122 protein-coding genes and 1 tRNA gene (2 of these 123 cut by a window edge) are annotated in these 115,343 nt (G+C 28.1%); 12 read left to right on the top strand and 111 right to left on the bottom strand.

Features of this window, described 5'->3' with window-relative positions; all coding sequences use genetic code 4:
• Positions 1-1,443: the 3' portion of a lipoprotein gene (locus tag MTABA_RS00825; protein ID WP_100679846.1), read on the top strand. It extends 1,050 nt beyond the left edge of the window; 1,443 of the gene's 2,493 nt are visible here — the last part of the coding sequence; its start codon lies beyond the left edge, outside the window; the stop codon is at positions 1,441-1,443.
• Between the two features lie 28 nt (positions 1,444-1,471).
• Here MTABA_RS00825 and MTABA_RS00820 read toward each other — a convergent pair whose 3' ends face one another.
• From MTABA_RS00820 to MTABA_RS00635, 38 genes are all read right to left on the bottom strand, one after another.
• Positions 1,472-4,018, bottom strand: coding sequence for a hypothetical protein (locus tag MTABA_RS00820; RefSeq protein WP_100679318.1), 2,547 nt, complete (start codon positions 4,016-4,018; stop codon positions 1,472-1,474).
• Between the two features lie 21 nt (positions 4,019-4,039).
• Positions 4,040-8,341: an ABC transporter permease gene (locus MTABA_RS00815; protein WP_100679317.1), complete on the bottom strand. Its 4,302-nt coding sequence runs from the start codon at positions 8,339-8,341 to the stop codon at positions 4,040-4,042.
• A 226-nt stretch (positions 8,342-8,567) separates the two neighbouring features.
• Positions 8,568-9,323 carry a tRNA pseudouridine(38-40) synthase TruA gene (truA, locus tag MTABA_RS00810; protein WP_100679316.1) on the bottom strand — a complete coding sequence of 252 codons (756 nt, stop codon included), beginning with the start codon at positions 9,321-9,323 and terminating at the stop codon, positions 8,568-8,570.
• Between the two features lie 3 nt (positions 9,324-9,326).
• Positions 9,327-10,328: an energy-coupling factor transporter transmembrane component T family protein gene (locus MTABA_RS00805; RefSeq protein WP_100679315.1), complete on the bottom strand. Its 1,002-nt coding sequence runs from the start codon at positions 10,326-10,328 to the stop codon at positions 9,327-9,329.
• Between the two features lies 1 nt (position 10,329).
• A complete protein-coding gene (locus MTABA_RS00800) occupies positions 10,330-11,277 on the bottom strand; it encodes an energy-coupling factor transporter ATPase (protein WP_100679314.1) in 948 nt (315 codons plus the stop codon).
• A complete protein-coding gene (locus MTABA_RS00795) occupies positions 11,268-12,125 on the bottom strand; it encodes an energy-coupling factor transporter ATPase (RefSeq protein ID WP_425270564.1) in 858 nt (285 codons plus the stop codon). The genes MTABA_RS00800 and MTABA_RS00795 overlap by 10 nt, the downstream gene beginning before the upstream one ends.
• A 466-nt stretch (positions 12,126-12,591) precedes the next feature.
• Entirely contained in the window at positions 12,592-12,951 is a 360-nt protein-coding gene (gene rplQ / locus MTABA_RS00790) for a 50S ribosomal protein L17 (RefSeq protein ID WP_011183048.1), read from the bottom strand.
• Positions 12,952-12,971: 20 nt separating this feature from the next.
• Entirely contained in the window at positions 12,972-13,925 is a 954-nt protein-coding gene (locus MTABA_RS00785) for a DNA-directed RNA polymerase subunit alpha (protein WP_100679312.1), read from the bottom strand.
• Between the two features lie 25 nt (positions 13,926-13,950).
• Positions 13,951-14,343 (bottom strand): 30S ribosomal protein S11, encoded by a 393-nt coding sequence (rpsK, locus tag MTABA_RS00780; RefSeq protein ID WP_011183046.1) that lies wholly within the window; start codon positions 14,341-14,343, stop codon positions 13,951-13,953.
• Positions 14,344-14,365: 22 nt separating this feature from the next.
• Complete coding sequence (rpsM, locus tag MTABA_RS00775; protein ID WP_011183045.1) at positions 14,366-14,731, bottom strand: 30S ribosomal protein S13; 366 nt, start codon at positions 14,729-14,731, stop codon at positions 14,366-14,368.
• 56 nt (positions 14,732-14,787) lie between these two features.
• Positions 14,788-14,901 (bottom strand): 50S ribosomal protein L36, encoded by a 114-nt coding sequence (gene rpmJ, locus MTABA_RS00770; RefSeq protein ID WP_011183044.1) that lies wholly within the window; start codon positions 14,899-14,901, stop codon positions 14,788-14,790.
• A gap of 68 nt (positions 14,902-14,969) precedes the next feature.
• Positions 14,970-15,206, bottom strand: a complete 237-nt coding sequence (gene infA / locus MTABA_RS00765) for a translation initiation factor IF-1 (protein ID WP_011183043.1) — start codon at positions 15,204-15,206, stop codon at positions 14,970-14,972.
• A 12-nt stretch (positions 15,207-15,218) separates the two neighbouring features.
• Complete coding sequence (map, locus tag MTABA_RS00760; RefSeq protein WP_100679311.1) at positions 15,219-15,977, bottom strand: type I methionyl aminopeptidase; 759 nt, start codon at positions 15,975-15,977, stop codon at positions 15,219-15,221.
• Positions 15,978-16,616 (bottom strand): adenylate kinase family protein, encoded by a 639-nt coding sequence (locus MTABA_RS00755; RefSeq protein WP_100679310.1) that lies wholly within the window; start codon positions 16,614-16,616, stop codon positions 15,978-15,980. It lies immediately after the preceding gene.
• Positions 16,617-16,635: 19 nt separating this feature from the next.
• Complete coding sequence (gene cdd / locus MTABA_RS00750) at positions 16,636-17,043, bottom strand: cytidine deaminase (protein WP_100679845.1); 408 nt, start codon at positions 17,041-17,043, stop codon at positions 16,636-16,638.
• An 82-nt stretch (positions 17,044-17,125) separates the two neighbouring features.
• Complete coding sequence (gene secY / locus MTABA_RS00745) at positions 17,126-18,586, bottom strand: preprotein translocase subunit SecY (protein ID WP_100679309.1); 1,461 nt, start codon at positions 18,584-18,586, stop codon at positions 17,126-17,128.
• Position 18,587: 1 nt separating this feature from the next.
• Positions 18,588-19,025 (bottom strand): 50S ribosomal protein L15, encoded by a 438-nt coding sequence (rplO, locus tag MTABA_RS00740; RefSeq protein WP_099650990.1) that lies wholly within the window; start codon positions 19,023-19,025, stop codon positions 18,588-18,590.
• A gap of 18 nt (positions 19,026-19,043) precedes the next feature.
• On the bottom strand, positions 19,044-19,664 hold the full coding sequence (rpsE, locus tag MTABA_RS00735; protein ID WP_023025470.1) for a 30S ribosomal protein S5: 621 nt from the start codon (positions 19,662-19,664) through the stop codon (positions 19,044-19,046).
• A 20-nt stretch (positions 19,665-19,684) separates the two neighbouring features.
• Complete coding sequence (gene rplR / locus MTABA_RS00730; protein WP_100679308.1) at positions 19,685-20,032, bottom strand: 50S ribosomal protein L18; 348 nt, start codon at positions 20,030-20,032, stop codon at positions 19,685-19,687.
• A 25-nt stretch (positions 20,033-20,057) separates the two neighbouring features.
• Positions 20,058-20,600 (bottom strand): 50S ribosomal protein L6, encoded by a 543-nt coding sequence (rplF, locus tag MTABA_RS00725; RefSeq protein WP_100679307.1) that lies wholly within the window; start codon positions 20,598-20,600, stop codon positions 20,058-20,060.
• A 19-nt stretch (positions 20,601-20,619) separates the two neighbouring features.
• Positions 20,620-21,009: a 30S ribosomal protein S8 gene (gene rpsH, locus MTABA_RS00720; RefSeq protein ID WP_100679306.1), complete on the bottom strand. Its 390-nt coding sequence runs from the start codon at positions 21,007-21,009 to the stop codon at positions 20,620-20,622.
• Positions 21,010-21,040: 31 nt separating this feature from the next.
• Positions 21,041-21,226, bottom strand: a complete 186-nt coding sequence (locus MTABA_RS00715; RefSeq protein ID WP_100679305.1) for a type Z 30S ribosomal protein S14 — start codon at positions 21,224-21,226, stop codon at positions 21,041-21,043.
• 19 nt (positions 21,227-21,245) lie between these two features.
• Complete coding sequence (rplE, locus tag MTABA_RS00710; RefSeq protein ID WP_100679304.1) at positions 21,246-21,788, bottom strand: 50S ribosomal protein L5; 543 nt, start codon at positions 21,786-21,788, stop codon at positions 21,246-21,248.
• A 17-nt stretch (positions 21,789-21,805) separates the two neighbouring features.
• Complete coding sequence (rplX, locus tag MTABA_RS00705; RefSeq protein WP_100679303.1) at positions 21,806-22,135, bottom strand: 50S ribosomal protein L24; 330 nt, start codon at positions 22,133-22,135, stop codon at positions 21,806-21,808.
• A 13-nt stretch (positions 22,136-22,148) separates the two neighbouring features.
• Positions 22,149-22,517, bottom strand: a complete 369-nt coding sequence (gene rplN / locus MTABA_RS00700) for a 50S ribosomal protein L14 (RefSeq protein ID WP_100679302.1) — start codon at positions 22,515-22,517, stop codon at positions 22,149-22,151.
• A 13-nt stretch (positions 22,518-22,530) separates the two neighbouring features.
• Positions 22,531-22,791 (bottom strand): 30S ribosomal protein S17, encoded by a 261-nt coding sequence (rpsQ, locus tag MTABA_RS00695; RefSeq protein WP_029511917.1) that lies wholly within the window; start codon positions 22,789-22,791, stop codon positions 22,531-22,533.
• Entirely contained in the window at positions 22,788-23,207 is a 420-nt protein-coding gene (rpmC, locus tag MTABA_RS04015) for a 50S ribosomal protein L29 (RefSeq protein WP_100679301.1), read from the bottom strand. The genes rpsQ and rpmC overlap by 4 nt, the downstream gene beginning before the upstream one ends.
• Entirely contained in the window at positions 23,207-23,620 is a 414-nt protein-coding gene (gene rplP, locus MTABA_RS00685) for a 50S ribosomal protein L16 (protein ID WP_011183027.1), read from the bottom strand. Before rplP ends, rpmC begins: the two co-directional genes overlap by 1 nt.
• Positions 23,620-24,345: a 30S ribosomal protein S3 gene (rpsC, locus tag MTABA_RS00680; protein WP_100679300.1), complete on the bottom strand. Its 726-nt coding sequence runs from the start codon at positions 24,343-24,345 to the stop codon at positions 23,620-23,622. Before rpsC ends, rplP begins: the two co-directional genes overlap by 1 nt.
• An 18-nt stretch (positions 24,346-24,363) precedes the next feature.
• Positions 24,364-24,702: a 50S ribosomal protein L22 gene (rplV, locus tag MTABA_RS00675; protein WP_100679299.1), complete on the bottom strand. Its 339-nt coding sequence runs from the start codon at positions 24,700-24,702 to the stop codon at positions 24,364-24,366.
• An 18-nt stretch (positions 24,703-24,720) separates the two neighbouring features.
• Positions 24,721-24,984 (bottom strand): 30S ribosomal protein S19, encoded by a 264-nt coding sequence (gene rpsS / locus MTABA_RS00670; protein ID WP_011183024.1) that lies wholly within the window; start codon positions 24,982-24,984, stop codon positions 24,721-24,723.
• An 18-nt stretch (positions 24,985-25,002) separates the two neighbouring features.
• Positions 25,003-25,848: a 50S ribosomal protein L2 gene (gene rplB / locus MTABA_RS00665; protein WP_011183023.1), complete on the bottom strand. Its 846-nt coding sequence runs from the start codon at positions 25,846-25,848 to the stop codon at positions 25,003-25,005.
• Positions 25,849-25,914: 66 nt separating this feature from the next.
• The gene (rplW, locus tag MTABA_RS00660; RefSeq protein WP_011183022.1) at positions 25,915-26,199 is read right to left on the bottom strand and encodes a 50S ribosomal protein L23; all 285 of its coding nucleotides are present in this window, start codon (positions 26,197-26,199) and stop codon (positions 25,915-25,917) included.
• Positions 26,199-26,825 (bottom strand): 50S ribosomal protein L4, encoded by a 627-nt coding sequence (gene rplD / locus MTABA_RS00655; RefSeq protein WP_011183021.1) that lies wholly within the window; start codon positions 26,823-26,825, stop codon positions 26,199-26,201. The genes rplW and rplD overlap by 1 nt, the downstream gene beginning before the upstream one ends.
• Positions 26,826-26,837: 12 nt before the next feature.
• Positions 26,838-27,542 carry a 50S ribosomal protein L3 gene (rplC, locus tag MTABA_RS00650; RefSeq protein WP_100679298.1) on the bottom strand — a complete coding sequence of 235 codons (705 nt, stop codon included), beginning with the start codon at positions 27,540-27,542 and terminating at the stop codon, positions 26,838-26,840.
• Positions 27,543-27,605: 63 nt separating this feature from the next.
• The gene (gene rpsJ, locus MTABA_RS00645) at positions 27,606-27,914 is read right to left on the bottom strand and encodes a 30S ribosomal protein S10 (RefSeq protein WP_011183019.1); all 309 of its coding nucleotides are present in this window, start codon (positions 27,912-27,914) and stop codon (positions 27,606-27,608) included.
• A 220-nt stretch (positions 27,915-28,134) separates the two neighbouring features.
• Positions 28,135-28,797: a deoxyribose-phosphate aldolase gene (deoC, locus tag MTABA_RS00640; protein WP_100679297.1), complete on the bottom strand. Its 663-nt coding sequence runs from the start codon at positions 28,795-28,797 to the stop codon at positions 28,135-28,137.
• A gap of 9 nt (positions 28,798-28,806) precedes the next feature.
• A complete protein-coding gene (locus MTABA_RS00635) occupies positions 28,807-30,492 on the bottom strand; it encodes a phospho-sugar mutase (protein WP_100679296.1) in 1,686 nt (561 codons plus the stop codon).
• A 94-nt stretch (positions 30,493-30,586) separates the two neighbouring features.
• Between MTABA_RS00635 and MTABA_RS00630 the strand changes: the two genes are divergently transcribed.
• Positions 30,587-31,891, top strand: coding sequence for a thymidine phosphorylase (locus MTABA_RS00630; RefSeq protein WP_100679295.1), 1,305 nt, complete (start codon positions 30,587-30,589; stop codon positions 31,889-31,891).
• A 58-nt stretch (positions 31,892-31,949) separates the two neighbouring features.
• Here MTABA_RS00630 and MTABA_RS00625 read toward each other — a convergent pair whose 3' ends face one another.
• The 15 genes from MTABA_RS00625 to rpiB form a co-directional block, all read right to left on the bottom strand.
• A complete protein-coding gene (locus tag MTABA_RS00625; RefSeq protein WP_167373312.1) occupies positions 31,950-33,137 on the bottom strand; it encodes an ATP-binding cassette domain-containing protein in 1,188 nt (395 codons plus the stop codon).
• A gap of 138 nt (positions 33,138-33,275) precedes the next feature.
• Positions 33,276-33,539, bottom strand: coding sequence for an ABC transporter transmembrane domain-containing protein (locus tag MTABA_RS03860; RefSeq protein WP_167373311.1), 264 nt, complete (start codon positions 33,537-33,539; stop codon positions 33,276-33,278).
• 200 nt (positions 33,540-33,739) lie between these two features.
• Complete coding sequence (locus tag MTABA_RS00620; RefSeq protein WP_100679294.1) at positions 33,740-34,144, bottom strand: organic hydroperoxide resistance protein; 405 nt, start codon at positions 34,142-34,144, stop codon at positions 33,740-33,742.
• Positions 34,145-34,224: 80 nt separating this feature from the next.
• Positions 34,225-34,524: a hypothetical protein gene (locus MTABA_RS00615; protein ID WP_100679293.1), complete on the bottom strand. Its 300-nt coding sequence runs from the start codon at positions 34,522-34,524 to the stop codon at positions 34,225-34,227.
• 10 nt (positions 34,525-34,534) lie between these two features.
• Positions 34,535-35,974, bottom strand: a complete 1,440-nt coding sequence (gene atpD / locus MTABA_RS00610) for a F0F1 ATP synthase subunit beta (RefSeq protein WP_100679292.1) — start codon at positions 35,972-35,974, stop codon at positions 34,535-34,537.
• 9 nt (positions 35,975-35,983) lie between these two features.
• Positions 35,984-36,829 carry an ATP synthase F1 subunit gamma gene (gene atpG, locus MTABA_RS00605; RefSeq protein ID WP_100679291.1) on the bottom strand — a complete coding sequence of 282 codons (846 nt, stop codon included), beginning with the start codon at positions 36,827-36,829 and terminating at the stop codon, positions 35,984-35,986.
• Entirely contained in the window at positions 36,829-38,406 is a 1,578-nt protein-coding gene (gene atpA, locus MTABA_RS00600; RefSeq protein ID WP_100679290.1) for a F0F1 ATP synthase subunit alpha, read from the bottom strand. The genes atpG and atpA overlap by 1 nt, the downstream gene beginning before the upstream one ends.
• A gap of 12 nt (positions 38,407-38,418) precedes the next feature.
• Positions 38,419-38,970 carry a F0F1 ATP synthase subunit delta gene (locus MTABA_RS00595; protein ID WP_100679289.1) on the bottom strand — a complete coding sequence of 184 codons (552 nt, stop codon included), beginning with the start codon at positions 38,968-38,970 and terminating at the stop codon, positions 38,419-38,421.
• A gap of 3 nt (positions 38,971-38,973) precedes the next feature.
• Positions 38,974-39,507, bottom strand: coding sequence for a F0F1 ATP synthase subunit B (gene atpF / locus MTABA_RS00590; RefSeq protein ID WP_100679288.1), 534 nt, complete (start codon positions 39,505-39,507; stop codon positions 38,974-38,976).
• 28 nt (positions 39,508-39,535) lie between these two features.
• Positions 39,536-39,850 carry an ATP synthase subunit c family protein gene (locus tag MTABA_RS00585; RefSeq protein ID WP_100679287.1) on the bottom strand — a complete coding sequence of 105 codons (315 nt, stop codon included), beginning with the start codon at positions 39,848-39,850 and terminating at the stop codon, positions 39,536-39,538.
• Between the two features lie 17 nt (positions 39,851-39,867).
• A complete protein-coding gene (locus MTABA_RS00580; protein ID WP_100679286.1) occupies positions 39,868-40,722 on the bottom strand; it encodes a F0F1 ATP synthase subunit A in 855 nt (284 codons plus the stop codon).
• A gap of 29 nt (positions 40,723-40,751) precedes the next feature.
• The gene (locus MTABA_RS00575) at positions 40,752-41,147 is read right to left on the bottom strand and encodes an MG406 family protein (protein ID WP_100679285.1); all 396 of its coding nucleotides are present in this window, start codon (positions 41,145-41,147) and stop codon (positions 40,752-40,754) included.
• 123 nt (positions 41,148-41,270) lie between these two features.
• A complete protein-coding gene (gene upp, locus MTABA_RS00570) occupies positions 41,271-41,894 on the bottom strand; it encodes a uracil phosphoribosyltransferase (protein WP_100679284.1) in 624 nt (207 codons plus the stop codon).
• Positions 41,895-41,939: 45 nt separating this feature from the next.
• Positions 41,940-43,178 carry a serine hydroxymethyltransferase gene (locus MTABA_RS00565; protein WP_100679283.1) on the bottom strand — a complete coding sequence of 413 codons (1,239 nt, stop codon included), beginning with the start codon at positions 43,176-43,178 and terminating at the stop codon, positions 41,940-41,942.
• The gene (rpiB, locus tag MTABA_RS00560; protein WP_100679282.1) at positions 43,162-43,602 is read right to left on the bottom strand and encodes a ribose 5-phosphate isomerase B; all 441 of its coding nucleotides are present in this window, start codon (positions 43,600-43,602) and stop codon (positions 43,162-43,164) included. The genes MTABA_RS00565 and rpiB overlap by 17 nt, the downstream gene beginning before the upstream one ends.
• Positions 43,603-43,675: 73 nt before the next feature.
• On the opposite strand from rpiB, the gene MTABA_RS00555 reads away from it, so the two are divergent.
• Entirely contained in the window at positions 43,676-43,975 is a 300-nt protein-coding gene (locus tag MTABA_RS00555) for a rhodanese-like domain-containing protein (RefSeq protein WP_100679281.1), read from the top strand.
• A gap of 38 nt (positions 43,976-44,013) precedes the next feature.
• Here the strand turns inward: MTABA_RS00555 and MTABA_RS00550 are convergent.
• The 11 genes from MTABA_RS00550 to oppB all read right to left on the bottom strand — a co-directional run bounded on the left by MTABA_RS00550 (position 44,014) and on the right by oppB (position 60,147).
• Positions 44,014-44,089, bottom strand: a tRNA-His gene (locus tag MTABA_RS00550).
• A gap of 56 nt (positions 44,090-44,145) precedes the next feature.
• Positions 44,146-45,018 (bottom strand): 16S rRNA (cytidine(1402)-2'-O)-methyltransferase, encoded by an 873-nt coding sequence (gene rsmI / locus MTABA_RS00545; protein WP_100679280.1) that lies wholly within the window; start codon positions 45,016-45,018, stop codon positions 44,146-44,148.
• 38 nt (positions 45,019-45,056) lie between these two features.
• Positions 45,057-45,527 carry a transcription elongation factor GreA gene (gene greA, locus MTABA_RS00540; protein WP_100679279.1) on the bottom strand — a complete coding sequence of 157 codons (471 nt, stop codon included), beginning with the start codon at positions 45,525-45,527 and terminating at the stop codon, positions 45,057-45,059.
• Positions 45,528-45,585: 58 nt separating this feature from the next.
• A complete protein-coding gene (uvrC, locus tag MTABA_RS00535; RefSeq protein WP_100679278.1) occupies positions 45,586-47,352 on the bottom strand; it encodes an excinuclease ABC subunit UvrC in 1,767 nt (588 codons plus the stop codon).
• Positions 47,353-47,404: 52 nt separating this feature from the next.
• The gene (locus tag MTABA_RS00530; RefSeq protein WP_100679277.1) at positions 47,405-50,287 is read right to left on the bottom strand and encodes a DNA translocase FtsK; all 2,883 of its coding nucleotides are present in this window, start codon (positions 50,285-50,287) and stop codon (positions 47,405-47,407) included.
• Positions 50,288-50,387: 100 nt separating this feature from the next.
• Complete coding sequence (locus tag MTABA_RS00525) at positions 50,388-51,320, bottom strand: alpha/beta fold hydrolase (RefSeq protein ID WP_100679276.1); 933 nt, start codon at positions 51,318-51,320, stop codon at positions 50,388-50,390.
• A 71-nt stretch (positions 51,321-51,391) separates the two neighbouring features.
• The gene (gene oppA, locus MTABA_RS00520; RefSeq protein ID WP_100679275.1) at positions 51,392-54,388 is read right to left on the bottom strand and encodes an oligopeptide ABC transporter substrate-binding protein OppA; all 2,997 of its coding nucleotides are present in this window, start codon (positions 54,386-54,388) and stop codon (positions 51,392-51,394) included.
• A 2-nt stretch (positions 54,389-54,390) separates the two neighbouring features.
• Positions 54,391-56,244, bottom strand: coding sequence for an ATP-binding cassette domain-containing protein (locus MTABA_RS03985; RefSeq protein WP_100679274.1), 1,854 nt, complete (start codon positions 56,242-56,244; stop codon positions 54,391-54,393).
• Between the two features lies 1 nt (position 56,245).
• Positions 56,246-57,814: an oligopeptide/dipeptide ABC transporter ATP-binding protein gene (locus tag MTABA_RS03980; RefSeq protein ID WP_100679273.1), complete on the bottom strand. Its 1,569-nt coding sequence runs from the start codon at positions 57,812-57,814 to the stop codon at positions 56,246-56,248.
• 11 nt (positions 57,815-57,825) lie between these two features.
• Positions 57,826-58,797 carry an oligopeptide ABC transporter permease OppC gene (gene oppC / locus MTABA_RS00505; protein WP_100679272.1) on the bottom strand — a complete coding sequence of 324 codons (972 nt, stop codon included), beginning with the start codon at positions 58,795-58,797 and terminating at the stop codon, positions 57,826-57,828.
• A gap of 15 nt (positions 58,798-58,812) precedes the next feature.
• Positions 58,813-60,147 (bottom strand): oligopeptide ABC transporter permease OppB, encoded by a 1,335-nt coding sequence (oppB, locus tag MTABA_RS00500; RefSeq protein ID WP_100679271.1) that lies wholly within the window; start codon positions 60,145-60,147, stop codon positions 58,813-58,815.
• Between the two features lie 79 nt (positions 60,148-60,226).
• Between oppB and MTABA_RS00495 the strand changes: the two genes are divergently transcribed.
• On the top strand, positions 60,227-60,733 hold the full coding sequence (locus MTABA_RS00495; protein WP_100679270.1) for a hypothetical protein: 507 nt from the start codon (positions 60,227-60,229) through the stop codon (positions 60,731-60,733).
• A gap of 63 nt (positions 60,734-60,796) precedes the next feature.
• Here the strand turns inward: MTABA_RS00495 and MTABA_RS00490 are convergent, their stop codons facing one another.
• From MTABA_RS00490 to rpsF, 17 genes are all read right to left on the bottom strand, one after another.
• Positions 60,797-61,048 carry an IS3 family transposase gene (locus MTABA_RS00490; RefSeq protein ID WP_100679269.1) on the bottom strand — a complete coding sequence of 84 codons (252 nt, stop codon included), beginning with the start codon at positions 61,046-61,048 and terminating at the stop codon, positions 60,797-60,799.
• A gap of 27 nt (positions 61,049-61,075) precedes the next feature.
• Positions 61,076-61,294, bottom strand: a complete 219-nt coding sequence (locus tag MTABA_RS00485; protein WP_100679268.1) for a DDE-type integrase/transposase/recombinase — start codon at positions 61,292-61,294, stop codon at positions 61,076-61,078.
• Positions 61,243-61,581, bottom strand: coding sequence for an IS3 family transposase (locus tag MTABA_RS00480; RefSeq protein ID WP_100679267.1), 339 nt, complete (start codon positions 61,579-61,581; stop codon positions 61,243-61,245). The genes MTABA_RS00485 and MTABA_RS00480 overlap by 52 nt, the downstream gene beginning before the upstream one ends.
• 113 nt (positions 61,582-61,694) lie before the next feature.
• Positions 61,695-62,057 carry a helix-turn-helix domain-containing protein gene (locus MTABA_RS00475; protein ID WP_100679266.1) on the bottom strand — a complete coding sequence of 121 codons (363 nt, stop codon included), beginning with the start codon at positions 62,055-62,057 and terminating at the stop codon, positions 61,695-61,697.
• Between the two features lie 83 nt (positions 62,058-62,140).
• Positions 62,141-63,901, bottom strand: a complete 1,761-nt coding sequence (locus tag MTABA_RS00470) for a ribonuclease J (protein WP_100679265.1) — start codon at positions 63,899-63,901, stop codon at positions 62,141-62,143.
• 130 nt (positions 63,902-64,031) lie between these two features.
• Entirely contained in the window at positions 64,032-64,658 is a 627-nt protein-coding gene (gene nusG, locus MTABA_RS00465) for a transcription termination/antitermination protein NusG (protein ID WP_100679264.1), read from the bottom strand.
• A gap of 12 nt (positions 64,659-64,670) precedes the next feature.
• A complete protein-coding gene (gene secE, locus MTABA_RS00460; RefSeq protein ID WP_100679263.1) occupies positions 64,671-65,006 on the bottom strand; it encodes a preprotein translocase subunit SecE in 336 nt (111 codons plus the stop codon).
• Complete coding sequence (gene rpmG / locus MTABA_RS00455; protein WP_011182986.1) at positions 65,006-65,170, bottom strand: 50S ribosomal protein L33; 165 nt, start codon at positions 65,168-65,170, stop codon at positions 65,006-65,008. The genes secE and rpmG overlap by 1 nt, the downstream gene beginning before the upstream one ends.
• 77 nt (positions 65,171-65,247) lie before the next feature.
• Positions 65,248-65,976 carry a 23S rRNA (guanosine(2251)-2'-O)-methyltransferase RlmB gene (gene rlmB, locus MTABA_RS00450; RefSeq protein ID WP_100679262.1) on the bottom strand — a complete coding sequence of 243 codons (729 nt, stop codon included), beginning with the start codon at positions 65,974-65,976 and terminating at the stop codon, positions 65,248-65,250.
• Between the two features lies 1 nt (position 65,977).
• The gene (cysS, locus tag MTABA_RS00445; RefSeq protein WP_100679261.1) at positions 65,978-67,303 is read right to left on the bottom strand and encodes a cysteine--tRNA ligase; all 1,326 of its coding nucleotides are present in this window, start codon (positions 67,301-67,303) and stop codon (positions 65,978-65,980) included.
• Positions 67,304-67,318: 15 nt separating this feature from the next.
• Complete coding sequence (locus MTABA_RS00440; RefSeq protein ID WP_244166541.1) at positions 67,319-68,233, bottom strand: ECF transporter S component; 915 nt, start codon at positions 68,231-68,233, stop codon at positions 67,319-67,321.
• A gap of 107 nt (positions 68,234-68,340) precedes the next feature.
• Complete coding sequence (locus tag MTABA_RS00435; protein ID WP_100679259.1) at positions 68,341-69,762, bottom strand: lipoprotein; 1,422 nt, start codon at positions 69,760-69,762, stop codon at positions 68,341-68,343.
• Positions 69,763-69,828: 66 nt separating this feature from the next.
• Complete coding sequence (dnaB, locus tag MTABA_RS00430) at positions 69,829-71,175, bottom strand: replicative DNA helicase (protein WP_100679258.1); 1,347 nt, start codon at positions 71,173-71,175, stop codon at positions 69,829-69,831.
• A 1-nt stretch (position 71,176) separates the two neighbouring features.
• Positions 71,177-71,620 (bottom strand): 50S ribosomal protein L9, encoded by a 444-nt coding sequence (gene rplI / locus MTABA_RS00425; protein WP_100679257.1) that lies wholly within the window; start codon positions 71,618-71,620, stop codon positions 71,177-71,179.
• 140 nt (positions 71,621-71,760) lie between these two features.
• Entirely contained in the window at positions 71,761-71,991 is a 231-nt protein-coding gene (gene rpsR, locus MTABA_RS00420) for a 30S ribosomal protein S18 (protein ID WP_011182979.1), read from the bottom strand.
• Positions 71,992-72,017: 26 nt separating this feature from the next.
• Positions 72,018-72,473, bottom strand: coding sequence for a single-stranded DNA-binding protein (locus tag MTABA_RS00415; RefSeq protein WP_100679256.1), 456 nt, complete (start codon positions 72,471-72,473; stop codon positions 72,018-72,020).
• Positions 72,474-72,535: 62 nt separating this feature from the next.
• Positions 72,536-73,393, bottom strand: coding sequence for a 30S ribosomal protein S6 (gene rpsF, locus MTABA_RS00410; RefSeq protein ID WP_100679255.1), 858 nt, complete (start codon positions 73,391-73,393; stop codon positions 72,536-72,538).
• A 165-nt stretch (positions 73,394-73,558) separates the two neighbouring features.
• Between rpsF and MTABA_RS00405 the strand changes: the two genes are divergently transcribed.
• Positions 73,559-74,083, top strand: coding sequence for a hypothetical protein (locus MTABA_RS00405; protein WP_100679254.1), 525 nt, complete (start codon positions 73,559-73,561; stop codon positions 74,081-74,083).
• 67 nt (positions 74,084-74,150) lie between these two features.
• Here MTABA_RS00405 and MTABA_RS00400 read toward each other — a convergent pair whose 3' ends face one another.
• Positions 74,151-75,560, bottom strand: coding sequence for a hypothetical protein (locus MTABA_RS00400; RefSeq protein ID WP_100679253.1), 1,410 nt, complete (start codon positions 75,558-75,560; stop codon positions 74,151-74,153).
• A gap of 310 nt (positions 75,561-75,870) precedes the next feature.
• On the opposite strand from MTABA_RS00400, the gene MTABA_RS00395 reads away from it, so the two are divergent.
• Positions 75,871-76,614, top strand: a complete 744-nt coding sequence (locus MTABA_RS00395) for a class I SAM-dependent methyltransferase (protein WP_100679252.1) — start codon at positions 75,871-75,873, stop codon at positions 76,612-76,614.
• Between the two features lie 32 nt (positions 76,615-76,646).
• Here the strand turns inward: MTABA_RS00395 and pth are convergent, their stop codons facing one another.
• From pth to secA, 22 genes are all read right to left on the bottom strand, one after another.
• Positions 76,647-77,207, bottom strand: coding sequence for an aminoacyl-tRNA hydrolase (gene pth, locus MTABA_RS00390; protein WP_100679251.1), 561 nt, complete (start codon positions 77,205-77,207; stop codon positions 76,647-76,649).
• Positions 77,208-77,223: 16 nt separating this feature from the next.
• Positions 77,224-78,267 (bottom strand): ribose-phosphate diphosphokinase, encoded by a 1,044-nt coding sequence (locus MTABA_RS00385; RefSeq protein ID WP_100679250.1) that lies wholly within the window; start codon positions 78,265-78,267, stop codon positions 77,224-77,226.
• A 35-nt stretch (positions 78,268-78,302) separates the two neighbouring features.
• Positions 78,303-79,601, bottom strand: a complete 1,299-nt coding sequence (purB, locus tag MTABA_RS00380; protein ID WP_100679249.1) for an adenylosuccinate lyase — start codon at positions 79,599-79,601, stop codon at positions 78,303-78,305.
• 17 nt (positions 79,602-79,618) lie between these two features.
• Positions 79,619-79,732 carry an adenylosuccinate synthetase gene (locus MTABA_RS03950; protein ID WP_244166540.1) on the bottom strand — a complete coding sequence of 38 codons (114 nt, stop codon included), beginning with the start codon at positions 79,730-79,732 and terminating at the stop codon, positions 79,619-79,621.
• A gap of 17 nt (positions 79,733-79,749) precedes the next feature.
• Positions 79,750-81,039 (bottom strand): adenylosuccinate synthase, encoded by a 1,290-nt coding sequence (locus MTABA_RS00375; RefSeq protein WP_100679248.1) that lies wholly within the window; start codon positions 81,037-81,039, stop codon positions 79,750-79,752.
• Positions 81,040-81,245: 206 nt separating this feature from the next.
• The gene (locus tag MTABA_RS00370) at positions 81,246-81,920 is read right to left on the bottom strand and encodes a hypothetical protein (protein WP_100679247.1); all 675 of its coding nucleotides are present in this window, start codon (positions 81,918-81,920) and stop codon (positions 81,246-81,248) included.
• Between the two features lie 44 nt (positions 81,921-81,964).
• On the bottom strand, positions 81,965-83,317 hold the full coding sequence (locus MTABA_RS00365; protein WP_100679246.1) for a M17 family metallopeptidase: 1,353 nt from the start codon (positions 83,315-83,317) through the stop codon (positions 81,965-81,967).
• Positions 83,318-83,371: 54 nt separating this feature from the next.
• Complete coding sequence (locus MTABA_RS00360) at positions 83,372-84,715, bottom strand: M17 family metallopeptidase (RefSeq protein WP_100679245.1); 1,344 nt, start codon at positions 84,713-84,715, stop codon at positions 83,372-83,374.
• Positions 84,716-84,805: 90 nt separating this feature from the next.
• Positions 84,806-86,152, bottom strand: a complete 1,347-nt coding sequence (locus tag MTABA_RS00355) for a M17 family metallopeptidase (RefSeq protein WP_100679244.1) — start codon at positions 86,150-86,152, stop codon at positions 84,806-84,808.
• Between the two features lie 8 nt (positions 86,153-86,160).
• Positions 86,161-89,781, bottom strand: a complete 3,621-nt coding sequence (locus MTABA_RS00350; protein WP_100679243.1) for an ABC transporter permease — start codon at positions 89,779-89,781, stop codon at positions 86,161-86,163.
• 24 nt (positions 89,782-89,805) lie between these two features.
• The gene (gene secG / locus MTABA_RS00345) at positions 89,806-90,072 is read right to left on the bottom strand and encodes a preprotein translocase subunit SecG (RefSeq protein ID WP_100679242.1); all 267 of its coding nucleotides are present in this window, start codon (positions 90,070-90,072) and stop codon (positions 89,806-89,808) included.
• Positions 90,073-90,143: 71 nt separating this feature from the next.
• Entirely contained in the window at positions 90,144-90,380 is a 237-nt protein-coding gene (locus MTABA_RS00340; RefSeq protein WP_100679241.1) for a helix-turn-helix domain-containing protein, read from the bottom strand.
• 58 nt (positions 90,381-90,438) lie between these two features.
• Positions 90,439-91,392, bottom strand: a complete 954-nt coding sequence (whiA, locus tag MTABA_RS00335) for a DNA-binding protein WhiA (RefSeq protein WP_100679240.1) — start codon at positions 91,390-91,392, stop codon at positions 90,439-90,441.
• 22 nt (positions 91,393-91,414) lie between these two features.
• Entirely contained in the window at positions 91,415-92,818 is a 1,404-nt protein-coding gene (locus tag MTABA_RS00330; protein ID WP_100679239.1) for a prolipoprotein diacylglyceryl transferase family protein, read from the bottom strand.
• A 28-nt stretch (positions 92,819-92,846) separates the two neighbouring features.
• Positions 92,847-93,782 (bottom strand): thioredoxin-disulfide reductase, encoded by a 936-nt coding sequence (trxB, locus tag MTABA_RS00325; protein WP_100679238.1) that lies wholly within the window; start codon positions 93,780-93,782, stop codon positions 92,847-92,849.
• Positions 93,766-95,364 carry a prolipoprotein diacylglyceryl transferase family protein gene (locus MTABA_RS00320; RefSeq protein WP_100679237.1) on the bottom strand — a complete coding sequence of 533 codons (1,599 nt, stop codon included), beginning with the start codon at positions 95,362-95,364 and terminating at the stop codon, positions 93,766-93,768. Before MTABA_RS00320 ends, trxB begins: the two co-directional genes overlap by 17 nt.
• A 7-nt stretch (positions 95,365-95,371) precedes the next feature.
• The gene (gene hprK / locus MTABA_RS00315; protein WP_100679236.1) at positions 95,372-96,304 is read right to left on the bottom strand and encodes an HPr(Ser) kinase/phosphatase; all 933 of its coding nucleotides are present in this window, start codon (positions 96,302-96,304) and stop codon (positions 95,372-95,374) included.
• Between the two features lie 88 nt (positions 96,305-96,392).
• Complete coding sequence (locus MTABA_RS00310; protein WP_100679235.1) at positions 96,393-97,067, bottom strand: folate family ECF transporter S component; 675 nt, start codon at positions 97,065-97,067, stop codon at positions 96,393-96,395.
• A gap of 15 nt (positions 97,068-97,082) precedes the next feature.
• Entirely contained in the window at positions 97,083-98,189 is a 1,107-nt protein-coding gene (locus tag MTABA_RS00305; protein ID WP_100679234.1) for a bifunctional folylpolyglutamate synthase/dihydrofolate synthase, read from the bottom strand.
• Positions 98,173-101,022: an excinuclease ABC subunit UvrA gene (gene uvrA / locus MTABA_RS00300; protein ID WP_100679233.1), complete on the bottom strand. Its 2,850-nt coding sequence runs from the start codon at positions 101,020-101,022 to the stop codon at positions 98,173-98,175. The genes MTABA_RS00305 and uvrA overlap by 17 nt, the downstream gene beginning before the upstream one ends.
• Complete coding sequence (gene uvrB / locus MTABA_RS00295) at positions 101,022-103,025, bottom strand: excinuclease ABC subunit UvrB (RefSeq protein ID WP_100679232.1); 2,004 nt, start codon at positions 103,023-103,025, stop codon at positions 101,022-101,024. The genes uvrA and uvrB overlap by 1 nt, the downstream gene beginning before the upstream one ends.
• 61 nt (positions 103,026-103,086) lie before the next feature.
• A complete protein-coding gene (secA, locus tag MTABA_RS00290) occupies positions 103,087-105,918 on the bottom strand; it encodes a preprotein translocase subunit SecA (RefSeq protein WP_100679231.1) in 2,832 nt (943 codons plus the stop codon).
• A gap of 79 nt (positions 105,919-105,997) precedes the next feature.
• Between secA and MTABA_RS00285 the strand changes: the two genes are divergently transcribed.
• The 4 genes from MTABA_RS00285 (at position 105,998) to MTABA_RS00270 (ending at position 110,398) form a co-directional block, all read left to right on the top strand.
• A complete protein-coding gene (locus MTABA_RS00285; RefSeq protein WP_167373310.1) occupies positions 105,998-106,558 on the top strand; it encodes an IMPACT family protein in 561 nt (186 codons plus the stop codon).
• A gap of 59 nt (positions 106,559-106,617) precedes the next feature.
• Positions 106,618-107,571: a 5'-3' exonuclease gene (locus MTABA_RS00280; RefSeq protein WP_100679230.1), complete on the top strand. Its 954-nt coding sequence runs from the start codon at positions 106,618-106,620 to the stop codon at positions 107,569-107,571.
• A 190-nt stretch (positions 107,572-107,761) separates the two neighbouring features.
• Positions 107,762-109,300: an ABC-F family ATP-binding cassette domain-containing protein gene (locus tag MTABA_RS00275; protein WP_100679229.1), complete on the top strand. Its 1,539-nt coding sequence runs from the start codon at positions 107,762-107,764 to the stop codon at positions 109,298-109,300.
• A 132-nt stretch (positions 109,301-109,432) separates the two neighbouring features.
• A complete protein-coding gene (locus MTABA_RS00270; protein ID WP_100679207.1) occupies positions 109,433-110,398 on the top strand; it encodes an IS30 family transposase in 966 nt (321 codons plus the stop codon).
• Between the two features lie 59 nt (positions 110,399-110,457).
• On the opposite strand, the gene MTABA_RS00265 is transcribed toward MTABA_RS00270, so the two are convergent.
• Positions 110,458-111,057 carry an FMN-dependent NADH-azoreductase gene (locus tag MTABA_RS00265; protein WP_100679228.1) on the bottom strand — a complete coding sequence of 200 codons (600 nt, stop codon included), beginning with the start codon at positions 111,055-111,057 and terminating at the stop codon, positions 110,458-110,460.
• A gap of 116 nt (positions 111,058-111,173) precedes the next feature.
• Here MTABA_RS00265 and MTABA_RS00260 point away from each other — a divergent pair, with 116 nt between their 5' ends.
• Both MTABA_RS00260 and msrA read left to right on the top strand, forming a co-directional pair.
• On the top strand, positions 111,174-111,479 hold the full coding sequence (locus MTABA_RS00260) for a winged helix-turn-helix transcriptional regulator (RefSeq protein WP_100679227.1): 306 nt from the start codon (positions 111,174-111,176) through the stop codon (positions 111,477-111,479).
• Positions 111,469-111,960, top strand: coding sequence for a peptide-methionine (S)-S-oxide reductase MsrA (msrA, locus tag MTABA_RS00255; RefSeq protein WP_100679226.1), 492 nt, complete (start codon positions 111,469-111,471; stop codon positions 111,958-111,960). Before MTABA_RS00260 ends, msrA begins: the two co-directional genes overlap by 11 nt.
• A gap of 20 nt (positions 111,961-111,980) precedes the next feature.
• Here the strand turns inward: msrA and MTABA_RS00250 are convergent, their stop codons facing one another.
• From MTABA_RS00250 to MTABA_RS00225, 6 genes are all read right to left on the bottom strand, one after another.
• Positions 111,981-112,301, bottom strand: coding sequence for a hypothetical protein (locus tag MTABA_RS00250; protein WP_100679225.1), 321 nt, complete (start codon positions 112,299-112,301; stop codon positions 111,981-111,983).
• A 294-nt stretch (positions 112,302-112,595) separates the two neighbouring features.
• Positions 112,596-112,883: an integrase core domain-containing protein gene (locus MTABA_RS00245; protein WP_100679224.1), complete on the bottom strand. Its 288-nt coding sequence runs from the start codon at positions 112,881-112,883 to the stop codon at positions 112,596-112,598.
• 80 nt (positions 112,884-112,963) lie between these two features.
• Positions 112,964-113,452, bottom strand: coding sequence for a hypothetical protein (locus MTABA_RS00240; protein WP_100679223.1), 489 nt, complete (start codon positions 113,450-113,452; stop codon positions 112,964-112,966).
• Positions 113,412-113,732: a hypothetical protein gene (locus MTABA_RS00235; protein ID WP_100679222.1), complete on the bottom strand. Its 321-nt coding sequence runs from the start codon at positions 113,730-113,732 to the stop codon at positions 113,412-113,414. Before MTABA_RS00235 ends, MTABA_RS00240 begins: the two co-directional genes overlap by 41 nt.
• 68 nt (positions 113,733-113,800) lie before the next feature.
• On the bottom strand, positions 113,801-114,592 hold the full coding sequence (locus MTABA_RS00230) for a TatD family hydrolase (RefSeq protein ID WP_100679221.1): 792 nt from the start codon (positions 114,590-114,592) through the stop codon (positions 113,801-113,803).
• 44 nt (positions 114,593-114,636) lie between these two features.
• Positions 114,637-115,343, bottom strand: the 3' portion of a protein-coding gene (locus tag MTABA_RS00225; RefSeq protein WP_100679220.1) for a TatD family hydrolase. It continues 94 nt past the right edge of the window; 707 of the gene's 801 nt are visible here — the last part of the coding sequence; its start codon lies beyond the right edge, outside the window; the stop codon is at positions 114,637-114,639.

The raw sequence follows: 115,343 nt of genomic DNA, 5'->3' as shown, positions 1-115,343 counted from the left end.
GAACCTGATAAAAATTCATACAAACTTTTAAGAACTTTAAAAATTTTATTTCAAGTAGATGATGATATAACTACAGGTAATAAAAATTTAAATTTTGATAAAAAAGTATTAAAAATTGAATCTAAAACTATGGATTTTAAATTAGGTGAATGATCAAGTAATGGTAAAAAAGAAAATGGTGCCATGAATACCTTTTTAAGTTCAACACTTGATGGAATTATTAAAGCATACACAGCTTCTTTTGATCCTGATGGTGGAATAATGGATTTCTTAAATAAAATAGGTATGGGTTCAGAACAACTTGGTGGTGTTGCTTCAGGTGTTATTAGTTCAATATTTACAGGTATTGACATGGATAACTTTTTTGCAACTTTAATTGAACAAGTTAAAGGATCTTTAAACAATGCACTAAAATGATCTTTTATTAAAAATAATGAGAAACTTGTGGAACAAATCAAAAATATTATGATTAAAGCCGAGGAGTTAGAACCTAAAATATTACACTTAGTTAACTCTGAAGGTTCTTTCACTAATAAATTTTTAGGATATTTAGTAAATACAGACATTAGAAAATTAATGAAAATATTAGGACTTGAAAATAGTCTGCCTATTGAATTACCAAAAATTTCTTTAAAACAAATTATAGATATTCAAATAACTAAAGAAATTAAATTAAGTGACATTTTAAGATTAGGGACTAAAGGTTTAAGCTATTTAGTTGCATTGCTAGGCAAAGGTGTTGCACCAAAAATAGTTAATATAGCAGACGCATTTAATGATGTTTCATTATTCTTAGATGACGATTTCAAAATAATTAATGGCAGTTCAACTCCTGTTAAAATGACAGAACTATTTGAAAATAATTCAAATTTAATAATAAACGATAATGGTAAAGAATATACTTATGTATTAGCTTTAGCAACAAAATTATCTGACAAAAAAAATACAGGAATTAAAGTTACAATACCAGGTGGAAATGGTAAAAATGGACTTTCAAAAAATAGAGATTTGAATAGTAGACAAGCAGCTAAATGAATGATGGGATTAGGTGTTGAGTTAGAAAATGGTCAAATTGATTGAAACCAATTTAGAGCAGGAACAATTTTATCTTCAATAAGTACACTTTGAAATGATGAAACTGGTAAATTAATTACAGGTATCTTAGGTGGAATAAATGACATTCTTAAAGCACTAGCTGACATGTTTGATGATAAACAAAATAAATCATATCTAGAAGACTTAAATTATATTCATTTTAATACAAAATTAATAAGCTATACTAACTTTAGAAATGGTAAAAGCGACAGCCAAGTTACTTATAACATAAATTATAAAAACGGTTCTATAAACAATAATTACACAGTTAAGTTAGTTTTACCTGGAACCAAGGAAAATGAAAATAACGCTAAATATGAAATATTAGAATTTAAATTAAACAAATAAAAAATGCAGATCATAAGATTTGCATTTTTTATATTTTACTAAATGAATTGATTTTATATTTTGAACTAGAATGTTCTTTATATACAGAAACTTCATATGTGTTATAAACATCTTTTTTAATTTTATAAATTATTTTATAGTTTATAACTTCTTGTTTTGAATCTTCTTGATAACTTATAAATTGTGTTGAAAATAAATCTTTGTTTGATCAGTAATTCATTTTTTTATTTCTATTATAAGTTATATCGCTAAGATTATAATCAACATACTTTCTGCTCATTTTAATAGGTCATTGAATTATTTTTGCTGTCAATCCATTTGTTAATAATTCATTCATTCAATATAATAATGAATTGTCATAATAACTCATCTGGTCATAGTTTAAACCAAGAAGCATTTTTCATGCTTTATGACCATAAATTATTTCACCTGATGTTCCGTTTGAATTGTTAGGTGCAACTCCAACAACTTTGTTTTTACCTTTGTCTGTATTAACAAATCGCATCATAGACCAAACAATAGCTAGATCTGAAGTCTTAGTATTTTTTTCAAATACATCTCCTGGATTGTAACCAAGCAATTCTTCTAAAGAAATTTTGGAATCTTGGTTTTCTTTATCTTTTACATAAAAAGTATAATTTTTAGAAACATCATCACTTATTAATGCTCCTAATAAGCCTAAGGGCTTCATTATTTCAGAAAGAGATGTATTTATAAAGTTTAATCCGCTCCATATTACATTACCAATTGTAATACCCATAACGCCAATATTCATAAGTTCTAATATAGACGTTTTAGGAAGCGTTGAAGGCTGTCTTGGAGGATCTGTTGCTGCTGGTGGCGAAAATACATCCATAATTGAACCTATATAATCCATTAGCACATTTAATTTTGTTGTAAAAATTTTACTTATTGTATTGGTAAAAGCTCCGTCTTTTGCCATTTCACCAATTTTAGCTAAATATGTTTTTAAATCTTTTACGAATGCCCCAATTAATGTGTCAAGAATAAAATCTGAAGACATTTTATCAAAAAAGTATTTATTATCATTATCTGCTAATATTGAATTTAACATATTACCAATTGTTGATCCTGTGCTTTCTCCTAATAACCAAGCAAGACTTTCTGGAATTTTTAAAGCTGTTTTAAATTTATTTGATTGAAATAAACCAATAACTAAGTTATTTATTAAAAGTGTCAATCCATTATTTTGATTATTTTTAGATCAATTACCATAAAATCCAGGCCCTGCCGGTGGTCATAGTTGAACCAATTTTAACTTTGCATCTTCATTTCACGAAGGCGTTACAGTGTCAGTTGGTTGAAACAGAATCTTCAATACTCTTCTTGAAGAGTTAGAATCTCCTTTAACAAGTAAACTTTTAAATAATTTTAAAATTCCATCTAAACCTTTGCTTTCAATATCCTGCTTTGTTAATTTAACTTCCTTATTTTTTTCAAAAATACTTATATTTGTTTCAGTACTAGAAAATAAATAATTATCATCCTTTGGATTTTCATTAACATATTTATCATAAGACGAAATGTATCATGAAAGAGAATAAATTAAATTAATTATTTCAACCATATTTTCAGCATTTAATTTAAAATTAAAACTAACATTTTCACCATCCAATATGTGTAAGATTAATGCTTGATAAAAGTCTTTTTGCATTTTCAGCAAAGTTCTTGTGTCATTTGGAGAATAATTTTTTTTATTATCTACGTTATATGGAGGTGCCCATCCACCTGATGGAACTTTTATTGGATTTGCGTTCCCCTTATTATCAACAACAATTTTAGCGTCCTTAAGATTTAACTTTTTTGTTACAACTTCATTATATTTTTTATTTTTGCTACCAACTGTTTTAAAAGTTCCTTCAAACCCACTAGCTTCAGCTAATAAGTTAGCAATTGAAATTGATATAAAGTCTTGTAAATCTTGGAAAGTATAAACACCATATTCATTATTAAGTTTGCTTAAAGTTGGTACAGGAGTATTTTTAAATGCACTTAATCACCCAATTTTCTCATTTAGCTTTAAAATGCTCTTATCTATGCTCTTTGCATTTAATTTTCCTGCAACACCAGCACCAAATGAAACGTATGAAATTCAGTTAAGTACTTCATTAATGCCCTCTGCTTTTAATCCATTTTCATCAATTGAATTTTCTAATAAGCTCAAACCTTTATCTGCTGTTCCAAATATTAGCTCAGTGCTTGCATCTTCATTTTTATGATTATAATCTTTATCTTTATAAAGTTTATTTAATGTTTTATCAGCTGATTTCATGTCATAAATAGTTTTATTATATTCACTATAACTTAAACTACTGTCAATATTACTAATGTTACTTACCTTTTGATCATTTAATCAATTTGTAGTAACAGTAGAATTTTGTTTTTGTGCATTAGTAATTGTTGGTGCTTTGAATAAAACAGAAGTTTCATCTATTTTCTTTTGGATTTCTGATGTAACTACTGTTATTACTTGCTTTTGACCAACATTTAATAAAGATACAGCTGGAGTTGCCCCAATAGTTAGAGCACTTAAACTTAATAATATTTTTTTCATAATTTTAAATACCCTTTCTATCTAGATATCTGCATTTTGCAAAATTCTAACTGAATTTGTTTTTGTAATTCGTTTATATCCTGCATAAATAGCAATTGCGTAAATACCAACTATTCCTAAGAAAACTATAATTGGTAATCAAATTGGGAAGGCTATTGGCAATACAACACCATTTAATAACATTATATTTATAGCTTTTGCAAAGATGAATCATCCTGCTGCAAATCCCACTGCAAACATTGTTGATATAACAATTAGATACATCCCCATTACTGTTTTAACAACATAAGCATCATGATACCCTAAGACTCTCATTGTTGAAATAAATCTTATGTTATCAGTAATAATAATTGAAGTTGTTAATAAAATAATTACAAATGTTAAAGAAAGAATTAAAACAATTGCTATTGCGATTAATAATAAAATCAATTGTGATATTTCTTCTAGCATATCTTTTGATAAATCAATAGGTAAAATTCATTCAACTGTTCCAATTCCACTTCCATCAAATGCTTGATAAGTAGAACTAAATTTAGCTTCCATTCCATTTAATGATGTTGGAGAATAGTCTCCAAATGCACTTGAAATACTCATTACTGTATTATAATCAGCTACATCAGTTTTGTTAGAATATTTATAGTTAAATACTGGGTATTGATTTTCAAATATTTTTAAAATCAATTCTCCTAGTTCTTTTTCATCATTATTTTGAGGATGATATATAAATTTATTTTTGAATAAGTCAAAATCATCTAATCCATTTTTTGTTAAATCTAAGCCTTTAATTTTTTTATATATTTTTAGTTCCTCTTGTTCTTTGTCTTCAATAATTATTTTATTATTAAACTGATCAAGTGTTGAATATCCAAATTGTGTGTTTCATTGCTTTGCAAAGAAATTTTTTCATAAATAATTTTCAACTTCATCATATTTTAATATAGATTTAGCATCATCATTCTTAATTCATGCTTGTGCTGAACCATATCCTTCATGAATTCCTACGATTTTAAATTTTGTATTAGTTTTTCTATTACCAATTATTGTGTCACCATTTAATATTGAACTATAATAATCAGTTGGAGATGAAATACTTGTCATAAAATCTATTGAATGTTTATCATTTAAATGAGGTCTAGTTACAAGTATATTTGAACCTAAACTATTAGTTCTTGAGTTTTGTTTAAATCCACCATTACCGTTTCATAAACTGCTTGTGTCTCAATCGTTTAATTTATAAGGTACAATTTCGCCTTTAGTTGCATCTTGCAATTCATTTTGAATAACATTAAAGTCAACTTCTTGTCCTTCTTTTAAATTTAAAGTTTTTGCTAAACTTTCATTAATTACAATTCCGTTTGACTCATTTGAATTGAATAATTTTTCAATTAAATTATTATTATTTGAATCTCTTAAATCTAAAAATCTATTATCATTATCAATTCCATATATTTTAAAATTTTTGCCATTTTTTTCAGCTTGAATTTTTGTACCTAATGCTTCTAAAATTGGATCATATGATACTAAGTTAAATGCCATTGAATAATTTTTATCATTTGAATTAAAAGCATTTATTAAAGTTTGTTTAACTGAATATGGTGGTCTTGAAAATGCAGACTGAATGATTGCTTGATCAACGCGATTATTGAATAAGAAAGTAAATCATTCTCACATATCTGTAATTGCTTCAGTTGCTTGATCTTTAGCTTCTTGATTGTTTTCTTCTGCCAATTTATCAAAATTTAATCCTAAGTAATAATCATTAATTGATTCTTCAGTATTATGTTTAGACGCAATTTTATATGATCCTAATCCTGTATAGTTACCACCTGTTAATTTAAATTTCTTTTCTGGATCTGTTTGGTTTTCAAATGTAACATCACTTGTGTCACTTGGTTTTAATAATTTTTTAAGCATATCAGTATTATTTTGTAAATATGAATTAGCTAAATTACCATTTGAAGTATTAAAAACATTTATCTTTTCATTTTGCTCCATTTTGATTCACTTTTCATCACTAATTTTTTCAGTACCATAATCATTTCTAAAATCATTTGAGATAGATAAACCTATTGATTCAGAATATTTAGCATAGAAAGTTTGTATTGCTGCTCCTGCTTCATATAATGTTTTTGCTGAATTTATTTCACTAAATAAATTTTGATAATCAAATCATTGTTTTAAGATAATAGGAGAAATCATTTTTCCTAAAAAATCTGATTTAGTAGCAGCAGGAATTCCATATTTAGATAATTGTCTAAAGTAGTTGCTATCAAATACTGATCCTTCCAAATTTAAAAGTTTCATATTAGCTAATGCTAACTCAGTAATATTAGGAATTGCATATTGGTTATCACTTGATGCTGTAAATAAGTTTTGAATAAATATTGAATAGTATTTTTCACTTATTTCATTATTAAAAAAGTCAGTCATAACTTGATCATAATCAAAATCACCGTTATCTCTTAATTTTAAACTAGTTCAACCACCAGCTGTTTTTGAATATACCATGTCATCTTGTCCAGTTGATGGATTAAATGTTTTAGCAAAAGTTAATGGGTTATTATAACTTGGTTGTGCATATTCAACAACTTGTTTATATTTAACTCCAGTATATGTAGCCTTTTCATTTCTTTTTAAAATATCAGGTGCAGCAAATGAAACAGTAAATAACATTGATGAAAGTAGAACAACAAAACCAATTGCCATCATTTTTCCAAAAGCATCTACTAATAAAGCTTTTCTTAATTTTGATCCAAATGATTTTCTAAAATGAATACTTCTTAATTTAGCTTTAAAAGCACTGCTTTTTTCATTAAATGTTGATGTAATTAAGCTTAATGAAGACTTTCTCATTAACATAGTTGCAATAACAAATGATATTGCAGATAAAATGAATCACATTACACCAATCATTAATACAAGAGTTATTCAATCAAAGTCAAATTTAGAATAGTTTAATGAAAAATAACTCGCAAACTCATTAGTCAATGTATTAGAAACACTTATTGAAACAATATATCCTAGTATTCCACCAATTGTTGAGGCAATAATAGGCAGCATAACAAAATTATATACAAGAATACGTTTTCTATAACCTAATGCTTTTAATGTTCCTAATTGTTTTGAAGCCTTTTCAATTTGTTTTTTAGTAACAAGTGATATTGTATATAGACAAACAAATAAAATTAAAATAAATATAACAAATGCAGCAATATTATAAGTTCTAATTGTTTTTTCTATTAAAAGAATTCTTTTACTAAATCTATAACTTGAATCTTCTTTTCCATACACTATTTTATTGTTTGAATTTCTTCTTACTAATTCTTTTAAATCAGTTTCAAATTGAGCTAGTCCTGTGGTTTTTGCTTTTTTAGCATTTTTAAATTTTATAGAGTAAAATGATTCAATTTCAACATTAGAAGAAACTGTTAAGTTACCGTTTTGGTTAAGATTATAATCATATAAGTTTGTATCTTTATTGTATTTTAATCCAAATGCTGTTGGGTTAACATAAATCATTACTTCTTTAGAACGACTTGGTAAAGTTGTCGAAGCATTGAATATTGGTGCCATAAAATCAGCTGAGCTACCAAATCCTACAACCTGAAATCATTGGTAATTTGAATAGTAAGTATTATAAATTCCATCTTTGTTATCAATGTCAGTTTTTGTTGATTCAATTTTTTTAACATCACTTGAAACTTGAGCATTTTCTGATTCTCTAACTAATAATGAGTTACCTAAATTATCAGCTTGGATTCTAATAACATCTCCTAATTTAATCCCATTATTTTTTGCATAATTAGGATCAATAACAACTTGGTGATGTGTTTTTATATCTTGTCCATTAAAAATAACTAATTTATCAACTGCATCATTTCCAAAATCATTTTCTTGAGATGTTTTTGCAATAGCTTTAATTGTTAAATCGTTTTTATTTTGTTTTACTTGAGAAAATTCTCTTGCTTCGGTTCTTGATCATTCAAATTGTAAATCACTTGATTCTTCAAAATATTTTTCCTGCAATTTATAAATCCAATATTGCTGCGCTGCAACAAGGTTCTTAGGTGCTTCTTCAGTTTCTTCGCTTTCACCAGTTGCTACTTTGTCATAAGGATTTAAATCAATAACAGCATCGTGTACTCTTGAATTTTCATTCATATCCTTATATTTTTCAATAACACGAACGTTCATTGAAACAACTAAAGTTAAAACTAAAGACAGTAAAAAAGCTAAAACAGTAACACCAATTAATTGGGTTTTACTTTTAGTGGCATTTTTAAATGAATTTTTCAACATTAAATAAATTTTCTTAAAATGCATAATTAATACCTTCCCTTTAGAATTAAAATGTATTTATATAATTTTATCAAATTAAAGAAAAAAAAGACACTTTTGTGTCTTTTTTAGGGTGTGGGTTGTGATGAACTCATAAACAAATCGTTTTCCTTCTTTGCCTAAGCTTATTCAAAAACAGACGATATTTTTATCAGTACATTACATTAGTGATATTGTTTTAACAACACCCTTAACATAATAATACACTATTTTATAAGTTAAACACAATTTTATTTAATTTAAGTGCTTTAGCAGGAGCATTGAACGGTGGCTTATCACCAATTCCTTTTAGTTTTTCCTGAATTTCTTCTTTTGTTATCTTTTTATTTAAATAACAATTTAATGCTGATTGCACTATCATTCTAATTTGATATCTAATAAAACCTTTAGCTTTAAAATTAACAACTATTTTTTCATTAATTCTACTCACTTTTATTGAATCAATGCTTCTAATGGTATTTATATTACTAGAAAGTAAATCTTTATCACTTAAACCAGAAAATAGTTTGAAATCATGCTTTCCTACAAATAAATCAAATATATTTTGTAATTTAGCAACTTCAATTTTATTGAAATTTCAATTAAGTTCAAATCTATTTGTTAACAGATCATATATACCATCATTTATTGTGTAAGAATATTGTTTGTAAGAAACATCTCTTATATTAAAATTATCTTTAATTTCTTCAATAAAGGCAACTCTAATTGTTTCTGGTAATGCTTTATTAATTGCTTTTTTAAATAACTCTAACTTTGGTTTAAATTTTAAATCTAATGTTACTTTTTGATCAGCTGCATGAACTCCTGCATCTGTTTTGCTAGCACCAATAGTTTTGAAATAAGCTTTTTTTGTTACCTTACGAATAGCTTTGTTTAATTCTCCTTGAATAGTTAGACAATTAGGTTGTTCAACTCATCCATGAAAGTCTGAGCCATCATATTGTAATGTTAATAAAAATTTAAACATTGATTAATAATTTTTAATTCCTATTATAGTATCAAGTCTTGGTATACCAATATGTCATAATCCTAAAACATCTACTGAATACAAGATTAAAAAAATCATTAATGCAAAAGCAAATAACAATAGAACTAAATCCATTACTTTAAATTTAAATTGAATATATCTTGTTCTTTTTGAGTAAGGATCATATCCCCTTGCTTCCATAGCATATGATAAATCTTCTGCTTTTTGAAATGCTGAAACCAATAATGGAATAATTAAAGATGTTAAACCTTTTACTTTATCTTTTAGTTTACCGTTTTTAACATCTATTCCTCTAGATGATTGAGCTTTCATAATTCTTCCTGCTTCATCAATTAAAGTAGGTATCATACGTAAAGCAATAGAAATAATCATAGATAAAATATAAACTGGTATCCCAATTCATTTCAATGGGTATAATAAATCTTCAATTGCTAATGTTAATTGTAATGGGGATGTTGAAGCTGTAAGTATACAAGTTAAAGAAATCATTAAATAAATTCTGAATGACATAATTAGTGCATTGTATAAAGCTTTTTCGCTTAGTCAAATAGGACCTATTTTATAAAATAAACCTATATTTTGATACCCTGGTGGTAAATTAGATATATTACTAGCATTAGTTAGAAATTGACCAGTTATTGCTCCACCAGAAACATTATTTGCTCAAACTCCAGAAATTTGGTTATTTTTATTAAGGAAATATTCTAAAACACTCGAATCTGGGTGAGTTAAGAATGCATTCATTAAAAAGATTACAATGAATACAAATACAACGGGTGGTAATAATCCAAGTAACATTCTAAAACTTAGTTTAGATAGTGCAAATATTGATAAAATAACAACAGCACATATTATGTAACCTGTAAAACCAATAGGTAAGAAAATACTTACAATTAATAAAATAATCATAACCAGTTTAAATCTAGGATCCATTGCATGGATAATAGAGTTCTTTGGTAAATATCTACCGAATGTTACTCTCATATTATTTCCCCTTTCTTACTTCTTTAAAAGCTTTTGCAAATTCATCAATAGTTCTAATATTTTTATTTAATAAATCTGTACCTTGTTCTTTTAGTTTATACATTAGTTTATATAACTTTGGTGGTTCTATTTGAATCTTTGATAATAATTCTTGATTAGAGAATATTTCAAATGGTGAACCTTTTGAGATAACTTTTCCTTCATGCATAACAATAACTTCATCAGCTACTTTTAAAACTTGGTCCATATTATGAGTAACCATAATAATTCTTTTACCTTGTTTTTTATTCAGTCTTAAAAATAAATTCATAAAGTCTTCTTCACCTTTTGGATCCAATCCTCCAGTTGGTTCATCAAGTACTAAAGTTTTACCATCCATTGCAATAATACCAGCAATAGCAGTTCTTCTTTTTTGACCTCCTGATAACTCAAATGGCGATCTTTTTGCGTATTCTCTTGGTAAAGAAACTAAGTCAAGTAATTCTGGAATTTTTTTATAAACCTCTTCTTTATCAGCCCCTAAATGAATAGGTCCAAATGCAATATCTTTTTCAATTGTATCTTGAAATAATTGATATTCAGGAAATTGGAAAACAAGACCAACTTCTCTTCTTAAATCTTTAACCTCTTTTATTTTTTTTAACCCTGCTGGAATTTTGTAATCTCCAACAATTGTTTGCCCTGTTTCAGAAATTAATAGTCCATTAGTCAGTTGAATCATTGTTGATTTACCTGAACCTGTAGTTCCAATTACACAAGTTATTTTTTTATCAGCTATTGATAAGTTAGCATTATCAAGAGCTCTAAACTCAAATGGAGTTTTTTTTGAGTAAGTATAGCTTACATTATCTAAAACAATATCACCTGTAAATGAAAAATCCTTAATATTCTTTTTTTCTTCATTTCATTTTTTTAAATTTTGTTTAATTTCTTTTTTATTTATTTGCATAATTGTTTCACCAACTCATCCATATTTTGACTATGTTTAACTTTAATGCCTTCATTACCTAAAGCTTCTTCAACTAAAGATAAAAATGGCATTTCTAGTTTAATTGATCTTAAGAACTCTTTTTCTTTTAAAACTTCTTCTGGTTTACCAATTTTAACCATGCGTCCGCCGTTCATAACAATAACTTTATCTGCATTAAGGATTTCATCCATATCATGTGTAATTGAAATAATTGTTTTTTTCATTTTATCTCTTAGTTCTACCATGATTTCTTTAATTTCTCTATTTCCTTTTGGGTCAAGCATACTTGTTGCTTCATCAAATATTAAGATATCAGGATTTAATGCAAGAGCACTAGCAATAGCAACTCTTTGTTTTTGTCCACCAGATAAGTTTAATGGTTCTTTATCTAAAAAGTTTTCCATTCCTACTTTTTTTGCTGAATCATAAATTATTTTTTGCATTTCCTTTGGATTAACACGTTTATTTTCTAAACCAAAAGCAATATCAGCTTCTACACTAGAACCTATAAATTGATTATCAGGATTTTGAAATACAATTCCAAGAAACTTACGAGCTTGATCTAAGTTGTCTTGTGTTACAACATTTCCATAAATACTAATGTGTCCTTCTTGAGCAGATAAAACACCAATTAACATTTTTGAAAGTGTTGATTTACCACTACCATTGTGTCCAATAACAGCAACATACTCACCATCATTAATTTCAAAACTTACATCATTTAAAGCATAAGGGAAATCAGGAGCATATTTAAATTTTAAATTTTCAACTTTTACTGCAACTTTATCAAGCTTTGTTAATTGAGCGCCTCTACCATGGTCTTTAATTGAATCTTTTGCTTCTCTTTTTAGATTTTTAGCTTCAGCTAATTCTGTTTTTGCTTGTTCTAAAATAACAGAGCTATTTTTTCTGGTAGTTGAGTTATAAATTTTTGATATAATTTTTAAATTTTCAGAAAAAGCTTTTTCCTTGCAAACTTCTTTAAACACTTTTTTAGCTTCTTGAGATTTTGTTTTATATTGGGCTAATTCTTCTTTTGTAATTTTCCCCTGCCTTTCAGCTTCTTTAAATTTAAAAAAATTATTATTTGCTTCTAACATTTCAACATATTTAGCGTGAAGTTTAATCTTAAAATCATTAAGATCTTTATGTGTTAGTTTAGTTTCTTTAAATTTTTTTAATGAATCCATGGCAATATCTCCCTTGTTTAAAAATTGTTTATAATAATTATAAATTAAAATAGACAAAATAGACAAAAAAAATAAGGTATATTACCTTAAGTTTTTTTTATTACTAAACTAATTCAATAATAACCATTGGCGCATTATCACCTTTACGGTTATCTAATTTTAAGATACGTGTGTACCCACCATCTCTATCTTTATATTTTTTAGCAATAGTTGTAAATAATTTTTGTAAAACATCTTCTTTTGAACTAGCTTCAATATTTCTTAATCATGAAGCAGCTTGACGTCTAGCGTGTAAATCGCCACGCTTTGCTAAAGTAACCATTTTATCTAAATGTTTTCTTAATTCTTTAGCTCTTGTTTCAGTAATTTCTAAACGTTCTGAAACAATTAATTCACTAGTTAAGTTACGCATTAGAGCTACTCTTCATGCAGTATTCTTACCTTGTTTTTGAATATATGACATATATTTACCTCCTTATAATCTTAATTTTGTTTAAATGTTAATTCTAAAGCCGCAACTTTATCTTTAATTTCTTTTAATGACTTACGCCCTAAATTTCTAATATCTTGAATTTCATCTTCAGTTTTAGAAACTAGTTCTCTTAATGTACTAATTCCAGCACGTTTTAAGCAGTTTAAACTTCTTTGAGTAAATTCTAATTCTTCAACAGGTTTATCTAATTCTTTTTCTTCAACAGTTTCTACACCCATGATAGTTACTTCCTCAGCTTCTTCAGCCAAAGTTGTAAACACATCAAAGTGTGAAATTAGAATTCTTGATGCTAATGAAACAGCATCAGATGCTAAAATTGATCCATCTGTTTCTACTTCTAAGATTAATTTTTCAAAATCTTGTGCTTTACCTAAGTTGATTGGAGTTGATCCATAAGCAACTTTAATAATCGGTGAGTAGTTTGAATCAATTGTAATCATTCCTGGTACTACATCTTTTAATTCTTTGTTTTCTTTGAAAGTTTTGTAACCTCTTGAGTTTTTAGCATATAATACTAAATCTAAATTACCACCTTCAGCAACGTTTGCGATAATAAGTTCTTTGTTTAAAACCTCTACTCCTGCTGGTAAAACTAAGCTTCCAGCAGTAACTGGACCAACTGTAGATGTACCTACCTTTAGTTCAACAGTTTCATCGTCACTGTAAATTGCGCTATCAATTCTTAATATTAATTTTTTAATATTTAAAACGATACGAGTTACATTTTCTTCAATACCTGAAATTGAAGTAAATTCATGTTGTGCTCCAGCAATTTTAATTGCATAAACACTTGCTCCTGGTGTTGATGATAATAATGTTCTTCTTAATGCATTACCTAAAGTTACAGCAAATCCTCTTTCAAGAGGAGCTGCTTCAAACTTACCGTAAAATTTATTTGGTGATTCTTTTACAATTCCGAATTCTGGTTTATTAAATTGTTTCATTCGCTAAAACTCCTTTGTTCTATAATTATTTTCTTGGACGTTTTTTAGGACGAACTCCATTATGAGGGATTGGTGTACAATCCTTAATTGAAGTTACTTCCATTCCAACGATTGTTAATGCTCTAACAGCAGCATCACGACCTGGACCTGGACCTTTTACTTCAACTTGAACTGATTTTACACCTTGATCCATTGCACCTTTAGCTGCTGCTTCTGAAATCATTTGTGCAGCATAAGGTGTTGATTTTTTAGAACCTTTAAACCCGATTGCTCCAGCACTTGATCAAGAAAGTACGTTCCCTTTTTCATCACTAATAGTAACAATTGTATTGTTAAAAGTAGAGTGAATATGAGCGATACCTTTTGGAATATTTTTCTTAATACGTTTTTTTGTATTATTTGTTTTTGGTTTTGCCATGTTTGTAATCTCCTTCTACCTTCTATTTTTTCTTGTTAGCTACAGTTTTTCTTGGACCTTTAACAGTTCTTGCGTTTGTTTTTGAAGATTGCCCTCTTACAGGTAATCCTTTACGGTGTCTTAATCCTCTGTAACATCCTATTTCCATTAAACGTTTAATATTTAATGAAACTTCTCTACGTAATTCCCCTTCGACTTTAAAGTTTGAAATTTCTGTAGAAATTGCTTTAATTTGTTCTTCAGTTAAATCTCTAGTACGTACATCTTCACTGATGTTTAATTTTGATAAAACTTTTTGAGATGTTGATAATCCAATACCATAAATATATGTTAATGAAATTACAACTCTTTTTTCGTTTGGGATTTCTACTCCACTAATACGAGCCATATCTCTAATTCCTTTCTTAAATAAAATTTATTTCTATAATTTTATATTTAGACTAATTAACCTTGTCTTTGTTTGTGCTTTGGTTGTGCACAAATAATCATTACGCGGCCTTTACGTCTAATAACACGACATTTGTCGCAAATTTTTTTGACTGATGATCTTACTTTCATCTGTAACCTCCGTATTTGTTCTTTTGTTTTTAAACAATTTAAAATCGACTTAAGTCGATTTTTTATAATTACACTTCTGCTTTTTTAGCAATTTTTCTATATGTAATTCTTCCACGTGTCATATCATAAGGTGATATCACGACTGTTACTTTATCTCCAGGTAAGATGCGAATGTAATGCATTCGGATTTTACCTGACACGTGTGCATCGATAACAATGTCGTTTTCCAGTTGTACTTTGAATTTTGCATTGGGCAATACTTCAACAACCGTACCTTCAAATTCCATTTCTGCTTCTTTTGCCATAAACTACAACTCCTATCTTTTTGATTTAGTTAATACTTCATAACCACTTTCAGTAATTAGAATAGTGTGTTCAAAGTGAGCAGTCATACTCTTGTCAGCTGAAAGAACTGTTCAATTGTCTGCTGCAAGTTTTGTTTTGTAAGTCCCCATTTGAATCATTGGTTCAATACAAATTACCATTCCAGCTTGTAAACACATTCCAGTATCCTTTTTACCATAATTTGGTATAAATGGATCTTCATGCATCTCTGTTCCAATTCCATGTCCTGTGTAATCTCTTGGAACTCCAAACCCAAAGCTTTCAGCATGAGTTTGAACTATACTTCCAATAGTTCCTATACGAACGCCTGGAGCTAAAGCTTTAATGGCTAAATCCAAACATTCTTCAGTGACTTTTAATAGTATATCATGTTTTTTATCTTTTGCAATACCAACTATCACACTAAATGCACTATCAGCATGATATCCTTCAAAAATACACCCTGTATCAACAGAAACTATATCTCCTTCTTGTAAAATTCGATCTTGTGGAATTCCGTGAACTAATTGCTCATTAATAGACACACAAATTGTTTTTGGATATCCATGATAATTTTTGAAGTTAGATTTACATCCTTTTTCAGTTATAAATTTTTCAAATTCATTATCTAAATCTAAACAATTTACACCTGGTTTAATCATTGACTTTAACATTTCAATTGCCTCTGCCAATACTTGGCCAGCAACACGCATTTTGTTAATTTCTTGTGATGATTTTATTGTTACAGCCATTTATAAAACTCCTAAAACTTCTGCATAAACTTCCTCTGCAGTTGTGTTTGAGTTATCAACAATATGAATAAATCCAGGTTTATTTTTGTAATAATCAACCAGTGGTGCTGTTTCATTTGCATATGCTTCAAGTCTAACCTTAACTTTTTCTGGAGAATCATCTGGTCTACGTACTAGTTCAGTTCCATCATTGTCACAAACTCCTTCAGCTTTTGGTTTTCTACTAATTAAGTGGTAACTAACTTTGCATTTAGGGCAAATCAATCGTCCACTTATTCTACCTAAAAGAATATCAGTTGGAACATCAATATAAATAACTTTATCAATTTTAGCATTTAGTTCAACTAAGTTTTCTTCTAAAATTTTTGCTTGGTTTAACGTTCTTGGAATACCATCAAAGATTAATTGATTATGGTTGTCTTGTAAAAAGTTTTTAACAATTCCCATTGTAACTTCGTCAGGCACTAATTTTCCTTCGTTCATGTATCTAGCACATTCAAGTCCTAAAGGTGTTCCGTCCTTAATTTCTTTACGCATTAAATCACCAGTTGACATTTGATTAAAACCTTGATTTTTAATTAATTTTTCAGCTAAAGTACCTTTTCCTGAACCAGGGGCTCCTAATAACATAATGTTCATATTTTTTCTCCTCTATCATCTATTTGCTAAGTTGTGCAGGCTGAAAAGCATGCGGTAACAACTTTTTAATATTTGTTTCTAATTGAAATCCATTTTTATTGTAGATTGAAATAGGTGTCGATCAATCTACTAATTCAGAAATAACCTGACGGCAAACTCCGCATGGTGATCCTAAAGTTTCAGAATCAGTGTATAGTTCTAAAGACTTTATATCATGCTTTTTATATCCTAAAGAATAAACTTGCGCTAATGCTGTTCTTTCAGCACATATACCAGCAGGATAAGCTGCATTCTCAACATTTACACCTTTAACTTGATCATTATTTTTTAGATAAATCAAACAAGCTACTTTAAAGTTTGAATACGGACTATAAGAGTTTTCTTTTAACATTAATAACTCTTCAAATACATTTTGCTTTTCAGCCATCATTTATACCTCTTTCTTATCTATTATATTATATATAAAAAATAATTTTTGTTTCAAACAAAAAAGACTCATTAAGAGTCTTTTATCAAATATGAGTTGAAGATTTAGTTGAGGCTTCTTCAGTAAAGTTTTGTTTTTTGCTTTCAATAAATTTATGTTGAGTAATTCTTCCTTGTAATTGTTGAGTTGTTTGGATGGCAACCGATATACAAATAATAAGACCAGTTCCCCCAATGGCTAATTGACTTGGTAGATTAGTCAATTTAGATATTACATATGGTAACGCAGCAATTGCAGCTAAGAATACGGCTCCAAATAAAGATAATCGATTAATTGTTCCCTTTAAGAAATTAGTTGTATCTTTACCAGGTTTAATACCTGGTATAAATGTTCCTGATTTTTGAAAGTTTTCACTTATTTTTTCAGGGTTAATTTGAACTTGCGCATATAAGAAAGTAAATAATACAATCATTACAGCAAATATTCCAATTCCTCACCAAGTATTAAATGATAAATAGTGCTGGGTAAACCTTACAAATGCATTTGCCGAGTCAACTGTAGATGTACTAGCTGTTGGATCAATGATTTGTGCAATTGTAATTGGAGTAGAAATCAATGCTGAAGCAAAGATAACTGGTATAACCCCAGCGTTATTTAGTTTCAATGGTAAATATGGTGTATGATCTTTTGAATCAATTAGACCACTACCCGTTTGTTGAATTGGTACTTTACGCTCTGCTTCATTCATAAGCACAACCGAAAATATAACAACAAAGAAAACTAGCATATAAATTGAGAATTTAATTATTCCATCAAAGAAAACATTTATGCTTTCATTTGAAGGTATTCAAAAATCATAAGTAGCTTTAATTTGATTAGGTAATTGAACAATAATACCAATAAAAATAACTATTGAAATACCATTACCAACACCTTTGATTGTTATTTGATCAGCTATTCATAACATGAAGTATGAACCAGCTAGCATAACAAGTGGAACTAATACATAGTAAAATGCAGGTGATGCTAATACATTGTCACTTGATCAACCTGGTTCAATAACACCTTGTTGCTGAAGCGTAAATATAGTTGCGATCCCTTGCATTAAAGCAAAAGGTATCATTAATACTTTTGTTAATTTATCTAATTTTTTTCTTCCTCTTTCACCAGACTTATTTCATCTAGTTAATATCGGAACAACATCAGTTGAAAGCAACTGCACAATAATTGAAGCGGTAATATAAGGCGAAACTCCTAATGCTAAAATCGAGAATCTCCCAATAGTACCTCCCCCTAAAGTTGAAAGTAATTGAAAGAACTGTGAATTGTTAATAGCATTTTGATAGTCAGAAGTTAATCTGATACCAGGCACTGTTATATATACCCCAATTCTAATAATCACTAATAATAATAAAGTAAAAGCGATTCTACCTAGAATATCTTTATTTTTAATAAAGAAGTTGCCAGTTTTTAAATCGCTATTATTACTTTGTGATTTTTTGGCTGAATATTGTTTGCTTTTTTTAGCGAACTTTTTTGCCATATTAAATCACCTCTACTTTTCCTCCAAGTTTTTCAATTTCAGCTTGAGCTGATTTTGAAACTTTGTTTAATTTTACATTAATTGCTGAAGTAATTGAACCATTACCTAAAACTTTTACTAATTGTTTTTCGTTTTTGATAACTTTTTGTTCAACTAATGTCTTGTGATCAACTAATGCTAAATTCAATCTTTCTAAGTCTGAAAGATTTAGAATAACGTATTCTTTTTGGTTTGGAGAAGTAAATCCAATTTTTGGTAGTCTTCTGTATAAAGGAGTTTGTCCCCCTTCGAATCCTACACGAACTCCCCCACCTGAACGTGAGTTTTGTCCTTTGTGACCTCTTGTAGAAGTTTTACCTTTTCCAGAAGCCATACCTCTACCTACTCTAGTAACATCTTTTTTGCTACCTTCAGTATATTTTAATTCATGTAATTTCATAATTTGTATGCTCCTTTCCTATTTAGTTTCTTCTACTTTTGGTTTTTCAGTTTTAACAACTGGTTTTCCAAATCTTAAGTCATTTACTTTTTTAGCTGTATGCATTGATGATAAACCATCGATTGTAGCTCTAATCATGTTAATTGGATTATTTCTACCTAATGATTTAGCATAAACGTCTGCAATACCTGCTAATTCAATAACAGCACGAGCTGGTCCACCGGCAATAACTCCAGTACCAGGTTTAGCTGGTTTAATTAGAACTTGACCTGCACCAAAGTGACCGATCACTTCATGAGGAACAGTTGTTCCTCTTAAAGGAACTCTAATTAAGTTCTTTTTAGCTTCTTTAACAGCTTTTTTAATTGCTTCAGGAACTTCGTTTGCTTTTCCTGTTCCTAAACCAACTTGACCCTTTTTATCTCCAACAACAACAACTGCTGCGAATCTAAAATGACGTCCACCTTTTGTAACTTTAGTAACACGTCTAATTGTTACTACTTTTTCTTCAAAATCATCTTTTTGGAATTGTTTTGGTCCTTGAGGACGACGGTTTGGTTTTCTATCAAACTTTTTTCTTTCAGGTTGAGTTTGATTGTTAGCGTTTTCAGCTACTACTACTTCTGTTTTATTTTCCATATTTCTCACTCTTTACCTTTCTAGAATTTCAATCCGTTTTCTCTTGCTGCTTCAGCAAAAGCTTTTACTTTACCATGGTATAAGTATCCACCACGGTCAAACACTACATCAACAATGCTTTTTGCGATTGCTAATTTAGCGATTTCTGCTGCAACTTTTTTAGCTGCTTCAATATTTCCTGATTTTAATCCCAAGTTTAATGATGATGCTGAAACTAAAGTTGTTCCAGTAGTATCGTCAATGATTTGTGCGTAGAAATTAGTATTTGATTTGAAAACATTTAATCTTGGTTTAGCAGTAGTTCCAGAAACTTTACTTCTAACACGGTAATGTCTTCTTTTTCTTGCTTCTTGTTTAGTATGTTTCATAATTCTATAACCTTAAGCTCTGATATTATTTACCAGCTGCTTTCCCTTCTTTTCTAATAATGATTTCATCTGAGTACTTAATTCCTTTACCTTTATAAGGTTCTGGTCTTCTGTATGATCTAATTTCTGCTGCAACTTGTCCTACAACTTGTTTATCAATACCTGAAATAATGATTTGAGTTGGTTTTGGACATTCTACTGTAATTCCTTCTGGAATTGTATATTCAACTGGGTGTGAGTATCCTAGTGAAAGATTTAATTTGCTTCCAGCTAAAGCTGCTCTATATCCAACCCCGTTAATGTCAAGAGTTTTTTTGAACCCTTCACTTACACCTATTAACATTCCTTGTAATAATGAATTTGTTGTTCCGTGTAATTGTTTTGTATGTTTAATTTCATTAGCTCTAGTTGTTGAAAGATTTGTTCCTTCAACTTTGATTGTGATAACTTCTGCGAATTTTTGAGTTAAAGTTCCCTTTGACCCTTTTACTGTAACTGTGTTGTCTGATGCAACACTAACTTCAACACCTGCAGGGATAGTTAAAATTCTGTTTCCTATACGTGACATATTTTACCTCTACCTCCTATTATCAGACGAAAGCCAATACTTCTCCACCAATGTTTGATAGACGAGCTTGTTTTCCTGTCATGATTCCTTGTGATGTTGAAACTATTGCAATTCCTAAACCGTTTAATACTTGTGGGATTTCGTTTGCTGGTGCATATACTCTAAGACCTGGTTTAGAGATCTTTTTAAGTCCTGAGATTACTCTTTGTTTTCCTTGATATTTTAATTCAATAGTAATAGTTTTTTTAATTTCACCTTCAACAGTGAAGCTTGAAATGAATCCTTCTTCTTTTAAAATGTTTGCAATTTCCAATTTCATTTTTGATGAAGGAATGTTAACAGTTTTTAACATTCTTTGGTTTGCATTTCGGATTCTAGTTAACATATCTGCGATTACGTCTGTTGTCATTTTTTATTTCCTTTACTCTTTCTATTTCCTATTATCAAGAAGCTTTTCTAATCCCTGGGATTTGACCTTCATATGCATATTTTCTAAAGCATAGACGACAAATTCCAAATTTTTTAAGCACAGCATGTGGTCTACCACATTTATTACATCTAGTGTAGTTTCTTACGCCAAACTTTTGGTGTTTAGCTTGTTTAACTTTTAATGATTTTTTAGCCATTTATTCCTAATCCCCTTTATTATTTAGCGAAAGGCATTCCAAATTTTTCTAATAATTTGTATGCTTCCTCGTTTGTTTTTGCAGTAGTTACAATTGTGATATCCATTCCGCGTAGTTTTTGAACTTTATCATAATCAATTTCTGGGAAAATAATTTGTTCTTTAATTCCCAATGTGTAGTTTCCAAATCCATCAAATGAAGTTTTTGGAACACCTCTGAAGTCACGCACACGTGGTAGTGCAACGTTTGTTAGACGGTCTAAGAAGTCATACATCTTTTTCCCTCTTAAAGTTACTTTTGTACCAATTGGCATTCCTTCTCTTAATTTAAATACAGCTAATGATTTTTTTGCTTTTGTTACTAATGGTTTTTGACCAGTCAATTGTTCTAATTCAATAACAGCTGAGTCTAGTTTTTTTGGATCAGTTGTAGCTTCTCCAACTCCCATGTTAATAACGATTTTTGTAAGTTTTGGAACTTGCATTACTGATTTATATCCTAATTCTTTAAATAATTCAGGAGCAATTTGTTCAGCATATCTAGTTTCTAGTCTTGATTTCATTTCTTCATGTCCCTTTCTTATTTACTTGCCTTTTTTAATGGTGAATTAGATTTTTTAGCAATTCTAATCTTTTTACCATCTTCAATTTGGTATCCAACTTTTGAAATACCATCTTTATTTTTAGGATCTTGTAATGCTACGTTTGATAAATTAATTTTTGATGGAACTTCTTTAATTCCACCTTCTGAATCAGTTTGTGAAGGTTTAACATGTTTTAAAGAGTTAATTCCTTGAACTGATACTCATTTTTTGTCTTTTGATATTCAAGTGATTGGTCCTAATTCACCTTTATGTGAACCAGCGATAACTTTAACCACGTCACCTACTAAGATTTTTGATTTGCTCATTCTCTGGTTCCTCCTATAATACTTCTGGAGCTAAAGATGCAATTTTTGCAAATCCAGCTTCTTTAATTTCACGTGCAATTGGACCGAAAATACGAGTTCCACGTGGTGTTTTATCTTCTTTAATAATTACTACAGCATTTTCTGAGAAACGGATATATGTACCATCTTCTCTTTTTAATTCTCTAGTAGTTCTAACAATAACAGCTTTAACAACTTGACCTTTTTTAACAGCTCCTCCTGGAGTTGCTGATTGAACTGAACAAACGATGATGTCTCCAATTCCTGTAAACTTTCTAACTGATCCACCTAAATTACGAATAACACGAACTTCTTTAGCACCTGAGTTATCTGCTACTTTTAATTTTGATAATGTTTGAATCATATCTCTTTATCTCCTATAAAACAGCTTTTTCTACTACTTTTACTAATCTGAAGTTTTTTGTTTTTGATAAAGGACGTGTTTCCATAATTTGAACTTTGTCCCCTATTTTAGCAACTTGTTGTTCGTCGTGTGCTTTATATTTTTTAGAATACTTAACACGTTTTTTGTAGATTGGGTGGTTTTTGTAAGTTTCAACTAATACAGTAATTGTTTTATCCATTTTGTCAGATACAACTTTACCAACTAGTATTCTTCTACTATTTCTTTCCATTATTTAGTTTCTCCTTCGTTTACATCATTTTGTTCTTCAACTACTGCATTAGCCATAGCTTCTGCGATAGCGTCATCATTACCAGCACCGTTGTTTTCATATTGTGCTTGTAATTCTTCGATCATTTTACGTTGTTTTGCTCTAACTTCTTTACCAGCTTTTTCAGCTTCAGTTACAGCTTGGTTATAGTTTGTTTTAACAGTTTTGTTTACTTCTTCACCAGCTTTAGCTTTTTCAGCTATTACTAATTGAATTCTTGCAATTTCTTTTTTAATTTCTTTAATACGGTGTGTTTGTTCTAAACTTCCAACAGCAGCTTGGAATTTTAATGCGAATAACTCAGCTTTTTTAGCTTCGTTTCTTTCTAATAATTGTTCTACTGAAAGCGCTCTAATTTCATCCATTAATTTATTTGCCATTATTCTTCACCTCTTTTAACGAATTTGCAACGAACTGGTAATTTGTGCATTGCAAGACGTAAAGCTTCTCTTGCAGTTTCTTCACTAACTCCAGCAATTTCAAACATAACTGTTCCTTCTTTTACAACTGCTACTCATTTTTCAGGGTTCCCTTTTCCAGATCCCATTCTAACTTCAGCAGGTTTTTTTGACATTGAAATGTGTGGGAAAATTCTCATTCAAACTTTTCCATCACGTCTCATGTAACGTGTCATTGCAATACGAGCTGCTTCAATTTGACGGTTATCGATTCATGCTCCATCAAGAGACATTAGTCCATATTCACCAAAGTTGATTGTTTTAGCTCCTTTTGCTTTTCCTTTAAAACTAACTTTATGAGGTTTACGATATTTTGTTCTTTTTGGTAATAACATTATTTGCGTCCCCCTCTGTTGTTGTTTTTGTTGTTGAATCTTCTATCATTATTCATTGGTGCTTTTTCAGAAACTCTTTGGCTTTGACCTCCGATAACTTCACCATGATTAATTCAAACTTTAACACCAATTTGTCCATATGTAGTTGGAGCTTCATATAAAGCATAATCAATGTCTGCTCTTAATGTAGATAGAGGTACTGATCCTTCGATATACCCTTCTGTACGAGCCATTTCAACTCCACCTAAACGTCCACTTACAGAAGTTTTGATTCCTTTAACTCCTGCTTTTAAAGCTTTTCTAATAGCTAATTTTTGAACTGTTCTAAATGAAGCACGGTTTGTAATTTGTTCTCCGATTCATCTTGCAACTAATGTTGCATCTGCATCAGGGTTTTTTACTTCAATTACTTTAACTTCAACTTTTAAGTTTCTATCTTTAGCAATTTTTTGAACTGCTGTTGCGATATTTGAAACATTTTTACCTTCTTGACCAAGCACGATAGCTGGACGAGCAGTTCTGATGATTAAAGTAATGTTTGAATTTGTTCTTTCAATTTTAATTTTTGATACAGCTGCATCTTTTAATAATTTAAGAACTCCTTCACGGATTTTGATATCTTGATCTAATCATTTAACATATTGTTCTTTTTCAGCATATCAAGTGTCTTCTCAATCTCTAACGATTCCTAAACGTAAAACATTAGGTGATACTTTTTGTCCCATATATTCTTCTCGTCCTTCCTATATTCTTTCATCACTAACAATAATTGTTATATGTGATGTTCTTTTTAAAATTTCATATGCTCTACCATGAGCTCTTGGTCTAAAACGTTTTAAAGTTGGTCCTTCGTTAACAAAAATTGATTTAACAAATAATTTATCTGCGTCCATTCCATTGTTGTTAACTGCGTTTGCGATTGCTGAGTTTAATAATTTTAATACTGGCTCAGCTGATCTTTTATCTAAGTTGTATAATGTTGCAATTGCGGCTGCAACTGGTTTGTTTCTGATTGTATCTGCTACTAATCTAACTTTTCTAGGAGAGATACGAATCATATTTAAATAAGCTTTTGCTTCCATATTGTCATCCTACCTCTTCTATTTCTTACCTTTGTCGTCTCCGTGACCACCGAATTTACGAGTTGGGGCAAATTCTCCTAATTTGTGCCCAACCATATCTTCTGTTACGTACACGGGAATAAATTCTTTACCATTGTATACTCCGAAAGTTTTACCGATGAATTCAGGGAAAATAGTTGATCTACGTGATCAAGTTTTTATAACTTCTCCATCTTTTGCAACTTCAGCTTTTTTAAATAAGTTTTCGTCTACAAATGGTCCTTTTTTTAATGATCTTGCCATGTCTTCTATTCTCCTTCCCTATTTCTTAGCATTACGCTTTCTTACAATAAGTTTCTCTGATGGTTTCTTAGTGTTTCTTGTTTTAACACCAAGAGCTTTTTTACCTCATGGAGTAACTGGGCTCTTACGTCCGATTGGAGTGCGCCCTTCCCCTCCCCCATGTGGGTGATCGTTAGGGTTCATTACTGAACCACGAACTGTTGGACGAATACCTCTTCAACGGTTACGTCCAGCTTTTCCTCAATTAACTAAGTTGTATTCTTCGTTTCCAACTTCTCCAATTGTTGCGTAACAATCAGCTAAAACTTTTCTTACTTCTCCAGATGTTAAACGTAAAGTTACATACTTACCGTCATCATCTTTCCCTAAGATTTGTACTGATGTTCCAGCACTTCTAGCCATTTGTCCACCTTTTCCAGGTTTTAATTCAACGTTGTGAATTAATGTCCCTTCAGGAATGTTTTTTAATGGAGCAGCATTTCCAACTTTAATATCTGCATGTTCTGAAGCAACAATTTTCATTCCAACTGTCATTCCTTTTGCAAATAAGATGTAACGTTTTTCTCCATCTAAGTAATTAACTAAACAAATAAATGCGTTTCTGTTTGGATCGTACTCGATTGTAGCGATTGTTCCAACAACATCTCTTTTATTACGTTTAAAGTCAATAATTCTGTATTTTTGTTTATGTCCTCCACCTTTGTGACGTGTAGTAATTAAACCACGGTTGTTACGTCCGGCTTTAGAGTTTTTAGCAGCTAATAATGATTTTTCAGGAGTACTTGTTGTTAAAGTAGCCTTGTAATCAATACTAGTCATATTTCTACGACCGTTTGTCGTAGGTTTATATTTTTTAATTGCCATAATATCCCTTTCTATAGCTTTTTATTTTTGATTTATAATATTTGTCGCCTATGGGCTAGGTTTTTTCTATAAATCGCTTAAAATATCTAATGTTTCACCATCTTTTAAAGTGATGATTGCTTTTTTGTAGTTATTTGTTTTTCCAACAAATCTACCCATTCTTTTTTCTTTTCCATCGTAATTCATTGTTCTTACTGATTCAACTTTTACTTCAAAAATTTCTTCGAATGTTTTTTTAATTTGAACTTTATTAGCTCTTCTGTCTACTAAGAAAGTATATACACCGTTTGCGTGACCTAAAAATGATTTTTCAGTTAACACAGGTTTTTTAATTACTTCTGTTAAATGCATTATGCGTATACCCCCTCAACAGCCATTGCAGCTTCTTCTGTCATAACTAATTTAGTAGCATTTAAGATATCAAATACGTTTAATTTGATTGATGGTAAAGTTTTTACCCCTTTAATGTTACTTGAAGATTTAATTACTAATTCTTCATTTTCTTTAGTAATGATTAATGTTTTTTGATCATCAATTTGTAAATTTTTCATTACGCTAATCATTTCTTTTGTTGATGGTTTAGCGAAATCAAATTTATCAACGATTACAAGATTTTGTTCACTAGCTTTAATTGATAATGCTGATTTAAATGCTAATGCTCTTACTTTTTTGTTTACTGATTTCTTGTAGTTAATATCAGGTGTTGGACCAAAAGTAACCCCTCCACCTCTTCAGTGTGGTGCTCTAATTGATCCTTGACGTGCACGTCCAGTTCCTTTTTGTCTTCAAGGTTTTTTACCACCACCACGTACTTCAGCACGAGTTTTAGTTTTTTTAGTTCCTTGTCTTAAAGCAGCTTGTTGTGAAATAACAGTGTCATAAATAGCTTGTTTATGTGGTGCCACATTTCAAACACTATCGTTTAATGAAATTGTTTTAACTTCTTGTCCTTGGACGTTTAATACTTTTAATTCCATAATTGTCTCCTATTACTCTTCTGTTGAAACAGCTTCTTCAACTACTGGTGCTTCAGTAGCTACTGGTGCGTTTCTTACTAATAATTCTGCTGCTTGTGTGTTTGATAAACCTTTAACATTGGCTTTGATTGTAACAAATCCTTTGTTTGGTCCTGGAATTGAACCTTTAACTAACATAATGTTGTTATCGATTGCAATAACCTCTAAGTTTTGAACTGTACGTTTAACATGTCCCATGTGACCTGCCATTTTTTTAGATTTGAAAATACGGTTGATAATAGCTCCCATTGAACCGATACCACGGTGGTAACCTGACCCGTGAGCCATTGGTCCTCTTGAGTAGTTATGTCTTTTAATTGCTCCCGCAAATCCTTTTCCTTTTGAAATTCCTGTAACGTCAACGTATTGACCAGTTTCGAAAATGTCTGATGCTGAAATTACTGATCCAACTTCAAACCCTTCCATGTTTCTGATCTCTTTTACGAAGCGCTTAGGAACTGAGTTAGCTTTTTTGAATTGTCCTAATTCAGGTTTGTTTACTAAGTTTTCTCTTTTGTCGAATACTCCTAATTGAGTAGCAACGTAACCATTTGTGTCAAGAGTTTTAACTTGTAAGATAGTGTTTGGTTGAACTTCAACTACAGTAACTGGTACTAATTTCCCGTTAGCTGTAAAAACTTGAGTCATTTCAACTTTACGTCCTAAGATTCCTTTCATCTTTTTATCCTCCTAATTGATAATCATGTATATTTCGTTACTTAATTTTGTATTTGTATTTTTTTATAACTTGATTTCGATATCTACACCACTTGGTAATTGAACTCTTTTTAATACGTCCATTGTAGTTGGTGTTGGATTTAAAATCTCTAATAATCTTTTGTGTGTTCTCATTTCGAATTGTTCACGTGAGTCTTTATACTTGTGAACAGCTCTTAAGATGGTAATCACTTGTTTATCTGTTGGTAATGGGATAGGTCCTCTAACCTTTGCCCCAGTTCCTTCAGCAGCTTCAATAATTTTTAAAATACTTTGATCGATAATTGCGTGATCATAGCCTTTTAGTTTTATTCTCATTTTTTGTTCTGCCATTGTAACCTCCATTTTTAATAATTTTTTCATTCATCAACAACCCTTACCGGTGTGTTGTAAATGAGCACACAAAATACACATGCTAAAATATTATATTCTATGACCTTTATAAAATCAACCAAAATCTTCTTTTTAATAACTTTAGTATCAATAATAAGTATTTTTATGTTCTTTTTTGCAAAATTTTAATAAAAATGAGCAAAATAAAAAAACGCTAGTTTTAGTAACTCGCGTTGTTTTCTTCACCTTTAATAATAGCTACTCCGCCACTTGTTCCTAAGCGGTCAGCTCCTGCTTCAATCATTTTTTGAGCATCTTCAAATGTTCTAACTCCACCAGCAGCTTTAACTAAAGCATTGTCTTTAACAACTGACTTCATTAGTTTAACATCTTCAAATGTTGCACCTGATTTTGAAAATCCTGTTGATGTTTTAACAAATTCTAATCCAGCTTCAACAGCTATTTCACAAGCTTTCATTATTTCTTCTTTTGTTAATAAACAATTTTCCATAATACATTTAACAACATGTGATCCAGCTGCTTTTTTTACAGCTTTCATGTCTTCTAAAACTAATTCATAATTTTTGTCTTTTAATGCACCAATATTTAATACCATATCAATTTCTGTTGCACCATCTTTAATTGCTTCAGAAACTTCGAATGCTTTTGTAGCTGTTGTACATGAACCAAGAGGAAAACCTACAACATTTGTTATTCCTACATTTGTGCCTTTTAATAATTCTTTACAATAGCTTGTTCAATATGAATTAACACAAACTGTTGCAAAATCAAATTCAATTGCTTCATCACATAATTGTTTAATTTCAGCTTTTGTAGCATCTTGTTTTAATAATGTGTGATCTATATATTTGTTTAGTTTCATTTTATTCTCCTATATATTCATTTTTAATTTTAATTCTTTAATAATTTCGTCTACTTTATCTTTAGCGTTTTGAACAGATTCACCAACACCTATAAAATAAATTTTTAGTTTAGGTTCAGTTCCACTTGGGCGAACAGCAAATCATGACTTATCTTCTAAATAAAATTTTAGTAAATCTTGTCCTGGCATGTTATACATTCCATCAATGTAGTCTTCAACATTAACAACTTTAAGCCCAGCAATTTGAGTTAAGGGTGTTGCTCTCAATGATTTCATTAATGGTTCAATTTTTAATTTCTTTTCTTCTGGTTTGAAATTCAAGTTTAAAGTGAAAGTGTAATATGCACCCATTTCTTTAAATAAATCTTCTAAATAGTCTACTAATGTTTTATTTTGTTTTTTATAAAATCAAGCAGCCTCTGCTATTAATATAGAAGCTTGTATTCCATCTTTATCTCTAGCTGAGTCATCAATTACATATCCATAACTTTCTTCATAAGCAAATACAAAGTTTAATCCGTTATCTACTTCTTTAGCAATTTCTCTACCCATTCATTTAAATCCAGTTAAAGTTTTTACAATATTAACTCCATATTTTTCATGAGCGATTCTATCACCTAAATCACTTGTTACAAAACTTGAGTATAGAGCCGGATTTTTTGGAATGCTATTTAAGCGTTTTAGGTTTGATAATTTTCAATCAATTAAAATTGGACCTGTTTGGTTTCCATCTAATCTTACAAAATGACCTTCATGTTTTATTGCCATTCCAAATCTGTCAGCGTCTGGGTCATTCATAATAATAATATCTGCGTCATGTTTAATACCATATTCAAGAGGTATTTTTCATGCTGGATCAAATTCTGGATTTGGATTTACAACATTTTTAAATGTTTCATCTTCAAATGCATGCTCTTCAACCTCAATAACGTCATATCCTGATTCACGTAATATTTTTGGGGTAAATTTAGTTCCTGTTCCATTAACTGCACTAAAAATAATTTTTAAATCTTTTTTAGCTTCTTGCTCTTTTTTGTAGAATTCAAGATTTTTAATCATATCTACATATGCTTTAATAACATCTTCGTTAACTGTTTCTATTAGAGAATCATTTATTTTATATTTTCAATTTAAAATGTCTGTAATTTCATCCATTCTTTTTGCAATAATTGCTGTTTGTTCATCTTGCAATTGACATCCGTATGGATCATATATTTTATAACCGTTATATTCTGAAGGATTATGTGATGCTGTTATTACAATACCTCCAATACAGTTTAAAAATTTAGTTGCATATGAAACAACAGGTGTAGGCATCATTTCATTTTCTTTAAATAAATATGCTTTAATCCCAAAGTTTGATAAAACTTCCGCTACAACTTTTGCAAACTGTTTAGAATTATGACGGTTATCATGACCAACAACTATTCCATCATTCAACCTATTTGGGTAATTTTGTTTTAATAATTCTGCAAATGCAATAGTAACTTTTTTAACAGTGTAAACGTTAAAACGTCCAGGTCCTGCTCCAAGAATACCTCTTATACCTGCTGTTCCAAATTCTAACTCTATTCCTTCAAATGCTGCATGCAATTCATCATCAGTAGCATTTACTAAAAGGTTTCTCAACTCATCATCTAATTTTTGGTTATTTATTCATTCACCATAAACTTTGTTATTTTTATCAAAAACCATTTCTACTCCTTATGTATTTTATATGTCTATTCTATTATAATATAGTAGAAAGAGTAATGGTGTAAATATTGTGCACTCTTATAAAAGGAGACTTATGAACTACAGTTTTAGTGAAATTATAGAAAAAAAGAAGCATTCAATAGAATTATCAGCTGAAGAAATTAAATGATTGATAAACAGTTATGTTAAAAATAATGTAACAGATTATCAAATGGCTGCTTTTGCTATGGCAGTTTATTTTAATGGAATGACCAAAGCAGAAACTTTAGCTTTGACCCAATCTTATGTTGAATCAGGATATGTTTATGATGTTAGTGAGGTTACAGGTTTAAAAGCTGATAAGCATTCAACTGGTGGAGTTGGAGATAAAACAAGTTTAGTATATAGTCCATTAGTTGCAAGTTATGGAGTAAAGGTTTGTAAACTTTCTGGTAGAGGACTTGGAGTAACTGGTGGTACTATTGATAAATTAGAGTCATGTAAAGGTTGAACAAGTGAATTATCTAAAGAAAAATTCATTAAAACAATTAATGAAGTTGGAATGAGCATCACAGGTCAATCAGATGATATTGTTCCTGCTGATAAAAAAATGTATGCGCTAAGAGATGTTACTGGAACTGTTGATTCTATTCCTTTAATCGCTGCTTCTATTATGAGTAAAAAATTAGTGATTGATAGTGACAGTTTAATTCTAGATGTTAAAGTTGGAGCTGGCGCATTTATGAAAAATGTAGAGATTGCTGAAAAACTAGCAAACGAAATGATTACTATTGGACACGGGTATAATAGAAAAGTTTCAATTCTTCTTACTGATATGCAAAAACCATTAGGAAAAGCTATCGGGAATGCAATTGAAGTTAAGGAAGCTTGAGATACTTTAAATAACAATGGTCCAGAAGATTTAAAAGAAGTTGTTTGTACAGCTGCTGGGTTAACACTAACTGACTTAGGTATTTTTGATAAATTAGAAGATGCTATAACTGATTGTTATAAAAAGTTAGAAACTGGTGAATGTGCACATTTCTTGGAAGAATTCGTTGAAGCGCAAGGTGGAAATTTTGAGTTAATCAAAAACTATGATCAAAATTTCACAACTAAGAATAAAATTGAAATGATTGCTGAAAAAGATGGTTACATCATTTCACAAGATGCTGAAACTATAGGTTTACTTTCAATGGATCTTGGAGCTGGTAGAAAAACAAAAGAGGATTTAATAGATTTCTCTGCTGGAATATATTTAAATAAAAAAACTGGTGATGTTGTAAAAACTGGTGATGTTGTTTTAACTTTCTACACAAACTTTGATATTAACAATGATTGAATAGAGAGAGCTAAAAAAAGTTTTATTATTTCAACTGAAAATGAAAAACAACAAAATATTATAAAGATTATTAGATAAAAAATGAGTTCATTCAATAGGTACAAACCTATGAAAAAACTCATTTTTAATAACTTAATTATAATTTGATAATTTTATTAAACTTATTTAACTCTTCTTTTTCAATATGATGAGCAACCATAATAATAGTTAAATCTTTTTTATTTAACAAATAATTCATTATTAAGTTTGATGTTTTTTTATCTAACGCAGAGTTCACTTCATCCAAAAACATTCAAGGTTTTTTTGCAACTAAACCTCTCAAAATTGCAAAACGTTGTCTTTCTCCACCACTCAAATTTTGCATATTATCTAGAATAATTGTTTCAAGGCCAAATTCTAATCTATCAATTAAATGATCTAATTGTAGAAATTTTAAATAAAAATCTACTTCTTCTTTACTAATTTCAGGATTTGCCAATGTAATATTGTTTCAAATTGTGTCTTTACTTAAGAATATATCTTGATCAATGTAAACTGCTTGTTTACGGATATCATAGTTTTCACACCTAGCTTTGTTTATGGATATCTCACTTTTTACATCAAAAGATTTTGGATAAAATAATTGTTTTAACAAAGTAGATTTACCAACTCCTGATTTTCCTAAAATTAAAACTTTATCACCGCTTACTATCTTTAAATTTATTTTATCCAAGATTGTTGTTTGATCATATTTAAATGTAAAATCTTTAAATACAATTGATTCTAATTTTTCTTCAATAACTTTAGTTTTAGTAAAATTTTCTAATTCTTTAGTATAAGGGTCATTAATTTCATCATTTGTTTTTCGCAAGTTTAAATATTTTATAAAATGATTTAAAATTATTCCAAATGATTGAATGTACTGCGTTGTCACTTGTGACAGAGTTACAACAATTGCAACTGTAAAAATATCTTTAAATAAAAAATAAGAAATTAAAGTTATTAAAATAATTTGAATTAAATAAATTGTTATTGTGCTTAACATGACTTGCAATCCTTGAAAGTTTTTATTAATCTTGTTTGCTTTTTCATAATTATTTGATATTTTCATTAAATCTGATTTAAGCTTTTGAGTTTTATTTAAACTTCAATAATTTCAATATGATTTAACACTATCTTTGCTAAACTGTAAAAACTCATCATTTGTTTGATTAGATATTTCTATTTTTTTATGGGATTTTTTAGTTGTTAGGAAAGGGACTAAAAACACTAAAATTGAGAAAAGTGTTGTTATTATAAAAATTAATCAATTATAATAAATAACCATAACTACTGATAAAATCAAAAAACAAATTCCACTAAAAATTAAAAAAATACTTTGATAATAAAATATTTCTAATTGGGATATTTTATTTGATGAATTATTTATAAATTTTCCAGTATCTATATTACTATTGAACTGATCAGATAAAATTTTATCATACTACTTTTTACGTAATTCTTGATTGATTTCTTTAATTATTTTATTTTGAATTAATACTGACAAGTAATCAGAAACAATAGCAATGATAGTTGTTAGTAATGCAACAATTATATAAAAAATAAAATTTTGTAAATCTTTAGAAATTGCAAACTCAATTACTTTACCAAAAAAATAAGCAAAGAAAAGAGTACCAACAGCTCCAACAATTGATAAAAAAATAAATAAAGAAAAAAGTCAAAAATGTTGCTTAATAATGATTTTCATAAGCAAGCCTCCATTTCTTTTAAAAATTATAAATCAAAAATATCTTTTTACATAAAAAGATATTTTTGATTTATTTAAACAAACAACATCAACTAATATAGATTTGTTAATTTCTAAAATTAAAATGTTGTTATTAAAAATTAATTGAATAAATAAAAGTTTTTATTTTTCATTTTAGGTATCACTATAATGTTTTATTGTTATTTTAAACTTAATGTAACTTCTACATTGTTTTTTAAGGCTTTTGAATAAGGACATACCAAGTCTGCTTCATGCATTAATTTTTCAGCAACTTCTTTATCTGCTCCTAAAATTTCAACTTGTAATTCAACTGATATATTAAAGTTTAATTCTCCATTATTGTGTAATGCTACTTTAGCAGTTACATTTGTTTTAAATGAAACTTTATTTTTAGCCATTACAGCTTGCAATGCTCCATTAAAGCATGAACTATATCCTGCTGCAAATAATTGCTCAGGGTTTGTTGTACCTTCTAAATTCAATGTAGGTGATGAAATCTTTAAATTAAATTTTCCATCAAATGAAATAACTTCTCCAGTTCTTCCTCCTGTATTAGTTACTGTTGCTTCATAAATTTTACTCATAATATGTTCTCCTTTTATTTAATTATGTTCCTAAAAATACAAAAAAAACTTTATTTCTTAAAAAGAGATAAAGTTTTTAATTAATCTAATTTATCTGGTGTTGGTATTTTAATACCATTTTCGTTTACCAAATATAATCTTTCTGTAATTATCTTACATTCAGTTGCGTTAATTATTGCTAGGCCTCTATGTAAGTGAATTCAATGAGTTTGATTATTAACTTTAAAATTCATATTACCAATTTTTAAAGCTGTAATCAAAGGCGACATATTTCCTAATACCCCAATATCTCCATCAATAGTTTTTAAGTTAATAATATCAACTTTTTTATTATCTATAAATTTACCATTTGGAGTAGTAATTATTAAATTAATTGCCATTTAAATTCACCTACTTTTTATTTTTAACTTTTGTTTCGTTATATGCTTGAATAACATCTTCAGCTGTTCCTTTGTATAAGAACAAGATTTCTGGGATGTCATCCATTTCACCGTCAAGAATCATTTTAAATGATCTTACTGTGTCAGATACTTTTACATATTGTCCAGGACGACCTGTGAATTTTTCTCCTACGAAGAATGATTGAGATAAGAAGTTTCTTATTTTACGTGCTCTTTGCACAATTAATTTATCTTCTGCACTTAATTCATCCATACCTAAAATTGCAATGATTGATTGTAAATCTTGGTATTTTTGTAGAGTTCCTTGAACACCTAAAGCTACATTGTAATGTTCTTCTCCAATAATTTCTGGATCTAACATTCTTGATGAAGATGAAAGTGGATCAACTGCAGGATAGATTCCTAAACTTGCAATTGAACGGTCAAGAACAATTTTTGCATCTAAGTGTGTAAATGTCGTTGCAGGTGCTGGGTCAGTTAAGTCATCAGCAGGAACATAAACTGCTTGAACTGATGTAATTGATCCTTTGTTAGTAGAAGTAATGCGTTCTTGTAATGCTCCCATTTCTGTAGATAAAGTTGGTTGGTATCCAACAGCTGAAGGCATACGTCCTAATAAGGCACTAACTTCACTACCCGCTTGTGTAAATCTAAAAATATTATCAATGAATAATAAAACGTCCATGTTTTTTTCATCTCTAAAGTGTTCAGCAATTGTTAAACCAGTTAAAGCAACACGCATACGTGCCCCTGGAGGTTCATTCATTTGTCCAAATACTAAACTTGTTTTATCTAAAACTCCTGCTTCGATAAATTCATGATAAAGGTCATTCCCTTCACGAGTTCTTTCACCAACTCCTGCAAAAACTGAAACCCCACTATGAGCTTTTGCAATGTTATTAATTAATTCTTGAATTAAAACAGTTTTACCTACTCCAGCACCACCGAATAATCCAATTTTTCCACCTTTAGCAAAAGGAATCATTAAATCTATAACTTTAATTCCTGTTTCTAATATTTCAGCATTAGTAATTAATTCTTCATACGCTGGAGCATCACGGTGAATTGGCATTCTTTTACCTGTGAATTCTGGTTTTTCATCAATTGCATGACCAGTAACATTAAACATACGCCCTAATACATCATCACCAACTGGTGCTAATATCGGAGCATTTGTATTAATAACTGGAATACCTTTTGATAATCCTTCAGTTGGACCCATTGCAATTGTTCTAACAACTTCATCACCCATGTGTTGTTCAACTTCCAAAACCAATTCAACTCCATTATTATCTACAACCAAAGCATCATAGATCATAGGAATATTATCTTCACTGAATTTAACATCAACAACTGGTCCTAAAATTTGGAATACAAAACCATTTGCTGAATTAACAGTATTTTTACTTGTTGTTTTTTTTGCTGCCATATTTTTCTCCTATCCCATTAAAGCATTAGCACCAGAAACTATCTCAGATATTTCTTGTGTAATTGATGCTTGTCTTTCACGATTATATTGAATACTTAAATTGTATTCCAATTCTTTACCATTATTTGTTGCGTTTTCCATAGCTAATCTTCGGCTTGCTTGTTCACTAACTTGTGATTCAACGATTGTTCCAAAAATTATTGTGCTTAAATACAAAGTAACAGCATTGTTTAAAACTTCTTCTGCACTCGGTTCAAAACTATAGTAGCTGCTTGAAGTTTCTTGTGTATCTTCTTTGACAATTGGAAATACTCTTAATTTTGTTGGCTCAAAAGTTACGTTATTAATAAACTTAGTATAAACAATTTGAATTTCATCAAATTCTCCACTTGAATAGTAACTTAACAATTCATTACCTATTTGTTTTGCTTGTGCTGGTGAAAAATCTATATCAACACCAGTACATTCATTTTTAATTTTCATTTTTTTACTATTATAAGCTGAAACAGCTTTAGAACCAATAGCATATATTTGATCTTCTTTTTTGAAATTACTAACAACTAACTTATTAACATTGGTATTATACCCACCACATAAACCTAAATTTGAATTAACAACAACTCATAAAGTTTTTTTAATATCATTAGTTGAATTTTTTAAATAAATTGATTCACTTGAATGTTTAATTATTTCATTAAAAATAGAATAAACTTCAGACACATACTCTTGAGTCTCAGTAACTTTTTTACCAATACGACGTAACTTTGCGCTTGCAACTAATTGCATGGCATTTGTGATCTTACCAATATCTTGTGTATTTGAAATTTGAGTTTTTAAATTGCTTAAATTTGCCATTACTTACCTAATTTTTTAAATTCTTTTTCATCCCCAAAAATAGTTGGGTTGTATTTATTTAAAGTTGAAGTGAATTTAACAACTAATTTTTCAATTTCTTTTTGAATTCCATTTTCAAGATCAGCATTTCATTCAAGTTTTTTAGTTAAATCAGCTTTTAATTTTTTAGCCTCTTTTTCATTATTGAAGTATGAGATTATTTCAGTTTTAAAATCTCTTATGTTTTCTAAAGGAATTCATTTAATTAAGTGAGATTTAATTGCAAATAAAATAATTGCTTCATCAATTTGATTTAAGGGTGAATATTGGCGTTGAACTAGCATTTGAATAATTCTTGCACCATGATCTAAAGTTGCTTTTGTTGATTCATCCAAATCTGAACCAAATTTTGAAAAAGCTTCTAACTCATAGTATTGTGCTAATTCTAATTTCAATGTCCCTGAAACTTGTTTAACAGCTTTAATTTGCGCTGATGAACCAACTCTAGAAACTGAAGGACCAATATTAATAGCTGGTCTAATACCTGCCATAAATAAATCACTTGATAAGAAAATTTGTCCATCAGTAATTGAAATAACATTTGTTGGTATATAAGCTGAAATATCACTTGCTTGAGTTTCAATAATTGGTAAGGCAGTAATTGAACCACCACCAAATTTTTCATTAACTCTAGCTGCTCTTTCTAATAAACGTGAGTGTAAGTAGAATACATCTCCCGGATAAGCTTCACGACCCGGTGGTCTTCTTAATAGAAGTGACATTTCACGATAAGCAACCGCATGTTTAGATAAGTCATCATAAACAATTAAAACGTCTTCTCCATTTTCCATTCATTCTTCACCAATAGTTACACCAGTATAAGGAGCTAAATATTGTAATGGTGCTGAATCACTAGCTCCTGCATTAACAACAGTTGTGTATTCCATTGCACCAAATTTCTTAAGTTTTTCAACAACTTGTGCTATTGTTGAATCCTTTTGTCCAATTGATACATAAATGCATTTAACATTTTTACCTTTTTGGTTAATTATTGTATCAATTGCAACAGCTGTTTTACCAGTTTGACGATCACCAATAATTAATTCACGTTGACCTTTTCCAATTGGAATAGACGCATCAATTCCTAAAATACCTGTTTCCAGTGGTTCACTAACTGATTTACGAGCCATAACTCCTGTTGCAATTCTTTCAACTGGCTTAGACTTTTTAGTTTTGATTGGTCCATTGTTATCAATTGGTTGACCTAAAGCATTAACAACTCTACCAACCATTGCATCACCAACAGGTGTTTCAACAACTTTACCAGTACGTTTAACGATGTCACCTTCTTTGATAAGTTTGTAATCTCCAAGAATAACAGCACCAACTGCGCCTTCTTCAAGACTTAAAACCATACCATAAACATCATTAGGGAAAATTAATAATTCACCCATTAAAGCCTTATCTAATCCATAAATTAAAGAAACACCATCTCCAATAGTAACAACACTACCTTGCTCAGCTTCGATAATATCTTTACCATAGTTTTTTATTTGTTTTTCAATTACTTCAGAGATTTCTTTAATATTTAATGCCATATATTAAACCTCCTATTTTTCTTTCAATACTTGATACTTCATTTCATCAAGTTTACTTCTTAATGAGCCATCATAAACTTTGTTATGAACAACTACTTGAATACCTGCTATTAACTTAGAATCAATTTTATTAACTAATTTGACTTCTTTATTAATTTTTTTAGACATTTTTTCTTCAATTTCTTTCATTTGAACTGAAGATATTTCTTCAGTTGATCAAACTACACCATATGTCATATTGTCTAATTCAACAAGGTTTCCTCTTAATTTTTTTAAAATGTCTCTAGCATTTACAAATGCTTGCATGTGCACCAGTATTTTAAATGCATTCATGATATCTTGATCAATATTAAATTGACTAAAAGTATCATCTATTATTTTTATTCTTTTTTCTTCATCATGTGCTGATTTAAAAGTAAGAATATCAACAAATTCATTTTTATTTTTTAGAACTTCAATAAGCACATGTGCTTGTTCTAACATTTTTTTAACTTTGTTTTCTTTTACAGCAATTTTTGTTAAGGCATTTGCTCAATTATCAATAACATTATCTTTTAATACCATAAATTATTTATCTAGGTTTTCAATAAACTCGTCAACAATTTGTTTGTTTTTTGTTTTATTGATTTCTTTTTGTAAGATTTGTTCAGCAGCATTAAACGCAACATTAACTATTGTTGTTTTAATTTCTGCTTCAACTTTTGTTCTTTCTTGAGCAATGTCTTTTTCTGCTTGATTCTTAATAATATCAGCGTATTTATGAGCTTCTGTAATGATGTGAGATTTTTGAATATCAGCATCAACTTTTGAAGTTTGAATAATTAATGAAGATTCTGTTTTAGCATCTTGCAATAATGCTTCAGCTTTTTTAACACCCATATTTGCTTCTGTTTGCTTTTGCACAGCCTCACTTAGCAATTCATTTATTTTGTTTCTTCTGTCTCTAACTGTTTTTCTGAATGGTTTATACATCAATTTTGATAATATAACTACTAAAACAATTGTAGCTAATACATGCGCAATAAAATTTGGCAAGTTAGGAAATAAAGATGTTATGATTTCTGGAACTCCAGCTGTTTGTGTTTCTGCGATAAATATCATTTAACACGCCCTTCTTTCTTTTTATTTCTTAAGCTACGAAAATTAATAAAATAGCAACAACTAATGCGTATATAGCTCCTGATTCTGCAATCCCTGCTGCAATAATCATGGTTGAAGTAATTTTTGGTGCCATTTCTGGATTTCTTCCAATTGCCATACATGCACCTTGTCCAACTGCACCTTGTCCAATTCCTGCTCCTGCAACTCCAATAATAGCAACTCCGGCTCCCAATAATTTAAGACCATCACCAACTGATGTTGTTTCTGCTAATAACGGCATAATACTTGATAATACACTAAAGTATCCTACTAAAAAATTTGCCATGTAATCTGTAAATAACATAAAATATAATTCTCCTTTTATTTTTGTAATTCTATTCTTTTTAATTTGTTAGTTTTTCTTGAACTATTTCTATCCTCACCTTTGTGAGTTAACTCTTGTTCTTCACCCATACCTTCTGCTCAATATGAAAGTGATAACATTGTAAATACAACAGCTTGGATAACAGCATCAAACATATCAAAGTACATATGTAAGAATGGTGTTATAACACTTGTAAAAATGTTAACCCCTGATCATCAGTATGTATACTGCATTTTTCAAGTGTCATCTCCTAATACACCAGCATTTCATATTCCAAATGATGGTCAGTGCATACCTTCGTCTCCAAAATCAATTGAACCATGTGCTCAACTACTTTGGAAACCAATAAACATTGCGTATACTAGTCCTAAAATAATTGATCCACCTAAAAGATTACCAAATAGACGGAATGACATAGATAATAATGGTGTAAATTGTGTAAATATTTCAATTGGATTTATATATCTTTTTAGATACGCTCATTTTTGATATTTAAATGCAAAATAATAAATCATCACAAATGTAACAAAAGCCATTGATAAAGTAATTGTATATGAAGAAGATGGAGATTCAAAACCAAGTAGTGAAACCAGTGATCCTACTATAATATACAAACAAATGTATAAAAAGTATGGAGTTAATTTACGATATTTTTTTCCCATAATTGAAACCACTAAGTTTTCAACTGAAGAAACAAACATATCTATAATAACAATTAATCCAGATAATTCCTTATCTTCTTCTTGCCCTCTCACTTTAATGTTATAAGTAATACAAATAGCACAAATAAGAATTGTGGTAATGATAATTGCACTAAACTGCGTAGTAAATGACCATAAACCTTCAAACATATTGTCCAATTTGAACCCTCCTTAAATTTCTAATAACTTTTTATATTTAAGATTTTATGATTTGAAAATGGTAATAGTAGAATTGGGCTAAGACCAATTAAGACACCTCTATAATCAAAAATAATATTGTTATTAAAAAAAGCAATAAATAACGGAGTGGCGTAAGCACCTATTCTTAATAAAAAGAAAAAGTAAAATAAAAAATGATTTTCATTTTCCAAAAGAAGCATAACTGACTTCTTACTAATAAAAATACCAGCTAAAAACGAAGTTAAACCTAAAACCCAACCTGTTAATCAACTATAATTAATAATTTTTAACACAAATAACAAAGTTATTGTTATTCCTGTTAAAAAGCTAATCACTAATATAATTGATCAAATAGGGTTTTTGAAACAGTTTTTATATATACTTTTTAATTCCATTAAAGTAGCACCTCGCCTACTACGTTCTTTAATATTCTACTCCTATAAAGAAAAAATGAAACAAAAGTGGAAAAAGTAAAAAAACTCCAAATTAAGGAGTTTTTTTAAAAGAAAATTTCTATTTTATTTTGTTCCAAATATTCTATCACCAGCATCTCCTAGACCTGGGATAATATATCCTTTATCTGAAAGTTTTTCATCCTTTGATGCTGCGTATATTTCTACATCTGGGTGTTTTTCTAAAACATTACTTATTCCTGGCTCAACAGCTACTAAGCAAACAAACTTAATGTTTTTAACACCTCAGCCTTTTACAATGTCAATTGCCTTATTAGCACTTCCACCAGTCGCTAACATTGGATCAACTATTATTACATAGCTTTCGTCTATTGATTCAGTTTTCTTCGCAAAGTATTGATGAATCTCCAAAGTTTCTTCATCACGATAAAGACCAATGTGAGCTATTCTTGCTGTTGGAATTAATTTTTGAATTCCATCAAGCATTCCTATACCAGCTCTTAAAATTGGAACTAACACTATTGGTTTATCAATTGTATAACCTATTGTTTTTGTCATTGGTGTTTCAATTTCCATTGGCTTAAGTTCTAAGTCTCTGAAAATTTCATAAACCATTAACTGAGCTATCTCGTTTAAGTTTTCTCTAAAATCTTTTGATGATGTTTCTTTCCTACGCATTCTTGATAATTTATCTATTATCAAAGGATGTTTTAGTTCTGTAAATGCCATAATTTATTTCCCCCTAATTGTCCAAATTATTAATATTATAAATTATTAATATGATAATTGTTCATAAATTGGGAATTGCTTACATAAATTTGTAACTTCCTTTGCTAACTTATCCAAGTTATTTTGTGATTGATCTTTTAGGGCACTAGCAATAATTCTAGCTACTTCAGTGAACTGGATTTCTTTGAATCCTCTTGTTGTCATTGCTGCAGTTCCAACTCTAATTCCACTTGTTACAAAAGGTTTTTCTGTATCAAATGGGATCATGTTTTTGTTTGAAACTATACCAATGCTTTCAAGTATTTTTTCTGCATCTTTTCCTGTTACGTTTAATGTATTTTTAACATCTAAATTAATTAAGTGATTGTCAGTTCCATTAGCAATTAAACGCATACCATTATCCGCCAATGCTTTAGCAAATGCTTTTGAGTTTTCCACTACTTGTTTAGCGTATTCCTTAAATTCAGGAGTATCTGCTTCATACAATGCTTGTACTTTTCCCGCTATTTGATTTTCCAATGGTCCACCTTGAGTTCCAGGGAATACTGATGAGTCAATTTTTTTACCAATTTCTGATTTTGATAAAATCATTCCACCTCTAGCCCCTCTTAAAGTTTTATGGGTTGTTGTTGTGACAACATCAGCATATTCCATTGGATTTGGATGTACTCCACCTGCAACCAGACCTGCAATGTGAGCCATGTCAACCATTAATAAAGCACCAACTTCATCAGCAATTTCTTTAAACTTTTTGAAATCAATAATTCTTGAATATGCACTAGCACCTGCAACAATTAATTTTGGTTGATGTTCTAAAACAACTTTTCTTACTTCGTCAAAATCAATCTCTTCAGTTTCTTTATTAACTCCATAAAATTTAAAATCATAGTTATTTCCTGAAAAGTTGATTGGATATCCATGAGTCAAATGCCCACCAGCGTCTAAACTCATTGAAACAATTTTATCACCGTTTTGTAATAATGCACGGTATACTGCTTCATTGGCTTGGCTTCCTGAATGAGGTTGCAGGTTAGCATGTCCAGCATTGAATATTTTTTTGGCTAACTCAATTCCTTGTTTTTCAATTTGATCAACAAATTCACATCCACCATAATATCTTTTATCAGGGTAACCTTCAGCATATTTGTTTGTTAAAATACTTCCTGATAGTTGCAAAACTGCTTCACTAACATAGTTTTCACTAGCAATTAATTCAATGTGATCTTGTTGTCTTTTTAATTCGCCTTTTAGCGAATCTAAAATATTTTTATTTATTGTACTCATCTAATGTACCCACTCTTTCTTGATGTCTTCCGCCTTCAAATTCAGTGCTTAAGAAAGTATCTACTAATAAAAGTGCTTTTTCAATTGCAATTAATCTAGCTCCAGTTGCTAAAATATTTGCATCATTATGTTGTCTTGTTAATTCTGCTGTTTGCACTTCATAAACTAATCCAGCTCTTGCTCCCTTGACTTTGTTCGCTGCTATACTAATTCCAATTCCAGTACCACACAGTGCAATACCTTTACTTTGAGTATCTGCTATAACAGCTTCAGCCAAAGTAATTCCAATATTTGCGTAGTTGCATGAAGTTCCATCATTATTTCCTAAATCAATAACTTCATATCCTTTTTCTACTAAGTGATTCTTAATAGCATACTTCATTTGAATTGCTGTATGATCATTTGCTATATATATTTTTTTCATAAAACCCCCACATTATTCTTTTAATAATTTTAACTTATTAGTGAGATAATATTTATATAAAAAGGATTGAATTATGAATAATTATGAAATAAATAAAAATGAATTTTATAAATTGATCAAACAAGGTTACAAAGTTATAGATGTTCGTAGCGTTGGTGAAGACAAAATGACTGGATTGAGTTATTCTGATTCATATAACATTCCATATCCAGGAGTTATAAGAAAAGCTAAAGAACTATTTCCTAATAAAAATGAAAAATTAATTATAGTTTGCAACTATGGTTCAAGAAGTGGATTAACAGCAAAAACTTATAGACAAATGGGCTATCCTAATGTTTATGTATTATATGGTGGATTATATGATTTAAAATAAAAAAGCAGGTAACTCTACCTGCTTGTTTTTTTACTTAATGGGGCGCCGAACGGGAATTGAACCCGCGAATGTCAGAGCCACAACCTGATGTGTTAACCACTTCACCACCGGCGCCATAAAAGATAACGTTCTTATTATCTTAAAATTACATTGATTTGTCAATTGAAAATCTACTTTTTAATAAATATTTGGTAAACCTCATTTTTTGATTTATTAATCTTTGCTCCAACAATATCACAAGCTTGTTTTAACTTGTATCCTTGCTTTATTTCTTCTTCAACTAATAAAATTATTTCTTTGTTATTAACTGAACCTATTTGATTTTTTTGTGAATCTATAACAACTACAAATTCTCCCTTTAAAACAAAGTCTTTGCTTTGAACAAATTCATTAACTTCGTTAATTTTACCTTGAATAAATTGTTCATTTAACTTTGTTAATTCTCTTGCAATAAGAATACTTTGATCTTGGTTCAGAATTTGAGTCACTTTTAAAACCGTGTCTTTAATTCTGTGAACAGACTCATAAAAACTAATTATTGATTTTGAATTTTTACTTAAAATTTCTTTAAGCTCATCAGATTTTGTTTTATCACTTTTATTTTCTAAAAAACCATGAAAGTAATTTTCTTTAGCTGTATATCCACTTGCAACAATTGCATGAATATAAGCAGGACCAACATTAATACTGGTAACATTACAATCATATACTTTTAAAATTTCCTTAATAAAGTTTGCTCCTGGATCACTTATAGCAGGGCAACCAGCATCACTGATTATTGCAACATTATTTTGATTTTCTAAAACTTTCACTATTTCATTTATTCTTTCTGCTTCATTGTATTTATGAAGCGAAATTAGTTTTTTATTTATATTATATTTTTTTAAAAAAGTTTGGCTTGTTCTGGTATCTTCGCAGCAAATAACTTCAACTTTTTTAAGTGTATCAATTGCTCTAAAACTTATATCTTCCAAATTCCCAATTGGTGTCCCAATTAAATAAATGGTTGGTTTGTTATTTTTAAATGTTGATTGATTTCTCATAACTCTCCTTAAAATAAAATTACCCATAAGGGTAATTATTAATTAACTTTTTTGATTTCGATTGAGTAAGGCGCGTTGATATCTTTAACTTCTACAGATTCTCCAACTTTTTTACCCAAAATTGCTTTAGCAATAGGTGATTCATTTGAAATTAAACCCTTAAATGGATCTGCTTCAACAGCTCCAACAATTTTAACTTCTCTTTCTTGTTTAGTGTTTAACATGATAAATTGAACTTTTGAACCAATTTTAATAGCGCCATCAGTTGTAGAAGAATCTTCAATTAATTTAGCTTTGCTAATCATTGTTTCAAGTTCTTTAATTCTTGCTTCAACTTCCGCTTGACGATTACGCGCAGCATCATAATCAGCATTTTCGCTTAAATCTCCTTGATTACGTGCTTCTACTAATTCTTCAATTACTTCTGGACGAACTACTTCTAATAAGTGTTTCAATTCTTGTTTTAATTCCTCAATACCTTCTTGAGTTAAGATGATTTCTTTTGCCATGTTTTTCTCCTAATTCATTAACTTTTTAATTATATAATAATTGTTATAAAAATTGTATTTATTTTTTGCTCTTTAAATATACATTTAAGTTGTCTAAAGCTTTTTTGTTTTTTAAAATTTTAAATAATTCTTCTTGATTTGCTTGTTCAATTTCACTTATAGTATTATATTTTTTAAACAAGTCTTGAATTCTTTTTTTTCCAAGCCCTTCGATTTGTTCTAGCTCTGATTTTAAAAATGAGTTATTTTGTTTTTTTCTAAATCCCGATTTTGCATACTCATCAACTCTAATTTGAATACTACTTAACCAGTTGAATAACTTTGGTTGGTCTTTTATCTTGGTTTCCTCTTCGTTAGTATCAATTAAAAATGAAGTATTATGATGTTCATCTTTAACTAAACCAATTATTTGTATTTCTGATAAACCTAACGCATTTATGATTTCTTTTGCAGCATGAACTTGAATAATTCCACCATCCATAATTATTAAGTCAGGTAGCATTCTTTTTTCTAACAATGCTTTTTGAAATCTTCTATATAGCATTTCTTTCATTCTGTCATAATCAGATGTAAATTTACTTTCAATATTATATTTTCTAAATTCATTTCTTGCGGATCTTCCATTTATATAAACTACACAACTTCCAATAATAAACTCATTTCCTATGTTTGAAATGTCAAACATTTCAAGTCTATAAGGTTCTTTATTTAATTTTGCTTTTTTTTGTAATTCTATTAATAGTTCACTTTCATTACCAATATTTGTTGTTGAAGAAATTCTTGATTTTCTTATAGCCTCTTGAGCATTATCTACAGCAATTTTGTAAATGATTTTTTCTTCATCTTTTATTGGATGAGTTGTTATTGACTTATATTTTTCATTTAAATCAAACAACTCAATATCATTATCAACAATTATTTTGTTTGGCAGAATATTTTTTTCATAAATTTGAGTCATAAATGAATCTAATAAATCTGTTATATCTTGTTCAAAATAAAGTTGAACATGCTCATCTTTAAAAAGCAATTTACCCGCTCTATAGAATAATGTTACTATTGCTATTTTTTCTTCATCAATAAAATAACTTACGACATCAACATCAGTTTGACTTTTAAACTCAACATTTTGTTTTGTTGTTGTGAAGTCTAATCCAATAATTTGTTCTTTGATTCTTTGTGCTTCTTCAAATTGTAAATTTTCTGCAGCTTTTTGCATTTGATTAGTAAGTATTTTTTTAACCTCATTGATGTTTCCTTTAAAAAAATTGTCCACTCGTTTGATTTGTTCTTGATAGTATTCTCTATCAACTTCTCTAAAACATGCACCACTACATTGCCCTATAAAATAGTGCAAGCATGGTTTACCCAAACTGCCTTTACATCTTCTTAAAGGAAATAGTCTTTGTAGTGTTATTAAAGTTTCTCTAGCGTTTGAACCTATTGGTAATGGGCCAAAACTCCTTAATGCTTTTTTATCTAATTTTCTTACATACTTATATGTTGGATTTTTTTCGTTAGTAATAATAATGTACGGATAAGCTTTGTCATCATTTAATAAAACATTGTACTTTGGTCTATATTTTTTAATTAAATTTTCTTCTAATAAAAGTGATTCTTTTTCATTTGAAACTACAAAATATTCAAGATCCACAATTTCTCTAACTAATCTGGTTGTTTTTAAATTTTGAACTCTATCAAAGTAAGAAGAAACTCTTTTTTTTAAATTTTTTGCTTTACCAACATAAATAACATGTTTATCTTTATTTAAGTATAAATAGCATCCTGGTTTATTTGGTAAATTATTAACTTTATTTTTTAATTCCATTTGCTTATCCTTTCTATTATTTTAGAAAAATAAAACCCTAAAATAAAGGGTTTTACTTCTTAACTAATACATCTCTTGGTCTTGAACCATTTTTTGGGCCTACAATCCCTTCATCTTCTAATTGATTTAAAATGTTTGTTGCTCTTGCATCAGCTATTCTAAATTTACCCTTAATTGAAGATGAAGATGCGTCTTGTTTTTCGATAACAAATTGCTTAACTTGTGAATATAACTCATCGGTTGAACCAATTGTATTTAAATTATCTTGATCAAATTGATCAGAGTACATTGCTTGTTGTTGAGCAATTGTAAATTCTACTATTTCTTCTATTTCTTCGTCACTTAAATAAGCGCCTTGAGCTCTCATTAAATCTCCACCGCCTGGTGGCATAAATAGCATGTCTCCTCTACCCAATAGGTTTTCAGCACCTGTTGAGTCTAAAATAGTTCTTGAATCAATTCCTGTTGTTACAGCAAAAGCAATTCTTGTTGGAATGTTAGTTTTAATTGTACCCGTAATAACATCTGTTGATGGTCTTTGAGTGGCTACAATTAAATGAATACCAGCAGCACGAGCCATTTGAGTAATTCTCATAATTGATTCTTCAACTTGTTTTCTGTCACCAGTCATCATTAAGTCAGCAAGTTCATCAATGATAATAACTTGGAATGGCATTTTTTTAGAACCCGTCACTTTTCTATTATATCCATCAATATTTCTAACGCCTAAGCTCATAAATAGTTCATAACGTCTTTCCATTTCAGCAACAACCATTTTTAATGCATTAGCTGCTTGTTTCATATCTGAAATAACTGGTGCTAACATGTGTGGAACTCTTGAATAAACTGAAAGTTCAACTTTTTTAGGGTCAATCATTAAGAATTTAACTTCATTTGGTTTTGCTCTTAACAGAATTGAACAAATTAATGCATTAATCATAACTGACTTACCACTCCCTGTTGAACCAGCAACAAGTAAGTGAGGCATTTTATTTAATTGAGCCGTTAAAGGTTCTCCTAAAACATTTTTACCCAAAACAAAGAGCAATTTTTCAACTTCTTGTTCTTTTGGTATTGATTCAATAATTTCTCTCATTGAAACCATTTCTGAACTTGCATTTGCTAATTCAATACCTATTAAATTTTTACCAGGTATTGGAGCTTCTAATCGCATGTTTTGAGTTGCCAATGCTAATTTCAAATCATTTTCCAGATTTGTTATGCTATTAACTTTCACACCTGGCTCTGCTTGAATTTCAAACTTCATAACACTTGGTCCAATAATTGAATTAATAACTTTTGCTTTAACACCAAATTGTTTAAAAGTTTCATTGATTGCTAAAGCTTTAAGAGCGGCATTTTCTTTATTTGCTCTTTCTTTGTTATAGTCTTTTTCCATAACAGCTAAAACATCAACTGGAGGTAGTTTGTAATTTTTATTAATTACAATTTTTGGTTCTTCAGGTATTGGTTCTTCAACAATGGGTGTTGAAATGATTTGCTCTTGCATAATTGAATTTGCAAAAATTTCAACATTTTTTTCAACAATAACTTCTTTAATATTTACAACTTCTTTTTCTGCTAAATTATATTTTTCTTCATATTTGTTTAGAGCATTAAGTGCTTCCAAAGTTTCACTTTTTTGTTCAGTTTCTTTTTCCTCGTATATAGCATCAAAGAAAGTATCATCTCCATCAATAGTTACTTCATTGATTTCTTCAATAATTAAAGTTTCATCTTTTACTTTTATATCTTCTGCTTTAAAAAAATTATCACTATTTTGAGTAATAGGTCTTAATCCAGGGTTTTTAACAATACTGTCAACTTGATTGTTTTCTAAAACTCTTCTTGAAACAAAACGGGGTCTATGTGGATCCATTGCAATTTCTTCAATAGCTGCATTCAATTTGCTTTCACTTGGCATATTTTTTTCAATGTAACTTCCATCTAAAACCTCTTCTGGTAATGAACATTCTAATTGTCGCTCTTGCTGAATTTTGTCCAATAATTCTTTATCTTCTTTTTTTACATAAGATGGCATTTGAATTGTTAAATCACTAGTTTTAATTTCTTGTTCTTCATCAAACTCCATATTCCCAAAAACATTAATTGAGTCTCAACCATTTTTTTCAATTTTCTGTTCTGTTGAAACTTCATTTTTAACTTCTCGCTGTTTTTTAATATTTGGATTTCTTTTTGATTTTAAAGTTAAAATTCTTAAAGCTTTTCCTTTACGTTTTGCTTTTGGTTTAAATAAGAAAATTGGATCACCTGTAAATATTCACATACCATTTATAAACATTAGCAATGCTAATAATAAATATGAACCAACAATTGATAAGTATGAAGTAATACCAACCATTAAAGTTCCAGTAATTCCACCACCACTATATAAGTTAAAATATCCATCAGCACCAGTTTTTAAGAAGTAGTCAATCACTTCTTTATAATATTGTCCAGAAAATATAGAGTGATTCAATCATTCTTTTGCATAAACGCTAAACATTTGTGCAAAAAAGTCAGCTTGCCAAAGTTTATTTAAACTTTCATTTTTTGAAGCGATAATTTGGGTAAATAATATTAATGAAATTAGTCAACACAATAATATAAATGATGACATAGACATAAATAAAAATCTTTTTTTAAACTTAAATCTAATACCTGAAAAAATACACAAATCTACAATAAATAAAATAATGTAAATAAAGTATTTAAATCAACCAAATAAGAAATTAAAGAAAATATCATCAAAAAATTGACCTATTACAGTAATTCTTCCCAATGAAAAAACTGTAATAAACAATATAACTAAACCTGTTACCATTCATGATATAGAGTCATTTCTTCTTTTTTGTTTTGTTGTTACAAAAGCAGCTGTTTTTTCTTCATTTCATTCATAATTAGCTAAAAACTTTTCTTCTTTATTTTTTTCCATGTTATCACCCTTTGCAATATTATAATTATACCAATTTTGCAATAATTAGTGTTATTTTAAATTTTAGTAAACCTAACAAAATATCTATATTTTTTTATACTTACAAAATGTTTTTTAGTGTTTCATCTATGAACTCAAGAATATCATTTTCAACTTCATTTCGTTTTTCATCAAATATAATTTCGTGTCTTTGTTTTTTATAAAGTTTTACTTCAACTTCTAAATTACTTTTTTTAAATTCTTTATATGTTTTTAAAACCATTTTTCCATAGTTTCCTACTGGATCATCTTCTCCTGAAATTAAAAAGATAGGAATGTTTGTTTTAATTTTTTTAATATTTAATTTTTTTTGATTATAAAGTAGCCCTGAAAACATGTCTTTAAAAGCTAATGATGTAAAAACTTGACCTGTTAATGGATCAGAAAGAAATTGATCTTTGCTTATTGAATCGTTTGATAACCACTCAACTCCACTAGAACTTTTAGAGTTAAATTTTTTATTAAGTGGTTTATAACTCAATTTTCAAATTAATTCATCTGGTTTTTCATTTTTTATAAACTTACTTCTAATTGAAGCTATACATATTGAAATAAGTAAAACTATCTTATTATGTCATGCAGTTCCACTGATTATAAATCCTTTTACGCTATTTGGATAATCAATCATATATGTTCTAACCATAAAACTGCCCATTGAATGACCTAGCATTATTATTGGTAATTCCAAGTATTCTTGCTTAATGAAATTATTAACTTGCTTTAAATCTGACACAATTTTATTTCAACCATTTGTTTTTGAAAAATAACCCAATGGCTGATTATTTAATTTTGCAGTTTTTCCATGACCTCTATGATCATTACCAACTACAATAATTCCATTATCATTCATCTTTTTTGCAAATTCTTCATAACGCAAGGTATGTTCGCAACTTCCATGTACAAGTTGAATAATTGCTTTCGGATTTTTAACTTCATCTCAAATATAAACATTTAGTTTTTTATTATCCAAAGATTTAATTTGTTTTTCTTTCATAGCTTCTCCTTTTTTATATTTTACACCCAAAATATAAAAACAAAAAAGAATGCTTTTGCATTCTTAATTTATTATTGTCTAGGTGTTACTGTAACTTCTCCGTCAGATTTAGGGTCATAAACGTAAAGTTTTTTGTATTCCTCAACATCATTTATTGATCCTTTTTCAAATTGAGCTTGAGCTGCTAAGAAAGCTTCTTTATCTCAAAGTGATTCAATCATTTTTACACCAAATAATCTTAAGTTTGAACTACCAGCAATATATGAAGATCTAGTAAATGGATCTAAATATGATAACTGAATAGTCTTCATTGGCGTTTTATTATATAGTGGTGTTGTTAAAGCAACATCATAAAGTGCATAAGTTTCAGCCTTTGATAAAGTTTTTAGTCTTTCTGTGAAATCTCCTTGCCCTTTTGCTGTTTCAACTATACCTGTATATTTAGTAATTGATTGGTTCATGTCAGCATAAGCAGCTTCGTACTGTTTAAATGAGTCTTTTATTTTTAGTTTAGGTTCGTTAGTATTTTCTTTTTTTAATGCTTCACCTTTTGCGCTAGAGTCAATTTCAAGAACATTATCAATTTTAGTATAAACACCGTATTCTCCACCTCAAATTAAAGTATGTAAAAAGTTATACGGGTCAGTGTAGTCTGGTCCTCAACCACTAACATAAATGTCGTACTCACCAATTTTTGATAAATTTAAATAGTCAGAAACATCATTAGAAGTTTTAGTTTTTAAGACTATTGGACTTGAATTACCAACAGTTGAATTGAATTGATCAACTAAATATTCAACTCTCGGATTTAAAGTTAATCTTAACCCACCATTTAAAAGCCATTCAACAGAAATTGATTCATTATCATCTTTTATAATTTTTTTTGACACAAGATCTTTTCTAACAACATCACCTAATATTTTGGCTTTTGCTTTTTCATTATTTTGGTCAATTTCTTTGCTATTTTTGCTTCTATCAACAACTGCTGTATAAGCTAAATCAGCAAATTTATTTAAATCATCTTTTAGTGATTCAATTACATTACCTTCAGAGTCCAAAAACATTCCTAAAGCCATTAAATCATTTTGATAGAAAGCATCGTTTCCATCAATTAGTGATCCAAATTGTTCGTTATAGAAATTTTCTAGTAATTTTTCATCATGCGCAACTTTTATATTTTCTTCTAATGTTTTAAGTCTTGATGCATTTGTTGATGGTTTTTCTCCTTCAACTGAAGAAACAGGCGTTTCTAACTGCGGATTTTTAACACCATACATTTCATTATAGTCAGTTCCAATATTTTGGATTGTATAATCTTCAACAGGAATACCGTTAACTTTTCCATTTTCAACAGTGTCAGTAGAATCTTTTGATTGATTAGTTGCCAATTTTGGAATTGTAAAAGTATTTCTTAATAATGTTGATGATCTAGTTTTAACATTTTTGCCTTCTCCACCATCTCAAGCTAATGATTCTTTTGTATTTTTATCATTATCTAGTTTTCCAGCTACATAAGCAGGATACTGAGTTCTTTGCATAAAGTAGTTTAAATACAATCTAACTGATTTTTGAGCTAAAGCTAATGAAGATTTAGAAATATCTTTACCATCTTTTGATAATCTACCATAATTGTAAAAAGTTGTAAATGTATATTGGCTTGGAACTGTTGATGTTGCATGCGTTCCCTCAAATGCAAATTTTTGTTCTTCAGAGTTATAATCATCACCAACATATTTCTTTCATCCACTAGCGTCATTTGGAGAAATTGCTACTTCTGAAGCATCTCCACCTTCGAATCAAAGTCTATTTGAATCAACTGATTGACTTCTAGTTAGAGTAAAAATTAATTTTTCAATATATGTTCTATCTGCTTGATAGTAGTTTGGATTTTTTAATAACACTGTATTTGAAGATGCTTTATATGATTTAACATAATAAGCACCTGAAAATCACATTTCATTAAGACTTGGTTGATATCTTTTTGAAAAATTGTATCATGATCTGTTTTGAGAATCTTTATAACTAACTGCATAGTCAGGAATTGGTTTTAATGACCCATATCCAGCAGCTGATGTAAAGAATGAAGTTGATGCGTTTTCTAAAGTATATCTAATATTGTATATTTGTTCAGTTCTTGTTCCAGTAGTTCCTTTTGATGAACTAGCTGTTCCCAATCCTTCTTTTGAAAGAGAAATAGCCATCATTCCACCTTCTTGAGAACTTTTAGAAATTAATTCTTGGAATTTAGTTTCACCTTGATATTGTTTAATTTCAGCAATTAATTCATCAAATTCAGGTGTTGGGTCGTATTTACCATTAGGTTTTTGGTTTTCATCCAAAATTGGATTAATTTTAGCAGCAGCTAACTTATTAATTCTGTCTTGACCTTTTTCAGTTGCTGTTCAAAGGTTAACTAACATAACAATAATGTCAAAATTTCTTGTTGAAATATATTCAGAACCAATGTTTTGTTCACCACCCTGAGCTGTTGTTCTACCAAAGTTTTTTCCTTCAAGAACAGTAGCATCATATTCTGATATTGTTGATAGAATTCCTTCTAAAGCAGTTCCATTTTTAAATAATCCATTTGTTGGAGCTGCTCCATCAGCTGAAGCATTAGGATTAAATGTAAATCTAAATGCATTATAAAAATCCATTGTTGAAACATCTTTTGTATATTGTATTCCGCCATTTTTTACAGCTGTTCATTTTGGAATCCCAGTTTTTCTTCCATCATCAGATGTTTTTTCTTCATCTCTTAAGTGAAAGTAGTACTCGTTTCCCTCTTTATTATGTCCTCATCAATCAGCCATTTGACCTTCAATCTCACCATGAGCATTTGGAGTTAGTAATCCATCATATAAGTTTTCCAATATAATGGCATCTGAATTTTGCATAGTTGATCCAGGTGATCAAGTATTAAGAGCAGCACTCATGAAACCCTTATATTCCTTTGTATTTACTTTTCTTGCCATTAATTTCTTTGCAGACATACCACATGAAACTAAAGTTGATCCTGCTGTTGTAACTAAAGTAGCAGCAGCTATTATACTAAGTAATTTTTTCATAATTATGCTCCTTTCTCGATTTTTTTAGATTTTCTTTTATCAGATTTGATTTCAGCAACTTCTCTTTCATTTGCTAAAATAAAGTGACCTTTTTGAACTTCTCTTCATTTTGGTGAATCTGTAATGTAATCAAAATGTTGTTCTTCGGGTTTGTACTTAATGCTTTTTTTCTTTTTCTCTAAATCAGGATCTGGTAAAGGTACAGCAGATAATAATGATTTAGTATAAGGATGTAATGGGTTATTAAATAATTCATCAGCATCAGCTAATTCAACAATATCTCCTCGATAAATAACTGCAATTCTATTTGCAATAAATCTAACAACACTTAAGTCGTGAGCAATGAAAATATATGTTAAATCAAATTCAAATTGGAACTTAGCTAATAAGTTAATAACTTGTGCTCTAATCGAAACATCAAGTGCTGAAATAGGTTCATCACAAACAACAAATGATGGTTTCATAACAAGTGCTCTAGCAATACCAATACGTTGACGTTGACCACCTGAGAATTCATGTGGGTAACGTGATAAATGTTCAGGTAACATACCAACAGTAGTTAATAATTGCAATATTAAAAATTGCTTCACTTTTGAATATCTAATGTTATTTAATGTTATTTTTCCTGCTTTATCAGGATTATTAAAATTAAATCAGTCAATATAAGTTTGAGCTGTTTGTTCATTTTTATATAGTTCAGGAAAGTTATCTAAACCTTCTGCGATAATTTCTTCAACAGGCATTCTATCATTTAATGAAGAAGCTGGGTCTTGAAAAATCATTTGCATTTGTTTTTTTAATTCATGTCTTTCTGAAGCTGTTGGCAATGTATATTTTGGTGATTTTTCTAAAGTTTTTTGAATGTTTTCAAAAGACATTAATTCTTTAATTAATTCCAACTCAGCAATTTTTGATTCATCATCTACAGTTGCAATTTTTTCATCAATTCATTTTAATCATTCTTTTTTATCACTACCATTTGAAACAATAGCAGAACTTAATTTTTGAGCTTGTTTTAAATCAGAAATCATTGGTGAAACTAACTTATGTTCTGCTATTAAAACTTCTAATAATTTACCTAATTCAAAGAAGAATCTTTTTACTGATTTATATTTACCATTTCTAACATCATTTCTAACTTTTTCAATTTCTTGAATTGTTAAATACATCTTAGATTCAGATTTTCTAATTTTAATAGTTAATTTATTTGTTCTTGAGTGCAATTCATTAACTTTTTTTAATAACTCTGGATTAATTATTCCATCTTCTTTTAACATTTTTAAAAATGCTAAAGATTTATCTTGAAGTTTGTATAACTTTAAAATTCTCTTAATAATTTCTTTAACTGCATCCTCAACTAATTTTAATTTTGGATCTTTTGATTTTGAAACCAATTTATGGTCTTTTAAATCCAAACCTTCTTCAATTTTTCTAATCTTATTATCAGAATACTCAACAGTTTCTTTTGATTTTAAATCATAGTATTTTCCTTCAATATATTTGAAGTAAACACGTTTGTAGTCTTCTGAATAGATTTCTAAAGCTTTAGTAATAGCAGTTTGATTAAGTTTCATTACTTTAATATGGTGTTCCATTTTTTCATTCATCTTAATTAAATTAGGAGTTTTACCAAAAGCTAATGTATCTTGAAAGTAAACAGTTCCATCATTAATTGGTTCAATTCCCATTAAGGCTTTACCAATAGTAGATTTACCTGATCCAGATTCACCTACTAATCCAAAAGTTTCTCCTTTATGAATATCAAAAGAAACTTCTTTAACAGCAGAAACCTTATTTTTTCCGTGTCCGTATTCGATTAAAAGGTCACGTACTTTTATGATTGAATCTTTAGCCATACTATTCACCTACCTTTGCTTCGCTTACAGCTTCTTTTAAGTTATTTAACATTTTAGGTTTTTCAATTTTTGGTGCTCTAGGGTCTAATAACCAAGTTCTAGCACCATGAGTTTTACTAATTTCAAACATTGGTGGGTTATATTCAAAATCAATTGCTAAAGCAAATTTATTTCTTGGTGCAAATGCATCACCTTTGATTTTGTTAAATAAACTTGGAGGTGTACCTGTAATAGCAAATAATTCTTCACCTTTTGTACCTAATTGAGGTAATGAAGATAATAACGCTCAAGTATACGGATGTCTTGCATCAAAGAAAATATCTTTGACTGTTCCATATTCAATAATTTGTCCAGCATATAATACTGCAACACGATCAGCAACATTCGCAACTACTCCTAAATCATGAGTAATGAAAATTACAGTTAAATTAAATTCTTTTTTAAGTTCTTTAATTAACTCTAGAATTTGAGCTTGAATAGTAACATCAAGTGCTGTTGTTGGTTCGTCACAAATTAAAACTTTTGGTTTACATGCTAATGCAATAGCTATAACGATACGTTGTCTCATACCACCAGAATATTTACCTGGAATATCATGATAACGTTTTTCAGCATTTGGAATACCTACTTTATTCATTAATTCAATAGCTTGTTGTTTTGCAGCATGTCTTGAAACTTTGTTATGTAATCTGATTGCTTCTGAAATTTGAAAACCAACACTTAGTAATGGGTTCAAAGAAGTCATAGGATCTTGGAAAATTGTAGCAATTGTTCCACCTCTAACTTGTTTTAATTTTTTAGTAGCTTCTCTTTTATTTAATCAAGTTGGAGTTGTTTGAAATTTTCATGCAGCTAATAAAGTATTAACTTCATGCTCCTCAACAATTTCAGCTTTTTTCAATTTTTCTAAAACGTTTTTTAAGTTTAATTCGAATTCTGTTAAGAATTCTTGTTCTGCAAGAATTCTTAAACCAGCAAGAATTTGTCTTCCTTTCATTAAAGAAAGGTTTCTTTTCTTGCTTGATATCTCTTTCATAGTTGGAGTTAAACGTAAAACTGTTCTTTTTCTTAGTCTTGAGAATGTTGAAAGTTCATAATAAGCATCATGAATAATTTCACTTTCTTCTTTTATCTTTGCTAATATATCATCTGTGTCTACACCTTTAACCCCTAAACGAGCATTAAGTGCTGCTAAACGAATTTTTGCATTATTAATTGTTTTGTAATTACTTTTTTTAATTTTTCTTCTTGTGTCTGAAGTTAATGAACCTTTATGGTAGTTAACTAAGTTTACATCTTCTTTAATAGCTGTTTCAGAATCATTTTTTGATTCCTCAGTTGGAAAGTACATAATTGTTCCATTTGAAATATAACCATTACTTTCTAACATATTAGTTAATGTTTTAGTTAAAACAGATTTACCTGATCCAGATTCACCAACTATAGCAACTGTTTCTCCATCATAAATATCAAAAGAAACATTTCTAATAGCTGTTAACATTTTCCCACGAACGTTGAATTTAACAACAACATCTTGAAGAGAAATAATTTTATCTTTATTTGTAGCCATAAGTTGGTCTCCTATCTATGATTTTTCGGATCTAATGAATCAGCAAATACTCTAGCCGCTAAGAAGAATACAACTGAAACTATCATAATAACTGCCATTGGAGCAATTAATAAGTTTGGATAAATTTGTCATTTAGTTTCATTCATAACTTGATTTAATATTTGTCCTAAAGAAGTTTGTCCTGCTGGAATGAAGTCAAATGCCAAGTAAGCAAGTGATGCTTCAATTGAAATAGCAGTTGGAATTGCAAATGCAGCTGTTTGAACAATAACTGGTAAAATTTTAGGCATAATATTTTTATTTATAATTCTGTATGAACTTGATCCTAAACTAATTGATGCGGTATTATAGTCAGTATTTTTAACTAACATAATTTGTACTCTTACCATTTGAGCAATACCAACTCATGCTTGAAGTGATATAGCAAAAACAATAACTCAGTAACCTTTACTATTAAATAAAAAAACCATTAACAGTAATAAAATAAATTGAGGAACTATTGTAATAATACTTGCAACTTGAATGAAGATTAAATCTGATTTTCTAAAATAACCTCAAATTGAACCTAATATAACTCCAACCGCAACTTGAATAGTTGCAATTAAGAAAGCAAATAATAAAGTTGTTCTTGTTCCTGCTCAAACTCTAGCAAATAAATCTTCACCATTCATCCCAATACCAAATATATGTTCTCATGAAGGCAATGCAGGATCTCCAATAGTACTTGAAGTATTTTTATAGTTCATTACTTCTGGAACTATAAATGCTAAAAGTAAAATAGTTATTAATACTAAAATAGAAATCATGAAAGTAGGAGATGTAACTAATAGTTTACCTACAGATTTTCAATAACTATATGGCTTTGAATTTAGTCTTTCACTTTCGCTAGTTTGTTCTTCGACTACTTCAAACATTTTGTCATCAATTTCTTCAAAATTAACTTTGTTTTCACGTTCAAATTTTTCTTTATCGATGTTTGTCATATTTTCCCCTTCTTTCTATCTACCACTCAATTTAACTCTAGGGTCCATTAAAACCATAAATAAGTCAGAAACTAGTGTTGCTGCAATTTTTACTAATGATGCAAATGTAATAAATCCTAAAATAACAAATGAGTCACGGTTGTTAACCCCGTTAATAATTAGTTGTGACATACCTGGTATGTTTCACTGAGTTTCAGTTAAAATTGAAGCTCCAAATAATGTAAATGCTAAGTCTAATGGTAATTCACGTAAAATTCTTACTCCAGCATTTCTGAAAATGTGGATATAAAATACTTTTGATTCACCTAATCCTTTTGCATAAGCAAATTTTGTATAATCTGCTGTCATTTCATCAACTACATAACGTCTAGTTAAAATAATTGTTGTTGGTGCCATTAATATTACCAAGGCAACAACTGGTCAAAATCTTGTTCAGAATGATCCTGAACTAAAGATTGAAGAATGACCAAAAACTAAAATTGAAATTAAATAAATTGCTATAACAATAACTAATGAAGGCACAGCTAATAAGAATGTAGCTGTTCCATTGATGGCTCCATCTGTTACTTTTCCTTTTCTTTTTGCTGCTTCAATACCTAGAGGAATACCAATTAAGTAAGAAATTAAAACTGCAACACTTCCAATACCAAATGAATACGGAATTGCACTTGCGAATAAACTTGTTACCTCTGTTGAACCAGGCATACCCATTGAACTTGATTTAACAACTCCTAAGTATACTCAAACAGTTTTGTATGATGCATTAATTTTTATTGCATCAATTAATTCTTGAGATCCTGTTTTTAGTAATCCATCAACTTGTCCACCAGTATATAAAACTGTATTAATAATAATTTGAGCTTCTGATAGTTGAGAAGCTTCTGGGAATTCAACTGATTGACCAACTAAAATATGTTTTGGAATAAAAGGAATAATGTTTTTAAAATATCTTAATAATCTTTCTATAGCATTACCACTAACTCCAAATAATTCTAATCTTGTTTGCAAAAATGCATCATATTTTGGCCCTGATGTTCCAATACCCATTTTTCCTAATTCAGAAACATCTGGTAAGTATGATGAATCTGGTGTTACAAAGTTAACTAAAAAGAAAACGATTGCAATACTTACAATTAATGTTAATAGTCCATAAACAATACGCTTAAAAGAGTATCCAATAAGTGGATGCCTTCTAAAATATTTTGATGCCTCTTCTTTTAATTCTTCAAATCTATATGAAACAGTTCTTCAGAATGTAGGCTGTGCATAAATTAACTCTTCATTTAGGTCTAAATCTAACGCATCTAAGTTAAAGTTTTTTAAAGTGCTTTTGTTTTTTGATTTAATCATGGTTATAACCTCCTTATTTATAATATTTTTTAATATGATAAACTAAAAGAGTGTATAAGTCAATTAAAAAGGAGCAAATATGGCAAAAAATGAATTAAAAAATTTAAAAAACTTAAGAAAAGAAGGTTTAGATCAACACTATAAAGATATCAACAAGGAATTAAATGATGATCTAAAGGCAGCTCAAAATTATACTAAAATGAAAACTTTTAGAGAGAATAAAAAGTTTAATTGAATTAGTTGAGTATCAATTTTGATAATTACATTGTTTGGTATTGGATTAAGTTTTGCCCTTGGTTATGCATTTAAGAACGTTGCTAGCTTTGCTCCAAATTTGACAAGTAAAAATAGACTTCTTGAAGCAACAGCATTTGTTGCTACAGCGTATTTATTTATTGAAATTTTAACTATTTTTATTATTAACTACATAAGAAATAAAAAAGCAATTAAATATTTTAATGACAAAAGGTTGAGATACCAAAAAACATATACCAAAGAAGAAGCGGTTTTAATTCGATGAAGAAACACAATTGTCTTTTGCTTATTGCCTTTCTTAATATTTGTTATAACAATGTATACAGTTTAATAACAAAAAAGGATCAATTAATTTGATGAATATATTTTTGCAAGTATACAAAATGTTTTTTTATTAATAATAGGTCATTTCATTCGTGAAATGACTTTTTGCTTGCTTTAAGTAGTTATATGCCGGTGGATTTTTTGATTTAATTCTAATTCTGATGAAGTTATAATAATTAATGTAATTTTGAATGATTTCTTTGATTCTGTTAAAGTCTTTTTGTTTAAGTACTTCTGGTTCTTCAGTTTTTAGCTGTGAAAAAAATGTTTCACAAGCTGCGTTATCAAGTGATAAACCTGGATTTGATAATGAAATGATCAAGTTATTATCTTTAGCAAATCTTTGAGCTTAAATTGATGTATATTGGTATCCGTTATCAGAATGAATAATTTTAACTTTAGATGAATCATGAAATTTTTCTGCACTCTTTCAAGTATCTTTATATATTTTATTATCATTTATTTTTGAAACAGTATGCCCAACTATAAAACCAGAAGCAACATCTTTTAAAACGCTTAAATAAACATAACCTTTATTGCAAGGAATGTATGAACATCTGTAACTCATAGTTCATCTTGTTTATAATCATTTCATTTTCTATTAACAATATTTTTAAATTTTCGATTCATGTTTTTATTTTCTTTTGGTTTCTTAATAAATTTTTTTATTCTAAGATTTGAATATAAGTTTAAAAGTTTCATGTATCTATAAACTTTAGAACAGCTAACTTTAATTCCTTTATTTTCTAATACTATTTGAATTCTTGGGTATCCATATCTTGCGTTATTTTGTTTAAAAATACTTTCAACTTCATAGGCAAATGTTTTATCAAATTTAATTTGATACTCCGGCATTCCTTTTTTAAGTCATAAATAATATGTTCTTCTTGTGATTTTTAAAATTTCACAAATTTGATAAATTTTGTATTTATTTTTTAATTTATAAGTTAATTTACATTTATTAAATATTATTTCTTTTTTTGAGATTCTCTCATCAACTCATCAAACTTTTTTCAGATATCTCGCTCCATATTTGCTTGCTTAAGTTGTTTTTTTAACATAGCTATTTCTCTATCTTTTGGATCAAGAGATCTAGATGAAGGTTTCGCTTTGCCTTTTTGCTTAACATTCATTTTTCCAGTTTGACTTTCCAACGCAGATAGTCCGTATATTTCATAATCAAGGCATCATTTTCTAATTGCTGAATAAGATACATTGTATTTTTTTGAAAACTGTGAAAAAGTCATTTCTTTTTCAAAATGTTCTTTTACTATTATTTCTTTTTCTTGAGTTGATAAGATAATTGATTTGTTTCCTTTGATATTTGCCATAAAAAAATTCTCCTTGTATACATATTTTAATGATAAATTGTTTTTTTATCATTTTTGTATACTTAGAGAATTATATTCATCAATTAATTTGATCCTTTTTTGTTATTGTTATTGTTAGTTCTGTAGTTATTTCTATTTGAATTATTTCTTGGTTTAAAGACATAGTCTTTACCATCATATTCATTAACAATCACTAGAACAATTGGTTGTTTACCTGATTCTTGTTTTATTAATGTTCTTACTCTTGTAGCAATATCTTTTTTAACTTCATTAATATCATATTTACTTGGGTTTTCTTTAAACTGGCTTTGTCCTTGTTCTAGAAGAGATTCAATTTCTTTTTGAATTATTTTAAAAATTGGATTTTCTTCTTTAATATATAGAACACCACGCATTTGAGTATCTATCATTGAAATCAATTCTTTATTTCTAGAATCAATAGTTGCTCCAATAATCATTACACCATCAGTAGCTAAAAGTTTTCTTTCATTTAAAACTATAGCACCAACATCTCCAACTCCTGCTTGATCAACATACGAGTTACCTATGTCAACTTTTTTATCAGCAATTGAAATAGAGTTTTTTGAAATGTTAGCGATTTGACCATTGTCTAATATAATAACATTTCTTTCATTAACTCCAGCTTCAATAGCTGCCTTTTCTGCTTTTAAAGAATCTTTGAATAATGATTTAACTGGTATAAAATATTTTGGATTTAATAAACTTGTAAAAACTTTAATATCTTCATATGAAGCATGCATTGATCAAATATTTCTATCACTTAGCGCAATTAATCTAGCATCAGTTCTAGCTAATTCATCAAGGATTTGTGCATGTCTTTTTTCAACCCCTGGTGCTGGTGGTGTAGCTAAGATAATTAAATCTTTTTCTGTAAATTCTACAACTTCATCATTTCCTGTAGCTATTTTTGCTAATTTTGAATATAAAACATCTCCAGTTCCAGAAATAATTAGAAGACCATTTTCTGATTTCATATACTCTTCAACAGTAATAATGTCATCAGAAGCAATTTGTAGATTTTCATTAATTAAATTTGATTTTAAAATTTCTGTCATTGTTCTTCCATAAACAGCAATCTTGCGATTATTTTCTTTTGCTGCCATGCAGATTTCACCTAATTTAAAAATATCTTCTTCAAAAATACCAATAGCAATTTTTGTTTTCTTCTCTTTAAACGAAGTTGAAATAAAATTTTCAATTTTATGGTTTGGTACAGTAAAGCCACTTCTTGATGCATACTCACTATCAGCAATTAATGCAAGCACACCTTTTTTACCGATTTCACTTATATGATTAAAATCTGTTGAAAAATATGATTGTTCTTTACCATCAATAATATAATCTCCAGCATATACAATTATTCCTTCTTCAGTATGGAAAGCATAACCATATGATTGAGGCGAAGCTGATGTAGTTCTAAATACTTCAACTTTTACTTTTTCAAAATCTAAAATTTGTTTATCTTTAACAACAACAAAGTTTTGATCTTTTGTATTTTTAATACGCATTCTTGAAATTTTAATTTTACCAACTAATTGAGTTATTTCATTACAATAAACTGGAACATCCATTGTTTTTAAAATATATGGAACAGAACCCATATTATAACTTGCAGAGTTAGTTAAAAAAATTCCTTTAATTTTTTGCTTATTATTTTTTAAATAATCTAATTTTGGTGTAACTATATCTACACCCAAAATACCCTTATCTGGGTATTTAACACCGGCATCTAAAACGAAAAGATTATCATCTATGTCTAAAACAAAAAGATTTTTTCCTCTTTCATCTTGTCCACCAAGTGCCATAAATTTAATTTTTGACATTTAGTTTCTCCTTATTATTTTAATTAATATTCACTAATCGCGATTAACGTTAGATTAGATCAGTTTTGCTTTTAAATATTTTAACATAGAAAAAATAATAAAAAAATGACTGAAGTCATTTTATTAATTATTAGTATTCTTTAACTGGTTCAACATTTTCAAAAGAAATTTCAAGATTTGTATATCTACCAAACATTTCGATAAGAACAACAGCAACACCTTTTTCAAAGTCCATTGAACTTACCTCACCTTCTTCACCAGCGTTAATTCCGTCTTTAACTCTCACAAAATCACCAACTACAAATGGTGCTGTAAATAAAGGTTTTTTAGCAACTGCTACATTTTCACTTGCTACTTCAACTTCTTCAACCATAACTTCTGTTTTTGGAACTAACATTTCAACAACTTCATCAACAGTTAATGGAAATGGTTTAGCTCCACGTCCTGATGAACCAATAAATCCTGTTACTCCTGGAGTATTACGAACAACAAATCATGACTCTTCAGACATTATCATATTAATAAATAAATATCCCGGAAATAAATTTTTTTCCTTTTGTTTTCCTGTTTTAGTTAAAACTTGACCTTTAGAAATTTTGATATCAAAAACTTGATCTTCCATTTTTTCAGCTTTAATCTTATTTTTTAAGTCATTTAAAACTTTTTCTTCATGTCCTGTTTGTGAGTTAACAACAAATCATTGACCCTTTGAAGCTAAAATCTCAGCTTCTAACTTTAATAATTCTTCTTTATTCATATTTTCCCCTTTTTAATATACTTTGATTAATCTAAATAATGCTTCAATACCTAATCCGATACAGAAAAATAATATTGCAAAAAATATCATAAATAATAAAACAATTATGTATTTTTTCTTAAGGTTATCTCATCCAGATCATTTAATTTTATTTATTTCTTTAACAATTTTAATTGGCAATTCTTTTACCGCCAATTTAAAATTTTTCTTTTCTTTTTGTTTTTTAACTTTGATTGATTTTTTAGTTTGCTTAGAAATTTTTATTTTTTTATTTTTTGTTTTATTTAAACTTTCTTCTTGAAGGATATTTTCTTCTAAGATTACTTGATCTTGTTTTTTCTTTGCCATTATCTTGTTTCCTTATGTAATGTATGTTTGTTACACATTGAGCAAAATTTTTTAATTTCTAAACGCTCCTTTTGAGTTAAGTTACTTTTGTTTAACGAATAATTTCTACTTAAACAATCTTCGCATACTAAAATTATTTTTCTTGTAGATTTTGTTTTATGCATATTAACCCTCCTCAACAAAGATTTCTCTAATTAAAAAGGAGGTTGACCTCCTAATAACTATGTTTATTATACATTTATTATTTAAGTTTTCCAATATAATTGGCAACATGATAAAGAATTAAAGAAGTAGCAACATTTGCATTATAAGAATCTATTGTATTAGTTGAAGGTATAAACACATTCATATCACTATTTTTCATTATCAGATCACTAACACCTTTATGTTCATTTCCAATTACAATAGCTGTCTTATTAGCAAAATCAACTTTTCTCATATCACTAGACTCTGAATTTAAATGCGTTGAATATATTCAGAATCCATTTTTTTGTAAATCCTTTATTGCATTACTCAAATTAGTTACTTTACTAATATTCATATCATATACTGTTCCTGCTGAAGTTTTAACAACTGTAGAATTAACAAAAACTTGCTTATGATCCAAAATAACAATTTGGTCAACACCTAACAAACTCGAACTTCTTATTATTGCTCCAAAATTGTATGGATCTTGAATCTGATCTAAAATTAAAACAAGTTTTGGTTCATCATTATTCATTTCTTTCAAAGCTTCAGCAAAAGGCTTGTAGTTAAACTCTTTAACTTCAGCAACAACGCCTTGGTGATTTACTTCATCACCAACTAGACTTTCTATTTTTTTAGCATCTGTATTTATAATTTGAAAATTGTAATTGCCAATATCAATTTTAAAATTATTTGCTGTATAAACTTTTTTAATTAAATTAGGATGCTTTTTTATAAATTCATTTACTGCATGTTTACCATAAATCAAACTTAGATTATCCATTTTATAAAATTCCTTTACTTATTAATATTGCTCTTATTTCATCAGCTTTTTCAAATTCTTTTTCACTAACTGCTTTTTTTCAAGCTCAAAATATATCTTTTTCTTCTTCAGAAGCAAAAACATTCACACACATTGAAAATCCTAATGTTTTAAAAATATAATTTAAAGAATTAATTTTAGTTGATAAAGCTTTTAATTCATTTAATGAAATTAGCCTATTTATATCTTTTAGTACTTCTTCAATTAAAGTTAATACTCTAGATGTATTTAGATCATCTTGCATATGTATTTTAAATTCATCTAATATGTTGTCATCGATGTAACCAGACATTGTTATTTGTTCAGTTATTATTACTTGCTTTATTTTTTTACTTAAGTTATCTATTTTTTGAATAAATTTTTTTGCTTGCTCAATTATGTCATCTGAAATATTTAATGGTTGTTTATAATATGTTGTTAAGAATATTCATCTTAATATATCTGAACTATATTCATTTAAAAAATTTGTAAGTGTCATAACATTGCCAAGTGATTTACTCATTTTTTCACCATCAATTGTCAAATGACCATTATGCATTCAAATATTAGCCAGTTCTTTATTGTTCTTAGCTATAAATTGGATTCTTTCATTTTCATGATGCGGGAATTGCAAATCAATACCACCTAAATGTATGTCTATTGTTTCACCACTAAAATATTCATCAACTAACAAAACACATTCTGTATGTCATCCAGGTCTTCCTTTACCAAATATTGAATTAAACATTACTCCTTTATTAGTTTTTTTTCAAATACTGAAATCTAAAGGATTATTTTTTTTAATATCAACTTCTACTCTATTACCTGAAATTAAATCTTGGATTTTTTTATTAGATAATTTACCATACTCATCGGTAAATTTTTGTATATCAAAATAAACATCACCATTAACATTGTAAGCCGCATCTAAATTCACTAATTTAGAAATAAATCTATCCATTTCCAATATTCTTTCACTAATTGGTATTAACTTATTTGGCCTTCTAATATTTAATTTATTTAAATTATCTAAAAAGGCTGATAAATATTTATCAGTTATTTCTTTTTCTGTTTTATTTTCAGATAATGCTTTTTCAATTATCTTATCATCAATGTCAGTTATGTTTTGTAGAAAGTTAACTTTAACACCACTTGATTCTAAAAATCTAATTAGGGTATCCATTAAAATTATAGGCCTTGCATTACCAATATGAATATAGTCATAAATAGTAGGTCCACATGAATATATATTGATAACTTTTTTATTTATTTCTTTTTGAGTTTGAGTTAATGTATCAAATAATTTCATATAGGTCCTTTCTTATTATTTTTTAATTAATGGTCTTAAAACTGAATAAACAGTGGCTAATAAAGCTGTATTAAAAATAATTTTTACTGGTATCTGAATTACTCTTAGAGCAACCATGCTTATATATCCATCACTTGTATTTGAAGTCAATAATCCAGCGTCTCCTCATGCAGCAGTTAAAACAGTTATTATTATTTCTGTAACTATACAAATAAGGAAAATAGGTAATATTATTTCAAGTCATCTTTGTTTTTTTAATATTATAAATAAACCACACATAATGTAGCAAATTGATAATAGAATACCCATCATAATAATGAAAAGTGTTGGAATTAAATCTTTTTTAACAGCTACTCCAAAAAGTTTAACATTGCCATTTTCATCAGCTTCCAAATATTGGAGTGTATTGTACAAGAATGCAGTCGCTGCAATTATAAATAAAGTTATTATAACAACAGTGATCCACTGCTGTTTTGATTTTAATTTAAATGTAAAAGATGCCATCCCAGCTCAGAAACCAAAACCAATTGCTACAATGAAATAAGCAGGGTGAATAAATGATGGAATAAATAACATAGTTAATAATTCTGTAATTAGTCCAACAATTAAACCAATTACTGGTCCAAATATCATACCAGTTATCTTGATCATAATTCCTTCAAAAGCAACTCTAATTGGTGGAAAAACTGTAATTGGAGCTACTAACGAAATAACTACTGTTACAGAAACTGAACATGCAATCATTATTCCCATATAAGTAATATTTTTTGTATTAAAAGTAGGAGAAATGAAAAGCTCTCCTTTTCTAACTAAGTATTTTTTATATAAGAAAGAAGCAACTCCAAAAAGAGCCAAACAAGCAAAAGTTAGTAAACTAGAAGCATATGCTAGATGATTTCCAGACATTAATCAATTTAAAAAATTATCCATCATATCTCCTTTCAAAGTAAAAAACTTAAATATATTATACTTGTATTAAATAAATTTTGTTTTTTTAAAATAAAAAAGCATTATTATAATGCTCTATAAATATTAAACTAAGCCTTTTTGATTTCTAATTTACTTATATTAAAATCATTAAACTTTTTATTAGTTGCTATCATTTTTTTATTTGGTTTTTCTGTATACTGTGTTCCATCTTCATTATAACCAATAATATTTTTTGAATTAAACTGATAACCCATAAATCTTCATCCAACATATGGTGTACCAGATTTTTCTTTAACTACTTCGTTTTTTTCATTTCTGTATGATGTAAAGCTTAAAACAGGTTTAAATGCAGCGCTTAATCCTTCGATAGTTAAGTCCATAATATAGTTTTGGTTTCCTGGTTTAGGTTCACCTGTTTTTAAGTCTCTATTATCATTATATGTTAGTTCTAAATTAATTGGTTCTAAAGAAACTAATGAGTAACCATATGCATATGGTGTTTTGTTACCCTTTTCATCTTCAGTATATTCAAATACAGGTTGTTTGCTCTTTTCAGCGTTTTTTGAATTTAAAATAAGTCCTTGTTTTTTAAAGTTTTCTTTACTTGTATCCGATTGCTTCTCAACTTTTTTAACTTCAACTGAAGTTTCGGGAGATCCTTGTCATTGAGAAATTAGAAGTTGAGAAAAAAAGTCAACTGCTAAATTAGTTCCAGCAATATATTCTCCATAACCTTTTGTTGGTTCTTTTGGGTCTGTTTCTTTTGCTGTTTTTTCATTATAGTTTGTTTTTTTTGAAATGTAGTCAGAATCATATGCATCAATTTTAATAGATTCGCTATTTGTTTCTTCTGCTTCATAAGTTTCTTCTGAAGTTTTTTTAGCTAAACCAATTTTTCCTTCGTACAATTTTGGAGTTGATTTTATTTTAACATTTGTTATTCCCTGGTTATTTGAACTTTCAAACATTTTACTATCATTAACTAATTTAATTGTTTGTTCTGATAAAGTAATTGGTTTATTACTTCCTTCAGTTTTTTCAACATCAGTTGATTGAGAATTACTTCATTCTGTATATTGCATTAATCCTAATAAAGAAGTTATTTTTGAAACTTTTGAATAATAATCGTTTATTTTTTCTTGTTGCTTACTATTTAATCCAGCAGTTCTATATTGACCATCAGCATAAATACCTTCTTGATCAGTTTTAAATAAATACTGTCATGTTGATTTTGAGTTTTTAGTTACACTTAAATTAGCATTAAAAAACAATGAATTTATCATATCTGTTACTAATGATGATGCAAATGTTCCAGTAGCCCCATCAAGTGCTTTTTTAACGTCAGCTTCAGTATTTGGGTATGATTCTTTTGGTACATACTTATGATCTTTAAATTCATATTTTAATGAACTAGCATATTTAGGGACTTCAATTTTAAATTCATTTGTAATAACTTTGCATGACACTAAACTGCTTGTTGTTGATGCAGCTACAGTTAGAGCTGTAATAATAGATAATAATTTCTTCATAAATCCTCCTTATGAGCATATCTTGTATAATTATAGCAAAAAAAAATGGAAATTCTCCCATTTTAGTTAGCCTTTATCCATGAACTTACCATGACTTTTATCAAACAATATATTGATAGTACCAGTAGCACCATTTCTATGCTTTGAAAGAATTAAATCAGTTGAGCTTACTTGATCAACAATTTTATTTTCTTCTTCATTACCATCTTTATGTTTATAATAATCATCACGATATAAAAACATAATAATATCAGCATCTTGTTCAATAGCCCCTGAATCACGTAAGTCAGACATTATAGGTCTTTTATCTTCACGCTTTTCTACGCTTCTTGATAATTGAGATAAACAAACTATTGGAATTCTTAACTCTCTTGCAACTCTTTTTAGTTGACGCGAAATATTTGAAATCTCATTTTGTCTATCAACTGTACTATTTGTTGAACTTATTAGTTGAAGATAATCAACAACGCAAAATTTTACATCATGATCTCTTTTTAATTTATATAATTTTGATTGAATTTGTTGAACTGTAATTCCAGGTGTATCATCAATATAAATTGGCAACTGAGAAACAATTTCTTTAGAAGCTAGTAAATTACTTCATTCCGCTTTTGAAATGTTTTTACCTGTTCTTAATTTTCTTGAATCAATTTTTGAAACCATTGTCATAATTCTTTGTGTTAGTTGTTCAGCTGGCATTTCCAGTGAAAATACAGCAACACCATTTTTGTGTCTTGCTGCGTTGTATGCAAGGTTCAAAGCAAATGCAGTTTTACCCATACTTGGACGAGCAGCTAAAATGATTAAATCACCTTCTTGAAGTCCTGATGTGATTTCATCTAACTCAAATAAATCAGTTGGGATACCTGTTAAAGTTTCACTTCTTTTTTCTAATTCTTGAATTTTTTTAATTAGTAATTCTGTTGAAGCATGAATACTTTGAACATCATTTTTTTGCGCATTAAGATCAATTTTTAAAAGCTCCTTTTGCATTTCATTAATCGAAGATTCAATATCCATTTGTTCTTCTCTTCTTAAATTTTGAACTCTTCTTAAAGCAGCATCAAATTTTCTTGATGAACTTGCGTAAAAAATATCTTCAATAAAGTTTTCTATTCCTTCATCTGAAAAGAAATCTAAAGCAATGTCTTGTAATCTTTGAACACCACCAATTGATTCTAAGTGTCCTTTTTTTTCAATTTGATTTGCAACAGAGTTGATAGTAACTTCTTTACTTTCAGAGTGTAAGTCAATTATTCCTTGAAATATTATTTTATGTGTTGAATCCAAAAAATCATCAGCAACTAAACCTGTAATAATGTCAGGTAATGCATTTGGAGAATGCATTGCTATAGCTAAAACCATTTTTTCAACTGCATATAAGTTATTTTCACTCATATCTTTTCTGCTCATTTTATACCCCTTGAATTTCTACTTTTAGCTTGGCTTCAATACCAAATCCTAATTTTATAATTATATAGTGCAAACCTATCTGGTTAAGGTTTTTAAAGTTAATAAATTTCCTTTTATCTAAATCAAGTTTGTATGAATTTTTTAATTGATCAACAATATCTTGATTTGAAATAGAATGGAACGCTTTGCCATCATTAATTTGTAATTTAAATTTTAATGTTACTTCTTCTAACAATGATTTAAGTTGCTTTGTTTCAGCTATAGCTAAATCTTTTTCTTGTTGTTCTACAACTTTTCTATTTTTAACGGTTTTAACACTGCCTTCAGTAGCAATTTTAACTAAACCTTTTGGTATTAAAAAATTTCTTGCGAAACCATCACTGATTTCTTTTATTTCGTCTTTTTTTCCTTGCCCTTTTACGTCTTGTAAGAAAATTACTTTCATATAAACCTCCTAAGTCAATTTAAACTTAATAATATTATAAATCACATTGTTTTAATTAACATATTCAATTGTAATATCATTTAAAAAAAACATGTTAAAATAAAAAACCATCAAACAAATATTGATGGTTGTATTTTTAATTAGTCAATTACATATGGTAATAAAGCCATTTGACGTGCTCTTTTAATTGCAACAGCCAATTGTCTTTGATGCTTTGGAGATGTACCTGTAATTCTTCTTGGTAAGATTTGTCCATTTCCTGAAATGAATTTTTTTAATAATTCAACATCTTTGTAATCGATGTAGTTAATTTTGTTTTTAGCAAAAAAGTTAACTTTTTTTCTTTTTTTAACGAATTTTTTCATTGCCATAATTTTAGTAGCCTTTCTAATTTATATTAATCTCATAAAATTGATTCATCTTCACTTAATATAATTTCTTCTGTTTGCACGTTATTTGATGCAATAGATGAACTTCTATTTTGAATAGGTGAATCTAAATTAATGTTTGAATTTGCTTCAATTGAGTTATTTGTTCCTCTATTTTTAGCAGATTCTAAAAAGTTTACACGGTCGGCAGTAATAGTTACAATAGTTTCATATTTTCCATCATTTTGTGTTGATCTAACATTAACTCTTCCTGAAACTGAAATTAGACTTCCTTTTGATAAAAATCTAGCCATATTTTCAGCAGTGTTGTTAAAAGCAAAACAAGGAATAAAATTTGTGATTTCTTTTTGACCAGAATATTCACTAACAGCTAATGTAAATGAAACAAATTTCCCTTGTCCATTAGTTGTATTTCTTAATTCAATATCTTTTGTAATTCTTCCTATCAAACATACTTGATTCATAGTTTACTGCTCCTTTTTAAGTTCATAGAACTTTTTATATATTTCTTATTTTGATTATATAACTATTTAGCTAATGCAGCACGAACTTTTCTCATGTATTCGATTAGTTCTTTTTTAGTTAAATCTCTTAAGTTAACTTCTTGTAATTTTTTTGGTAAGTTTTTTTCGATTGCAACACTTCTTAATTTATTTGAGTATTTTTGTAATTCATATCTTTCTTCATCAATATTGTGTGATCCATCAACTTTAGCTCTTTCAGCAGCTGACATTTTTGGTGCAGCTTCTTTTTTAACTGTAGTTTTTGTTTCATTAATTTCAACTTCTTCAACATGTTCTTCAACAGCCTCAGCTAAGTGAGCTTTATATTTTGCTTCCATTTTTGAAACAAAGTCATGAGCTTCTTCATGAGAAACTTCTTCAACTTTAGCCGCTTTAATAACTGGTTTAATAGCTTCTTTAACAACTGGTTCTTTAACTTCAGTTGTTGTTTCTAAAGGTTTTTCAAAAGTTCTTCTTTCAGTTGGTTTGTTAAAGTCTTTTTTAACAAACGGTTTTTTGAAATCTCTTTTTGCTTTTCTTTCTTCTTCAAATTTAGTCATATCAGTTTTTGATAACTGAACTGATTGTTCATAACCTTGTTCGTTTTCTGTGTTGATGATTAAAGTTCTAACAACATTTTTTTCAATGTTTGCAATTCTTTCAAATTCTTTAATAGCTTCAGCAGTTGCTTCTACTATAACTACAAAATAGTGACCTTTTTTCTTATGGTTAATTTTGTATGCAAATTCGATTAATCCTAAATCGTTTTTTTCAATTACTTTTCCATCTTTAGAAATGATATCAATCATTCTTGATGATAAAGCGTTAACATCTTGTGTATCTTGGTCTAAGATAAACATAGCTTCATATTTTCTTAACATTTTTAATGTCCTCCTTTTGGTCTTTGGGCCTTTGGGCCAAGGAGTTAATCCCGTGTACATTAACTCGCTTAAAATATTATACAAGAATCATCTGATAAAATCTACTTTAACATTATAAAGTGATAATTTTATGCAAAAAAAATTAAAAGGTGTATAATCTTTTTTATGAAAAAAAGTATAAAAATTGAAACAAGAATATTGATAACAGTTGAACTAATCAGTGCTCTTTGTGGAACAATAGGAATTATCCAAGGTATGTTAAGTCTTTTAAGTTTAAGTTCAAAAACTTGAGGAGAAGCAGATCCAGAAGCTTCTTTTATATTTACAGTATTAACAGTTTGTTTTGATGCAATAAGTACAGCAACTGCAATTATTGCTTTTAAATACGGTGGAATTATATTAAAAAGAAAATACGAAAAAGGACTTAAAATATTACCATTAGAAAAATTTGCAAATAGATTGGACTTATACAGTTTCTTTTTTGGTTTAGCAGGTCTAATATTAAGTATTCTTAGTTTATTCTTTTTATTTGATTTTATGAAATCTAACACTGGTTCAGAAGTTGCAACAATGCTTTCAATTGTTTGTGATTCTGTTAGTGCAGCAATCGTTATATGAGTTGTCAAAATTATGTTGAAAATCAGCTATTTAGAGCATCAAATGAAAAAAGGCAAAAGCAAAACTAAATAAAGAAATACATATAAAAAACACAGAATTAATGAACTGTGTTTTTTATATATTTTTATTTCAAATAATTTTAAATTCTTTTTATCGATAAATTTGGGTATTTAGCCTTAATTTTATACTCATACTTAAAGGCCTTTTTACCTTTTTTCTTTGTTTTAAAAACTACAGCTTCTTTATTCATAGCTATTTTGAATTCAATAATATTACCATTGTTTTTTATTAACACCTCTTTATTTTTGTTAAATCTAAAGAATATTTCATAAACTCACTTTTCTGTTTTAAAATAAGCTATGGGTAAAAATAAAAAATATAATATTGGTGTAAAAATCATATCTGTAATTCAATGAAATCTGTAAACTATCATAAAGAAAAAAGTTAACACAAACATAATTGAAGTTAAGATAGTAAATAATATTATTTTTTTGTTTTTAAAATTAACACTACCACTTCTTTTTATAATGAAAAATGTTCCAAAAATAGAAAGCGGCACTTCTATATGTCCAGAAGGGAAATCACCATTAAACGCTTGAGAACTTCAATAAATAACTCCATCATTAATTGTATGAGAATCAACTCTTGAAAAAATATTTGGTATGAATCAATAAGTTCATCTTCAAGTAGGTTCAGGAGCTGGACCATAAGGGATTTGTCATAATGTTTCAGCCATTCAATTTGATGCCAATTTAAAATTCTCATCATTCAATTCTAGTCCTTCAGTTTGCAAATATAAATCAATTAATAATTTAGCACCTTGATGATTAGTATAGTTTTCAACTGTTAGTCCATCAAACAAATGTTCAATTTGATTTGAATCAGACATGCCAAATAAATTTCTATATTCAACAGAAAAGTAAAAAGGCCGTGCAAAAAAAATTTTTAACACCAAAACTGTAAAATAAGAAAGCAAAAAAACTGTAAGCATTTCAAGCGCCCCAATTCAATATTTACTTTCAAGTATGTCATTTCTTGAAGCAAATTTAATTCTAAAAAAGAATGTTCCATAAGAAAGAATAGCTGTCATTAAAATAATCCAAATAGAGCATATTATTATAGGTTCTTTTCATGTTGTTAGTGTTTTAATTCAAATAGAATTCAAAGTGTTGTTTTTAATATCTTCTGAAAATGTATAAGAAGCTTTTTGAATACAATAAAGTGAACCAAAAAATATTAAACCAATGATCAATAAAACATATGGGGTTAATTTAATAAAATTGTTTTTTATTTTATATTTAAAGTACACGGTTTCCAAAATTGTCGCGGCTATTATTCCTATTGGTATAGTTATCACAAAGTTACCACCTGAACTTACAAAATTAACAATTTGTCTTAAAAAATAATTATTCATTCCTTGTGCAAAAAAATTAGTTATTTGGTAATCATAAAACGTCGCTATTATTAAAGAACCAATTAATATAGTTAGTGCAATTCAATATAACCTAATTCAAATTTTCTTATCTTTTAGTTCAAAATTATGATTCATTGTTTTTCCTTCTTATTTAAAAATTTTTATACTCATTGATTTTATTTATTTGCCTCCTTATCTAAATAAGGTAATAAGTAATTATAGAATTATTATTTTAAACTATAGTAGTTCAAATAATTAGATTAAAATAGGAGGTCTTTTTATTTAAATTATATTCTTTTTTTAGAAATGTGTCTTTATATAATTTTTTTCTTATGAAATAGAATTTTAGAAAGTGATTGATGCATTCACGATGTGATAAGTAAAGTTAGGATTTTTTATATACAATCTGTAATTATAAAAAAATTATTCAATTATAATATTAAGTATGGAAAATAACAAAAAAAATTATTATGGTAATATTTCTTCTTTAGTTTATAACCAATCAAAACCCCCAGGTACTTCAATTGATGGAGATATAGAATTCTATACTAACGAATTAATAAAGAGAGAAGGATTAGTTCTTGAAGCTGGAGTTGGAAATGGAAGAATTGCAATACCACTTTTAAGAAAAGGAATTTCTATTTTTGGATTAGACAACTCAAAAGAAATGTTAACTATTTATAAAGGGAACTTAAAGAAATATAATATGGAATCACAGTTAATTTTGGGAGATTTAATAAATTTTAAAGCAGATATAAAATTTGAAACAATAATAATGCCGAACGGCAGTTTTTGTCTATTAAATAGAGATGATATAGTTTATGTTTTAAACAATTTTAAAAATCATTTAACAGATAATGGAAAAATATATTTAGATCTAATATATCCAACTTCTTTTAAGCCTGGGAATATACACGAGTATGATTTTGTTCTTGATAACAATGATATTATAAAAATAAAAAACAAGGCAATCTCAATCGATTGAGCACTACAAAGAACTTATACTGAACTTGAATATAAAAGTAATTCTGAAATAGAAATACAACCTTTTTCATTATGATGATACGGGGTAGAAGAATTTAAACTAATTTTAGAAAAATTAAAATTTAAAAACATTGAAACGATTAAAAACTACAACAACATTAAAAATTTAAATTTAAAAACTGTTACATTTATTTTTGAAAAATAAAAGATTTTCATTTTAATAAAAAAATACAACACTTAGTTGTATAAATTCATTATATTTTGAAAAGTTACGTCTTTAGTCCAATCATTAACAAAGTTTGAAATATTTTTTGATGTTGAAATAATGTTATTCAATTCCTCAGATCGAAATTTTGATAAAACTCAATCTATTATTTTTCAACCTTGCTCAGGTTCACCAATTCCAATTCTATATCTATTAAAATTCTGAGTTCCTAAATGTTGAATTACTGATTTTATTCCATTATGTCCTGCTGCAGAACCATTCATTTTAAATTGATTTTTACCAACAGGGAAATCTTTTTCATCATGTAATATAATTAAATCTTCAATATCAATTTTGTAATAATGCATGATAGCTTGAATTGCAATTCCTGAATTATTCATATAAGTTTGAGGCTTCACAAATAACACTTTTTCATTATTAATAGTTGAAAAGAAAATTACTGAATTATGTTCATTTTTTTGTTGTGTAAAGCCATACCTTTTAATAAGTTGGTCTAATACTATTCAACCAGCATTATGTCTTGTATTTTCATATTGAGAACCATAATTTCCTAATCCTACTATTAATTTCATTTTGTATTCCTCTTAATTATTTTTTAAATTTATTAACAATGCATTGAGCTCTGTCTCAAATTATTTGTTTCTTATTATTATAAACTTCAGTTAATGATTCATGGCTGATTGATGAATCAATCATTTCTGCTAATAAAGGTGCCACTGAAATAATTTTTAATCCTTTGAATTTTTTTTCATCAGCTATTTGAATTGTATTTGTAACTACAACTTCTTGAACAATATTTTCTTTAATTGCTGCTTCCATTCTTTCTTTTGCCGGACCATTAAATAATCCATGACATGCAAAAATATGAACATCTTTAGCACCTTGTTCTTTTAATGCCTTGGCTGCATTAATGATTGTTCCACCTGTATCAATCATGTCATCAATTATAAAACAATGTTTATCTTTAATATCCCCAAGGACAAATTCAACTTCAGCTTTATTTGGTTCTGGTCTTCTTTTACCTATAACAGCAATTCCATTAGTTACTCCGCCTGTATAAGATTCAACTTTATGAACTCTAGTCATTCCACCATAGTCTGGAGACACTAAAATACAGTTAGCAGGATCTCATTCTTTTATTTCAATAGTGTCAATAATTTCAGTTGCCAATGTTTGAGCTGTATAGAAATTATCCATTGGTACATCAAAAAATCCCATTGATTGCGGAGAGTGAATATCAATTGTCATAACTCTATCAGCACCAGCTTTAGTTAATAAATCAGCTACTAATTTTGAAGTAATTGGTTGTCTTCCTTTTGCTTTACGATCTTGTCTTGCATAACCATAATATGGAATTACAACATTAATTTTTTCAGCACTTCCTCTTTTGAAAGCATCAATAGCAATTAATAATTCCATGATACTTTCATTAACAGGTGTAGAAGTAGATTGAATTACAAAAATCTCTTTTCCCCTTACTGAGTCCAATGATTCAATCAAAATTTCACCATCAGCAAATTTTAAGGTTTTGACTTCTTTTCTTTTTACTCCTAATATATTGCAAATTTCTTGTGCTAACTCAACACCTTGAGTTAAACCAAATATATGTACATTTTCCTTGTTTGAAAGCATTTTAAATTTTCCCCTTTTGTCTTTATAATATCAAATTATTCATTTAATGTTCTATTATATATCTTTTCAATATTTCTAATAAAATAATTAATATTAAAAATATCATCTAGAAAGCTTATATCATTAATATATTTTTCTATACTATTTTTAATCAACGATTCTTTAAAATCAATTTTATTATTCATTGTTTCAAAAGTGCATTTCTGAATAAAATCATAAATTTCTTCTCTTGATTCATCACAATTTATAAGTAAATAATTTAAAATTGGTTGACTGTAAAAAACATTAAATTGTGAATTGATGTGTTCTAACATTTTGTTTTCATCAATTACTAAATCATCAAGTGTATCTTTTAATCTATCTATTGTATATACTAGAACATTAAATATATCACTAAAAATTATTCTTTCATTTGAACTATGTGATATGTCTCTCTCATGTCATAAAACATTATTTTCAAATGCAGTATTTGTAAATGATCTTAAGTATCTTGAAAGTCCTGTTATATTTTCTGAACTTATTGGATTTTTTTTGTGTGGCATTGAACTAGAACCCTTTTGATTAGGTTTAAAACCCTCATGTCATTCTTGAACTTCGCTTCTTTGAAATAGTCTTATTTCAGTAGCTATTTTTTCAAGAGTAGAAGCTATGTTTGCAAAAACACTAATTAAAAATGCATGTCTATCTCTTTGAGTAACTTGTGTTGAAATATTATCTATTCCTAAACCCATTTCATTGGCAACTATTTCTTCAATTTCAAATTCTAGGTTAGCATAATTACCCATTGAACCTGATATTTTAGCAACTTCAATTTGCTTTCTCGCTAATGAAAACCTTTCAATTTGTCTTTTAATTTCATCAAATCATAATAAAAATTTTAACCCTAATGAAGTTGGTTCTCCATAAATACCATGTGATCTACCCATTGTTAAAGTGTTTTTATAAAGCACAGCCTTTTCTTTTAAAGATGTCTGTAAATTTTCAAGTGAAGTTAAAACTATATTATTCGATTCTTGAATTAATTTATTTTGAGCAGTATCAACAACATCAGTAGAAGTTAGGCCAAGATGTATTCATTTTTTTTCAGCACCTAATGTTTCAGAAATAGCTCTTGTGAAAGCCACAACATCATGACGAGTTTCTTTTTCTATTTCTAGCATTCTTTCAATATTTATTTTTGCATTGTTATTAATTAATAAATACTCTTCTTCTGAAATGACATTTAATTTCATTCAAGCAAAAGTAACTTTTTTTTCTACATCTAACCAAACATTTAATTTATTATTTTCATCCCAAATTTGTTCAATTTTTTTAATAGAGTATCTTTTTATCATATTTCACCTAAAATTTTCTACATAATTTCTTTTGTTATAACAGTTTGTAATCTATCTGGGCCTACAGAAAATCCAGTGATTTCAACTTCACAAATTTGTTCAATTTTTTTAATAGAGTATCTTTTTATCATATTTCACCTAAAATTTTCTACATAATTTCTTTTGTTATAACAGTTTGTAATCTATCTGGGCCTACAGAAAATCCAGTGATTTCAACTTCACAAATTTCAGCAATTTTATTTAAATAATTTTTTGCATTTTTTGGTAAATCTTCAAATTTTTTAACTTGAGTTATATCTTCATTTCATCCTGGCATTGTAATATAACTTGCTTCACATTTTTCATGCTTTGAACTTGTTGCAGGGATATAGTTAATTTCTTTTCCCTCTAAAATATATTTATCGCAAATTTGCAATTGATCCACTCCTGACAATACATCTAAAAGTGTTATAAATAAATAGTCAATTCCTGATGTTCTAATTGCGTGTTTTAAGGCTACTAAATCTAATCAACCAACACGTCTTGGTCTCTTTGTATTTGAACCATACTCATGACCGCGTTCTCTGATTCCATCTCCGACTTCATTTAATAGTTCTGTTGGAAAAGCTCCTGCGCCAACTCTTGTTGAATATGCTTTAACAACTCCAAGTGTGTTATTAATTAATTTATGAGATATCCCTGTACCAGTAGATGCATTATTAGCTGATGTATTTGAACTTGTTACGTATGGATATGTTCCATGATCAATATCTAAAAGCGCACCTTGAGCACCTTCAAATAAAACTTTTTTTCCATCTTTGATTGCTTGCTCTACGTAAATACCTGTATCTGTAATTGAATTCTTAATTACATTGTATGCTTTCATTAAATCTGAATAAGTTTGTTCAAAACTAATTGATTCAACGTTAAACATTTTATTTAAAAACATCATTTGATAATCAAAAATTTCTTTAAATGTTTCTTTAAAATCTTTTTCTTCAAGATCTGCAATTCTAATTCCTAATCTTGCTGATTTGTCTTGATAAGTTGGACCAATCCCTCTTTTAGTTGTACCAATTTTTCTAGCGCCTCTAGCTTCTTCTTGTGCGCCATCAATCAATATATGGTATGGAAGAATTAATTGTGCTCTATCTGAAATTAAAAGTTTTCCTAATTCAACACCGCTATTTTTAATTGTCTCTAATTCTTTAACTAAATTTATTAAATTAACAACACATCCATTACCAATAACACTTGTAACATTGGTATTAAATATTCCTGACGGAATAATTGTAACTTTATGCTTTTGGCCATTAAAATTAATAACATGACCTGCATTGTCACCTCCAGCAAATCTAACAACTACATCTGCTTTTTGAGCAAAATAGTCAGTCATTTTGCCCTTTCCTTCGTCTCCCCATTGACTACCAACAACAACTAATGAATTTACTTTTCTCATAAAAATCCTTTTCTAAATAAAAAAATAACCTTAATGTATTTTTACATTTTGAGGTTATTTTTGTATTACTTGAGTTATTTTTGATATTGTTCTATTTTGTTTTTTCACCTGAATAAGAACTTTCATCAATAACTCCTTTATTATTTAAATTACTTTTTTATTATATATAAAATATAAGCTTTTTAAAATAGTTATTTATAATACTCTTAGTTTTTTTCATTCTTTAATTTTTTAATTTCATCTTGTTGTTCAACAACAACATTATTTAATTTTCTTAAAGCATTGTCAAAAAATAAAATTAAGTTTGATTGCAATACTGATAAAGAAACAATTCTATCTTTTCTTTCTTCATCTGGCATTTCAGTTTTTTGTAAAAACTCCATTTGCTTATTATATTCTGTCATTCCAGCTTGCAAACTTTGTAAAATATTTGGAAGAGCGATTTTATTAAAATCTAATTCTGTAAAAATATCTGTTTTACCAAGATCTTCTTCTGTAGAATAGTCATCTGTATCAAATTGAATTGATTCAGTTTTAAAAAAAACATTGTACACTTCGATAATCTTTTGAATATTTTCTACTCTTATAGGACTAGAAAGGTTTGTTTCATTAATTTCAATTGGTTTTAAGTTTATAGATGAAGATATTCCTAAATTTCCTTTAAAAATTGCATAAATATCATCATGAGTTAATTCTTTATTTTGTAAATCAACAATAACAGTAGCTGATTTATCCTTTGGTAAACCAAATCCTAATAATCTATTTGGTTGGTTAATATCAGGTCTCAAAACTAAGAAAACGATATCTCCATTTAGTAGTGGATTCATTTGTACATCAACTAAGTCTTTTGCATTGTAAAATGTTCATGTATTAATTTTCATATTTATTCCTCTATTTTCTTATTAAAATTATATATCAAATTTATTTAATTATTTTTTAGCAATTCAAACATTGTTTTAACAATGTATCCTTGTCCTTTTAATCCTACTCTTACAACTCTTGAACAATCAATGTGAAGAAATTTTTTATTTTCTGCAAAAAATGTTAAGAATGCTGCTGCAGTTGAACCACCAGGCCCTTTATTACAAGAATTAGTTAAATCAGCAAGAATTGAATCATTTTGTACTTGCTCTTTATGTTCATCAAAAATAGGCAATCTTCAAAATCTTTCTGTTGTGTAAGCAGCTGCTTTATGTAGCTGCTTTCACATTTCATCAAATTCTGTGAATACTCCTGATGCGGATTCTCCAAGTGCCATTGCTGTAGCACCAGTTAAAGTCGCTATATCATATACTACATCAGCTTGTTTTTCTCTAATAGCATATGTTATACCATCAGCTAAAACTAATCTTCCTTCAGCGTCAGTATTATTAATTTCAACAGTTAAACCATTCATTGACTTTATTATTGATTCTGGCAAAACTGCCTTTTGTCCAATTTTATTATCTGTAAATAAACCAACTGCAACAAAATTAATTTTTGCCTTTGCTTCTGCTAGTGCCATTGCTATTGACATAACAATTGCTGCTCCTGTCATATCAAATTTCATACCTTCTATAAACGCTGAAGGTTTTAAATCATATCCACCTGTATCAAAGCAAATTCCTTTTCCTACAAGTGCAATTTTTTTATCATTCGGATTATTATTATATTCCATTACAACAACATTAGCTTCATGATTAGAACCTTGATTAACAGCTAAAACAAGATTCATATCTAATTCTCTTAATTTTTTATTTTTTAGGATACTAACTTCTAAACCCTCAATTTTTGAAGCATCGTTTAAGAGTTTATTTCCATAAAAATCACTTGTTCCTATGTTAGGAGGAAAATCTTGTAAATCTCTAGCATAGTTTACATATTTATTTTTTAATATGTTTTCTTTCAATAAAGCTGACATATTATTAGAACATTCTATATTAATTTTATAATCCTTATGTTTTAAATCTTTTTTATAGCTTATAAAATTGTGTGTTTCAAATAATACAACATCACAAATTACATTAAACACTATTTCTTTTTTTACACCTTCAAGTAATTCGACAATACTTTGAAAGTCTATATTAGTATCACCTTTAATATTTTTTACAAAACTGGACAACCCTAATTTTAATTGTCTTAACGATGACATTAAATCTTTTTTTATTACTAAATAATAAGTTTTAGTTTCACTAATGAAAGTTACTGATCCTGGTTTAGTACATATGTTTTTATTAATCTCATTATTTGAAACACCGACTATTTTATATTCTAAATTTTTATTATTTATTGTTATCATATAATCTCTTTCTATTCAAAAAAATCATAAGCTTATACTTATGATTAATTTTTGCTATTTTAAAACTTCAAATAATGTTTTAACTAAAACACCTTGTCCACGTCCATCAATATCAGCTGTTCCAGCAATATCAAAGTGAATAAACGGTTTTTCTTCAGCAAATTCATTTAAGAATGCTGCAGCTGTTGAACTTCCTTCGTATCCTTTAACAGCATTTGATAAATCACCTAAAACTGCTCCAGATTTAACTCTTTCTAAATGTTCTTCAAAGATTGGTAATCTTCACATTCTTTCTCTAGTTTGGAATGAAGCTGTTTCGAAAGTATTTCATAATTCATCTTGATGAGTAAATACACCAATAGCTGAACTTCCTAAAGCGATTACTAATGCTCCAGTTAAAGTTGAAGCTTCAATAATTTGGTCTACACCTTTTTCTCTAATAGCGTATGTCATTCCGTCAGCTAAAACTAATCTTCCTTCAGCATCAGTGTTATTAATTTCAACAGTTAAACCGTTCATTGAAGTTAAAACTGATTCTGGTAAAGTTGCATTTTGTCCAATTTTGTTATCAGTAAACATTGCTACTGCAACTATATTTGCTTTTGCTTTTGCTTTTGCTAATGCCATAGTTGCTGATAACATAATTGCTGCCCCTGACATATCAAATTTCATTCCTTGCATTGATGCTGAAGGTTTCAAGTTATATCCCCCAGAATCAAAACAAATCCCTTTTCCAACTAATCCAGTTTTAGGTTTAGTAGAATCTCCACAATACTCCATTACAACAATTCTTGGTTCATGCGCTGATCCAGCATTAACACCTAAGAATAATCCCATTCCAAGTTTTTCAGCTTCTTTTCTACCTAAAACAGTAACTTTTAATCCTTCAATTTTTTCTGCATCTTTTGATATTTTCTCTGCATAATATTCACTAGTTCCAATATTTGGAGGTGTATCTTGTAAATCTCTAGCATAGTTAACAAATTCTGTTTTAATAACTGCAGCAGATTCTAATTCAGAAAAATCTTTTGATGTTTCAATGTTAAACTCAGTTTTAGTTGGTTTTGAATCTTTTTTGTATGAAATAACATCATGTGATCAAAAAGAAAGTGTTTCATAAACTGTATTAAAAACTAAATCTTTGTTTTCTTCTCCCAATTGATTAATAAATGAATCTAAATCAACATTCAAGTTATTTTTGTAGTTTGCTAAAGCTGATTTTATTCCTGCTTTAATTTGTTTTACTCTACATCCTTTTTGCTTAATAACTAAATAAATTGTTTTATCTTCTGAAATAAATGTAACTGCTCCCGCACTGTCTTTGATAAATTCATTAGTTTTATTGTCACCAACTGCAACTAATTTAATATCGTGATTTTGTTTGTTTAATGTAATCATAAATATATACCATCTTTCTATTTAAAAAAATTATAGCACTTAATGAGTTAAACAATAAGTGGTTAATAAAAGAAAAAGTGGAATTCCACTTTATTTCAAGAATTCAAATAATGTTTTAATTAAAACACCCTGTCCTTTATTATCTTTATCAGCTGTACCAGCAATATCTAAATGTAAGAAAGGTTTATTTTCAGCAAATTCATTTAAGAATGCTGCAGCATATGAGCAGTCTTCATATCTTACTTTACATGCATTCGTTAGATCTGCTAAAGGAGCTGCATCTTTTTTTACTTGTTTTAAATGTTCTTTAAAAATAGGTAATCTTCAAAATCTTTCTCCTGATTTTTCAGAAGCTTTATTTAAATCTTTTATCATTTCTTCTGAATGAGAAAATGCTCCTGTTGCATTATGCCCTAAAGCAAATAAAACTGTTCCTGTTAAAGTTGAAGCATCAATAATTTGATCTACTTTTTTTTCTTTAACAACATAACTAATACCATCAGCTAAAACTAATCTTCCTTCAGCATCAGTGTCAAAAATTAATACCTTTTTACCGCTCATTGATTCGATAACTGAATCAGGTAAAGTTGCATTTTGTCCAATTTTATTATCAGTGAACATACCAACTGCAACAATATTAGCTTTTGCGTTTGCTTTTGCTAATGCCATAGTTGCAGATAAGATAACAGCAGCTCCTGACATATCGAATTTCATTCCTTCCATATAGTTTGAAGGTTTTAAATTATATCCACCAGAATCAAAGCAAATACCTTTACCAACTAATCCAGTTTTAGGCTTGGAATCATCTGTGCAATATTCCATCACTACAATTCTAGGTTCATGAGCTGATCCGGCATTAACACCTAAGAATAATCCCATGTTTAACTTAGTTGCTTCTTTTCTACCTAAAACAGTAACTTTCAATCCTTTGATTCCTTTTGCATCATTAAATAATTTTTCAGCATAGTATTCACTAGTTCCAATATTTGGAGGCGTGTCTTGTAAGTCTCTAGCATAGTTAATATACTCACAAACAATTTTCAATTCAGTTATTAGATTTTCAAAATCACCTTTAAAAAATAAATTATAATTTATTTCTTTTTCACTTTTTTCAATTGATAAACCTTTATGAGTTTCAAAAGAAATTGTTTCATAAATAGTTTTAATAATATCTTCTTTTTTTGTATTTTTACAAATAGATTCAAATGAATCAACATCAACATCAATATCAAATTCGTAATTTAAAATAACCGACTTAATACCATTTTTTATTTGTTCAATAAATCCTTCCTCATCATTTTTAATAACTAAATAAATAGTTTTATCTTCAGAAATTAAAGTTGGTGTTCCTACTTTGTCTTTTATAAGTTTATTTTTCGAGTTATCTTTAACTCCAATCAATTTAATAGACCTTTTAGTCTCGTTTATTTTTATCATAATTCTCCTTATTTAATCACATCTTTTGGATTTTGTCTTTTTGTATATATTTTTATTGAGCTTAATATTAAGAATATAAAAGTTGTAGTTAAAATCACACCATACAATATATAAGAATAACTTAACACATATATCAATGAAATCCCAACAGATTGATAAACTATTGGTGATAAATAAGCAATAATATATTTATTTAATATTAAAGCAATAATTATTGCTCATGTGGCTGCCAATAAATAACCTGTAACAAGGTATTTATTAATTTCTCTTGTCTTATAACCTAATGATTTAAATAAAACTATTGTATTTTTATTTTCTAATAAAATAAGAGAAATTAAAACTAAAGAAATTGCTAGCACCATACCAACAAGCACTTGATCTAAAATTCTCATTATATTTTGAAATGGTTTAGCCTTTAGTAAAATAGCTTCTTTAATTAATCTATAATTTCATAAATCAGATGATAATGAGTTTATGTATTTTCCATTTTTAGAATTTCAAAATTCACTCGGTGATTCAATTTTATCTCAATAACTAAGTAAATCGGTTCTATTTTCATTTTCTAAGTCCGTTTTTACTGGTAATAAATTATCTTTAACAACTAAATTAGAAATTTTAGGTAAAGTTAAATATTTTAAGTTAACTGGTATGTCTTCTGTTGAAAACTGCGCATTGTTAAGAATAAAACTTTCATTATTATAAACTGAATTTGATTTCTCAATTATTTCATCAATCAATTTCATATAACTTGTTCAAGCAGGATCAAAGTCTTTTAGTGGTACTGCTCTATTTTGAATTGTTTCCTTTAAAACTTCAAAATAATCTGTTTTTTCAAAATAAATATTTTGTGTCAGTAAATCATTAGTTTTTATAGCGGCTATTGAAATAGGAATTCTAACTTCAGATATTTCATTTGTTTTTAAAGAATTAACACTCATCAGCATAGAATCTCCAACACGCATTCTATATCTATCAGCTAAGGGTTTTGCAACCTCAACTTTTAGTGCTGGTGCATCTACACCATTTTCCATTTTTACTTTAGTAATTGTAGACTTATATTCTGAAGATGAAAATAGTTCTGTTTCTGTCCCAAATGAGTCTTGCTTTTGTCTTCTACTTGCAGAAACAGACGTTGCACTTCCCCACTCATTTCCATCAGAAATATTTGAAAAAGAAACACCTGAGCTTCAATAACTTTTTTTAGACGGTATTACAACTGTTTTCCCAAATAATACATTTACAGGAAATTTACTAGTTTCATTTAATTCTAATTTATCAAGATCACTTTTCATGCTATTAACTTTATCTTTAAATAATTTATAATATTCTCAAATTAAATCTTGGTTATTTTGGTCTTTTAATCAATTAATTGCTTTTTCTTTATCAGTTTCTGAAATTGCGGTGTTAGCTAATATTTTAGGAATAACTAAATTATTAATTATTAAAGATAAACTTTCTTGATTTGGAATTGAATTTGCTAGTCAAAAAATAAAGTCGCCAGTAATTATGTAATTTGAAATATCATTTTTTTCTTTATTATAATTATTAAAACTTTGAATATCAAAAGACGTGTCAACAAGCATTTCAATAAAAGATTCAGAATTGGTTACTTTTATATATTTTTCTAATTCTTCATAACTATTTATTTGTTCAGAAGAATATTTATATTTTTTAATAACATCATTAGAATCAGTTTCTTTTTCATAAATAGATTGAAAGTCCCAATAGTTACTTTGATATTTTATAGAAATATCTGGATAAGCAAAACTGATCATTGAACTAGCTGAGTTATTAACAGAAACATTAAATTGAAAAGTGAATAAAATAACTGTAAATGCTAAGGATAAAATTATTAAGCAATAAATATTTTTTGCTATATTTGATAATGCAAAAGAGAAACCTATTCTTGTCCTGCTGGGTAACGGGGTGAGCATTTTTTTAGTATTAATAATAAATTTGGAAGGTTTTTTTGTTTCTTTAAATTTACTAATCTTTGATTTTTTACCACTTAAAACAATAAAGTTATTAAACATAAATATACTAAATATAATTGATATTATTGCAATTACATATATAACTAAATTTCACGTAAAAAGAATTGGAGGTCAAGTAAACGAATATGAACTTGAAACTGAATTAGCAAACATATTACTTATTGGAACAGAAATAAAAAGTGAAAAAATAAGTGATACAGCAATTGGTATAACAGCAGAAAAAGATGCTAACAATGTAAGAACAAAATTGTTATTTCCCATTGCTTTAAGATTATAAAAATCATCTCTTTGTAATCTTAAAAAGTTTTCACACATAAAATAAAATACAACAAAAATAATAACCAATAATCCAAATATGATTACATACATAATTTTATTTAACAAGTTAATAGTTATAAAATATGTATCATCTTTAAGAGAATCTGTTCAGATTGTATTTAGTTTATTTTGTAATAGCAGACCTTCATTATCATATTCAGCTGAAAATTGAAAATCTTCGTTCATTCTATTAATGATTTCCAAGTTTGATTTTTTTGTACTATTATATTTTTGAGTAAAAAGAATTCTTTGGTTATCTAAACGCAAATCTTTTTTATTTTCATAATTTAAACCTTTTTTACCAAACAAATTATAATAAGCTTCAGGCGAGATTACAAATCTACCTTGATTTGAATTCATTGTAGTAGTTAAAGGCGTCATTATCGTACCTTTTATTAACATTGAATATGATATATCATCAATAAATATATTTATTTTATCACCTAGTTCATAATTATTAACTTCAAGATATCTTGGATTTACATAAATAAATTTTCCTTCATAAACCATCTTTTTTTCTTCAGGACTTAAACTTTCAGTTTTAATCTCATTATAAATTTTAAAATTAGATGCTTTATTTGAATGAAATTCAGGATGTTCATTAAACTTCTCAAACGTTTCGTAATTGTCTATATAACTAGGGGCTAAGCTAGTTGTAATATAATTATTGTTATCATCTTTAATATCTCATTTAATAGGATGAGATCAAAGATCAAAATCATTTTTAAAATTATCATAAAAATAAATTAACATTAACTGACTTGAAACAAGTGGGAGATTTTTATAAAGATCTTTATTTATTTGTATACAAAAATTAATTAAATCTTTGTTGTCAATATTAATATTTTTATAACCGTTTAAAATTATATTCATTTTAGCTTCAAGTTCTTCTTGATTTAATGATTGATTTGTATTATTTTTAAACTCTTTAAGATCCCCATTGAAATATTGACCTAAAAAATCAATGTATATATTAACAATACTATTAATGTCTGATTTTAGATCGTTTTTAGTTTCTTCTTGAATATTGTTTATTATATATTCTTTTAATTTTCCATTCTTATCATAAACTGCTCTTTTTTCTAAAGGCTTTATACCATCATATTTTTCACTAACAACACCATTATTTAAATAAATTTGACCAGCATATCTAGTCGCATGAGCATCGCTAATGTTAAGTCTTGAGTAACTTATAAATGATAAGATACCTATGACTACTCCTAATATAATTGTTAAAAAGATTATGAAAACAAAGTAAAGAATACTTTTGTTCTTATAATCTTTTCATGATTGCTTAAGAATTAATCGAAGTTTCATTTTGACTCCTTCTAAAAATATTTATTAAAGATAAATGTTTGTTAATATACACGCAGCTAATGCAACTACAAAAAATATAATCCCTAGTGACATCATTCATGTTGATAATGTTTTGTCCAATCCACGTTCTTTTGAGTTTGAGAATAATTCATCGTTCCCACCATTTAATGCACTTAAACCACTTTGAGAATTTTTATTTTGAAATATACCAATTAGAATCATAATGATTGAAGCAATCATAGCTACAATTTCTATTACTAAAATAATTATTTGTGCTGTTGTTGAACTCATGAATTAATCTCCTTTTTGTTTTTATTATATTTAATAATACTACATTTTATATTCCAATACTATAAAACCCACTATTTAGAGTGGGTTTTTAATAGTTCTTCTGGTTCAATTTCTAATCCTTCAACTATTTTTTGAAAAACTTTAATTGTGATATTCCTTTGACCTCTTTCAAAATCAGAAATATAATTTTTTGAAATACCACATCTAAATCCAAGCTCTTCTTGACTTAGTTTTTTTCTTAGTCTAATTTTTTTTAAATTTAATGCCACTATCAAAAGAAGCTCATTTTCGCTTTCATATTTTTTCATTTTCCTTCCGCCTTTTTCCTATCTTAATTAAACATTAAAAAAGCAGTTTTGTCCAATACTAATTTTTAAATTCTAAACTTAATTTTTCGATTATCTTAAATAAGTTACTTACTCCTGATTTTGTTATTTCATATCCATTTTCATTCATTAATTCTGTAAGCTCAGCGTAGGATGCATTTGGATTTTGAATTCTAAGATCACAAAGGTATGCTGCTTTTTCAGAAAGTCGTTTAGTTGCTAAATTGGCTTGAATTTTACTTATTTGATCAATTTGTTTCAAACCCGCTGATAACGTCTTCTTTTCATTAGAAATATCAATGTTGTTTACTCTATTTACATTATTAGAAACGTCTCTCATAATTCTTTCATTTTCAAAGTTCATAACAGCTTGATACGCATCAATAAACTTTAAAAAATCTGAAACCATAATTGCTTTTTTTATATAGCAAATAAATAACTTTTCATTTCTTTTTAATGTTTTAAAATCAAAGCCATACTTATTCATTAATTCTATAATATACAAACTTGACTCTTCTTCTTTAAATTGTAATTCAAGATGATAATTAGTGGTTTCAGGAGAATTAACGGATCCAACTGCAACAAATACACCTGCCATATAAGCACGCTTTAACTTTGTTAATTCTTCCTTATTCTTTTGTTGTTTTAAAGGTTTAAACTCAATAATTTTAATATCATTTAGATCCCAAATATTTAAAGATTTTAAAAATTCAGATATTTTACCTATTAATGTTATTTGAAATGTTTTATTTTGTTTTAAAGTTTGTGTTTGAGAAACTGAAATTTCAATATGCCCATCAAACATTTTTTTACAAAGACCAAAAATACTTCTAGCTATCTTATTGCTAATTGATGTTAATTTTAATTTTTCGCTCCCTGAACCTCAAATAAAATCTCCGTTATATTTAATAAAACCTGATAAAAAAGCTTTTCCTAGGTCATCATCAAAAATATGTGAAATTACTTCTTCTTTAACTGTTAATGCAAACGACATAATTTCACTCCCTCCTTAATAATTAATTTAATGAAAAATATTCTTTTTCGTATAAATAACCATTTTTTCTAAATAAAATTGGTAATCAATATTGCGATGCAATCATTCCTATTAGACCTATAAAAGCTGATATTAATATTAAAGATAATGATAGAGGTTTATCATACATAACAAATAAATGATCATCAGGTCGACTCAGTTCTAAGAAAAATCTTACAAAATTTCAAGCAAAGAAATAAGCAAAACATTCAACTCCAGCTTTTGTTGATATAAAATCATTTAATTTATTTGCTTTATTAATTTCTTTTGGCTTTAAGTATTTACTTCTATTAAATTCTAAGCTTTTTAAATATTCTTGTTTTGCATCTTCATCAATGTTTCTAAAATATGCTAAATTTCAAATATCTCTTGCTGATTGAATTTCATCAGTTGATTTTTTTCAAGGCATGAATCATTGTTTAATAGAAAATGATAGACTGTAGTTATATTTATTTGTCTCAACTTTTCAAGGTTTTTTGCTTATTCATTTAGTTATATTAGGAATAATGAAAGTTATTATTACTCAAGCTGCTAGCAAACTTAAAGATTCGTAAAGAAAAATTGGTGATAGTTGAACTAAATCGCCTTTTTCAAAATGAACCCCATTAGAAAGAAAACCATCGGTTTTTGCTTCAACCATTAAATTTCTAGAAATTCAATTTGGTAAAAATTTATAATGAGATTGAACTGCACCTCAATTAACATCATTTATTGTTCCTCACTTATCAGGAGCATCCGCATAAGCAACTACACCAACTGGTGCACCCATAACTTCATGATTAAAGAAATTTCCTCATCTACCGATTGCTTGTCCTAAAAGAATGTTTGGCACTATAGCATCAGCATAAACTAACATAGATGTTTTTGATCTTTTACCAACAAAATAAAAAAGAATAACTCCAGCTAGCAATCCACCATACACACCACCATGAATTGCCATGCCTGCATTTCAAAAAGCAAAAAGTCCTCAAAAACCAACACCATTAGCATTAACTCCTGGTGCATCGGCATTTAATTTACCAAAAAAACTTGCTCCCATAAGTGAAATAGGTATACAAATTGCTATACCTATAGAAAGTTCAGTTACATTTAAATTTTTTTTTCAAAATTTATACAAGGTAAATAATATCGCTACAATCATACCAAGCGTCATAGCCATTGGATATATTGCTATTCCTCCATATGATGAATCAATTCCGCCTCAATGTATCGGCTCAGAAAAACTATCTCCTTGAGTTCAATTAACATTTTTGGTAGCTCAGAAAACTGAAAAAAGAACTATAACAACAATAAAAAGCGATGCCCATAATCCTATTGAAATTCATTTTAATTTATCATGTTTAAAATTAAAGTGAATTTTATTAATTTTAAATTCTTTTAGTTTCATATAGTTCTTACCTTTCTTTTAAATTAAATTATAATTCTTGTACATAGTTAACAGCCATTTGACCTGCTAATGCTCCATCTCCTGCAGCAATAGCAATTTGTCTTAATGGCACTTCTCTAACATCTCCAGCAATAAATAAACCCTTAATATTTGATTTCAATTTAGCATCACCTTTTAAATAACCTTCGCTTTTATTTAAATTAAGATTTTCTAAGAATTGAGTTACTGGTGTTGCTCCTATATAAGGGAATAAACCCGTTACAGGCACTGTTTTGATTTCTTTTGAAACAAGATTTTCAATTTCAACTGATTCTACTTTATCAGTTCCATTTACTTTTTTTACTATAGAATTCATTACAAATTCAACATTATCAAGTTGTTCTAATTTAGATAAAGTAACTGCGTCTACTCTAAAGTGGTCTTTTCTTACAACAACATATAACTTGCTTACAAACTTACTTAAATAAATTCCTTCTTCAACTGCTGAATAACCACCACCTACAATTGCAACTGGATTTCCTTTATGGAAAGCACCATCACAAACTGCACAATAACTAACACCTTTTCCATATAGTTGATCTTCACCAGGTATACCTAATTTATTTTCTAATGTTCCTGTTGCTACAATTACACTTAAAGATTCAATTGTTTGACCATTTCTGGTAGTTACTATAAAAGTTTCTTTGTGTTTTACAATTTCAATAACTTCATCATAGACAAATTCAGCACCAAGGTTAATTACTTGCATATACATTTTTAAAGCTAAGTCTGGGCCTTTAATGCTATCAAAACCAGGATAATTCTCAATTGTATCAGTTTTAACCATTTTTCCACCAGGTGCTTCTTTTTCTAAAATCATAGTTTTCATTCCAGCTCTTGCTGCATAAACTCCAGCAGTTAATCCAGCAGGGCCTCCACCAATAATTAAAATATCTTTTAAGTTTTCATTAGTATGTTTTTTCATACAACCACCCAATTTCCCTTCATTTATATGGAACTATAAATTGCACCATAACAATTATAAAAATTCCTGTAAATATTATTAAACTTAAGACTATAAAGTTTGCAATAGCATGATTAGGAATCATATATTCTGTTGCTTGTCTTTGAGTTTCTAATATTGTTCTAAGTATACCATAACCTAGTATATAACAACCAGCAGATACACCAGATCTTGGTACTATAAATCCATTAGGATTATTGGCTTTTTCAAGTTCTCTTCCATATGGATTAATACCTAAATGTCTTTGACCAAATGTAAATTTATTATTAAACTCGATTTGTTTTTCTTTAACTCTTTGTTTTTCTAAGGCCACATTATTTTTATATTCAATAATTAATTGTTTTTGTAAGTTTTGCTTTGTAAACTTGTATTTTTTATTAAATTCAGATTTCATTTTTTCTAATTTTATTTTTAACTGTTTTTTATCATTTTGATATTTTAAAGTTGCGGTGTACAAATCGTTTTTCCATTCTTCAATTTGAGTATACATTTTTTTGTTAGCTTCATAGTCAGGTTCAACTCAATAATAAGCTTTATTTCAAACACTCTTTAAACTCATTGTCAGTTCAAAAGTTTCACCAGTTTCATTTACTATTTTAACTCTTTTATATTTAACCGGTGCTAATGTGTATCAATCTTTTAATTGACTTTCAGAAATTGATTTAAATTTTGAATTTCATAAGCAAGGATAAGCTTCTGGTGTAATTACTCAAGGATTATTTTTTTTGTTTGCATATCTGTTAATATTTCTAACACCAAATGTTATTAACAATCATAAAACAATATTACCTAATCCTTCAATTAAAAATAATGGAGATCTATATTGTATTTGACTATTCATAATATCAGTTAATGACTGTCCATTGTAGTTAAAATTATCTGTATAAGCTGTATTTAACACACCATTAGAATCAAAAATTCTTACTCATCAAGTTGGGTCAGAATACAAACTTTTTCCGTCTAAAACATTTGTAAAGTTGATTAACGGTGGAAAATAAAATAATCTATTTCTAATAAAACTAGGCATTCATGAAATGCTTTCATAACTAACAGGATTACCTAATATTTCTTGATTGTACAAATTTCCTCATCTACCTAATGCATGACCTAAAAGTATATTAACCAATATCAAATCTAAGTATACTCACATTGAAATTTGAGTTGTTTTACTTCTTTTATAAAACCAACCAAATCCTGCCGCTGATCCTAATGCTAGTGCGCCAAAAAAGGACATACCTGGTTGTCAAAAGAAAAATACTTTATAAAAGTTTGTTCAACTTTGATAATTATTTAAAAATATTTTCCCAAAAAAAGTACCACCGATTATTCCAATAGGCACTATAATAACAATTCCTATTTCCAATTCTCTCAAAGGAATTTTTCTTTTATTCATTTGAATTACTGTTACTAATATGACTAAACATATTCCTAAAAACATAAATACAGGATAAGCCGGAACAAGACCAAAAAGAAGACGCATGTCTTCAGGTGTTTTATTTGAATGATTTATTCATTTATAAAAATCTTGGTATTGATTTCACATGTTTCCTCTATTCTGCTAATTCACTATTTCTTTTTGCTAATAATTCAATAATATCTTGTGCATCTGAACTTTCATTAACTTTTAATTGCCCAACTGCTGCTTCAATAATATTAGCCAAGTTTCGACCAGCACTAACTGGGACTCTTAAGTACGGAATTTTTAAACCTAAAAAATCTTTTTGAGTTCATTCATTTCCTAATCTATCAGTATTATCTATCCCACCTTCTTGGAATTTAAATAATTCAATACCCATATGTATTTTTGTTTCGGGCATAATTAATTGTTGACCTTGTACTTTGGAAATATCAATAATTCCAATTCCTCTTACTTCAATTAAATTTTGTAAAAGCGCATGTGACTTACCAAATAATTCGCTATTTCTGTTTGAAATAACAATTCTATCATCACCAACAAATAAGTGGTTCTTTTTCATTAACTCTAAAGATACCTCTGATTTACCAATTCCTGATTGTCCAAAAATAAGTACACCTTTACCATAAATATTCATTAATGTAGAATGAACTTCAATTGTTGGAGCAAAATATAAATCATAAATATCCAATATTTTTTGAGTTAATTCACTTGTTGAAGGGTAATTAATTTTTAACAATGGAAAATCTAATTCTTTTGCCACTTTTGATAATCTTTCATCAGTAAATTTTTGTGTAATTATTATAGCTGGTGAACCCATTTTAATTAAGCTTTTATACTTATCACTAGCTTCGCTATCTGAGAATTGCGACATATAATTGTTTTCCTTTGAAGACATTAAAATAGCACGTTTATGCTTTTTATCTTCCTTTTCATTAAAATATCCTGTTAACTCTAAACCTGCACGATTTAAACCATAAACAGTTATTTCGCTATTGATGTGATCAGCACCAGAAATAATTTCAAAATCAAATTTATTAACAAGTTCTTTTATGGTTAATTTACTCATTATTTTAACTCCTTATTTTATTATTATAATTTTACTATAATTGTTAGTTAAAAAAAGAATAGTAAGAATAATATATAAAAAGTGCAAATTATTTTTTTGCACTTTTTGATATTTTAAATTTTAATTGACCATGTCTTAAAAATCACGGTCTAGATGGTTGTTGTATTTCACTTTTCAATAATAAACTTGATATTTTTAAACAAGCATATAAGCTTGGTATAAAAATTAACAACTCGATAGGCAAAATAATAATTTTTTTAATGTAATTAATTGTTGCTAAGCTTCCTAGTCCACTAGCAACTAAGCAAATTGGAGTTATTAAAAAACTAGTAATAGTCAAGCTAAAAATTAAGAAAAAAATCATTTTTATAAATCAAAAATTATTTTTTTTAAATATAAAAACTAGTGCTCCACAAAAACCTATAAATATTTTAGACAACATAAACCCAAAATGAAATGTTCCTGTAATATTAATCATCGATCCAACTAAGTCAGAACAAAATCCAGCCATTATTCCACCTAGTGGACCAAAAACCATTCCTGCAAAGAAAATCATAAAATTACCTATCATGATTCTAAAACCAAAAACCATTGAGTACCCGATTACATTAGTTAGTATTATACTTAGTGAAACTATTAATCCTAATAAAGTTATATTTTTAACTGTGAATTTTTTAGCATGCATTTTATCGATAAACATACCTATGAAAAATAAAGATAAGATTAGCAATATTGCAATTATGTTAGTTACCCAAAAAAGCATGCTATCACTCCCTTTTTATTTTTTTATTAAATATTTGTACACTAAAGGTACAAAATATAAACTACCACAGATTATTAAATTTTTATCCGAAAGTTCTATAAACTCTTTTCATTCTTTTACTTTATTTGAATGTTTAATCAAACTTGTATCTCATGCTTTATGAAAATCAAAAGTTGTTATGTTTACATTCTCAAAATTTTCATCTAATAACTCTAATATTTTATTATGTTCTTTGCCCTCAATTGCACCATATAAAATTGTTCAATTTTCTTTGTTTTCTATGCTTGAAATAAGTGCTCTTATCCCATCAACATTATGAGCTCCATCAATAATTATTTTTTTATTATTATATTCTAGTTCAGTAAATCTACCCTTTAGTGTATTTAATTCTAGACATGAAAAATCTTCAACACCTAGATATTCAAGAACTGTTTTAACAACTCCTTTATTTCCTTTTTGATATTCTATTTTAGCATTTTCATACTTCTCTGAATAAATAATTTTTACATTATTCATTATTGAATCTTTAATAATTGATTTGTACTTTTCATTATCAGCACTAACAAACAAAAAAGTATTATCTTTTGCTATATTAACTTTTTGATAAATAATATCTGCAATATTATTACCTAATATTTCAGTATGATCAAATGAAACTGAAGTTAGTATTGTTGCTATCTGATTAGAGAATAAATTTGTTGAATCTTTGATTCCACCTATACCAGCTTCAATAACAGCAATATCAACATTTCTATCATTAAAATACATAATTGCTATTAAAGTTCATATTTCAAAAAAAGTAAGATTATATTTTTTTATAAAATTATTTGCTTTTAAAATATATTTTTTTAAATCTTCATCACTAATTGGTTCATTATTAATTTGAATTCTTTCATTGTGATATAAGAATGCTGGAGAAATAAACAAACCAACTTTTTCATATTTTGTTTTTAATCCATTAGACAAAAAGAAAGAAGTACTTCCTTTGCCATTTGTCCCAACCACATTAATGACTGGTATGTTTTTTTCAATATTGTTTAATGCTTTTAAAACTTTATCTAAATTATATTCATTTTGAAATCTTTGTTGTATAGGTATCAAAAATTTATCTACTGAAATCATTATATAAATATTCCTTTAAATAAGCACCTGTGTATGATCCTTTTGTGTCAGCAACTTGCTCAGGTGTCCCAGCAGCCACAATTAGACCACCACCAATTCCACCTTCTGGTCCTAAATCAATAACATGATCAGCAACTTTAATAAAATCTAAATTATGTTCAATTGCTACAACTGTATTTCCCAAATCTACTAGTTTATTTAAAACATGAACTAACCTTTTTACATCATCAATGTGTAGACCAGTTGTTGGTTCGTCTAATAAGAACATTGTTTTTCCTGTTTGTTTTTTTAATAAGTAAGTTGATAGTTTAATCCTTTGAGCTTCACCACCAGATAATGTTGTTGCTGATTGTCCTAGTCTAATATAACCTAAACCAACTTCTAAAATAGTGTCTAGTTTATCTTTAATACTAGGTATATTTTCAAAGAAAGTAGCTGCTGTTTCAACAGTCATATTTAAAACATCAGCAATTGTTTTTTCTTTAAACTTAACTTGTAAAGTTTCATCATTATATCTTTTACCTTCACAAATTTCACAAACAACTTCAACACTTGGCATAAATTGCATTGAAATAGTTATAACACCATCTCCATAACAGTGTTCACATCTACCACCAGGTACATTAAATGAGAATCTACCTTTTTTATAACCTCTAATTTTAGCTTCTGGTAAGTTTGTAAATAAGTCCCTAATATCATCGAAAACTCCAGTATAAGTTGCTGGATTTGATCTTGGTGTTTTACCAATAGGTTCTTGAGAAATGAAAATAACTTTATCTATATTTTCTAATCCATTCATTTTACTAAATTTACCAGTAACAATAGTTTCTCTTGAAAGGTTTTTTCTTATTCCTTTGTAAATAATATCTTCTAACAACGTAGACTTACCACTACCACTAACTCCAGTAATTGCAATAAATTTATTTAAAGGAATTGACACATTAACATTTTTAAGGTTATTTTCTCTAGCACCTACAATATCAATTTTTTGGCCATTTCCACTTCTTCGTTTTTTAGGGACTGGGATTGTTTCTTTTCCAGATAAATACCTACCTGTTATTGTGTCTGATTTTAGTATTTCATCATACGTTCCACTAAAAGTAATTTGTCCTCCATGTTCTCCTGCTTGAGGACCAACATCAACAATTCAGTCAGCTGTTTTCATTGTGTCTTCATCATGCTCAACAACAATTAATGTATTACCTAAATCACGTAAATGCTTCAAAGTTTTAATTAATTTATCATTATCTCTTTGATGCAATCCAATTGATGGTTCATCAAGCACATACAAAATACCTGTAAGTTGACTACCAATTTGTTTAGCCAGTCTAATTCTTTGAGCTTCACCACCAGATAATGTTGTTGCTGTTCTTGCTAAGTCTAAATAACCTAAACCAACTTCATTTAAGAAACTAATTCTATTTGTTATTTCAGTTAAAACTAAATTTGCAATTTGAGCTTGTGTTTGTGTTAACTCAACATTTAAAATAAATTCTAATTCATCTTGAATACTCATTTTTGTAAAATCAAAAATATTTTTATCAGCAATTTTAATTGATAAAGCTGTAGGGTTTAATCTTGCTCCATCACATGATTGACAAACACTTGAAGACATAAACTTTGTATACCATTTTCTGATTTCTTCAGATTTTGTTTCAAAGTATCTTCTTTGTATTAAATCAGCAACACCTTCAATAAAATCATATGAATCATATCTTCTTCCACTGCTACTTAATAATTTAATTTCAATTTGTTCAGCACTACCTCTAAGTATTGCTTTAACTTGTTTATCAGTTAATTGTTCAATTGGTAAATTCATATCAATATAATAATAGTCGCAAAGAATTTTGAATTTTTGCCACTCAAGGTTGTCTGTATTTAAGAAATTTTTAAAATATACAACTCCTCCTTGATTAATTGACAAAGTTTTATCAGGAATAATCAGTTCTGGATCAGACACTAATCTAACACCCAAACCATCACAATCACCGCAAGCTCCTAAAGGCGCATTAAATGAAAATAATCTTGGTTCTAATTCTGGTATATTAAATCCGCAAATATTACATGAATAAGAATTTGAAAATAAATTGTCTTCTTTGTTTTCAGTTTCAGGATACTTAATTTTAACTAAACTATTTGAGTATTGCAAAGCTATCTCAATCGCTGAAAACAATCTTGAATGAACTTCATCATCGTTGTGATAAATTAAACGATCAACAACAATGTCAATATTATGTCTTTGATTTTTATCTAGTAATATTTCTTCTTCCAACATTTTAATTTCACCATTAATTAAAACTCTAATAAAACCTTCAGCTAATAATTTTGTTAATAAATCTTTATGTGTTCCTTTTTTATCTCTAGCTACTGGTGATAAAACATAAACTTGCTCATTTTCATCAGTTGTATTTTTAATGTTATTAATTATTTCTTTAATTGTTGCAGCATGAATTTGACCATGTCCATTAACACAGTATGGTGTACCAACTCTTGCGTATAATAATCTTAAATAATCATAAATTTCTGTTACAGTTCCAACAGTTGATCTTGGGTTATGAGATGTAGTTTTTTGGTCAATTGAAATCGCAGGGCTTAGTCCTTCTATTGAATCAACATCAGGTTTTTCATTACCCCCCAAAAATTGTCTTGCATAAGCTGAAAGCGATTCTATATATCTTCTTCGTCCTTCAGCATAAATTGTCGCAAATGCTAATGATGATTTACCACTACCACTTAAACCTGTAAAAACAACTAACTTATTTTTTGGTATTTCTAAATCAACATTTTTTAAATTATTTTCTCTAGCACCTTTAATTAGTATTTTATTTTCCATTATTTTACCTCACTCTTTTTAGATTCTAATTCAATAATTGTATCTCTTAAAACTGCAGCTTTTTCAAAATCTAAATCTTTTGCTGCTTGAATCATTTCAGCTCTAATGTCATCAATTGTTTTTTGATACGCCTGTTTCTTACCTTTTGCTGTTTTTTGTTTTTTAATATTATCAAGTTCTTTTTTAGTTGCTTCACTTAATGTTGATTGATTAATTTTCTTTGTTATTGTAACAGGAATTATATTATGTTTTTTATTATATGTCTGTTGAATTTCACGTCTACGATTTGTTTCATCCATAGCTTCTTGCATAGATGTTGAAATAGTATCAGCATAAAAAATAACTTTACCATTTGCATTTCTAGCTGCTCTTCCTGCTGTTTGAATAAGAGATTTTGTATTTCTTAAAAATCCTTGTTTATCTGCATCTAAAACACAAACTAAACTTACTTCAGGCAAGTCTAATCCTTCACGTAATAAGTTAACACCAACAACAGCATCATAAACACCACGTCTAAGATCGTTTAAAATTTCACTTCTTTCAAGTGTTTTTAATTCTGAATGTAAATAAGCAACTTTAATATTTCTTTCTTGTAAATAGTTTGTTAAATCTTCACTCATTCTAATTGTTAGTGTTGTTATAAAAACTTTCTCATTTGCTTTTCTTCGCTCATGAATTTGTTCAATTATATCTTCAATCTGTCCTTCAGTTTTTTTAACCTCAATGATTGGATCTAATAAACCTGTTGGTCTAATAATTTGTTCAACAACTTCATGATTTACAAGATCTAATTCATAATCTCCAGGAGTTGCAGAAGTATATATAACTTGTTTAAGTTTTCCAGTAAACTCTTCAAAATTTAATGGTCTATTATCTAAAGCTGATGGCAATCTAAAACCATATTCAACAAGAGTTTGTTTTCTACTTCTATCTGTATTGTACATACCTCTGACTTGAGAAACCATTATGTGTGACTCGTCAATAATAGTTAAAAAATCATCTTTAAAATAATCTAGCAATGAATATGGTGTTTCCCCTGGCGCTCTAAAATCTAAGTGTGCTGAATAATTTTCAATTCCACTACAAAATCCAAATTCTTCCAAGCTTTCTAAATCATATCTTGTTCTTTGGTCAAGTCTTTCAGCTTCTAGTAATTTACCTTCATCTTTTAGTTCATTAAGTCTTACGGCTAATTCTTCTCTAATATTTAAGCATGCTTGCTTTAATTTGTCTTCAGGTGTTACATATGCTTGTGCAGGATAAATTGTTACTGTTGATATCCTTTCAATCAATGCACCTGTAACTACGTTTAACATATCAATCATTTCAATATGGTCATCAAATAAAGAAAAACGGTACATTGCAGATAATGATCAACCTGGCACAACTTTTATAACATCACCTTTTACACTAAATGTCCCTGGTGAATTTTCTATATCGTTTCTTGTGTAACCTGTTTTAACTAAATATGTTAGCAACTCTCTTTTTGAAAACTTTTGTCCAGTTTTCAGTTCAAAAAAACTTGATGCATATTGAACAGGATCTTGTGATGGATAAATAGCAGCAACAGAAGCTACAACGATTGTATCGTTTGAAATTGATAAAGCATTCATAGCGCTCATTCTTAACATATCAAGTTCCATATTAATTCTTGCATCTTTATTAATATATAAATCAGTTGCTGGTTTATAAGCTTCTGGTTGGAAAAAATCGAAATTTGAAACAAAATATTCAACCCTATTATTTGGGAAAAATTCCATTAACTCATAGTAAAGTTGCATAGCTAAAGTTTTATTGTGAGCTAATACTAAAGTTGGTTTGTTAATTTCTTTAATTATATTAGCCATTGTAAAAGTTTTACCTGTTCCAGTCGCTCCTAAAAGAACTTGATGTTTTTTATTTTCTTTTAATCCTTTTAATAAACTTTCAATAGCTTTTGGTTGGTCACCATCAGGTTTAAAATTACTTTTTAATTCAAATTTCTTATCACTTATATATTTCATTTTTGTACCCTCCATAGTTATTTAATGACTAAAACACTAGAGTTTTCTCTAGTGTTTAGTTCTAACCAATTCTTGTTTTGGCAATCTCTCCACCATCATTGTCATCATCGATAACTGATTTCAAAGAGCTTGCATCTTTTTTAATTAATTCGATTTGTTCATGCAATGCTAAAATTACATCTTTAGCAATATTAAGAAGATTTTTTTCTTCATCATTAGTACATGATTTTATTTTATCTTCATATTTAGAAATAATCTCTTCTCTTGAAACTATTCCAACATTTTCGATTTCTAACATATTTAGCATTTGATCAATTTCATCTTTTCCAAGATCTACAGTTTTGTTTCCTGAGTTTTCTCTGCGTTTTTGAATTTCAATAACTAAGCCTAACATAATATCTCTTTGAATTGATAATTTTTTAATATCATTTTGATTATTTGCTTTGCCAATTAATTCATCAAATTTTGCATTTATATCTTTATTGTTTATATTTGCTTTTGATAAACCCGTTGTTGCTAAAATATCATCGATTATTTCATCTGTAATTTCAATTTTTTGAGATTCAACAATTTGTTCTGGATCCCTTAAAATAATTTTTGAAAGTATATCAACTACTTCAGAAGCAATGTATACTTTTGTTTTATTAAATAATTCTGTTGCTTGTTCAACATAAACAGCTAAAGGATTGTTTTGAGCATACTGTTGTAAATAAATTCCTGCTTTTAGTTTTGAAGCAATGTCTATGTGTCTTGTTCAGTATTTATCAAAAGAAGTTAAAACATTTTTTCTTTCCATTTGAAGTACTACATCATCAGGTATATCTATAACCCTTGCTTTATAAAACTCCAACATAGCTTCTGCAAGTTGAACAGCTAAATTCATTTTTTCCTTGTTATAGAAATCTTTAGCTACAAATCTTTTATGTGCAACAAGTTTTCCATCAATGGCTTTCAATAATTTTTCAGCATTTAAAGTTTTCTCTCCATGAACAAGTTCTGAGTTTTCTTCTATTAGTTCATATGCAACTGTTATTTGGAACTTTTTAATAACTACTTTTAGATTTTCAGCTGCTAAAATAGAATCACGTTGTGCATACATGGCTTCACGTTGTTGAGCCAAAATATTATCATAATCTAAAACATTTTTACGCTGATCAAAGTTTAGACCTTCAAGCTTTTTCTGAGCATTAGTTACAGCTCTTGTAAAAAATTTAGATTTAATATGTTCATCACCTAAACTTAAAAAGCTTTTTCTAGCTCTTGGAGATGCAAAACGAATCATTAAATCATCTTCCATAGAAATATAGAATCTTGACATACCAGGGTCTCCCTGACGACCACTTCTTCCTCTTAGCTGATTATCAATACGTCTAGCTTCATTTCGCTCAACACCAAATACAACTAACCCACCAAGTTCTTTAACTTCATTACTTAGTTTAATATCAGTTCCACGACCAGCCATATTAGTTGCTAATGTAATTGCATGTTTTTGACCAGCTTGAGAAACAATGTCTGCTTCTCTATCGTGATTTTTAGCATTAATCATTTCAAAATGTAATCCGGCTTTTTCAAGATATCTAGCAATTTGTTCAGATGATTCAACACTTGTTGTACCAACAAGAATAGGATTCCCAATTTCATTGACTGTTTTAATATCTGCTATTAATTTTTTTAAAGCAGCATGTTTTGTACCAAAAGTGAAATCTGGTTCATCTTTTCTAATAACTGGTCTATTAGTTGGACAAACAACAACTCTAGTATTATAAATTTTAATAAACTCTTCTTCTTCTGTTTTTGCAGTACCTGTCATACCTGAAAGTTTAGCATATAAACGATAAAAGTTTTGATAAGTAATAGTTGCTAATGTTGTTGTTTCTTCTTCAATTTCAACTTTTTCTTTTGCTTGAATAGCTTGTTGTAAACCATCAGAGTACGCACGCCCTTTTAAGATACGACCAGTAAACTGATCAATAAGTTCAACTTCTCCAGATGCAACTGTGTATTCAACACCTTCTTTAAAAGTAAAGTGGGCTTTTAGAGCATTTAAAATTAAGTGAAAAATTTCAGTATTTTCCAGTGCAAAAAGATTATCTAATGAAAAGAAATCTTTTGCCTTTTTCATACCTGTTTCTGTTAAATAAACTTGTTTTGTTTCTAAATCAATATCAATATCTTCTTTTTCATTAATTTTTTGAGCAAATTCATCAGCTGCTTTATATAAATTAATTCTTGATGAACTTCCTCCTGAAATAATTAAAGGCGTTCTAGCTTCATCAATTAAAACAGAGTCAGCCTCATCAATAATAGCAAAATTCAACTCTCTTTGAACCTTGTGATCTTTATCAATAACCATGTTATCTCTTAAATAATCAAAACCTAATTCTGCATTTGTTGTATATGTAATATCTGCATGATATGCTTCTCTTTTTAAGTGTTTAGGCATTCTAGTTCCGTTTAGTCCAACTGTAATTCCTAAAAAATCAAAAACTTGACCATTAATTTCAGAGTCACGTCTTGATAAGTATTCATTAACTGTGACAATATGAACTCCTTTACCAGTTAAACTATTTAAATAAGCAGGAAAAAGCCCTGTAAGTGTTTTACCTTCTCCCGTTCTCATTTCAGCAATGTCCCCAAAATGTAAAATAATTGCCCCAACCAATTGGACCTTATATGCATTTAAGCCCAAAACACGGTTTGCTGCTTCTCTAGCTAAAGCATATGCTTCAATAATCAAATCATCAACATCTTGACCACTTGCTATTCTATCTTTAAATTCTTGAGTTTTGATTGCAAAATCTTCATTTGCAAGTTTTTTCATTTCTGGTTCTAATGAAAGGATTTCATTTGCATATTTTCCATACATACGAAGTAAACTTTTATCTGATGCCATTTTGCCTCCTACTAAATATTATTTTTTAACTTTAATTATTATAATGATTATAATCTATTTAGTAAAGGAGAAAAGTACTTTGAAAACAATAAAAACTAAAAAGGTTTATTCAGAAATTACAGAAATTAAAAAATCAAAATTTATTTGTACTGTTTTTCAAGTAAATTCTAAAGATGAATTAGATCAATTTTTAAATGACTTTTCACCAAAAGATGCAAGACATAACTGCTATGCTTACAAAATTGGCTCAAAAACAATTTTTGGTGGTTATAGTGATGATGGTGAACCTAAAGGAACAGCAGGTAAGCCCATATTCAATGTAATAGAAAAAAATAACCTGACAAATATTTGCATATTAGTTACAAGATATTTTGGCGGAATTAAACTAGGTGCAGGGCCATTAACAAGAGCTTACACTTCTAGTGCAGCGAATATTTTAAAAATTGTTGAGCTTGAAGAAATTAATGAAATTAACAAATTAACAATAACTTTCAAAATAAATAATATAAAAGAAATTGAAATTTTTTTAGCTAAAAATAATATTGAAATTCTTAACAAAAATTTTAAAGAAACAACATGTATTTTTGAACTAAATACATTTGAGAAAAATATTCTTGAAATTAAGCATTTACTTAATTAACTATATTTTTGTTTAGTTTGCTTAGTATGATATAATCTCTTTGTAAGGATTTAGATAAAATGAATACATTAAATGAAAAACGCACGATATTAATTATCGACGGATATCATTTGCTACATAAGGGTTACTATGGAACTCTTAAGAGAAAAAAATTAGCAACTAATAGAGATGGTGTTCCAATCAATGCGATTTACACATTCGTTGCAAAAATTAATCAACTAGTAAAGAAAAATAACTACTATAGCATCATTGTTACTTTAGACATGGATGAGGGTTGTTGACGTCGAGAATTATATCCAGAATATAAAGCAAAAAGAAAAGAAACTCCTGAAGATTTGGTTCCACAAAAACAAATAATTAGAGAATTTTTAACTGCGGCAAATATACCATGATATGAAATGCCAAGATATGAAGCTGATGATATAATTGGAACAATTAATAGAATAGCTATAAAGTTAGATTATGATGTTCACATATTGTCAAATGATAAAGACATTTTTCAACTTGTTGGTGAAAGAACTACTGTTATTACAAATAGCAGCAAAGACGATGAACATATTTTAATTGACGATGAAAAGGTTTTTGAAAAGTTTGGATGTCATCCAAATCAAGTTGCTGACATTAAAGCACTAATGGGGGACCCAAGTGATAACATTAAAGGTGCAAGATACTTGCACTATGCACAAGCTATTGAACTATTAAGCAAATATGGAGATATAAATAATATTTTTAAACACATTGACGAAATTAATAAAAATGTTGCTAAAAGGCTTAATGAAAGTAAAGAATTAATCTTAACAAATAAAAGAATTACAACTATTCAAGATAGGTTGCCTATTGGAAGAATTAATTTAAAACCAATAAGAGTTGACTGATATGGTTTAAGTAAATTTTTAAAAAAACATAAAATGTGAGCATATGTTGCTGATGTTGAAAAAATGGCTGCTGAAGCAAGAACAAAAAATTTAAGGGTAAATTCAACAAACGAAAAACGAATTTTAAAACAAAAATAAAGCTAACAAATCTTTAAGAATAAATGAATACTTTATTAACATTGAAGAGCAAAACATTTTTATCAATTATTTTAATATTAAAAAATAAGAAATATTAAAAAATAGTAAAATCTTTAGATAAAGGGTGATACCCTTTTTTATTTTTTTTATTTTGATAAAATTAAAAAGATTTATTTTTAAGGAGAACAATATGAGTTTAATATTATTAGAAAAAATTTCACATCAAAATGGTGGGAAAAAATTATATGAAGAGTCAGACATGCGAATCAACAAGGGTGAGCACGTTGCTCTTTTAGGTCCAAATGGAGCTGGTAAAACTACATTATTAAATATTATTGCTCAAAAACTTGTTCCTGATCATGGAGTTGTTGAATGACACCCAAAAGCCAAAATTGGATATCTTGATCAACACCAAGAAGTTGATATGAGTATTACTGGTGAAGAGTATTTAAAAGATGCATTTAAGTATCTTTTTGATATGGAAGCACAAATCCATAAAATATATGAAGATATGGCAATTGAATATAAAGAAGAAGAACTTGTGAAGGCTTTGGCATTACAAGATGAATTAAATATAAAAGGCTTTGATAGCATTGACAAACAAATTGGTAACTTAGTTGCTGGTTTAGGAATAGAACCTGATAATGTAAAACGACCTTTAGGTTCACTCTCTGGTGGTCAAAGAGGAAAAATTTTACTTGCAAAATTATTACTAAAAAATGATGACTTTATTTTACTTGATGAACCAACTAACTTTTTGGACGTTGAACAAGTTGAATGATTAGTTACTTTCTTACAAAACTATGAAAATGCTTTTCTAGTTGTTTCTCATGATAGAGACTTTATAAATAGAATTGTTAACGTTATATACGCAATTGAAAATTTAGAAATTGTTAGATATGTTGGAAACTACGATAAATATGTTGAGCTTTCAGCATTACGTGCTGAGCAATATGACAGAACACGTGAGGCACAACAAGGACAAATATCAAAACTTAAAGAATATATTGCTAAAAATGGTGCAAGAGCTTCAACTGCTCGTAGTGCACAATCAAGACAAAAACAATTAGAAAAAATTGATGTAATGGACGCTAGAAAAGTAAATGCCAAGCCAAACATGCATTTTAAATATAGAAGACCTAGTTCAACAGTTATAGTTAAAGCAGAACAACTTGAAATTGGTTATGATTTTGCTTTAACAAAACCATTAACTTTTGAGCTAAGAGAAGGTGAAAAGTGTATTGTTAAAGGTTACAACGGTATTGGTAAAACAACATTCTTAAAAACAATTGCTGGGGAAATTGAAAAAATTGGTGGTGCTGTTGAAGTAGGACAAGGTGTTTTTACTAATTTCTTCCATCAAATTGATGATTTTGAAGATAATGAAACACCAGTTAGTTATTTACTTACAAGATATCCTCAAATGACACCTGGTGAAGTTAGAGCCAAAATTGGTATGTTTGGTATTAAGAGTGAATTAATGATGAATAAAATGAAAGAATTATCTGGTGGAGAGCAAACAAAAGTTAGGCTAGCCGCGCTTAGCTTGGAACCAAGCAGCTTACTAATTCTTGATGAACCCACTAACCATATTGATGTGTTAGCTAAAGAATCTTTATTAGATGCAATCAAAGCGTTTGAAGGAACAGTATTAATAACAACTCATGATATTAATTTTGAAACACAGTGAGCTGATAAAGTTTTAGATTTTGAAGATATATTAGGATAAAAATGGAGATTGTGATCTCTACGAATTAAAATTGGAACTGCAACACTTATGAGAAAATAATCTCATAGGCATTGCAGTTTTTTTGATACAAAAAAGCAACCCCTTGACCGACTAAAGCCCAAAGGAGTTACCATGAATAATTATAAACAAATATCTTTAAAAGAAAGAACATTAATTGAATATCTATTAAATGTTCAAAATAAATCAGTTTCTTTCATAGCTAAAGAACTAAATAGAAATAGATCAACGATTTACAGAGAAATCAAAAGAAATAAAGCAGCTGTAATTTATAAAGCTAAAGATGCGCAATTTACTAGAGACATTAATAACACCTTATCTCATCAAAATGAAATAAATAAATATAAGGAATTCTTAAGATTTCTTTATGCAAATTTTAATCCAAAAAGCTTTAGTATTGATGTTTGCGTTTTTAAGGCCAAAGAACTTGGAATCAAAACCCCAACAACTCAAACTGTTTACAATTGAATTAAAAATAAACAAATAAAAATAAAATCAAAAGACTTGCTTAGACCTAGGTTTTGATGAAAAAAGTCTAGTAAATATAAGAAATATCTATGAGAAATTTCAAAAATGAACTCTATTCCAATTACTTATAGACCTAAAAATATTAATAAAAGAAAAGAAGTAGGTCATTTTGAAATAGATTTAGTTGTGGGTTCAGGTAACACTTCAAAAGCAATAATTACACTTGTCGAAAGAGTTACCCGAAAGGGTTTTGCAATTAAACTAGAAAATAAAACTATGAAACATACAAATGAAAAATTAAAAGAATTAATTGGAAAAGAAAATTTAAATATTAAATCTATCACTAAAGATAACGGTATGGAATTTAATCTTTTACATGAAGTCACACAAGAATTAAGCGTGCCACTTTATACATGTAATACGTATGCTTCTTGTGAAAAAGGCACTAATGAAAACTTTAATGGATTAATCAGAAGATATTTACCTAAGAAAACTAATTTTACAAATTTAACAGATGATAATATAATTGAAATATTAAATGAAATAAATAAAATGCCTCGTAAAATTCTGAACTACAAATCAGCTCAGGAATTTTATGAGACATTCGGTTAGAAGTGTTGCACTTCCAATTTTAATTTATAGAGATTGTGATCTCCATTTTTTATATTAAATTAAAACTTTTTAACTGCTTGTAAAATTTGTTTTTTTACTTTTTCTAAGTTTTCACTTGGTGTTTGTTGTGCGAAAGGTGGTATGTCCATCATTTCATTTATAATTATTTCACTTTCAACTTTTGCTCCCAAAAACTCTCAAATATTTTTTACATATTCTGTGAATGCTGAATTAGGTGTTCCTGAGCCACCTTTTGTTGCTAAAATTTGAACATTTTCAATATTTGAAAGCAATCCTATAGGACTTCCATCTGTTGAACCTTTATAAGTGAAGGTAAGATTTGCGACAGTTATATGATCTATATAATTTTTTAATATAGCTGGTATACCCCAATTAACCATAGAAAAATTTAAAATTATTTTATTTACTGATTTTAATTGTTCTATAAAATCAAATGAATCTTTTTGATTAAAATATTCAGCGATATTATTTCTTGTTAATGTTTTTTGTGACATTAAAGTTTCATTTAAATCTAAGTTGATAATTTGATCATTTGAATTTATTTTTATATATTCTTGAACAAACATATTTGACATTGCTAGTGAATCTGAATTATTTAATTGCGAAACACTGGAGTTAATTACTAATATTTTTTTCATTTTATTTACCCTCTATTTTGTATTTTATCTATACATGTATATAATAATATATAACAATGAAAAATATAAGTACAAACAAAAATGTTATATAGTTACAAAAAGGAAAGTAAATAAATATGGAAAAATTTTGCCCATTAGAATATACATTAAATTTTATTAAATCAAAATGAGTTATTTTAATAATAAGAGAGCTGTCATTTGGAACTTGTCGATTTAATGAGCTAGAAAAAAGAATAACAGGCATAAGCCAAAAAGTCTTAACATCAAATTTAAGGTTTTTGGAAGAAAATAAGTTGGTTCAAAGAAAAGTTTATCCTGTTGTTCCACCAAAAGTTGAATACAGTTTAACGGATTTGGGAAAAAGTTTAAAACCAATATTGGATCAAATGAGTGATTGGGGTGTAAAAAACTATGAAAAATAATGTTATATATTTAGCTGGAGGTTGTTTTTGAGGAGTTCAAGCTTTTTTTGATTTTCAAAAAGGCATTATTAAAACAACAGTTGGTTATGCTCAAGGTGACGTAAATAATCCAAGTTATGAAGAAGTTTGCACCGGCAAAACAAATCATACTGAAACTTTAAAAATTGAATTTGATCAATCAAAAATATCTCTTAAAGAGATTTTAGACTTATACTTTTCAATAATAGATCCATTTTTGTTAAATCAGCAAGGCAATGATAAGGGAACACAATATAGAACTGGTATTTATTCAGTTAATAATTCTGATTATATTTTGGTTAAAAATTATCTTAAAAATTTTCAAGAACAAGCAAGCAAAACTGTTGTTGTTGAAAATGAAATGTTAAAAAACTTTTTTAATGCTGAAGAATATCATCAAAAATATTTAGACAAAAATCCTAATGGTTATTGCCATATTGACTTATCCGTTTATAAAAAATAAAAGCCTACAAAAATTGGCTTTTATTTTTTTGGTATGCAGTCATCACAAATTATACATGCATTTATATTTTCCTTATTGCTACATATGTACATTTGCTTTTTTGTAAATGAATAATCATTTTTACAGCAACTGCATATATTCTTATCAAAATCTTTTATTTCATTTATTAATTCTTGATTTAATTGTTTTTTTAAAAAATCTTTATAAATTTTTGATCTGTTTGGTTTTTGTTTATACTTTTGTTCAAAAATTTTTTCTAATATTAAAGTTTCATCATTTAAATAAATGTTAACTTGCTTCCCACCTAATTTATCAATAATTTCAAATTCTTTATTTTTCATCTTACCCTCTTTTTAAATATTATATATTAAAAAGAATTTTTTATATACATAATTTATATACATAATTTATATACATAATTATAAATAAGTGATATTATAAAATTAAGGATCGATTCCTTGGAGGTTGAAATATGACAGATAATAAATGTACTTGTAAAGCATGCAACTGTGCAGACTGCACTAAAGATGGTTGTACTTGTAAAGACTGTAATTGCACAATGAGCGAGTGCTCTTGCGATTAATAAAAAAACTTAGTCTTTAAACTGGGAAAAATTAAATCTGCAGTTTAAATAATTAATTAACGCTAGCTCAGGCTGGCGTTTTTAAATTTAAAACTTTCTGTATTTTATGATTATTGTATCAACTTATATATCATTGTATGTGTTTATAAATTTCTTTTAATTTCATTTTTTGAGTATTTATTCTATTTAAGTATTCGCCCTTTAAACAACTAAAGAAATATTCAGCTTCTCTGTTATCTAATGAGTTTCCAATTCTACTCATAGATATTTGTGAACTCATTTCTTTTACTTTTTTAGTAACTTCATAAGAAGAATATTGAAAACCATGATCAAAATGCAAAATAAACCCTTTTCTGTTTAACTTATCTAAAGTATTAAGAACTAATTTTACATCATTATTTTCAGAAATTTTTCATGATTCTATTTTTTTAGTTTTGTGACTAATCGCAACTGATAAATAAAATGGTTATGCGTTGATGTTGCTGGTATATAAGAAACATCTGTAGATACGATATTATCTAATTCAGAATTATAATTTCTTTTGACTAAATATCTATATTTAACTTTTGTATTTTTAATTTCTGCTTTGCATTTCTTTTTACATGTAAGCGTTATTAAACCTCATCTAATCATGTAATTTCTCAAAGTTCTATCGTTTATATGTAGCCCATCTTGAGATAAAATGACTGCTATTTTTCTGCTTCCATAAATTACTTTGCTGTTATTAAAAATATCAATTACTTTATTTTTCAAATAGTCAAATTTATAATTTCTTTCTTTTTTACTAATATAAAAAGTTGTTCTATGTATTGTAGAAATTTTTGATCTTAAAGTATTATTTAATGACTTAATTTTCTTTACAGAGTTTTTATTTTTTTTTATTTCTTTGTTCTTTAATTCAAGCTTCAATTATTTCATTTTTTTGTTCTTCATTTAATTCATCAATAATTGAAGGAATATCAGAGTCATCTCTTTTTGGCGGTCTACCACTGCCTGCTTTTCTTTGTAGTGCTTTCATAACTTTATTATCTAATAAAATTCTTTTATTTCTAATTCTTCTAACTAATTCTTTTAGGTCAACCTCTTTTCCGGTTATTTTTAAATACTCTATAGCTGCTTTATTAATACTTAATTCATCATTTATTTTTATAATATTTATTCATTGTTCTTTTGTTAAATGTTTAGACATAAAAAAATCTACCTTTCTTTTTTAGAAATGTAGATTTTATTTTTACCAGTTTACTTAACTAAGTTTTTTTATTTCTTTGGGAAAAATAACCTAAAAGCATTATCTCTTGTTATTTCTGCCACATCAGATCTACTCATTTTTTTAATATTTGCTATTGCTTCAACAACTAAAGGCAAATATTTTGGTGCGTTAGTTTTTTTATTATATGGTTTGGGTGTGTCATAAGGTGCATCTGATTCAACAACTATACTATTCATTGGTAAATCTTTCACAACCTTCTTTAAATTTTTATCTCTAGTAACTTGACCATTAATTGATATTAAAATACCTTTATCAATAAACATTTCAGCAACTTCCAAACTTTCATTAAAAGCATGTAGAACTGCTTTGTGATATTTTTCTTTTTTTAATACAGCTAAAACATCTTGGTAAGCTTCATTTGAGCCCTCTATATCCCTTACATGTAGCATTAGTGGTAAGTCCATTTTTTTGGCAAGTTTAACTTGTTTTACAAATCCATTTATTTGTTGGTTCTTATATTCACTACCTCTTGAATAATCTAAACCAGTTTCTCCGATTCCAACAACTTTGTCTGCATTAGCTAAAATCTCTAAAGTATTATATGCTTCATCTGTAAAAAAATGTGCATGTGTTGGATGTATACCTACCAAAGCTCAAACATGCTTATTTTTTTGTGCTTGAACTAAAGCAACTTTTGATGATTTTATATCATACCCAACATTATTGATAATGTCTACTCCGCTTTTTTTTGCTTCGGATGCCATTTCACTGCTTGAAATTTCGTTTTCAATATAAATATTGTCATTTAAGTGACAATGTGTATCATATACTCCTGCCATTATGTAATCCTCTTTTTTCTCTTACTCTTTAATTATAAGACTTTTTAAATATTAAAAATATATTTGGCATTGCGAGTTGTAATTTTTATAACTTCATTACTTGTTGTTTTTTTCAATTCAGCTATCTTGTTTACAGTCAAATTAATATATTTTGCTTCGTTTAATTTTCCTCTATATGGGTGTGGTGTTAAATATGGTGCATCTGTTTCTACTAAAATTCTTTCCATTGGTATTGTTTGAACAGCTTCCTGAAGTACTTTTGCATTTTTAAAAGTTACAGCGCCACCAATATTTATATAACAACCTAAATCTATAAATTTTTGTGCATAATCAGCATTCGCTGAAAAGCAATGTATTATAACTTTTTTTAATTTTACTTCTTTTAATATTTCAATAACATCATCATATGCTTCAAAAACTTCAACATGGTCTCTAATATGAATTTGTAAAACTTTATTATGTTTTTTTGCTAATTCTATATGTTTTCTAAAAAACAGTCTTTGCAAGTCTGCATCTTCTTTGGTATAAAAATAATCAAGACCTGTTTCACCAATTGCTATGACTTCTTCATTGCTGGCCAGCTTATCTAATGTTTCTAAAACTGATATATTTGTCTTAGAAACATCGTTTGGGTGAATAGCTATTCCTGCAAATACAATTCCTTTATATTTCTTTGATAACTCTACAGCCTTTATACTCGAGTCGATATTAAAGCTCGCACACAAAAAACCTTCAATGTTGTTTTCAATTG

The organism is Mesoplasma tabanidae, assembly GCF_002804025.1.
Classification (GTDB): Bacteria; Bacillota_I; Bacilli_A; order Mycoplasmatales; family Mycoplasmataceae; genus Mesoplasma; species Mesoplasma tabanidae.
The sequence above is the reverse complement of the archived record's forward strand: the minus strand, read 5'-3'. Positions and strand labels throughout refer to the sequence as shown.